Below are 113,648 nucleotides of genomic sequence, written 5' to 3' on the forward strand. Positions count from 1 at the left end.
CGGCATCTTTCGCCCGCCTCCGTGCGCTCGGGCCTGAGCCTCTGGGGCTTCTTCGCGAGGCGCCCCGCCCTCTACCGCCTCGCGACGCGCGCCGCCATGGCGATGCTCGGCCTCGCGGGACGCCAGCGCGGCCGCTTCTCCTGGCTCCCGCTCGCGAAGGGCTGGACGAAGTACCGTGATTTCCCGGCGCCCCAGGGCGAGACGTTCCAGGCGCGCTGGAAGCGTGAGCGCAAAGGACGAACCGCATGAGCGCCCGTGACGAGATTTTCGCCGGTATCCGCCGCTCCCTGGGCGTGAACGGCAACGAGACGATCCGCAGGCAGATCGTCCAGGATCGGCTGGAACGGTCGCCGAAGGGCGTGATTCCCGCCCGAGGGCAGGTCTCCGGCGAGGAGCGCATCGCGCTGTTCAAGACGATGGCCGAGGCCTCCCTCGCCACCGTGACGGAAGTCGCCTCTCCCGCGGAGGTGCCGCAATCCATCGCGCTGTTTCTGCGCGGTCACAATCTCCCGGCGACCCTGCGCATGGGCGAGGATCCGCGCCTGAAGGCGATGCCCTGGGGGGACACGACGCTGGAGATCTCGCACGGCCCGAGCCAGGGCGGCGATCTCAACGCCGTCAGCCATGCCTTCGGCGGCGTGGCCGAAACCGGGACGCTCGCCCTCATCTCGGGGCCGGAGAACCCCTCCACGCTCAATTTCCTGCCGGACAACCACATCGTCGTGGTCTCGGCCAGGGACATCGCGAGCGACTATGAATCCGTGTGGAACCGGGTGCGTTTCTCCTTCGGCAAGGGCGGCATGCCGCGAACGGTGAACTGGATCACCGGCCCGTCCCGCTCCGGCGACATCGAGCAGACCTTGCTGCTCGGCGCCCACGGTCCCCGTCGGGTGCATGTGGTGGTGGTGCGGGAATAAAAAGGCGGACTCGCCAAGGCTGCGCGGGCGCGTATTCTTGTCCTGCGCAGCTTGGAGGCCGCCATGTCGCCCCACCCCATGTCGTCCCGCCCCCTGATCTTCCGTACGCTTCGCTGGTCCGCCTGGGACGGGAGCGACGCGGGCCTCGAACACACCGATATCCGCCCGGCCGATGGCGGTCTTACGATCTCCGGCGTCGTGACCGGCCGGGAGGACGGCACGACATTCGCCCTGCACTACCGGCTGAGGGTGGATTCCGCCTGGCGGACCAAAACGGTCCATCTCCAGACCACCTCCGGTCGCACCCTGGACCTGGAGAGCAACGGGCAAGGCAGCTGGACCGAGAACGGCAAGCCCCGGCCCGAGCTTCAGGGCTGCATCGACGTCGACATCCAGGCCACGCCCCTGACCAACACCCTGCCGATCCGCCGGCTTGAATGGGCGGCCGGACAGAGCACCGAGATCTGCCTCTGCTATATCGCCGTTCCGGAACTGAGCGTGTCGGCCCGCACCCAGCGCTATACCGCCCTTAAGCCCGGCTCACTCTACCGCTTCGAGAGCCTGGAGAGCGGTTTCACCGCCGATCTGCCAGTCGATGAGGACGGATTCGTACGGGATTATCCTGGCTTGTTTCGGCGCCTGGACTGACCGACTTTCGGCCAGCGCATCGTGCGAAACAGTAGCCCCGGTTTTTCGCGAGAACGATGCGCTCCTCTAAGAAAGGAGCATCGGATTCGATCCCAAAAGTGGATTCCACTTTTGGGTCCGATGCTCCAGCGTGACAACTCGGCGCGCCCCTGAGCCCTGGCGTCCGGCCGAGATTTCGGCTAAGTGTTTGAAATCACAGATAGTTTTTAATAGTTCTAAACTAGAAAAACAAATGATCGTCTGCTCCTGCAACATTCTCTCCGACGGCGATGTGAAAGCCTGCATGAAGCCCGGGCCCGATTGCCCGCGTTCTCCTGCACAGGTCTATCGATGCCTTGGCTGCAGCCCCAATTGCGGACGCTGCGCCCGAACGATCCGTGACATCATGGACAAGGCGCTCGCCGAGGCGGGAGCCGCTCCGATCGCCGCCTGCCAGCGGGGCTGCTGCCCTGCCGCGCCCGAAAAAGTGGCCGCCGAACCCCACCTTTGAACAATGAGAGTTTCACCCTAGTTCATAAATCATCTAAGAAGAGCCCGGCCCTGCCGGGCGCTGTTTTGATGAGAGGGTAGGATGAAGGGTGATCCTAAGGTTATCGAGTATCTCAATCGCGGCCTGCGCAGCGAGCTGACGGCGGTCAATCAGTATTGGCTGCATTACCGGCTCCTGGACGACTGGGGCTACAAGGAACTCGCCAAGACCTGGCGCAAGGAATCCATCGAGGAGATGCACCACGCGGATCGCTTCATCGAACGCATCATCTTCCTCGAAGGCTTCGCCAATCTTCAGGTGCTCGATCCGCTCCGCATCGGCCAGAACATCCAGGAAATTCTCGAATCCGACCTCGCGGCCGAGTACGACGCCCGCAATCTCTACGGGGAGGCGGCCGCCTATTGCGACAGCATCGGCGACCGGGTGTCCAAGAACCTCTTCGAAGAACTGATGGCCGACGAGGAAGGCCATATCGACTTCCTCGAGACCCAGCTCACCCTCGTCGAACAGGTCGGCGTCGAGCTCTACGCCCAGAAGCATATCGGCGGCCTCAAGGACGACCACTGAGACCAGCCTCGCAAGAACACCGGCCTCGCAAGACCATTGACAAAGGGCGGTGACGTGCCGAGGCACGTCACCGCCCTTTTTCGCAGGGGCTGCGGACCGGCCTTGCGCATCGCGCGGCCTGCCGGGTCCGCACGATTCTCACTCCTGGAACAGCGCATCGTTGGCTGCGAAAAACCGGAGCCACTTTTGCGCACGATGCGCTAAGGAGCATCCGCCAGCTTCCCGGGCTCCTCGATGGACGCGATGGGAAGCGTCACGAGGCGCAGCTCCGGGTCGTCGGGATCGGCCCGCACGGAAAAGCCGAGGTTGCGGCACATGTCGAGCATCGTGCTGTTCTCGCGCAGGACCTGTCCCTCGACCTCGCGAAGTCCCTCCGCCTTCGCCCATTCGATCATCTGGCGCATGAGAATCCACCCGAGGCCCATCCCCTTGAGATCGGAGCGCAGGAGAATGCCGTACTCGCCCGTTTCATGGTTTGCGTCCGCATGCACGCGCACGGCGCCCATCATCTCGCCGGTCGCTTCATCGAAGGCCACGAACGCGATGGCGCGGGCGTAGTCGAGCTGTGTCAGGCGCGCCAGGAAGGTGTGGCTGAAGTCGCGGACGGGCGCGAAGAATCGAAGGCGCAGATCCTCGGGCGTGATCTTCTCGAAGAAATGCTTGAACGCCTCCTCGTCCTCGGGCCTGACGGGACGCACGAAAGCCTTGCGTCCGTTGCGCAGGGTGACCATGCGCTCCCACTCCGTCGGATAGGGCCTGACGGCGAAGCGCGAATGGCCGCTCCCTTTCCTGACCTCCGGGGCAACGAGCACGCGGGCATCGACCGCGATGACACCCGTGTGATCGGCCAGCAGCGGATTGATGTCGAGCTCCCGCACCTCCGGCACGTCGGCGGCGAGCTGCGCGATCTTCACGAGAGTGAGCGCGATCGCGCGCTCGTCGGCGGCAGGCACGTCGCGATAGGCCTTGAGACGGCGCGCGACGCGGGTGTGGGCGATGAGATCGTCCGCGAGCTTCAGATCGAGCGGTGGCAGGGCCAGCGCCCTGTCGTTGATGACCTCCACGGCCGTTCCGCCGCGCCCGAACAGCACGACCGGGCCGAAGGCCGGATCGTCGGCGAGGCCCGCGATCAGCTCGCGCGCCTTGGCCCGGCGCACCATCGGCTGAACCATGACGCCGGTGATCGCCGCATCCGGCCGCAGGCGCGCGGCGCGCTCGAAGATATCGGCCGCCGCCTTGCACACCGATTCCTCCGTGGTGAGGTCGAGCTGCACGCCCCCGATATCGGACTTGTGCACGATATCGGGCGAGAGCACTTTCACCGCGACGCGACCGCCCTCGGCCAGGATGGGGCGCGCGGCTTCGACCGCCTCGTCGGGCGTCCTCGCCAGCATCACCGGAGCCGTGGGAATATCGTAGGCCCGGAGAAGCGCATCGACTTCGAGGGGATTGAGCCAGCGGCGGTTCTCCGCCAGCACCTGAGCGACGATCGCGCGCGCAGCCTCCGGGTCCGGGGAGAAATCATGCGGCAGGTTATCGGGTGTCTCCATCAGCTCCGTCTGCGCCTCGCGATAGCGCACGAGCTGAATGAAGCCTCGCACCGCGTCGGCCTCGGTCGCGTAATGAGGAATCCGCGCCGACTCGAAAACCCGCGCAGAATCCGGATCCTCGCCGATCCAGGCCGCGAAGACCGGCTTCTGCCGGTACCCCTTTGCGCGGTGGCGCCTGATGACCTCCGTCACGGCGCGCGCCACATCGGCCGCGCCCGCGACGGCTGTCGGCACGTTCAGGATGAGGACGGCGTCGTTCGCCGGATCGGCGAGCAGCGCTTCGAGCGCGCCGGAATAGCGGGCGGGATCCGCGTCGCCGATGATATCGACGGGGTTCGACTGCGACCATGTCGGCGGGAGGATGGCGTTCAACTGGGCAAACGTCTGGGGCGAAAGCTCGGCAAGCACCCCGCCCATGTCGATGAGACGGTCGGTCGCGAGAACGCCGACGCCGCCGCCGTTGGTGAGAAGCGCGAGGCGATTGCCGGGAAACGGCTTCTGCCGCCCGAGCGTCTCGGCCGCCGCGAAGAGCTGGTCGAGATCCAGCACCCGCAGCAGGCCGGCCCGGCGGAACGCGGCGTCGTAAACCGCATCGGAACCGGCCAGGGCGCCGGTATGGGTCGCGGCCGCCTTCGCCCCCTGCACATGGCGGCCCGCCTTGATCACCACGACGGGCTTGATGCGCGCCGCGGCGCGCGCCGCCGACATGAACTTCTTCGCGTTGTCGATGGACTCGATGTAGAGAAGGATCGCGCGCGTGCCCGCATCGGCGGAGAAGAAATCGAGGCAATCGCTGAAATCGACGTCCATCTTGTCGCCCAGGGACACGATGGCGGAAAAGCCGACCTGCCGCTTCGCAGCCCATTCCACCAGACCGACCGCCACGGCACCCGATTGCGAGATGAGGGCGAGATCCCCGGGCTTCGCGTCATGCGCGGCGAAGCTCGCGTTCATGCGCGCGCGCGGCGACAGAATGCCGATGCAATTCGGGCCCACGATGCGCAGGCCGTAGCGCCGCGCGGCGAGTCTCACCTGCTGCGACAGGGAATCCGCGCCGTAACCGAGACCGGTCGTCGCGATAATGGCGGCGGCGACCCCTCTCTTTCCTGCATCCTCGATCACGCCCAGCACGCTGTGGGGCGGCACTGCGACGACGACGAGGTCGGGCGTTTCGGGAAGCCTGGCGATGGAGGGATAGCAGGGCCTGCCCTCGACCTCGTCATGATGCGGGTTGACAGGATAGAGCGCGCCCGCGAACCCGCCCTGGATCAGGTTCCTCAGGAAGGTCAGCCCGAGAGAGCGGGGGCGCGGGCTCGCCCCGACGACAGCGATCGACCGGGGGGAGAACAGAGTGTCGAGGCGATAGGTGGACATGAGGCGATCCTTCGTCTCGCGGGAACCTTGGCGCATCGTGCGGGACCGGAGGTCCGCGCGCCGGTGCGATGCTCCGATGCGGCTCCCCGAACCTAGAGCATCGGACGCAAAAGTGGGTACCGGTTTTGCGTGAAAAGATGCTCAAAAACATAAACTTACAGCATCGGATGTAGGTTCGATTTCACGTCCGATACTGTAATGTCCGAGACCCAAGGGTCAAATGCGGTGGATCAATTCCGGCGACGGCGCAGAGGCTACTCCGCCAGCACCCGGGTCGGCGGGAAGATCACCTCCACGAGCGTGCCCTCCTTGGGACTGCTCGTGATCTGCATGGCGCCGCGATTGGCCTCGACGAGGGCCTTGGTGAGCGGAAGCCCGAGGCCCGTTCCACCGGGCCTGCGGGAGGTTGCGATCTGGCGGAACGGTTCGAGCGCCGCCTCGACCTCCTCCGGTGTCATGCCGATGCCCGTATCCCGCACACGGAACGCCACCTCGCCCCGGTCCGTCATGGCGGTCGAGACGATCACCTGCCCGCCCGCATCCGTGAATTTGATGGCATTGGACACGAGATTGAGTGCGATCTGGCGCATGGAGCGCTCGTCCGCCACCACCTGCGGAATCCTGGACGCGAAGCTCGTGCGCACGACGATCCGGTCCCGCATGGCCTGCGGCTGAAGCAGGGTCACGCAGCCCGACACGAGGTCGTTGAGATTGACGCCGGTAAACGACAGCTCGAGACGGCCCGCTTCGACCTTCGCCAGATCGAGCAGGTCGTTCACGAGACTGATCACATGCGATCCCGATGCGTGAACATCGCGCAGGTATTCTTTGTAGCGCTCGTTCCCGATCGGACCGAAGCGCTCCTCCAGCATCACCTCGGCAAAGCCGATGATCGCGTTGAGCGGCGTGCGGATTTCATGGCTGATCTTGGCGAGAAGATCGGATTTCTGAGCGCTCGCCTCCTCCGCCGCGCGCCTGGCGCCGACGAGCTCGCCCTCCGCCTTCTTGAAGGTGGTCATGTCGCGCAGCACGGCGCAGAACTTGCGGTCCGCGCCCTCTTCCGCAGCGGCCCCCACCTGCCCCATAGTCATGAAGAGCGGGATGGTGCCGCCCTGCCGCTCGCGGCCCAGCACTTCGCGACCGTCGTTCAGCAGGCTCGCAACTCCGGGCGAACGCAGGCCGTCGAGGTATTCGAGCGCTTCCTTGTGGCTTTCGGGCGCGAGCAGAACCGTGATCGCGCTGCCGGCGACCTCCCGCTGATGATAGCCGAACAGCGCCTCGGCCGAGCGGTTCAGGGTCAGGATCCGGCCGGTCTCGTCGAACAGGATGACGCCGTCGGTGGCCGTGTCGAGAATCGATTCCAGCTCCTGCACGCGGCTGTCCTGCGCGCCCGATGCCTGATCCCGTCCGAAGGACCTGCGGATGAGCATGAGTTGCGCCGGCCCGCCGTTCCACTCGCTCTCCGATCCCCGCACGGCGACCGCGATGGTCGCGCCGTCGCGCGTCGTGAGCGAGAGCCGCGTATCGTCCTCTGCGGACGGATTCAGGGCGGGAGAGCCGCGAAACAGCTGCACGAGACCGCCCTCGCCCATGATCTCGTCGGTCGTCGGATAACCGGTCAGATCGAGGAAGAAGCGGTTGGCGAACAGAATGGTCTCGTCGCGATGAACGATGATGCCGACCGGAAGACGGTCGAGAATCCTCTCGGAACTGTCGGAGGATCCGGAAGACCCTACCGGCGCGCTCTCGGCGAGGCCTGCGAGGTCGCTGGCAGCCTCTTCGCGCGGACTCGCCTCTTCGGGAGAGGCTAAGGTTTCGGAGCTCTTTTCCTCAAGTCGCGCCCCCAGGGCGCGGGCAATTTCGCGAAAGGCGCTGCGCTCTGCGGACGACAGGCTCGAGGTGGGCCCCGGACGCGCGGTTTCGCCGACGCCGCCCTGTTGCGGGCTCTCATCGGCCGGTGAGGATCGGCCGGCGGGCTTGGGGCCCGAGAGCGCTTCCGCCACCCGGTCGCGCAAGTGGGCGAACCAGTTCTCGTCCTCTCGGGGTGCGCCCTCCGTGACCTCCGGCTCTTCCGGTTGCGTCTCTTCGGGCGGAGGGAAAGGCAAGGCGGCATCCGTGAGATAGGTCTCGGCCTCGGCGCCAGGGTGGATCGCCGCGTCCCTCTCGCGCATCTCGCTCATGCGCAGCAGACCGAATCCGCGGAACCCGATGAGCTCGCGGCCGACTCCGAAGACCGGCATGCCGCCCAGATCGACCGGCACCTCCGTGGCCCGGTCGTCCATGGCCCAATAGACGGTCCGTGCGCTCCAGGTCTCACGGCGGGCGAAGCGACCGGAGATCTCACCTTCGGGATCGGACACGACCGTCGCGGCCAGGTCGTCCCATGTCCGTCCCACGATCGTCCCGGCCTGCCGGCCGACCGCTGCGGCGAGGGCCGGCGACACTTGGGTGAAACGTCCCTGGGCATCGGCCTGCCAGAGGAAACGGATGGAGCCGGGCGGCTTGCCCTGCGGCGCCGGGGCCTCCTCCGAAGCCGCGCTCGCAGGCCCGGAAACCGCACTCCGATCCTCCCGCGAAACGGCCGTCGCGTCCCGACGCTCGAAGCCGTGAGGGACCGGCCCCAACAGGGCCGTCACGAGGACTTCCTCCCCTGTCTCGAGAGCGGCCAGGCGGCAGGCGCACGGGATGGGTTGCCACGGGCGGATCGGATTGAGGCGAAGCCGCTCCAGGCGCGCTCCCCTGCGGGGAGCCGCCCCTCCGGCCAGGACCCTCAGGCGGTCACGGGCGCGAAGGTCGGAAACGAGCCTCCCGGCTCCGTCGGCAAAGGCTTCCCGCAGCCCTTCGGCGGCGGGCGAGGCCCAGAGAAGCCGTTCGACGGCACGGTCCCAGACGAGAACGGGCGCTCCGGGCCGGGTCATCAGGCCAAGATCCGGTTCGGCGGAAAGCCGTGCGACCAGCGCTTCGTATTGGTTGGGAGCCCCGTCCATGGTGGCCTCGATCCTACCCCTAAATAGAAGAACCTTATGGAAAAGGTTTTAGACGATTGTTGGCAAGGTGGCAGCAGGTCCGGGCTCTTGAATCCATTTACTTTCAGGTAACCTTAATACTTCAGGCCCGAAGACGGTTGATTTTGCACCGCACAATGTGATATTGCACTGCACAAATATCTGAAAGAGGAGCGATCCATGGCGACGAACCCGAACCAGCCTTACGAAATCCCCGCCGAAATGCGGGACTTCGCGGAAAAGAGCGTCGAGCAGGCCCGCAAGGCCATCGACGGCTTCATGAACGCGGCCCAGAAGACGGTCGACACCTTCGAAGGCTCGGCCAACACGGTCCAGGCCAGCGCGAAGGATGCCACCCGCAAGACCTTCACCTATGCCGAGCAGAACCTTTCGGCCGCGTTCGATCTCGCTCAGCGCATGGTGCGCGCCAAGGACATGCAGGAAGCCATGCAGATCCAGGCCGAGTTCGTGCGCACCCAGTTCGAGGCCATGCAGAGCCAGATGAAGGAATTCGGCTCGCTCGCCCAGTCGGCGATGAAGCAGCCGGGCTCGAAGAAGTAAGCGCCTTCTCAGAAATCTCGCGAGGACGTCCCGATGACGGAAACCAGGAAGACCAGGACCCGCACCGCCAAGAGCGCGCCGAAGGCCGATCTCATCGAGCTGGCCGCGAAGCCCGCTGCCGAAGCGACGGAGGCGATGCAGGCCCCGGAACCCGCGCCCGCCCCGAAGGCCTTCGTGTCCGCCGCAGAGCCGGAGAGCGAGCCCTTCGCCTTGTCCCTGCGCGATCAGGGCGAGGTCATCCGCCGGGCGATGCGCGAAACGGTCGCCGCCTCCGCCAAGGGTGCTCTCGAGGTGAACGAAAAGGTCATCGAGGCCCTGCAGATCCAGGGTCACGCGGCCATCGACCTGTGGCGCACGGCGCTCGACAATTCCCGCGGGCCGGAAGGCTTCAAGGCTCAGACCGGCGCTGCCCGGCAGGCCTTCGAGGCGGCCACCGCCCCGTGGAAGGACGTCGCCGAGGCAACGGCCCGCTGGATGGCCCGGAGCGTAGAGCCGCTGCAATCGGCCTTTCTGCGGCCGACCCGCTGATTGCCCGCTATCGGACGCCCGCCTCATGCCTTAAGGCTTGGCCATGACCGGCCAAGCCTTTCCTCATTCGCGCGTCCCCGTTCCGGCGGTCATCGCCGTCGTCGTTCACGAGGGACGCGCCCTTCTCGTGCGCAGAGCCAATCCGCCCGACGCGGGACGCTGGGGCTTCCCGGGCGGCAAGATCGATTTCGGCGAGACGGTCGCGGATGCCGCGATCCGGGAACTCCGGGAGGAGACCGGCATCGTCGGTGAGGCGCAGGAGGTCATCGCCACCCTGGACGTCCTGGTGCCCGGCGACGACGGGAGCATCCGCCAGCACTATGTCCTGATCGCCGTCCGGTGCCGCTGGCTTTCGGGCGCTCCCCTGGCCGGCGACGACGCGCTCGACGCGCGCTGGTTTTCTCTGTCCGAGCTCGATCCCGCAACGCTGCCCATGAGTGCGGACGTGGACGTGATCGCCCGGCAGGCCGAAGCCATGTCCCGACAGGTGGGTGGCCTCTGATCCTCCTCGCGCTTCGTGCGAAAAAGTGGTCCCGGTTTTTCGCAAGGACGATGCGCTCACCAAAGAAGGGGGCATCGGATTCAATCCCAAAAGTGGATTCCACTTTTCACGTCCGATGCTTCGGCGCATCGTGCGAAGAAGCGGCCCCGGTTTTTCGCAAGAACGATGCGCTCCTTCCGAGAAGGAGCATCGGACAAGAAAAAGCCCCGCCTTGGAAGCGGGGCGAAGTTTGTCTCTAAACTTTGGTTCGGCAAATTTAATCCGAGCGCCCTTGTGCAACGGGAACACCACGACAGCAACGACTCCAAGCTCTCATGGTTTATGAAAAGTAAAGATTCATAAATCATCAAGCATATTGCCAGCGAATACAGGCAATCATATTGCAGAGGTACCCCCTCCGGCTTATGACACCCGGGACAGGCAATTAATGCCTACCCTGCTTCGTGTTTGGAACGGAATGACAGTGATGCGTACCCTCTCTCTCAATCTCCTCGCCGCCGCAGCCGCCATCGGCATCGCGTCCAGCGCCCAGGCCGCCGACCTGCCGTCCCGCTACTCCCCGGCCCCTGCCTACAATGCCCTGCCGGTCTTCACCTGGAGCGGTTTTTACGCCGGCGTGAACCTCGGCTACGGCCGCAGCACGGGCGCCAGCCAGTACTATGACGAGGCCTTCAACGTCACCGGCGGCGGACGCAAGAGCGGCTTCCTGGGCGGTATCCAGGGCGGCTACAACTACCAGCTCGGCATGTTCGTGGTCGGCGCCGAAGCCGACCTTCAATACGCTGCCATCGGCGACAAGAGCGCAACCTATCGCGGCATCAATTACCGGGGCGAGGACGACGGCTACTTCGGCACGGTCCGCGCCCGTGCGGGTCTTGCCCTCGATCGCGCTCTCGTGTTCGGCACGCTCGGCTTCGCCTATGGCAACATCGGCGGCAACAAGGGCCTCGACGCGGCGCTCGGCTACCGCCGCGACAGCAGCGTGAGCGGCGGCTGGACCATGGGTGGCGGCGTCGAATATGCCGTGACGGACAATTTCACCGCGAAGGTCGAAGGCCTCTACGTGAACCTCGACACGAGCGACAGCTATGCTCTCGCCAACCGCATCAACATCCGCCGCGACACGGAATTCGGCGTGTTCCGCGCCGGCCTGAACTACAAGTTCAACTAGCGCATCGTGCGGACCCGGGGCGGCCCGCGCTCGTGAAAAGTGGACCTGGTTTTCGCTGACGCGGCCCTTCGGGTCACGAACGTGGCCCTTCGGATCCGCTCGAACGATGCGCTGTTCTACAGCATCGGACCCAAAAGTGGATTCCACTTTTCCGCACGATGCTCTAAGCGGACCGGATCGAATCGGCAGGAAGGGCCCGATGCGAGCATCGGGCCCTTCTCGTCTTTGCGCTCCGGGCGGGCGAACGGACGGGTCGCAAGGCAATAGGTTACACAAACACAATCACGCCTCTTTTAAGACTTGCCTCCCGTCCGAAGACGACGTCATAATTCGGCGCATCCACGACGATTGCTCATCCCGTCCGACCGGCGGATGAAGTCCGAGACAGAACCTGTGGCCGCCGGCGATCCGGCGGCTGGCAGACATTAAGAGTGCAGCTATGCGTTTTTGGGGCCAATCATGGCTGCGCCAGCGGTTCTCCGGCGGTCTCGCGCGATCCCGGACTCAAGATGAATCGCCGCTCCCCTCGCTCCGAATCTCGAGTTATGCCCGCTCCTTCGTGGAGATGACGACCGATTGCGTCTTCTTTCTCGACCGCAACTGGCGCTTCACGTTCTGCAATGCCCGCGCCGCGACGGAACTGGCGGCGAACGCCGATATCCTCGGCGCCTGCATCTGGGACAGATTCCCCCAACTCGTCGGCACGATCTTCGAGGACAACTATCGCCGCGCCGTGGCCGAACGCTCGACGCGGATCTTCGAAGCCTATTTCGAGGCGTTGTCCTCCTGGTACGAGGTTCACGCCACGCCTGTGGGGGACGATCTGATGGTCATCTTCCGCAACATCAACGATCGGCGCGCCGTGGCCGAGGCCTTCCAGGAGAGGGAGCAGCAACTCGCCACCGTCTTCGGCCAGACCATGGTGGGCATCCTGCACCGGGACCTGAACGAGCGGGTGCTGATGGTCAATCAGCGCTTCTGCGACATGGTGGGCCGCAGCGGGGAGGAACTGGACGGCCTCCCGATGAGCGCCTTCACGCATCCGGACGATGTCGCGTCGAACGCGGCCCAATTCCGGAAGCACCTCGAGAGCGCCACGCCCTTCCAGGTCGAAAAGCGCTATATGCGCCCCGACGGCACTGCGGTCTGGTGCGCGGTCAACGTGTCCTTCGTCCGCGACGACGCGGGAAAACCCGTTTCTTCCATTGCGGTCGCCGAAGACATCCACGCCCGCAAGACGGCGGAGGAGAAGGCGCACGAAAGCCAGCGTCAGCTGGCGAGCTTTATCGATAACCTGCCGGGGATCGTCTATCAGGGCGACATCGCCGCGCCGTGGCGCTTCACCTTGATCAGCGAAGGCGCCGAGACCCTGACCGAGTATACCGCGAGCGAATTCCTACAGGGAAAAGTCAGATGGGGAGAGATCGTCCATCCCGACGATCTCCAAACGGTCGAGGATGCGGTTCTCGCCAGCATCATGAGCCGGCAGGTCTTCGACATCGTCTACCGCATCAGGACCAAGTCGGGCGACATCCGCTGGATGGTCGATCGTGGCCGATGCATCTACAGCCCATCGGGAGAACCCCTATTCCTGGAAGGGATCATCAGCGACGTCACGAGCCAGAAGGAGGCCGAGGAGAAGATCCTCTGGGCGGCCCACCATGATCACCTGACGCGCCTGCCCAACCGCGCCCTTTTCCAGATCAGGCTGAGCAAGGCTCTCGAGCTGTCCGCCGGCCGCAACCGCAAGCTCGGTCTGGTGATCCTCGACGTGGATCATCTGAAGGAAATCAACGACACTCTCGGCCATGACGCGGGAGACGCCGTTCTGCAGGCGGTCGCCAACCGCCTCTGCGCCGCCGTGCGTCCCATCGACACCGTCGCCCGCAACGGCGGCGACGAGTTCGCCATCATCTTTCCCGAGATCGAGAGCGAGCAGGATATCAGGACCCTCATCGCGCCCATCCAGGAACAGTTGCAAAAGCCCCTTCCCTTTTCCGGGCGCACGCTCGATTGCCGCGCCAGCATCGGTGCCAGCATCTGGCCGGATCACGCCAAGGAATCCGCCGATCTTCTGAAGCAGGCGGATATTGCACTCTACACCGCCAAGGCCACAGGACGGGACAAGGTCATGGTCTTCGAACCCTCCATGCGCACCGAGGCGCAGCAGAAAGCCGAGATGCGCAACAACGCGCGCGGAGCCATCGATACGCGCAGTATCGAGCCGTTCTATCAGCCGAAGGTGCATCTGAGCTCCGGCGAGCTCGCGGGCTTCGAGGCCCTCCTCCGTTGGCGCAATCCGCGCGCCGGCATCGAACTGCCCGCAAGCATCCAGGCCGCCTTCGACGACCCCCATCTTGCCGTCGCGCTGAGCAAGCAGATGCACGACATGGTCTTCGACGACATGCGCCGCTGGCTGCAATCAGGCATTCCGTTCGGCCATGTCGCCATCAACGCATCCGCTGCCGAGTTCAGGGGCATGGATTTCGCCGAACGGATTCTCGAGCGCCTGCGGAGCGGAAATATTCCGAACCACTGCCTCGAGATCGAGGTGACCGAGACGGTCTTTCTCGGGCGAGGCGCGGAATTCATCGAAAAGACCCTGCGGACTCTCAGCGCCGAGGGTGTGAAGATCGCGCTCGACGATTTCGGAACGGGCTATGCCTCGCTCTCGCACCTCAAGCAGTTCCCGGTGGACATCATCAAGATCGACCGCTCCTTCGTGCACGATCTGGCCAGCAACCCCGATGATCCGGCCATTCTTCAGGCCGTCGTCAGTCTGGGCAAGAGCCTCGGGATCACGACTGTCGCGGAAGGCGTCGAAACGGCCGTTCAGGCCGCCTTTCTGCGCAGCCAGGGCTGCGATCTCGGCCAGGGATTTCTCTTCGGCATGGCAAGCCCCAGCAAGCTCATCCCCGACCTGGTGGCCGGCTGGAATGCGGGTGAGTTCAACCTTGCCGCATTGGACGATTATGTCCTGAAGGACAGGAAGCAGAGGCCCTAGAGCATCGGACGCAAAAGTGGGAACCGGTTTTGCGTGAAAAGATGCTCAAGACCATAGACTTATAGCGTCGGACGTGAATTCGATTTTACGCCCGATGCTGTAGGGTCCACACACAACGATGCGCTCTTCAGGAAGGAGAGCAGCAACCCCACGACGCAAGGCTGTCTCTCCCCGCTCGATGCGCGGGGCCGTCAGAAATCCGACGACCTTCGCCGGCCCGTGCGCTCTGCCTCGCTCTGCTTGAGCGCGAGCAATCGCCGGGCGGCCTTTCCCCCTGATTCCGAGGCATAGAGGCGGTCGTTCATCACTTCGATCTGCCACTGCTGAAACTCGAGCAGGGCCTTGAGGCCCCTGACATGCGCTCTCAGTTCGAGGGCATCCTGCAAAAGATTGGGACTGCAAGTTTTCATGAGACCACCCCCTGACGCTTTCGGGATGAATCGCGGGTGAACGCAATGATTGGAAAATGACCCGGCAGGGCCGGAGGCAAGGCGGACGAAGAACGAATTGCGCCAACCAGGGCACAGGTCCCGGTCGGCAGATACGAACCGGCGTCGATGCACGACTCGATGCCCGGATGGAATTACATTCGCGACATGCGCGCAAGGATCATGATGTCGCATGGCCAAGCTCATTTGGAATGGCGCGGCCTGAACTCCCCGATCCGCTTCAGCCTTCGCCGGTTACCCCGAAGTGCCCCCCGAAGCGAACCTGGAAGCGTGGCCGCGACGGTCGTTAGCCTGCCTGAAAGGATCGCGCGGTTAAGCTCGCGACGCCGGAAAGGCGCCCGTCCTCCTGCGACATCGACACCAGGAACGGCCCTGAACCGGAGACGTTGCCTCGGTGTGCGTTTCGGCACGGCGGCACGATCTTGAGCGTGGTTATTTTCCAGAGGTCAGGAGGACAAGTCGATGCGAGCCTTGGCGGTGACATCCCTGCTTGGCATCTTTGGAATGGCTTCACTCGGTGCCGCTGCGCACGCCGAGGAGGCGAACACGCGCGTTGCGGCCATGCCTTATTCGGATTGCCTTTCGATCATCACCGAAACAGCGCAGGAAACCGGCGAAGCTCCGGTTCAAACCGTCAGCAACGATGATGAGACGACGGTCCGGATCAATGCCTCCGACGGCTTCGTCACCGTGTCCTGCAGCCGCTCCGGCAGGATGGTGCTGACCAAGAGCCCCGTGCCTGCGGCAGCAGGCCAGACGGCCGCCCGCTGAGAACCGCGTCCGCGCGATTTCCACCAGGATCCGGAAAGCTCCTCTCTGAGTTGAGAAACATCGTTGCACACCTCGAAAGGGGGTGCAATTCTTCCGTTGTCGTTACTCAGCGGGAGCGGCTTGGCAGAGCGACCGGGGCAACGAGAGCCCGTGGGATCGGTCCAGCTTGGACGGGCGACGGATCACGACGTTCTTGTGGTCGCGAATGCACCATCTCCTACGAGGATTGCACTGCCCCAATTGGATATCGTCCTGGATATCTTCCCCGACCGCTCATGGTGTTCGGACTTAAGCAAATTGAAAATCATCGGCGTGGAGGTTCGCGCGCTGGACGTCCTTCAGGGTGATCGTATTACCGGTGCCGGCCGTGATCACGACATTGCTGCCTGACTGGCTAGAGGCTGCGAGCACGGCTGCATAATCGGAGAACACGGCCGTCGAGAACTGGATGACGTCGTCTGTATTCGCGCCGGCCTTGAAATCGGTGATCACATCGACCCCAAAATCGACATCGAAGACGAATGTATCCGAGTTCAGTCCGCCCGTCAGAGAGTCGTTCCCTGCACCGCCGTTGAGGGTGTCGTTCCCTGAGCGTCCATCCAGTGCATCCGCTCCGGCGTTGCCAATCAGCACGTTTGCGCCTGCATCGCCGAAGAGCTGGTCCGCGAAGGCGGTGCCGGTAATGTTCTCGACCGTGCTGATTTCGGCAATGCCGCGCCAAGTACCGGCCCCCAGATCGGCGCGATCTCTCGTACGGGCTTCGGAGCCGGTCGTGACGAGATCAACCCATACCGCGGCCGAGAAGCTGGCAAAGCTCACAGTGTCGATCCCCGCACCACCGTCAAGGGTGTCGATCTCGCCTGCCGCGCTCTGACTGATCAGAAGTATATCGTTGCCAAGACCACCGTAAAGCAGGTCGCTGCCTGCTCTGCCGTCGAGCGTGTCATCACCCGCCTCGCCGTAGATGTTCTGCTGGCCGTCACCGCCAATCAATGGGTCATTGAGAAACCTCGACCCGACGATAAACCCGCTGCCGGCCGTCGCGGCCCCGTAGATCGTCTGGCGGCTCCACTCGTCCCCATCCGCGAAGCGAATGACCTCGATTCCGCGGCCCGGCGCATTGGCGGATTCGGAGAACTGGTCCACGACACGAACCGCCTGGCCGGTACTCGGGATATTGATCAGAAGATCGTTCCCGCTGCGGAGGAACTGCAGATCCGTTCGATTGAGGTTGCGAAGCAGGAGGAGGTCACTCTCATTGGCGTGATAAAGGGACTGTGTCGTGTCACCGATCACATCGTTCCCGTCACCCCTCGCATAAATGTATGTATCGCTCCCGGTTGCGGAGCCAGCGCCGGAGCCGGATGTGATCGTGTCGTTGCCGAGACCGCCGAGGAAGGTATTGTCGCCGACACCGTTGCTGATGATGATATCCCTGCCGTCCGTACCGCGGTACCATGCTTCCTGGTAAATCCGCTGACGCGCCCATTCCTCCCCATCGGCGAAGCGGATGACCTCAATTCCGCGGCCTGCCGCATTCCAGGCTTCTGAGAACTGGTCCACGATCCGGATCGTTTCGCCTGTGTTCAAGACGCTGATGAGAAGATCGGCTCCACTGCGAGAAAACTCCAGATCCGAGGCATCGAGGTCGGACAGCAGCAGTGTGTCGTTCTCATTCAGGCCCAAAGCGGATTGCGTCGTATCGACAATCACATCGTTGCCGTCGCCCCTCGCATAGAGGAACGTGTCACTCCCGGTCTCAAAGCCCCCGCCTCTATCCGACACGATGTAATCGTCGCCCAATCCGCCGGAGATCGTATTGTCATCGCTGGAGGAGCTGCCGATGGTGTCCTTCCCAGCCGTGCCACGGTACCAAGCCTCCTGGTTGATCCGCTGGCGGTTCCATTCCTCCCCGTTTGCGAAGCGAATGAGTTCCAGGCCTCTGCCCGCCGCATTGGGCATCTGATGGAATTGATCCACGATCCGGATCGTTTCCCCCGTGCTCGACACGTGGATCAGGAGGTCTGCCCCGCTGTGCGAGAACCTTAGATCCAAGGCATTGAGATCGCCCAGGAGCAGGATATCGCTTTGGCCGGCATGATGATCGGCAAAGGTCTCGTCCAGAATGCTGTCATTGCCATCGCCCAGAGCGTAAACGAAGGTATCGCTGCCGGTTGCCGTGCCGCCGTTGTCGAACGAGGCAATGACATCATCGCCACGGCCGCCGATGATCGTGTCGTTTCCGTAGCTGCCGCTCAGATAATCCTTGCCGTCGCCGCCGCGGAGTTCGTCGTCGCCATTGCCTCCATCGAGCCGGTCGGAGCCATCGCCCCCATCGAGAAAATCGTTGTGCTCGTCGCCCCGGAGAAAGTCGTAGCCGTCCCCGCCGAAGATCGTATCGCTGCCATCATGGCCGTACAGAACATCGTGGCCGCCGTAGCCGGCAATGATGTCGTTTCCTCCGTAGCCGCTGAGCACATCATGCCCAACGGTTCCGTTCATCACATCGTTGCCGGAGCCGCCATTGAACCTGTCGTTTGGCCCGTTCTCGAACACTTCGGAGATATCGCCGATATGGCCGAACTCGTCATACCAGTAGGCGTTGACAAGAACGGTCTCAACAAACACGTAGCGGTAGTAAGTCTTCTTTCCGATGAAGTCCGCCCCGATCTGCTGATAGATCCTCTGCCGGTCCCAGGTCACGCCGTCGGCGAATTTGATGACGTCGATGCCATACCGATACTGGTTCCAATCCGTCACCAGATTGTCGACTCCCAGCACCAAATCGTCGAGCTGGAGGACTTCTCCGGTCGCCTCGATGGTCAGGAGAACGTTCCCGCCCTGATAGGCCAGGCTGACCTCGTCGGATTGAACGTCCTGAAGCACGAGGGTATCGGTATCGGTCGCATTGTTGCTGAAATCGCCGATGCGATCGTCACCATCGCCCGTCTTCCAGAAATAGGTATCGCTCCCATGCGAACCCACCATCACATCGTCGCCCTGCCCGCCGACGAACGTCTCGCTCAAGCCGGAGCCGGAGAGGGTGTTGGCGTTGGCGTCTCCCCGCAGCCATGCCGCGCTCTGGATCCGGTCCCGCTCCCAGACCGTGCCGTCCGCGAACTGCACGCTCTCGAAACCGTAGCTGTACTGCCGCCAGCCCGTGACCGTGCTCGAATTGAAGAAGAATTTCTGATCCCGAATGAACTCTCCCGTCTCCTTGATCGTGATGAGGATATCATCCCCCACGCGCGAGAATACGACGTCATCCGGGTTGAGGTCGGCGAGGATGAGCTGATCGCGCTCCGTTGAGGACGAAGAGCTGTGATCGATCACGTCGCTGCCGTCGCCGCGGCCATAGATCACCGTGTCGGAGCCTTGTCCGATCTTGACGAAGTCGTCGCCCCGGCCACCGCGCACCACGTCGTCGAGCGCGGAATCGATGATCGTGTTGCGGCCGGAATCGCCGCGATAGACCGCGTGCTCCTGGATCGCGGCGCGATCCCACTCCGTGCCGTCGCGGAACCGGATGCTATCTGTCCCGTAAGCCTTGTCCGCGTAGTGCCAGAAGAAATCCTCGACGGTGATCGTCTTTCCGGTCGCGATCACCTTGATCAAAAGATTGTCGCCGACCCGGGTCAGATCGACTTCCGATGCGTTCAGGTCGGTCAGGACGAGCTTGTCCCTCTCGGCGGCGGATCCCTCGTCGTCGCGGATCCACAGATTGCCGTCGCGCTTGTTGTAGACGACGATGTCACTGCCCTCGCGGCCATCGATGAAGTCGCCTCCGCCGCCGGCGATGAAGACGTCGTCCCCGCTCGTGCCGCGGATTCCTTCCGCCGCGGTCGATCCGAGCCGCGCTCGACCGTCCACAATCTGCTCGGCGATGCGATGCAGCACTGGATCGGCGATGCTGTCCAGACCTGGGCCTGCCGCTTCGGCGTAGGCGGACCTGTCCCCATCGAAGGCGATGGAAACCATGCCTTCGAGCCCGAGGAGCGCTTTCGTCAGATAGCTTGTCGCGGCGCCGGGAGCCGTCGGCGCGAATTGCGCGATGAGGCTCACCACCATCTGCACGTTCTCGGGGCTTGCGGGAGCGGGATTTCCCTCCGCGTCGCTGAACTGCAAGAGCGCATAAAAGAAAAAGGGGCTCTCGAGAGCCCCTCCGATATCCCCTCCCCGCACCAGCAGGCTCCTGGCGGTTTGCGCCAGGAACAGGGTCTCGAGGACGCTGACGATCTGCTGAAAACTCGCCTCGACGGCCCCGGCTGTCGAGGCCCGGCTGGGATAGGTCCGCGCCTCTTCGCCCCGGACGATCTCGCGATAGCTGTCCCCGAAGAACGCCTCCACGAAGGCGAGATGGCGGGCATCCACCAGCTCGCCGCGGCTGTAGGGATTGACCCCGTCCACGCCCGCCCATCGCAGGAGCAGCGCCTCGAACCGGGCATGCAGGACGCTCGGATCGAGACCGGCCGCCTCATCCGTCAGTTGCGTCCACGCGGCCCTGAAGGCCGCATCGAAGGTCAGCGCGTAGGCGATGCTGTGGATGTTTCCCGAGCCGGGCAGGAGCGGCAAGGCATCGACGCCCTCGGCGGGCGTGAACGGCGGGGTGTTGTCCTGCGTGTCCTGCCGGTCGGTCTGGAAATAGATCGTCTGCGCCGCCCCGGTCGAGCCGTCCGTGCGGGTGAAGGTCGAGCCGTAGCCGACGGTGTGGCCCTGGTTGGTGCCGGGCAGATCCGTGCGGGCGAGCGAGATCGCCGCGATGCCGGCCTGCGCCAGCGTCTGCAGCTCGCCTTCATCCAACGCCCCGTTCCGGTTGAGATCGCGCCACACCCGCAGCTTGGCGAAGGCCGCATCCTGCGCGTCGATGACGCCGTCGCGGTTGCCGTCGAGGGTCTCCAGCACCGCGAAGCCGTCCTGGGTGGCCGAGCCGAACAGCTCGACCGCGCCATCGACACGGCCATTGGCGTTGTCGTCGATGACGAGCAGCCCGGGATCCTCGCGCGGAAAGCTCTCGCCAAAAACGATCCAGTTTTGCGGGCTCAGATCACTCACGTCAGAGCGCATCAATTGCGCCGCCTGCTTGCCAGCCCTACTCGTGGAGGACTATTGAAGGCCCAATAATCAGATCAATAGTTATGGGGCATTTCAGTGAGACAAGTATCCTCTACTCTCGCCCGGCGAGTGATATCCTTTGCCGGACACAATCCTTTCATCGCCGCCATTGTGCCTTTGACTCTTCTGTCAGGGGTGATTGCTGCCTTTGTTGGCGAGCAGGGTGCTGGCGACTACCTTATCCAGCACTCCGCATCTTTGCAGGCGGGCCTCAACAAGCCTCTGGACTATGGGGATCTGCACGCTCCCCAGGTCATCTTTCTCGTTCTGCTCGCCTCGGCTGCAGCGGTGATTCCTGCTTATCGGTTTTACGCATTCCTCAAAGGTGGTTTGATCAGCCCTTCCGATAAAGTCTGATTGCGCGCTTGACGGTCGGGCGGCGTTTGACAGATAACGCTCGGCCTCTGGTTGGCCCTGACCGGCTGACCGCGCAGGAGTGTAGCTCAATCGGCTAGAGCACCGGTCTCCAAAACCGGGGGTTGGGGGTTCGAGTCCCTCCACTCCTGCCAGAGCTACAACAGTCATTCCACGCCCTTGGTGGTTGACCCGAGTCTGGGCCGAATCCCTCTCAAGGCGACGTTAATTCGAGAGCAGAGGCGATGCTTCGATGCTCGTTCGAAGCAAGCCAAGGCCCCGGGCTGCTCAGTTCAAAGCCGGTGAACGATCGCGCCGCAGATCGCGCCTTGCATAGCCGTGATGTGACTCAATTCCATTTTGGCGGTCTTATCGTGCCTCTGACGAGAGCTGCAAGATCGGAGGAGTCAGGTTCATAGAAGCGACACTATGGAGCAAACTCCTGGATGCTTTCCTGCACCCACGGATGACCCCACAAATAGCCCACGACGAGCGCGAGCAGGATCGCGTTGAGAACGAAGAGCAGGATAAGAACGAGCCGGGTCCGCTTCTCATGCCGGACGAGGCGGAGTTCGGCCTCTTCGATCTTATGGATTTGGTCGCCCCAGCCAGGCCCAGATTCGCGCACGGGCTTCCCCCTGTACCGAACAATCTAACCATCTGCAGGACAGGCGAAACTAGACCATCTGGTCTAATGGACCTGGGTCACGCCACGCCCTAGCAAGGACAAAAGTCATAGTATCGTTTGATTCGCGAACGTTCGGGCCACCGTTGAAAGAGGCTTTGTATAAGCCCTCACCTGCATTGCGTATTCCGGTGCCCAAGTCCTTTGCCGAACAACTCCAAGTGCCGATCGGCACAGCGGTCCTGTGATCTTCGAAAGCGTCTGTGGGGGCACAGCACCATGCATATTGTTGTCGATGAACGGCAGTCGATCACTGCCGGATACGTCGCGAGCTTTGGTCAGGAAGGCGTCCCGGCATTGGGATTTCCCTCCCGAGAGTTTTCCAGATGGCTTGAAGCGAGCGCCCGCAGTGCCTTGGACAAGGTCCAGGGCTTTCTGCTCGGCGAGTGCGAGGGCCGCGCCGTCATGGCGGCCATGATCCGCCACCGATCCCAGGCACCCGTCATCGCATTGTGCGAGGCCCGCTCCCTGGAGCAGACCCTCGACCTGTTCTCAGCCCAATTCGACGACGTGGTGCGCCAGCCCATACATGTCCGCGAGATCCTGGCTCGCTCGGAAGCCATCTGGCGTCGCGTCAATGATGGCCAGGCGACGGCGACCGGACAGGCGCGTCTCAAGGTCTACTTCGACGGGCGAGACCCCGAGATCGACGGCATCAGCCTGTCCCTGCCGCGCCGGGAGCGGGACATCCTGGCGCACCTGGTGCGGCATCGCGGCCGCTGGCTCAGCAAAGCGCAGATATTCCACACGATCTACGATGCCTCAGATGAACTGGAGACGAGTGTGGTCGAAGGGCACGTCAGCAAGTTGCGCAAGAAGCTGCGCAAGGGCCTTGGCTACGATCCGATCCAGGCACAGCGGCACGCCGGATACAGCTTCCTTGGCTGATGCCTCTTCCGTCCCTGGTACAAGCGAGAGCAGCAACCGAAAAAGGCCTCCCGTGACGATTCTTCTCATTGTTGTCGTAGCAGGCTCGCTGGCGGGACTGACTGGCGTGCCTCTGGTACGCATGGTCACGTCGGCCAACAGAACAAGGCAGTAGCAAAGGCACGTGGTGACCGCCGAAGATCTGCTCGATGGAATTCTCGACAGCAGCATCGATTGCATCGAGTTGCTCGACCGGGATGCGCGCCTGATTCTGATGAACAGGGGCGGTCTTCGCGTCATGGGGATGGGCGATCCTCATTCCCTTGTGGGAGGCTCCTGGGTTCAGTGCTGGGCCGACCAGGACGCGGCACGGGCTGCCGTCCGGACTGCAAGAGCCGGGCAGATCGGACGGTTTCAGGGGGAGCGTCCGGCGGCCCGTGGCGTGCGCAAGCGGTGGGATGTCATTGTCACTCCCGTTCGGACCAGGGCCGGACCGACAACGTGTCTGCTGTCCGTCTCGCGCGATGTAACGGCACAGTCGGAGCCGAAGCGAGAGGGTGACAGAACGCGGCTGCGGCATCGAGCGATAGCAGAGGCCAATGCTGCCATCATCTGGCGCGTCACCCCGGACGGCTCTTCCCTTGAAGGTGAAGGGTGGGATGCATTTTGCGGCGTGACCGTCGAAAAGGAGCAGCCGGATTGGTGGTTCCGCACAGTTCACCCTGACGACCGCGAGACTGTATCTACCGCTTGGCACAAGGCCTTGCGGTCTGGTGAGCCCTATAGCTGCGAGTTCCGCATCCGACATGTCAGCGGCGCGTATCGGTGGGTGGCGGATCGCGGTGTGCCCCTCAAGAACGAAGAGGGCAGTATCGAGGAATGGGTTGGAGCGATCTCCGACATTCATGAGCGCAAGCAGGCCGAAGAGACGCTCCGGACCAGTGAGGAGCGCCTGCGGCTCGCGCTGGAAACGACATCCACGGGCATTTGGGATGCCGACCTTGTGACCGGGCGCCGGCAATGGACAGCCGAGGCGCGATGCATCCTCGGTATCGGCGCCAATGCTCCGGTCACGCGGGAGAGTTTTCTGAATTGCGTCCACCCGGATGATCGAGACGAGGTGGAGGGCAAATTCTTCGCCGAGTGGCCCGCCAGCGGGCCGAGCTATGGCGGCACCTATCGCATCATCCGGGCCGACAACGGGCAGGAACGCTGGGTCGCCACGAGCGGCCGGACGCTCCTCGACAAGGCTGGACGGCCGGTTCGGAAGATCGGAACCATTCAGGACGTGACCGACCACAAGCGGATGGAGAATGCGCTGCGGGCGGGCGAAGAGCGGCTGAAGCTGGCCCTCCAGGCAGGTCGCATGGTGGCTTGGGAGCGCGATCTGACAACGGAGCATGTGGCCCGCTCAGCCAACGCTCGTGAGTTGCTCGGTGTCGGGTCTGGGCCGTTGTCGGACTTTCTCCAGAGGGTTCACCCTGAGGATCGCCACCGGGCCGAGTCGTTCATCCGCCGGCCGGATCACCGGACACCTGAGACGGTGGAGTTCCGGTACGTCCCGCCAAGCGGCCGAATGATGTGGCTGGCGGTGCGGGCGGAACGCGCTGGTCCCGACCGTCTGATCGGCATCACGTTTGACATCACCGACCGCAAGATGGCTGAAGAAGAGGCATGGCGCTCCTCCAATCACGACCCTCTCACGGGCCTACCCAACCGGGCCCTGTTCCAGCACCGACTGAAGCAGGCTCTCGAAGAGGCCGAACAGAGCGGCACCAGCGTCAGCCTGCTGCTGATCGATCTGGACGATTTTCAGGAGGTCAACGACGCCCTCGGCCACGAAGCAGGTGATGCCCTGCTGAAGGAAACGGCCGTACGGCTCTCAGGCATGATCCGGGATTGCGACACCGTGGCCCGCTTTGGCGGCGATCAGTTCATGGTCATGATTGTGGAGCCCCTGACCCTGGAGCACGCAACTCGTTTCGCGGATCACGTGATCGCGACACTGCGCATGCCCTTCACTCATGCGGGACGGCGGCTCACCGGCAGAGCCAACATCGGCGTGGCTGCTTTCCCCGACCATGCGTCTACGCCAACCGAGTTGATGACGAATACCGACTTCGCGCTCCGTCATGCGAAGGCGCAGGGGCGGGAGAGCATCGTCACCTACTCGTCCAAGCTGCGCCTCGCCAGTGCGCAGCGGGTTGCCCTGGGGCGGGCCGTCCACGAAGCGGTTTCCAACAATCAGTTCGACCCCTATTACCAGCCGAAGGTGTGCCTTGCGACTGGCCGGATTGTCGGGTTCGAGGCCCTCGCCCGCTGGCGCCATCCCAGCAAAGGGCTTGTTTCGCCGGACGTGTTTGGGGCGGCCTTCCATGATCCTGAACTTGCACAGGCCATCGGCAGGCAGATCGGCACCAAGGCCGCTTCCGATATGCGCGATTGGCTGGATTCCGGCCTTAATTTCGGGCGCGTGGCGGTAAACCTGTCATCGTCAGCCTTCGATGAGCCGGAGCTCGCCGATGAACTCCTTGGACGCCTGGAACGCACGTCTATCCCATTCGAGCACTTCGAGGTCGAGGTCACCGAAACGGTTTTCCTCGGCAAAGGCTCGGAGCATGCCTCTGTCATACTGACACAGCTTCATCGGCAGGGTGTGCGAATTGCTCTCGACGACTTCGGAACCGGCTATGCTTCGCTAACCCACCTCAAGCAGTTTCCGGTCGATCACATCAAAATCGATCGGAGTTTCATCGCAGGCGTGGAACACGATGTTGGAGATGAGGCCATCATCGAGGCCGTCATTGGACTGTGCCGGAAGTTGAACATCCAGGTGACTGCGGAGGGCGTCGAGACCCGGGGGCAAGCACGGCGCCTTCGGGAGTTGGGCTGTGACTACGCGCAAGGTTATCTCTATTCCAGGCCGCTATCCGCATCGCAGGTGCCGCGGCTGCTTTCAGCGTGGGATGCACAGAGGGTTGGGCAGCCGCGAACGGATTAGCCGCACAGGCTGGTCGGAGGAAGAAAGAAGAGTGTGGGTATGCCCGTGCTCCGGAAGCTGATGGTACAGCTTCCGCACTACGCTCGACCAGCGATCCGATCCGGCAGAGCGGCACAGTCTTGTGTTCTTCATCATGAGTCGAATGAGACCCCTCATTAGACCGTTTGGCCTAATGGACACCGCTCTCTCCCACGCATCCTATCGTCTGAACTGACTTCGGGGCGACGATGAGCGACTTGGACCGAGCCAACAAACTGATTGAGATCCGGCAGGGCCTCGGATTCTCACAAAACGCCATGGCCAACCTTCTTGAGTTGAACACTCGCAAATACCAGGCGTTCGAGTGGGGCGAGTGTGAAATCCCCAACCTCTATATCCTGGCTGCCGAGCGAGTTGCATTGGCTTATGCTGTTTGGGACAGAACCCCAATGAAAGCGCCGCCTGCGATCCGAGAAGAGGCGCTCATTCTTGCGAGGCTGACCGAGGCGTTAGGACCGGCTGGAATGCCTGCTTAACGGGCTTCGAAACCTGGGCAGAAAGGCCGGAGAGCTATTCGTGCTACAGCATCGGACGTGTCATCGAACCCACATCCGATGCTGTCCGTCTACGGTGTTGAGCATCTTTTCACGCAAAACCGGTTCCCACTTTTGCGTCCGATGCTCTAGCGACACGAATGGCATAGCACGCCGAGTGGGATCGCCCGACGGGGACCCCCGTTGGCCTTTCACGGATGGGCTACCGCAAGACCTGCAGTGGCTCGTTCGGCCTCGCCGGGCCACCGTTCCAGAGTGGGCCGGTCCGACAGAGGAAGAATGAGCCGATGATGCCCTTCTCGACCCTGCACAGCCTGATGAACGGACCCATCAACCATTGGATGTGGCGACTGACTTTCAGCGGCGCGGCTTTGAAGGATAGACGGGCCGTGAAACCAGGATGGTCCGTGGGATCGGTGCGTTGTCGTTCGCGGGCATCGGCGAGCCTCCAGAATCATTGCCATCACGGATGATGCCGGAAGCGTGACCGTTTGGGTCCGGCTCGGAAGGGGTAAGCCGTCTGCCAATTGTGGTGACCGCACTGCCGCTTTATCAGCGCGAGGTAGAGGACCCCGTCTCCAATGCGGTCGAGCATGTCCGGGAGTTGCTCGGAGCTCTGGCACAAGCCGAGTTCCAGCGACAGGGAGCTTAGCCCTTCCCGTTGAGCCGTTCGGCTGGATCCCGCTCCCGGAAACGCTCGCGCAGTCGCTCGACCTCACGCTGCAAGGCCTCGAGCCCGCGTGCGATCCCGCGCGCCGTATCATCGACCAGGCGCGTGCCCGCGCCAGCATCAGGGCAATCCGGCACGCCATCCCGACGAAAGCGCGGCGTTATCCCACCCTGCGGCGTAACCACATAGGTGCATCCGGTCTCCGGGTCACGCCAGACGGCCGGGGCGTCAACCGCGAGCGCTGGCGCACAGAATATTGGCAAGCAGACAGTAGCAACAATGCGACGAACCATGGCGCTTCTCCCTGTTGGAGACAACGCGCCAGCAGATCGGGAGGCTGTCTATCGATGAGGCTAGATGCCCTTATGGGGCTTCCCGGATGCTTCCCAATGGAGCTTTCTGGGAAGCAGCCTTAGAACCTACGACCGCTAAGCCCTTGATTCTGATGGTACAGCCGCCCCGGCTCGAACGGGGGACCCCCAGATCCACAATCTGGTGCTCTAACCAACTGAGCTACGGCTGCACGTGAGGCAGGGTGTAATCGCGCCCGCGATCAATTTCAAGGCTTCTTTGCGGTCGCAGGCCCAGAAATGACAACGGCGGGCGAATTCGCCCGCCGCTTCAAAGGATTAGCCAGCCAAAACTTTACTCTGCGGAAGCTCCGGCGGCTTTGAGGACCGGGGTCCAACGCGCCACTTCGCTCTCCACGAGCTTCTGGAGGGATTCCGGAGTCCGTTCCGCCGCCGTCGGGATGACCCCGCCGAGCTCCAGCAGACGCTTCTTCGTGTTCTCGTCGTCGAGGGACTTCGCGAGCGCGTCGTTGAGCTTCTTGACGATCTCCGCTGGCGTGCCCTTGGGCGCGAACACGGCGTTCCAGGCGCTGACCTCGTAGCCGTCGAGGCCCGCTTCCTTCGTGGTGGGCACGTTCGGCAGGACCGGGGAGCGCTCGGGCGTGGCGATGGCGAAGGCCTTGATGTTGCCGCCCTGGATCTGCGGCGCCACGTTGACGATCTGGTCGGTCATGTAATCGACCGTGTTGGCCATAAGATCGTTCAGGGCCGGGCCGGTCCCGCGATAGGCCACCATGGTGGGCTTGGCCTTGATGACCGAGTTGAAGAAGATGCCGGTCGAATGCGACACGGAGCCCACGCCCGCATGGGCCATGTTCACCTTGTCGCCGTTGGTCTTCATGTAGTCGAGGAAGCCCTTCAGGTCGTTGGCCGGAAAGTCCTTCTTGGCCACGATGACGATGGGGGTGCCGGCCGCGAGGCCGATGGGCGCGAAATCCTTGGCGGGATCGTATTTCAGATTGGGATAGAGCGCGGGCGCGGCGCCGTGGGTGCCCATGTGGCCCATCATGACCGTGTAGCCGTCCGCTTGCGCCTGGGCCCCGCGGGTGATGCCGGTGGTGCCGCCGGCCCCGGCCACGTTCTCGATCACGATCTGCTGGCCGAGGGTGCGGGACATGTGGTCGCTCACGATACGGGCCACGACGTCGGTCGGCCCGCCGGCCGCGAAGGGCACGATCATGGTGATCGGACGGCTCGGGTAGTCCTGAGCCTGTGCGCCCGTTACGGCGAGGCCCGCCACGGCCGCGAGGGTCAGCGCGATCTTCTTCATCAAGTTCCTCCCTTTGGATGGTTATGAGTTTACATTGTGGGCACGGCAGCCCCGAAGGCAAGCTACTCCGTGAACACCTCGTCTCTGCCCTTTCGGATGGATGGCAGGAGTGCGATGACGAGCAGGATGACCGCCACGGCGAGGAGGCCCGCGCTGACCGGATGATCGATGAAGGTCGAGAGCGATCCGCGCGACAGGATGAGGGCGCGGCGCAGGTTCTCCTCCATCAGCTTGCCCAGCACGAAGCCGAGCAGCATCGGCGCAGGCTCGAAGCCCAGCTTGATCAGCGTGTAGCCCACGAGGCCGAAGAGAGCGATGAACATCACGTCGGTCGGCAGCGAGTTGATCGAGTAGATGCCGATGGAGCAGAACATCAGGATGGCCGGGAACAGCATCCTGTAGGGCACCTTCAGCAGGCGCACCCACATTCCCACCATCGGCAGGTTGATCACGAGCAGCATCAGGTTGCCCACCCACATGGAGGCGATCATGCCCCAGAACAGGCTCGGGTTCTTGGTCATGACCTGCGGCCCGGGAATGATGCCGTGGATGGTCATGGCGCCGACCATGAGGGCCATCACGGCATTCGGCGGGATGCCGAGCGTCAGGAGCGGGATGAACGAGGTCTGGGCACCGGCGTTGTTGGCCGATTCAGGGCCGGCGACCCCCTCGATGGCGCCGCGGCCGAAGCGGCGCGGATCCTTCGCGATCTTCTTCTCGAGCGTATAGGACGCGAACGGACCCAGCACCGCGCCGTTGCCCGGCAGAATGCCGAGGATCGCCCCGATGAGCGTGCCGCGGATGACGGGCTTGTAGGATTGCCTGAAATCCTCCCGGTTCGGCAGCAGACGGCCGATGGCCTGGCGCACCACGTCGCGGTGCTCGGTGTGATCGAGGTTGCGCATGATCTCGGCGATGCCGAAGATGCCCATAGCCAGCACGGCGAAATCGATGCCGTCGGACAGGAAGGCCAGCCCGAAGGTCATGCGCTCCTCGCCCGTCTCGAGGTCGAGCCCCACCGTGGAGAGCAGAACGCCGACCAGGATCATGGCGATGGCCTTCAGGATGGAGCCGCGGGCCAGAACCACGGCGAAGACCAGGCCCATGACCATCAGCGAGAAATATTCGGTCGGGCCGAAGATCAGGGCCAGGCCCGTGAGCGGCGCGCCGAGCGCCGCGATCACCAGGGTCGCGACCGTTCCCGCGAAGAAGGATCCGATCGCCGCGATGCCGAGCGCCACGCCGGCCCGACCCTGGCGCGCCATCTGGTGGCCGTCGAGAGCGGTCACCACGGAGGTCGCCTCGCCCGGAATGTTGACCAGGATCGCCGTGGTCGAGCCGCCGTATTGCGCGCCGTAATAGATGCCGGCCAGCATGATGAGGGCGCCGGTCGGATCGAACCCGAAGGTGATGGGCAGCAGCATGGCGATGGTGGCGATGGGGCCGACGCCGGGCAGAACGCCGATCAGAGTGCCGACGAGGCAGCCGAGAAAGGCGAGGAGAAGGTTCTGCAGGCTCAACGCGACGCCGAAGCCGAGGCTCAGATTGGACAGAAAGTCACCCATCAGATCCTCCCGCTATGGTCGGCGACGTCGATTGTCTTGTTTCGGGACCCCTTCGTCGCGAAGAAGACCGCGATCCCGGCCACGATCAGGACGGACGCGGTGGCCCGCATGATCGCCTTCTGAGACCATCCGGCGGGAAAGAGGCCGGCGAGCTCCTGCGGGAAGACCGGAATCGGCAGGTTGAGCAGATCGCCGAAGAGCAGCATGCAGAACGGCGTCAGGCTCAGGCTGAGGATCAGGAGTTCCCTGAAACGGGCCTCGGGCGTGGCGTATCCGCCCAGGATGATCCCGAGCGGCCCCGCCACCACCAGGCCAAGGCCGGGCAGCGCCAGGGGGCCGAACGAGAACGGCCGGATCGTCACGGCGAAGGCCAGGATGGACAGGATGATGAAGAAGGGACCGCGCAGGCTCCAGCGCTCCAGCGGTTCCCCGACCCGAATGAACCCATAGGCGATCAGGGCCAAGCCGGACAGGCCGACCCCGACAGCGAGCCAGCGCGGCAGCATCGCGGGCCCCATGGCGTTGAGCGTACCCTGATCGAGATCCCGCGTGAGCCAGAGCGCGAGGGCGGCGAGAGCGATCAGCAGAATGCCGCCGGCTATTCCCTGCGGTGCGCGAACCGCGCCCTGGCGTCCGGCCACGCCGGAGCCTTCGTGAGAAGCTGACATGATTGACCTCCGACGGGCGCTTAACCCGCCCTCATTGTTCCGCTTGAGTTGTGCCCAAGGCCTCGGCCCGGATCAAGCTTGGAGCGTCCGGGACCCCAAGCTTTCTCGACGGTTTCACGGGATTTTCCAGAACTGGCCCCTTGGAACGAAGCCGGATGAAGATCCTTATACGGCACAGGCACCCCTTGAACGCATGGACGGGACGGCTTGATCGGCCGCGCCATGTTGTCTAGATGAATGCCGTTATAGCCAGGCCGGGCCCCTCTGGTCGCTCATACTTTGGGCGGCGATGTCGGACTGGATGAACCAGGGCAGCCTGGATTCGTTCAAGAAGACGGGAGCGCCCGCACCTGAGCCCGAGGCCGATCCAACCGGCTATACGGTGTGGGACAATCGTCTCCGCGAGAGAATCGTACGCGCTGCCCTTCAACCGACAATGAGGCAACGCATGTTCGAACTCTCAAACTATCTCTCCCCCGAGATAATCGCCTTTCTGATGGTGATTGGCATCGACCTGGCTCTGGCCGGAGACAATGCCATCGTCATCGGCCTCGCCGCGGCGGGCCTGCCGAAGGAGCAGCGCAACAAGGCCATCCTGCTCGGCGTCATCGCCGCCACCGTCCTGCGCATCATCTTCGCGCTCGTGACGACGCAGCTCCTGCAGATCGTCGGCCTGCTCCTCGCCGGCGGCATTCTGCTGCTGTGGGTCTGCTGGAAGATGTGGCGCGAGCTGCGCACCAGCCACGCGGACCAGGAATCCGCCGGAGAGGCGCTCGAAGGCAAGGACCTGAACCGGGACGGCACCGTTGCCGGTGGCGCGCCGCGCAAGACCTTCGCCCAGGCGGCCTGGCAGATCGTGATCGCCGACGTCTCGATGTCCCTCGACAACGTGCTCGCCGTGGCGGGAGCCGCGCGCGAGCATCCCTACATCCTGGCCTTCGGACTGCTCCTCTCCATCGCCCTGATGGGCATTGCCGCCTCCTACATCGCCCGTCTGCTCCAGCGTTACCGCTGGATCGCCTATGCGGGTCTGGCGATCATCCTCTACGTGGCCCTCAAGATGATCTATGAAGGCTTCCACGAGATCTATCCGTACGTGAACGCCATGGCCGGCTAGAGCATCGGACGTGAAAAGTGGAATCCACTTTTGGGGTTCCATCCGATGCTCCCTTCTTAGATGAGCGCATCGTTTGAGCGGAAAACCGGATCCACTTTTCGCTAGCGCGGCCCGCCTGGTCCGCACGATGCGCTAAGAAACACCGGACTCGACCTTCGTGTCGATTGACGGCGGAGAGACGGGAGGGCAGAGAGCTTAACCCTCATGCACTCCTCTCTCCGCCCTTTCTTTTCCCAGGCAGGCCTTCGCCATGGCGCGCGCGCCGCGTTGCCCGCCTTCCCCGGCTTCATCATGTTCTCCGCCGCGTTCGGCACGGCGGCGGCTCAGAAAGGGCTTTCCCTCGCCGAGGCGATGGGCCTCTCCGCCTTCGTGTATGCGGGCGCCTCCCAGATGGTCGGGCTCGAGGTCTGGCAGAAGGTCTGGACGCCCACCACCATTCTCACCATCATGACCGTCACGGCCGTCGTGAACGCGCGCATGATCCTGCTCGGCGCGACGGTCCAGCCCTGGCTGCGCCATGAGCCGATGGCCCGCAACGCGCTCAATCTCTTCCTCATCACGGAAGCGGGCTGGCTCGTCGGCACGCGCTACTACAACGAGGGCGGGCGCGACGTCGGCGTGCTTCTCGGCGCCGCGCTCATCCTCTGGATCGTGTGGCAGATCGCGACGATCGTCGGCTTCTTCGCCGGGGCGCTCGTGCCCGAGCCGAAGGCGTTCGGGCTCGACTTCGTGATGCCGATCTTCTTCAGCGTCATGCTGGTTCCCCTCTGGAAGGGCGCGCGCCCCGCCCTCCCCTGGCTCGTGGCGGGCGCCGTGTCCTTCGTGACCCATGCCCTCGTGCCGGGATACGGCTACATCGTCGCCGGCGCCCTGGCCGGCGTCATCGCCGGGATGCTGATCGAATGAGCGGGTTTAGCGCCTTCATCGCGAGTCCCTGGGGCTCGGCTCTCGCCATCGCGGCCATGGCGCTCATCACGTTCCTGTGCCGCATCGGCGGCCTCGTGCTGATGAGCCATGTGCGGATCACTCCGCGGATCGAACGCGGGCTTCGCGCGCTTCCGGGCTCCATCATCGTCGCGACGATCCTGCCGGCGGCCCTCGACAGCGGCTGGCCCGCCTTCGCGGCCTTGGGCGCCGCCGTCGCCGTCATGGCGACCACGCGCGTCGACATTCTCGGCCTGGCCGCAGGCCTAGGCGCCCTTTCCGTCATCAGGGCTTTTCTGTGATCCCTTGAGCCGGGTGCGAATGCGATACATCAGCCCGTCGCGAATGTCGCGATAGGCGTCGAGCACATGGTCGCGCGAGCCCTGCACGATCGCGGGATCGGGCGTCGGCCAATACTCCACATCCGCCGCGATGGTGCGCGTCAATTCGAGCGCGGCGTGATGGGCCTCCGGCGAGAGCGAGATGATGAGGTCGAAATTGAGCCCCTCCCATTCCTCCAGCTCCCCCAAAGTGCGCGGCCTGTGCTTGGATGCATCGATGCCGATTTCCGAAAGGGTGGACACCATGAAGCCATCGGTCTCGCCTTTGCGCACGCCGGCGGACTGCACATAGATGGAGCGGCCGAAATAGTGACGGGCGATCGCTTCGGCCATGGGAGAGCGGACAGCGTTCATCGCGCACACGAACAGCACCGAGTGGATCCGCTTCTGGGGCGTTTCCTCCAAGCGTCAGCCTTTCCAGTGAAGCGCGAAGATCAGCGTGAACAGACGCCGTGCGGTGTCGAAATCCACATCGAGCTTGCCGTCGAGGCGCTGCCGCAGCAGCTCGGCGGCCTCGTTGTGCAGCCCCCGGCGCCCCATGTCGATGGCCTCGATCTGCGCGGGCGATGCGGAGCGGATGGCCTGATAGTAGCTCTCGCAGACCATCTCGTAATCGCGAATGACCTTACGGAAAGGCGTGAGCGACAGGTGGTGGGACACGAGATGCGCGCCGTCCTGAGCCGAAACCTCGAAGCAGAGCTTCTTCTCGATCAGGGAGATGCGCAGGACGTAAGGACCACCCTCGTAGTTCGGCAGGGAGAAGGAATTCTCCTCGAGAATGTCGTAGATGGCGATGGCCCGTTCATGCTCCTGATCGGGATTGCCGCGGCCGATGGAGGCCTCGTCGAGGATGACCGCCACGAGGCGGCACCTCTCCTTCGTTGTGCTCGACATCCCCCCTCCGCAGGCCTCACAGGTTCAGGCGGATCGCCACGGACCGGGCGTGCCCCTCCAACCCCTCGGCGCGCCCGAGAGCGATGGCTGCAGGGCCGAGCGCACGCAAGGCAGCGGGATCGCACTTCAGGATCGAGGATCGCTTCATGAAGTCAAGCACCCCGAGACCGGAGGAGAATCGTGCGGAACGCGCCGTCGGGAGAACATGATTGGGGCCGCCCACGTAATCGCCGATGGCTTCGGGCGTATGGCTGCCGAGAAAGATCGAGCCCGCATTGCGAACCCGGCCTGCCAGCTCCTCCGCATTCTCGGTCTCGATCTCCAGATGCTCGGGGGCGAGGCGGTCGACGAGCGGGATCGCGTTTTCGAGGGTGTCGATGAGAATGATCGCCCCGTAATCGCGCCAGCTCGCACCGGCGATCTCCGCTTTCGGCAGGGTCTGGAGCTGACGCGCGACCGCCCGCTCGACGGCATCCGCCAGGGAGGGGCTGTCCGTCACGAGGATCGATTGTGCCGCGGGATCGTGCTCGGCCTGAGCCAGCAGGTCGGCGGCGATCCAATCGGGATTGGCATGTCCGTCCGCGAGAATGAGCACCTCGGACGGGCCCGCGATCATGTCGATGCCGACCTGGCCGAACACGCGCCGCTTGGCGGCGGCCACATAAGCGTTGCCGGGTCCGACGATCTTGGCGACCGGCGTCACGGATTCCGTACCGTAAGCCAAGGCCGCGACGGCCTGCGCGCCGCCGATGCGGAAGACCTCGTCCACGCCGGCCAGGCGCGCCGCCGCCAGCACGAGCGGGTTCGTCTCGCCCCGTGGCGTCGGCACCACCATGGCGATGCGGGGAACGCCCGCGACCTTGGCCGGCACGGCATTCATCAGAACGGAGGACGGATAGCTCGCGCGGCCGCCGGGAACGTAGAGCCCCACCGACTCGATCGCCGTCCAGCGCCATCCGAGGGTGACCCCGAGAGCGTCCGTCGTCTGGCTGTCCTGGGGGCGCTGGGCCAGATGATAGGTCTCGATGCGCTCCTTCGCGAGGGCGAGCGCGTCGAGGGCCTCCTGCGAGCACTGGCCCTCGGCCGCGTTGATTTCCTCTTCGGAAATCCGCAGCGTTTCCGGCTGCAGCGCCAGACCATCGAAGCGATAGGTGTAGTCGATGAGCGCCTCGTCGCCCCCGGCGATCACGTCGTCGATGATGGCGCGGACGGCCTGATCCACGTCCTCGGACACCTCGCGCTTGGCTGAAAGCAGGGCCGCGAATTCCCTCGGGAACGAAGCATTCCGCGTATCGAGCCGCAGAGCCATCACAGGCGCTCCGCCTGTTGCAGGTCTTCGTGCTGGGGACGGCTTTCGGCGGCCCAGACCGGACCGGTGTCTTTCATCTGCATTTCGATGCACTCCAGGTCCACCTGGATGGCCCCACCGTCGGCAAAGATCAAGGTGGCTGTGCCGGAAGGAGAGTCCCGCTCCTCGAATGCGATCGCAAGAAGGTTAAGAACGGCGTCCTTGTCGGTCTGATCGATCCCGCGCACGCGCACCGCCTTCACATGCTCGAAATGCATGCAGGTCAGCCGGCGCTGGGGTGTGTCGGCCTCCCAATCGTACCGGCGCGTCTGGATCGCGAACCGGCGCTCCTTGGGCAGGTAGACGATATCCCCGACCCGGAGGAGCGAATCCTGCAGGTGAGTCGAGATGACAGCCAGATCGTCCGGGTCTAACGCAACGAGTCTCAGAAGGTCCATGGCTCTTAACCTATGTTGGGCTCTAAACCTATGTTGAACTTTGATGTTTAGGTAGAGAGCCCCTGCCCTCCGCGCAACCTGTGGTCCGGTGCCCTGGTTGGGTCTTTCGGCCTGAGAGGCGCGCTTGGCCGACCGCGACGGCCTCACGGCGAAAGGGATTGTTCCGGGGCGCCGCAGGCGAGCCCGGGATTCATCACCGCTGACGATGAAGAATGAGGTGCATGGTCGCCGCTGCGCTCGTTGCTAAATCGTCAGCGGATAGGCATCCCCGCCCGCGCGGGGATGCCGAAGAGGATGGACACGACGGAGAAAAGCCATGCGGCCGCAAGCGCGGCGGCTAGAACATCGGACGCGGGAAGTGGACTCCACTTTTGGGATCGAATCCGATGCTCCCTCCTTGGAAAGAGCGCATCGTTCTTGCGAAAAACCGGATCCACTTTTTCGCACGATGCGCTAGACCGCATGCCTCCCGCTCGTCAGCCTCGCAGGCGCTCGATCGCGGCTCCGCACCGGGCGAGCTTGGCCTCCAGGGCCTCGAAACCACGGTCGAGGTGATAGACGCGGTTGATGGTGGTCTCGCCATCGGCCACCAGCCCGGCGATCACGAGGGATACGGAGGCACGCAGGTCCGTCGCCATCACGGGCGCTCCCTTCAGACCCGGAACGCCGTCCACATAGGCGCTGTCGCCGTCGAGGCGGATTTGGGCTCCCAGGCGGGCCAGTTCCTGCACATGCATGAACCGGTTCTCGAAAATCGTCTCCCGGATCCGCGACGTGCCGTTGGCCCGGGTCATGAGAGCCATGAACTGCGCCTGCAGGTCCGTCGGGAAGCCGGGGAAGGGATCGGTCGTCACATCCACGGCCTGAATGCCGTTGCCGTTGCGGCGGATACGGATGCCGCTATGGGTGGAGGAGACTTCGGCCCCGGCCTGGCCGAGGACGTCGAGGGCGGCCTGCAGATAGTCGGGACGGGTGTTTTCCAGCACCAGATCGCCGCCCGTCATGGCCACCGCCATGGCATAGGTGCCGGTCTCGATGCGGTCGGGCATCACGTCATGGGACGTCCCGTGGAGGCTGGTGACGCCCTCGACCACGATCTCGGAGGTCCCGGCCCCCGTGATCTTCGCGCCCATCTTGACGAGGCATTCGGCGAGATCCACCACCTCGGGCTCGCGGGCGGCATTGCGGATCACGGTGGTGCCCTTGGCGAGCGTCGCCGCCATCAGGGCCACATGCGTGCCGCCCACCGTCACCTTCGGGAAGTCGATCTCGGCGCCGTGGAGGCCCTTGGGAGCGGTCGCGACCACGTAGCCCGCCTCGATCTCGATGGCCGCGCCAAGCTTGGCGAGAGCCATGATGAGAAGGTCCACCGGACGGGTGCCGATGGCGCATCCGCCCGGCATGGAGACCTTGGCATGGCCGAATCGGGCGACCAGCGGGGCGATGACCCAGAAGCTGGCCCGCATGGTGGAGACCAGCTCGTAGGGCGCGCAGGTGTCGATGATCGTCTTGGCCGACAAACGGATGGTCTGCCCGGTCTCCGAGGACTGGCCGGGCCGGCGGCCCGCGATGGAATGGTCGAGGCCGAAATTGCTCATGATCCGCAGGAGGGAGGAGATATCCGCAAGTCTCGGAACGTTGCCGAGTTCCAGGGTCTCCTCGGTGAGCAGGCTCGCGATCATGAGGGGCAGGGCCGCATTCTTGGCGCCGGAGATCGGAATCAACCCGTTGAGAGGCGCGCCGCCCCGGATGCGAATGCGATCCATGAAATCTTATCCCCTTTTGAACTGGTCAGTGCCGACGCTATGCGCGTCCTTGACATTATAGGCTAGTCGGACGGCTTGTCGCGTTCAGGCGCAACATCGGAGCGTTCCGCATCGGTCGAGGCAGCCTTGGCCGCCTGCTGGCGTCCGCGCGCCTGCGCCTTACGTTTTCTCAGGTTTTCCTTTAAAGCCGCCTTAAGCCGCTCAGCCTTGTCTTGCGATTTCCCGTCAGTCATGGTTCACGCGACCCATCGTCGCCTCGTCCAATAAAGGCTTCGCAAGCGGCCCTCAACCGCAATATCGAAGTTTCGACCTTTGACCAGGATCAATGCCATCTGGCATAATACGCGCGCACAATCCCCGGGCATTGCGTTGCCCACCCGGTGAGATGATGGATTATCAGACCTATTTTACGTCAGCCCTCGACCGCCTCCAGGCAGAGCGTCGCTATCGTGTATTCGCCGAGATCGAGCGGCAGGCGGGCCGCTTTCCCCACGCTACCTGGCACAGCCCCGAGGGCCCGCGCCCCATCACGGTCTGGTGCTCGAACGATTATCTCGGCATGGGCCAGAACCGGGACGTGACCCGCGCCATGGTGGAGGCCGCCTGGCGGCTGGGCACCGGCGCCGGCGGCACCCGCAACATTTCCGGCAACAGCCATCCGATCGTCGCGCTCGAGGCCGAGCTCGCCGACCTGCACGGCAAGGAAGCCGCCCTGGTCTTCACCTCGGGCTACGTCTCGAATCAGACCGGCATCTCGACGCTCGCGAAGCTGATTCCCGGCTGCCTGATCCTGTCGGACGCCCTGAACCACAACTCCATGATCGAGGGCGTGCGCCAGTCGGGGTGCGACAAGGCGATTTTCCGCCATAACGATCTCGAGCATCTGGAGGAGCTTCTCCAGGCCGCCGGCGACCGGCCGAAGCTCATCGTGTTCGAGAGCGTGTATTCCATGGATGGGGACATCTCCCCGATTCACGCCATCTGCGATCTGGCCGAGCGCTACAACGCCATGACCTATCTCGACGAGGTCCATGCGGTGGGCATGTACGGCCCCCGCGGCGGAGGCATCGCCGAGCGCGACGGCGCGATGCACCGGGTCGACGTGATTGAAGGCACCCTCGGCAAGGCCTTCGGCGTGATGGGCGGCTACCTGACCGGCACGAAGGCCGTGATGGATGCCGTGCGCAGCTTTGCCCCGGGCTTCATCTTCACGACCGCCCTCCCCCCGGCCGTGGCAGCGGCCGCCACCGCGTCGATTCGGCACCTGAAGGCCTCCTCCAAGGAGCGGCAAATGCAGCAGCGGCAGGTGGCCCGCACGAAGCAGGTCCTCAGCGGCCTCGGCCTGCCGATCATGGATACCGTGACCCACATCGTTCCCGTCATGGTCGGAAACGCGGAGGCCTGTAAGGCCGCCTCGGACCGCCTGCTGGAAAAGCACGGAATCTATATCCAGCCGATCAACTATCCCACCGTGCCACGAGGCACGGAGCGCCTGCGCATCACGCCCGGACCGTTCCACACCGACGCGCATGTCAACGCCCTGGGTGCCGCCCTTGTGGAGGTCTGGGGCGCCCTGAAACTCCCCTTGAGCCAAAAAGTGCAGGCCGCCGAATAAAAGATCGATTTCAATCTTGCACAGAGGGCCGTGCTGTGGCACTAAGCGGCCCTCCTCGTTGGCGGGCTGCCGTAGCTCAGTGGTAGAGCACTCCCTTGGTAAGGGAGAGGTCGAGAGTTCGATCCTCTCTGGCAGCACCATCGATCTCCTTGAAGGTTCTATACCTTTTTGGATCGACCCTCTGAGAGCCTTCGTCTCGACGAGACTTGGCAGTATATTGGCGGCAGTTCAAATGCTTCCCATCAGAACGGAAGATCTCAAGGTCCTGGAGGTTTAATTCCTCATCGTCCCACCCGGCAGAATCTTCGTATGGGTTCTGGGCGCGTAGCTCAGTGGGAGAGCACTACGTTGACATCGTAGGGGTCGCTGGTTCAATCCCAGCCGCGCCCACCATTCCCACAGCATCGGACGTGACATCGCCCCCATCCGATGCATCGGGTCTCTGTTTTGAGCATCTCTTCACGCCAAGCCGGGTCCGCTTTTTCGCACGATGCTCTCCTTGCTTGAGCATCTTTCCATGCAAGACCAGTTCCCACTTTTGGGAATGAATCCGATGTTCCCACGATAGAACAGCGCATCGTTCTTGCGAAAAACCGGGTCCACTTTTTCGCACGAGGCGCTAGGCGCGCGTGCGGGGCGAAAGCTCCATGGATGCCCTCTCCCGAAGATGTCGTAGCGCCGCGGCGATGTCGTCTTCAATCTTACGCGCGATGGGGTGACGATAATGGATCTGGTCGATGAAGAGCTCGGTTCTCTTCAGGTCCGGGCGATCATGCCACCAATCGACCACAGCCGTGTTGGGCCGCCTCGCCGCCAGTTCGGTGAAGGCTTGCCGGCAGGCTTGTTCGGATGTGTAGCGCGGGGTTTCGGGCTTCGGCTGCTTTGCGGAAAATACCGGTGGGAACACCAGAACGACGGAAAGATCGGCCGGTAAGGTCGCGAGTTTCCGCTCCAGCACCTGGACCGCCGGAAACGATCCGTCCGGATAACCTCGCTGATCGTTTCCTTGCCTGAACAAGCCCTCGCGCCAGCGCCGTGGATCCGCAAGGAGTTCGGCATAGAACGGCTCATAGTCCCAATAGCCGTCCATCGCCGATTGCGCCTTCGCGCTTCGAACGAGGCCCAGACGTCGCCCGGCCTGCTCGAGGCTGCTGACGCTGAGCAGACCGGAGAGGTATTCGACGGAGGAGTCCCTGAAACGCCAGAACGGGAAGGGATTCTCGCCTGCTCGCTGAGGATCGCGCGTGCACCATGTGTCCCGATTGACGCTGATCACCAGAGCTTTTGCGGCGCGATCATGATGCTTCATGAACCAATCGATGACCGTGAGCTGCTCGGGAATCTGAGATCCAGGCACGGAGAGCTGCGCGAAGGGAAGCCCTGTGAGCTCGGTCAGCCGCGACGGCTTGATGAGAGCGATTGTCGAGTTGCCGATGACCGCCGCCTTGAATTTCGGGCTGCGGCCGACGCTGGCTGTCGCATTGACATCCTTCTGTCCGTAGAGATTGGGCTCACCCGAGAACGGCGATCGCCCCGTGTCATAAGGATCGATCAGATAGAGACCGCCCAAGAGCGCCAGGAACAAACCAACAATGGAGCAGACCGCCCACGATACGAACCGGCTCCAGGCCTGATGTTGTGCTTCTGCGATCATTGGATCTTCCGCCCGTCAAAACTGGAAGTAGATGAATTCGTAATTGGCCGCGTCCCCGATCTGGAACAGGACAGCGAGGAGAACCACGGCAAAACCGACGGCGATCGAGCGCCGGGGCGGCATCAGCTTGGCAACAGCCCACGCCGTTGGGCCAAGGCAGGCGACGGCTGCCGCTATGGCAATTGCGCGCCACTTGAACGCCGTACCCAGCGGTGCAAGGCCGAACAATCCCTCGTAAATTCTCAGTGCCGCATCGAAGTTCGGGGCCCGGAACAGCACCCAGGCGAACATGACGAACAGCATCGTCAACACCCAGCCTGCAGCAGCCGGCATGCGCAGCCCTGCCCGGCGCCAGATGGCACCCGTCGCGAGCCCGAGCCCATGTGCCATGCCCCATGCGACGAAGGTCAGGCCGGCCCCGTGCCAGAGACCACCCAGCGCCATGGTCGCGAGGAGTGCGCAGAGCTGGACGGCCATGCCATTTCGGCTGCCGCCGAGAGGGATATACAGATAATCGCGCAGGAAGCGGGACAGCGTCATGTGCCAGCGCCGCCAGAAGTCCTGCAGGGACGTGGCGTTATAGGGCCTGTCGAAGTTGGGCGGCAGGACGATCCCGAGCATCAGGGCCATGCCGAGAGCCATGTCCGTATAGCCGGAGAAGTCGAAATAGATCTGGAACGTGAAGCCGAGTGTCCCCTGCCAGGCCTCAGCGACCGAGACACTCCCGCGGGAGGCTTGTTCGAAGATCGGGTTGACGTACTCCGCCAGAGGGTCGCTGATGAACACCTTCTTGACCAAGCCGAACGTGAGCAACATGAGACCGCGCCCGAAACGCTCCGCCGCATCCGGGCGCTTGTACGGCCTTTCTTCAAACTGGTGCATGATTTCGCTCCAGCGCACGAGCGGGCCGGCGAGCACCTGAGGGAAGAAGGCGATGTACAGCGCGTAGCGGACAAGGCCGTAGCGTGGCGCGCGTCCGGCTTTGAGATCGACGAGATACATCACGTGGTGGAATGTGAAGAACGAAATGCCGAGCGGCAAGCCGATGTCCCATTTCGGAATGGCGATACCAGGAATGAGATCGGCCCAACCCGTGAAGAAGTTGAAGTATTTGAAGACTCCGAGAACGATCAGATTGCCAACAAGAGCCAACGTGATCAGCACGCCTTGCCGCGTTCGCAAAAAGGCTTGGGCGACGAACCAGTTCACCAGGATCGAGACTGCGAGAAGTGGCGTGAAGCGCCAGTCCCAGTAGCTATAGAACAGGAACGAAAGCAGGAGCAGGAGAGGAAGCCGCCATTGCGGCCTGAATTGCTCGACAACCCAATGGAGCATCAGGGATGCGGGAAGGAAGACGAGCAGGAACGCAAACGAATTGAAGAGCATGAGGAGCCAGGACACCGGTTGGTTCACCGGGTATCGAGGCCTCGGCGTTCAGAAACCTCCGTCCGGATCTTCGAAGAACCCTCCCTGACGTGACGATACCAAGTCAAGGTTTCAAAGAATGGCTGTTGGAGTTAGTCGAGGCATGTGCTGAATATGCCACATTGTAGCAAGAAGTATGCGCGCATCTTCAGACGTAGTATGGAAACGCTCAACCGCGCAGTCTGCTGGAGAACAGCCTTGGGTGCAGGCAGCTTATAAGGACACCACAACGGCGCCCTGTTCATCACGTCTCGAAGCAGGATCGGGCCGAGATGAGCGGCACGAACGGCCCGAACGCCGAAAGAGGCAGATCAGCAAACGCGAAACAGTCGACCTGCTCACGGGCTCGAGCGTCAGCCTCGCGGGCCGCAGCAAGACGCAACGCAGGTTCGAAGCAACGACTTTGGCAACGAAAACGCAAAAGCCCCGCATGGGCGGGGCTAAGCCTTTGAACCTTTGGCGCTCCCTAGGGGACTCGAACCCCTGTTTTCGCCGTGAGAGGGCGACGTCCTAGACCGCTAGACGAAGGGAGCTAGCAAGGTGGTGGCCGCTCGTATAACCACCATCATGAATCGCTTCAAGCCCTTTCTCTCAAAAAAGAGAGGGCGACGTCAAAATGAGGATGTGGTGGACGATACGACCCAGCAGGAATGGACCCTGAGTGAAGAAACGGCGACGGAGCGGCTGGATCGCGTGCTGGCGCGCCTGGCCAGCGACATGTCGCGCAGCCGTCTGCAGGCCCTCATCCGAGACGGCCAGGTGACAGTCGACGGCGCGCCCGCGCTCGATCCGGGCCGCAAGGTGGGCGCAGGCGCACGGATCGTCCTGCAGGTGCCTCCCCCCATTGCGGCGGAGCCCCAAGGCGAGGCCATGGACTTGTCCATCGTCTATGAGGACGACGATCTGATCGTGATCGACAAGCCGGCGGGATTGGTGGTCCATCCGGCGGCCGGACACGAATCGGGCACCCTGGTCAATGCGCTCATCGCCCATTGCGGCGAGAGCCTCTCGGGCATCGGCGGCGTGAAGCGCCCCGGCATCGTGCACCGGCTCGACAAGGATACCTCCGGCCTTCTCGTCGTGGCCAAGAACGATCTGGCCCATCAGGGCCTCGCGGAGCAGTTCGCCGATCACGGCCGCACGGGCCCGCTCGAAAGACTTTATCTCGCTCTTGTCTGGGGCGTTCCGGAGCGCAGGCGCGGCACCGTGGAGGCAGCGCTCGCCCGCAGCCAGCACAACCGGGAGAAGATCGCGATCGTGTCCGACGACAACGAGCGTGGCCGTTATGCCATCACCCATTACGAGGTTGTCGAAGCTTTGCCCCCGACCGCGCCGGTCGCCGCTCTCGTGCAATGCGAACTGGAGACGGGACGCACGCACCAGATCCGTGTCCATATGGCCCATATCGGCCATCCCCTCCTCGGCGATTCCGTTTACGGATCGGGGTTCAAGACCAAGGCGAACCGCCTTGCCCCGGACCAGAAGGAGGCGCTCACGGCGCTGAACCGGCAGGCGCTGCATGCGGCGGTCCTGGGCTTCGAGCATCCCAGGACAGGCGAGTTCCTGCGGTTCGAAAGCCCCATTCCGGCGGATCTGGCAAGGTTGCTGCAGGCTTTGAAAGCTTGAGGGAGCAAGCGTCAATGCGTCGCAAAATTCAGCCACGCTGGCACCCTTGCGTTGCTGAAGCGTTCACCAGGTCTTGAAGTCCGGCGCCTCTATCCGGACACGGTTGAACCGCTTATATAAGGAAGTTGGGCGGCCGGCCATTGAGGGGGCTGCCTCAGGCTTGCCTCACGGAAAGAGGGAGCCAAAGGAGGAGAAGATATGGCTGCAGCGCTTCCAGTGCTTGCCAATGAAGGGGGCCTGTCCCGCTATCTCGACGAAATCCGTCGCTTCCCCATGCTCGAGCCGCATGAGGAATATATGCTCGCCAAAAGCTGGCGGGAGTATGGAGACCGCGAGGCCGCCCATAAGCTCGTGACATCCCACCTGCGCCTCGTCGCCAAGATCGCCATGGGTTACCGTGGCTATGGCCTGCCGATCAGCGAGGTGGTCTCAGAAGGCAATGTCGGCCTCATGCAGGCCGTCAAGCGCTTCGAGCCCGACAAGGGCTTCCGCCTCGCCACATATGCCATGTGGTGGATCAAGGCGGCGATTCAAGAATACATCCTGCGATCCTGGTCCCTCGTGAAGATGGGCACCACCGCGAACCAGAAGAAGCTGTTCTTCAACCTGCGCAAGGCCAAGGGCCGCATCTCCGCGCTGGACGAAGGCGACCTGCGTCCCGATCAGGTGAAGCAGATCGCCACCCAGCTCGGCGTGACGGAGCAGGACGTGGTGGACATGAACCGCCGCCTCGGCGGCGACGCCTCCCTCAATGCGCCCCTGCGCGACGAGGGCGAAGGCGGAGGCGAGTGGCAGGATTGGCTCGTCGACCAGAGCGAAAGCCAGGAGCAGGTGCTCGTGGAGGAAGAGGAAGGCCAGAACCGGCTGACTGCGCTCCGCAATGCCCTGACCGTCCTGAATCCGCGCGAGCGCCGGATCTTCGAGGCCCGCCGTCTCTCGGACGACCCCATCACGCTGGAGGAGCTTTCGACCGAGTTCGGGGTCTCCCGTGAGCGCGTCCGCCAGATCGAGGTCCGCGCCTTCGAGAAGATCCAGGAGGCGGTGAAGAAGAACCTCACCCAGATCGAGAGCACGCCCTCGGCCGAGGCCCCGGTCTGATCCCACTCGGTCTAAAGCATCATGCGGACCCAGCGGGCCGCGCGAGCGAAAAGTGGATCCTGTATTCGCTGACGCGGCCCTTCGGGTCCGCTCAAACGATGCGCTCATCCAAGAAGGGAGCATCGAATGCAAAAGCGGGAACCGGTTTTGCGTGGAAAGATGCTCGCAATCAAAATGTTACATCATCGGACGTGAGTTCGATTGCACGTCCGATGATGTAACCCTGCAAGCCCTCATGAAAAAGCCGCGCCTCCAGGCGCGGCTTTTTGATTGCCCTGTAGCGCGCTGCCTTACTGCCACTGGCTGAAGGCGCTGTTCAGAACCTGCTCTCCGGAAGCACCCTTCTCGAAGCTGAGAATAGCGCGCTGGCCCGAAGCCATGCGGACGGGCAGATCGATCCAGTTCCGGCGCACGAAGAGCTCCGTGTTGCGCTCGACATCGCCCTGCAGGTTGGACAGACCGATCAGGAACAGGTTCTCGCGCACCGGCACCGGAAGACCCGCGATCGGCGTGCCGCGCGCGGCCTCTTCGTTCTTGAACTGGAGGAGGCCGACGTCGCGGATCACCCGGCCGCTGTCGCCCGCACGGGTGGTGAACGTGAGCTCGACCGTATGAGACGCGGGAAGAGTCGAATCCAGGTTACGGCGTAGCACCATTTTCATGGTCACCCCCGCATCGGGAATTTCGATATTCGCCGTGACCGCCTTCTCGAGCGGCTGCCCCTGGCCGGGGTTCACGTCTTCGAGCCGCCAGACCACGCGCCCCACATAGGCCTTGGGCGTCTGCGGATTGGTGGCGTCCTCCTCGTAGAAGACGGCGCGATGCGCCACTCCGATGGCCTGCCCCGCGTTCGGGGAGCCGGCGGGGGCCTGTCCGCCGACGCGCTCTTCGATTTTTGGCGATTCCTGGCTGGCCGGTGCTTCCTGAGAAGCTTGGGCGACCGGCGTCTCGGGAATGGGGCTGTCCGAGCGGCTCTGCCACCAGGCCAGCCCTCCGATGAGGAGGAGCACGAGAAGGATCGCCCCGCCGAGCATGACCGAGCGCATCTGCCGGTTGCTCTGCATAGCCGGATGCGGCCGGCTGTCGACCCGCGGACGGGCAGGCGGAGCCGCCTCCTCGACGGTTCGGGGAGCCGGCACAGGCTGCGGTGCAGGCTGCGGCTCTCCCTGAGAGGTTGTCCGCGGCGGGGCCTGCCTCGGCGTCATCACGCTGCGCAGCCGCTCCGCCGGTGTCTGAGGCGCCTGATCCTCGACCAGCATCTCGGCGAAGGCATTCGGATCGAAGCCGGCCGGAGGTGGCGTGTAATCCGCTTCGACGCGCGTGATCGCATCATCGAGGGACGCGCGCTCCCGCTGGATGTCCGCCTCGGACAGAGGCGGATTGAGGGAGCGCAGCTGAGCCACCAACGCCGTTCGGGCGCGCTCGTAAACGGCGCGCCGCGCGACGGACGTCTGCTCTGTCAGGCCTTCGACGGCCCGTACAATGAGAGGGTAATAATCTGCCATTTCCTTGGGAATGACCCGCAGAAGCTCCGCCGTCAACCCTCAAAGGGGTTCTTCATGAGGATTGTATCGTCGCGTTCGGGCGATGTGGACAAGACCGCCACGGGCGCACCGATCAATTCCTCGATACGACGGACATATTTGACGGCCTGGGCCGGCAGATCCGCCCAGGACCGCGCGCCGGCCGTCGAACCGCTCCAGCCCTCGAACTCCTCGTAGATCGGCTCCACCCGCGCCTGAGCCCCCTGGCTCGCCGGGAAATAGTCGATCGTCTGTCCGTCGAGCTTGTAGCCGACACCGATCTTGATGGTGTCGAACCCATCCAGGATGTCGAGCTTGGTGAGCGCGATGCCGTCGATTCCGGACGTGCGCACCGTCTGGCGCACCAGGGTGGCATCGAACCAGCCGCAGCGGCGCTTGCGGCCCGTCACCACGCCGAACTCCTTGCCCTTCTGGCCGATCAGCTCGCCGGTCTCGTCGTGGAGCTCCGTCGGGAACGGCCCCTCGCCCACGCGGGTGGTATAGGCCTTGGCGATGCCCAGGACATAGCCGACGCCGCCCGGGCCGAGACCCGATCCGGTCGCGGCTTGGCCCGCCACCGTGTTCGAGGAAGTGACGAAGGGATAGGTGCCGTGATCGACATCGAGCAGCGCGCCTTGCGCTCCCTCGAACAGAATGCGCTTGCCGGCCCGGCGCTCCTCGTCGAGGAGGCGCCACACGGCGTCCATGTAGGGGAGCACCTTCGGGGCGACCGAGGACAATTCCTCATAGATCTCCTCGGGCTTGAACTCGTCGAGGCCGAAGCCGCGGCGCAAGGCATTGTGGTGCGTGAGCAGCCGCTCGATCTTGTCGCGCAGCGAGGGAAGGTCGGCGAGATCCATGAGGCGGATGGCGCGGCGGCCCACCTTGTCCTCATAGGCGGGCCCGATGCCGCGCTTGGTGGTGCCGATCTTCGTGCCCGCGCTGCCGCTCTCGCGCAGAGCGTCGAGCTCGCGATGGATCGAGAGGATGAGCGTCGCGTTCTCGGCCACGCGCAGGTTGTCGCGGGAGATCGACACGCCCTGCTCGGACAGCCGCTCGACCTCCGCCGCGAGGGCGTGCGGATCGAGGACCACGCCGTTGCCGATGACGGAGAGCTTGTTGGGGCGCACGACGCCGGAAGGCAGCAGCGACAGCTTGTAGACCTTGTCGCCGATCACGAGGGTATGGCCGGCATTGTGCCCGCCCTGGAACCGCACGACCACGTCTGCCTGTTCAGACAGCCAGTCGACGATCTTGCCCTTGCCTTCGTCGCCCCACTGGGCGCCCACGACAACTACGTTCGCCATCGCTCAAGCCTCACATGAAAAAACCCCGGCGCAAGGCCAGGGTTGGGTAAAAACCTTGCAAACCCTCTTGGTGGATCGCGCGTCTCAGGTCAAGCCGGAATGAGCCTTGTCCCATGCATCATACTCCGCCCTGATGTGCGCCAGATGTCCCATGTCTCCAGCTTTTCAAGGGACGGGCGAAGCCATGCGGGATGATCTCCGAGGCCGGCCGCTACATCCACAGCCGGGGCTGCCGCCAGGCGGGGCTGACAGCGCGAGGGAAGGTACGGGTATGGAGCCATGGGAAGCGCCGACATCTTTCCCAACGGCGCATGGTTATCTAGATCCCCTTGGGAGAGCGATTGGTGCATCTCTGGGGGCTGTCGTGAAAAGAGTTATCGTCGTTGTTGGCATCGCGCTCGGCGCGGCGGGCTGCGTACCGGCGGCCTATGAGGCCACTCAGCTTTCATGCGCGGACTTTATCGGCAGGCCGATCTCGGAGCGCATCGCGGCTCTCGGGCCGCCCCAGGCGACCTACCGCATCAGCCCGACCGAGGTGGGATACGTATTCGAGACCAAGGAGACGGCGTTCGTCGGCGGCTACGAATATTACACGGTCAATTATCTGGTCGGGGCCGATCGGCACCATACGCCGATCTACCCGGTCACCACCAAATGCCGGGGCTTCGTGGTCAGCGCGCCCTCCCCCGCCACTCCGGTCTCCGAGCGCGTCATCGTGAATGTGCTCTGAGGTTCGGAAAGCCGTCGGGGATCAGGCCCGCCCCCGCGCGCTTTTCTCGGCCTTGACCCGGTGCTCGATGAAGTTGCGGATCTCGCGGGTGCGGCAGGCCGGATCCAGAACCTCGGCATCGACCCCATGCCGCCAGGAGAGATCGAAGCGGGACGGATCCTTGTCGAGGATCGTCAGGTCGTCCGTGTAGGACACGACCTCCTCGGGCGTCCGGCAGAAGCCCTCGCGGATCAACAGGTCCGTGCGCTGGCGCATGATCGTGGCCAACTCCGTCAGGCTGAATTCCGGATGATACTGCACGCCCCAGAACACGCCTCCGTCCCGCCGGATCTCCGCCGCTTGAACCGCCGAGACCGGATTGGTCGCAATCACCGTGGCGTCGTCGGGCAGCGCCGTGACCATGTCGAGATGAATGGCAGGGGCGTCGTAGACCTCAGGCCGCCCTGCCAGCATGGGATGGCCTCTCCCCTCCTCCGTCGGCCGCAGGCGCCGGGCGAAGCCCACCTCGCGGCCGAGCGGGTTCTTCTGCACGTCCCCGTCCGCCGCGACGGCCGCCACCTGCAGCCCCCAGCAGGACCCGAAGGATGGGGTGCCCGAGGCGTAGATCGCCCGCATCAGGTCGACCTGGCGCAGGATCTCGGGTGTCCGGTCGTAGATGTTCAGATGCGAGCCGGTCAGCACGATCCCGTCATAGGACGCGAGCCCCGCCCGATCGGGCAGGTTCGCGCCCTCGTCCGTCGGAAAGGCGATGTCGCAGACGGCGTCCCGCGCGATGGCATGGATCACCTGCGCATAGGACTCCGACAGCATTTGGCCATAGGCCGCCTTGTGGGCCTCCCTTGCACCGCGCGTATTGCCCTCGACCACCAGAAACCTTAAGGCCATAACCGTCACCCGCTTCGTTGAGCGCTGGTTTATCGAAACTGTGCGCGGCGGCAAGCGTCATGAGGTCCGGCCGTCCATGAAAATCCCGCGATCGCTCGGCAAGGGACTTTGGGACAGGGCCTATCTGCTCCTGATCCTCACCGCGCTCATGTGGGGCGGCAACGCCATTGCCGGACGCCTTGCCGTCGGCCAGGTCTCGCCGATGCTGCTCACCTGCATCCGCTGGGCCATCGTGGCCGCCATCCTGGGTCCGCTCGTGGGGCGGCAGGTCATGGCCGAATGGCCGCAGATAGGAGCGCGCTGGCCCTTCTTCGTCCTCATGGGCTCGTCGGGCTTCACCGCCTTCAACGCCCTGTTCTATGCCGCAGCCTACCACACGAGCGCGATGAATCTCACGATCTTCCAGGGCGCCATCCCGGTGCTCGTGCTGATCGGCACGATCCTGTTCTTCGGCTCGCGCGTGATCCCGCTGCAGATCCTCGGCATGATCGTGACGCTCCTCGGCGTCGTCCTGGTCTCGGTGAAGGCGGATCTCGAGGTTCTCAAGGCGCTCGCGCTCAATATCGGCGATGTCTGGATGCTGATCGCCTGCGTCTTCTATGCGGGTTATACGCTGGGCCTGCGCCGTCGCCCGCCCGTATCCGGCCTCGTCTTCTTCACGGCTCTCGCCGGCGTGGCGTTTCTATCCTCGCTGCCCCTGCTCGCCATGGAAATCGCGCAAGGCGCCATGCAGTGGCCAACCTGGAAGGGATGGCTGATCCTTCTCTATATCGGCTTTTGCCCGTCGCTCATCTCGCAGATCTTCTTCATCCGCGGCGTCGAGCTGATCGGCCCGGCGCGGGCGGGATTGTTCGTCAACCTGGTGCCGGTCTTCGGCGCGCTGCTCGCCGTGCTGCTGCTCGGCGAACCCTTCGCCTTCTATCACGCGCTCGGCCTGTTCCTGGTGCTTGGCGGCATCTGGCTTGCTGAGCGGAAGTGAGAGCTGCGCTCCTCGTTCTCGGGCCTTTCCGTCATGGCCGGGTCGAGCCCGGCCATTCGCGTAGAGCCTACAGCATCGGACGTGAAAAGTGGACCTGCACGTTTGGGACCCATCCGATGCTTTCACCTTGAATGAGAGCATCGTTCGGGCGGACCCGAAGGGCCGCGTCAGCCAAAACCGGATCCACTTTTTCGCACGATGCGCTAATCCGCGAACACCACGGTCTTGCGGCCGTTGAGGAGGATGCGATCTTCCAGGTGGTCGCGCACCGCGCGGGCGAGGACGCGCCGCTCGATGTCGCGGCCCTTGCGCACCAGGTCCTCCGCGCTGTCGCGATGGGTGATCGGCTCCACATCCTGCGCGATGATCGGCCCCTCGTCGAGGTCGGACGTGACGTAATGGGCGGTCGCCCCGATCAGCTTCACGCCGCGGGCATGAGCCTGGTGGTAGGGCTTGGCGCCCTTGAAGCTCGGGAGGAACGAGTGATGGATGTTGATGCAGCGGCCCGAAAGCTTCGCCGCGAGCCCGTCGGACAGAACCTGCATGTAACGGGCGAGCACCACGAGATCGGCCTGTGAATCGCGAATGAGCGACCAGATTTTCGCCTCCTGCTCGAGCTTCGTGTCCCTCGTGACCGGCAGGTAGTGGAACGGAACGCCGCCCAGATCCACATGGCTGTAGGCCTCGACGGGATGGTTGGCGATGACGCCGACGGGCTCGAAATCGAGTTCACCGATGCGCCAGCGATAGAGCAGGTCCGCAAGGCAGTGATCGAACTTGGACACCATGAGCATGATGCGCCGGCGCTCGCCCTGATCGCGCAGGGCCCAGCCCATGCCGAAACGCTCGGCCAGCGGCGCGAAGCCCTCCTTGAGCGCCTCGATATCTGCTTGCCCGTTCACCGGGTTGAAGACGACGCGCATGAAGAAGCGGTCGGTCTGGATGTCGTCGTATTGCTGGGCATCGAGGATGTTGAGGCCCGCATCGGACAAATGCCCCGCCACGGCGGCAACGATGCCGGGACGGTTCGCGCAGGCGAGCGTCAGGACGAAGCGTTGTGACGGGGAAACGGCCATGTCTGCACCTAAACGTTTTTACGAAATGGCCGGAGAAGCGGCACCCGCTCCTCCGGACAGCGCCTTTTAGAAGCGAACCGCGCGGGCGCGCTTGACCTGCGGAATCTCTTCGATCTTGCGCAGGAGTTCTTCGGACACGGGCTCATCGACCGACACGAAACAGATCGCATCGCCGCCCGGCTTGTCGCGGCCGAGCGCGAAGGTGGCGACGTTCACGCCCGACTCGCCGAGCAGCGTTCCGAAGCGGCCGATGAAGCCGGGCTTGTCGTCGTTGCGCACATAGATCATGTGCGGCGCGAACTCGGCATCCACCGCAATGTCGCGGATCTCCGTCACGCGCGGCTTGCCGTCCTGGAAGACGGTGCCGCCGGCATGGCGGGCCATGTCGTCGGCATTCACGATGATGCGGATGAAGCTCTCGTAATCGCGCGCGGCGCTCTCGCGCTTGACCTCTTCCACGGTGATGCCGCGCTCACGGGCGACGATCGGAGCCGACACCATGTTGACGTCCTGCAGGAAGGGCCGCAGCACGCCCGTCACCGCGGCCGACGTCAGTGCGCGGGTGTTCATGTCGGCGACGGCGCCCTCGTACTCGATGCGGATGCCCTTGATTGCGGCTTCCGTGAGCTGACCGAGGAAGGAGCCGAGCTTCTCGGCGAGGGCCACGAAGGGCTTGAGACGCGGAGCTTCCTCCGCCGTGATGGAGGGGAAGTTCACGGCGTTCTGAATCGCGCCCTGGAGCAGGTAGTCGGACATCTGCTCGGCGACCTGCAGCGCCACGTTCTCCTGCGCCTCCGAGGTGGCGGCACCCAGATGCGGCGTGCAGACCACGTTGGGATGGCCGAAGAGCGGATTGGTGAGCGCGGGCTCCTCCACGAACACGTCGAAGGCCGCCCCCGCCACATGGCCGGAATCCAGAGCCGCGCGCAGGGCCGCCTCGTCGACGAGGCCGCCGCGGGCGCAATTGACGATGCGTACGCCCTTTTTCGTCTTGGCGATATTCTCGGCCGAGAGAATGTTCTTCGTCTTCTCGGTCATCGGCACGTGCAGCGTGATGATGTCGGCCCGGCGGAGCAGATCCTCAAGCTCCACCTTCTCGACGCCGAGCTCGACCGCGCGCTCCGGGGACAGGAACGGGTCGAAGGCGATGACCTTCATGCGAAGGCCGATGCCGCGGTCGGCCACGATGGAGCCGATATTGCCGCAGCCGATGACGCCCAGCACCTTGGCCGTCAGCTCGACGCCCATGAAGCGGTTCTTCTCCCACTTGCCGGCCTGGGTGGAGGCATCGGCCTGCGGGATCTGGCGCGCGAGCGCGAACATCATCGCGATCGCGTGTTCGGCGGTGGTGATGGAATTGCCGAAGGGCGTGTTCATGACGATGATGCCCTTCGCCGTGGCGGCGGGGATCTCGACATTGTCCACGCCGATGCCGGCGCGGCCGATCACCTTCAGGTTCTTCGCCTGTTCGAGGATCTTCGCCGTCACTTTCGTGGCGGACCGGATGGCAAGGCCATCGTAATTGCCGATGATGGCGGCGAGCTTCTCTTTGTCCTTGCCGAGATCGGGCTGAAAATCGACCTCGATGCCGCGATCCTTGAAGATCTGCACGGCGGCGGGAGACAAAGCGTCGGAAATGAGAACGCGGGGAGCGGGCATGGGATGAACCTCATGGCGTCATGGCCAGGCTCGTCCCGGCCATTCATATCCGCCGGGATGACAAGCTCAGTGGCCAGAAAAGTCGTGGATCCCCGGGACGGGCCCGGGGATGACGGTTCATAGAGACTTGAACGTCAGGCTGCTTTCGCGAGCTTCGCCTTTTCCTGTGCGAAGGCCCAGTCGAGCCAGGGCGTCAGGGCTTCGAGGTCGGAGCGCTCGACCGTCGCGCCGCACCAGATGCGGAGGCCGGGAGGCGCATCGCGATAGGCCCCAATATCGAGGGCCACGCCCTCCTTCTCGAGAGCCGACGTGATGCCCTTGGCGACCTGAGCCACGGCCTCGGGCCCCTTGGCGACCACGTCCGGATCGGCGACGACGAGACACACGCTGGTGTTGGAGGCGGTCGCCGGGTCCTTCGCGAGATTGGCGATCCACGGGGTCCGGGCGACCCAATCGTGAATGACCTTCGCGTTCGCGTCGGCCTTGGCGACGAGCCCGTTCAGACCGCCGATGGACTTCGCCCATTCGAGCGCGTCGATGTAATCCTCGACCGCGAGCATCGACGGAGTGTTGATGGTTTCGCCCTGGAAGATACCCTCGATGAGCTTGCCGCCCTTGGTCATGCGGAAGATCTTCGGCAGCGGCCATGCGGGCTTGTAGGTCTCGAGCCGCTCCACGGCGCGCGGCGAGAGAATGAGCATGCCGTGAGCCGCCTCGCCGCCCAGCACCTTCTGCCAGGAGAAGGTGACCACGTCGAGCTTGGCGAAGTCGAGCTTCTGCGCGAAGGCGGCCGAGGTCGCGTCACAGATCGTGAGGCCTTCCCGGTCCGCCGCGATCCAGTCGGCATTCGGCACGCGCACGCCGGAGGTGGTGCCGTTCCAGGTGAAGACCACGTCGCGATTCTTGGTATCGACCTGCGAGAGATCGGGCAGTTCGCCGTAGGACGCATTGATCACGCGAGCGTCGGCGAGCTTGAGCTGCTTGACCACATCGGTGACCCAGCCCTCTCCGAAGCTCTCCCAGGCCAGCATGTCGACGGGCCGGGCGCCCAGCATGGACCACAGAACCATCTCCACCGCACCCGTATCGGAGGCGGGCACGATGCCGATGCGATAATCGGCGGGCACTTCCAGCACCTCGCGGGTGAGGTCGATGGCGAGCTTCAGGCGCGCCTTGCCGAGCTTCGCGCGGTGCGAACGGCCCAGGGATTCGGTTTTGAGATTTTGCAGGGACCATCCGGGGCGCTTCGCGCAGGGGCCGGACGAGAAGAAGGGCGCGCGAGGACGCGCGTTGGGCAGGTCTGTCATGTTGAGTCCATCCTTACAGATGGGCGCCTCTCGGTGGGGAGAGGTGTCCCGCTGACCGGTATGATGGAACTCCAGAGGACGGTCAAGGCAATTTAGGACAGACTTCAGGACGAGCCGCCGGGCGCGTCGGACCGAGGGCTTTCGTGAAGGAGGTCCTGCTCCTCCCGCCGCATCCCGTTCATGTGCTGAATTGCAACCTCAAGCCGCAGCAAGCCAGGCCCATTCGCGTCGGACGAACCTTAGGCCGCCCGGATCGACCGGCAGTTCGTCGGCGACCGCCCTGATCCACACGCTCATAAGGATCATTTCCCAGAACAAAATCGGAACGCCGACAAGCTGGACGTTTGGCCGGAAGGCAATCCAGGTTGGACGAAGGCGGCAGATTACGAAATCGTAATACAAAACCCTGTGCTTAGTGCGTTATAGTCGGCAAGCCCGGCCTGTGATGTGTTAGGCCTCATCAAAACATTCTAAACTGAAAAAGACTTCCGAGAGTTCAAGGAGCGAGCATGCGTGTGTCCGGTCAACTCGCCGTCATCGCCTTGCTGGGGGCAGCAGGGTTTGGCGGGTGGTATGGGTATCAGAACGGATACTTGGGAAACCAGTCGACGGAACAGCAGGGCGGGCCCTCCGGAGGGCGAGGCGGCAATCGCGGCGGGCCATCGGGCCCCGCAGCCGTGGAAGTGGATACTGTCAAGACGGGGCGCATCGTGGAAACCCGCGAGGCCGTCGGAACGGTGCGCGCCTATGAATCGATTACGGTCACCGCCAAGGTCGCGGGCGTCATCGACCAGATCGGGTTCGAGGAAGGCCAGAAGGTCAAAGCGGGCGATGTGCTGGTGCAGCTCGACGCCGCCGAGCGCCAAGCCGACATCGATCAGGCCATTGCCGAGTCGAACCGTGCCGTGGCTCAGCGCAACGAGGTCGCGATCAAGCTCGAGCGTGCCCAGGCCCTCAACCGCACCGGGGCGGGAACCACCGCCCAGGTCGAGGACCTCACCGCGCAGCTGAAATCTCTCGATGGGGCCATTGCGTCGGCCCAGGCGCAGCGCAAGGGCGCCGAAGCGCGGCTGCAGGATCTCACGATCCGGGCGCCCTTCAACGGTCGCGTCGGGACGCGCTCCGTTTCGCTCGGAGCCTATGTGGCGCCCGGGACCCGGATCACGTCCCTCGACGATCTCTCCAAGGTCCGGCTCGACTTCGCCGTGCCGGAAAATCTCCTCGGCCGTCTGGAGCCCGGGCAGACGGTGACGGCCCTTTCCGCCGCCTACAAGAGCCGCACGTTCAAGGGCAAGGTGTCCACAATCGATCCCCGCGTCGATCAGGCGACCCGCACGGCCCGCCTGACGGCCGAGTTCGACAATCCGGACGAGGCCCTCAAGCCCGGCATGTTCCTGGCGGTCCGGCTCGAAGTGTCGTCCAACGACGAGGCCGTCGTGGTGCCGGAAGAGGCCATCGTCAGCGAGGGCCTGCGCCACGTGGTTTACCCGGTGAAGGACAACAAGGTGGAGCGCCGCGTCATCACCCTCGGCCAACGCCAGGGCGGCAAGGCCGAGGTTGTCGAGGGCCTGCAGGCCGGCGAGACCATCGTGATCCTCGGCGTTCAGCGCGTGCGTCCCGGGGCCGAAGTGATCGCACGCCCGCTCGGCTCGGGCTCCGGCGAGCCGCAGGGAACCCCGGCCGCCGATCGCCAGCAACCCTCGCGCTCCTCGCTGAACATGCCGCACGCCATCGGCACGGCGCAGGCGGCCGAAGCGAAGTAGATGTCTTGTTCAGGGCACCCCTCCTGTCCCCCTCGCCCGAAGGGGAGAGGTGTGCCGTCGCGTTAGTCTGATTTCACCGGAACGACCAGAACCATGCAGGTTTCCGACCTCTTCATTCGCCGTCCCGTCTTCGCCGTCGTGGTGAGTCTGCTGCTGATCGTGGGCGGCCTGTCCGCGCTCATGAACCTGCCGATCCGCGAGTATCCAAGCGTCGACCGGCCGGTCGTGTCCATCTCGACCGTCTATCGCGGCGCTTCGAACGAGGTCATCGAGAGCCGCGTGACGGAGGTGATCGAAGGCGCCGTGGCAGGCATCGAGGGCATCAAGCAGATCCGTTCTCAGAGCCGCGACGAGCGCTCCTCCGTCACGATCGAGTTCGACGTGTCGCGCGACCCCGAAGGCGCGACCTCCGACGTGCGCGACGCTGTGTTCCGCGTCGTCGGCCGCCTGCCGGACGGGGTCGACCAGCCGGTGATCCGCAAAGTGGACGACGACGCGTCGGCGATCATGTGGATCAGCGTCACCTCCTCCACCTACGATGCCCTCGAACTCAGCGACTTCCTGAAACGCGTCTATGTCGACCGTCTCTCGACCGTCCCCGGTGTCGCCAACGTCTCGCTGGCCGGAGAGCGCCGGTATTCCATGCGCATCTGGGTCGACCGCCCTGCCCTGGCGGCGCGCGGGCTGACCGTGCAGGACCTGAGTGCCGCGATCAAGCGGCAGAACGTGGAGCTTCCGGGCGGCCGCATCGAATCCTCGCAGCGCGAATTCACGGTGAAGACGGATTCCCGCCTCTCCAGCCAGCAGGATTTCGAGCATCTCATCGTCTCGAACAAGAACGGATACCTCGTGCGCCTGGGCGAGGTCGCCAAGGTCGAGGTCGGTCCGGAGGACAATCGCTTCGAGTTCTATGAAGGCGGCAAGGTCGCCATGGGTCTCGGCGTGGTGCGCCAATCGACGGCCAACACCCTCGCAGTGGCCGACGGCGTGCGCGCGGAGCTGGAGAACCTGAAATCCTCCCTCCCCCCAGGCACCACGGCGCAGATCTCCTATGACGAGAGCCAGTTCATCAGCGCCTCCATCAAAGGCGTGCTGCACACGCTGATGGAGGGCATCGGCCTCGTGGTTCTGGTGATCCTGATCTTCCTGCGCGACTGGCGCTCCACCATCGTGGCCATCGTGGCGATTCCGGTATCGATCATCGCCGCCTGCATGGTGATGGCCTACTTCAACGCCTCCATCAATGTGCTGACGCTGCTCGCCGTGGTGCTTGCCATCGGCATCGTGGTGGACGACGCCATCGTGGAGATCGAGAACGTCCACCGCCGCATCGAGGAAGGCCAGCCGCCGCTTCTGGCCTCCTTCGACGGCGCGCGCGAGATCGGCTTCGCGGTCATCGCCACCACGGCCACGCTGATGGCCGTGTTCGTGCCGCTCGCCTTCATGACCGGCAATACCGGCCAGCTCTTCCGGGAATTCGGCATCACGCTCGCGGCCGCGATCTTCTTCTCCGGTATCGTGGCGCGCACGCTCACGCCGATGATGTGCTCGAAGCTGATGGTGCCCGCCCATGGCCGCATCCAGACGATGACCGAGCCCTTCTTCACGGGCATGAACAACGTCTACCGCAAGATCCTGACGCGGGTTCTCAAGGCGCCTCTCGTCATTCTCGCGGTCGGCTTCATGGTGTGTCTCTCGGCCTACGGATTGTTCCAGACGCTGCCGAAGACCTTCGCGCCGACGGAGGATCGCGGCGCCATCATCGTGCGCATCGAAGCCCCCGAAGGCTCGAGCCTCGACTACACCCGGGAGCGCGTGAAGGAAGTCGAGAGAATCCTTCTGCCCTATCAGAAGCAGGGTGTCGTCTCGTCCATCACCAGCCAGGTGGCGCCGGGATACGCCCGCCCCTCGCCGGTCAATTCCGGATTGATCATCGTGCGCCTCGTGCCGTGGGAGCAGCGCACGATGAAGCAGCAGGATCTGGTGCAGGAGATCAACCGCAAGGTCGCGAACTTCCCCGGCGCGCGCGTCGCCCCGATCAGCCCCGGCTCGCTGGGACAGCGTGGCCCGTCGAAGCCCATTCAGTTCGTGCTGGGCGGGCCTGACTACAACACCCTGCGCGAGTGGCGCGACATCGTCATGCAGAAGGCGCAGGAAACGGGACTGTTCGTGAACATGGATTCCAACTACCGGGAATCCCAGCCTGACATCCGCGTGCAGATCGACCGGCAGCGCGCGGCAGACCTCGGCGTCTCGGTGGAGGATATCGGCAGCACGCTCGAACTGATGTTCGGCGAGCGCGAGATCTCGACATTCGTCAATCGCGGCGAGGAATACGGCGTCATCATGCGGGGCCGCGCGGAAGACCGCGCGACGCCGAACGATCTCGCCAATACCTTCGTGCGCGCCACGAACGGCGAGCTCGTTCCCCTCTCGTCCTTCGTGACGCTAACGGAATCCGCGGCCCCGCAGATGCTCAACCGCTTCGACCGGATGCGCTCGATCACCATCGATGCCAGTCTCCAGGGCAACACCTCGATCGGCGACGGCCTCGCGGTCCTTGAGCAGATCGTGCGCGACAACCTGCCGGCGGACGCGCGCATCGGCTATTCGGGACAGTCGAAGGACTTCCTCGAATCCTCGAACGCGATCTATGTCACCTTCGGCATGGCGCTACTCGTGGTGTTCCTGGTTCTGGCGGCGCAGTTCGAGAGCTGGATCAACCCCTTCATCATCATGCTGACCGTGCCGCTCGCGGTCACGGGCGGCCTGGCGGCGCTCGTGCTCACGGGGCAGTCGCTCAACATCTACAGCCAGATCGGCATGATCCTGCTCATCGGCCTGATGACCAAGAACGGCATTCTCATCGTGGAATTCGCCAATCAGCTGCGTGAGCGGGGCTTGTCCGTGTGGGATGCGGTGATCGAGGCATCCGTGCTGCGCCTTCGCCCGATCCTCATGACGTCGATCGCCATGATCGGCGGCGCCATCCCGCTCGCCTGGTCCACGGGCGCGGGCGCGGAAGCCCGCAGCGCCATCGGCACGGTCATCGTCGGCGGCGTGACCATGTCGACCCTGATGACGGTGCTCGTGGTGCCGGCGATCTATCTCCTCATCGGCGGCTACACCAAGCCCGCGACTTACGTGAGCGATATGCTCGACAAGCTGCGGGTCCAGACCGGCCAGCGCCCGCACGGCGAGGACATCCATGTCCCGCAGCCGCCAGCCCATCCGGCGGAGTGAGAGCCCCCTTCGCCACGCAAAAACCCCGGTGTTGTCACCGGGGTTTTTCTTTTCGCCGGACCTGTGCTGCCCGCCGATGAACCGTTTTCCAAAAAATCAGTCGAAGGCGTAGCGCACCCCCAGCCTCACCTCGTGCGAGGCAATGGATTCCACGTCGGCCCCTACCCCGCCGGCATAGCCGCGGGTCTTCACGTCGCCCAGGCTCAGATAGCGGTAGCCGAGGTCGAGAGTGAAGCTGTCCGAGAGATTGTAGCCGATGCCCGCCATGAGGGCCCAGGCGAAGGTCCAATCGCCGCCACCGGAGAGATGCTCCTGAGTGACCGCCCCGAGAGCATCCGTCGTCGTGCGGGTATAGTGACCGAACACATTGTACGCCACGCCGAGGCCCGCGCCCACATAGGGCGTGAAGTCGCGATAGGTGCCGACATCGACATAGACGTTGAGCATGGCGGTCGAAGACTGGAAGCGTCCTCTGTCGAACACCGATCCTGTCGTGAAACCGGCATCCGTCGGGAGGCCCGTGAAGCGCGAGGATAAGCGGTGATCCACAGTCACGTCGGCGCGAAACAGAGGGCTGAAGCGGTAACCGATGCCGGCGCCGAGAACGGCGGTGTCTCCGACACCTTCGCGGGCCATTCTGCCTGCGATGAGACCCGATGTGTCATCGGCCTCCGGGCGCGTGAAACGGGTGTAGCCTACGTCGCCGCGCAAATACCAGTTCTCGGTGGACTCGACGAGGACGGGAACGGGGGGCAGCATCCCGCGGGAGAGGTCGGCCGCGAAGGTCCCCGACGCGGTCATGCCGATCAGGCCAGCGAGAACCGTGGTCTTGATGATGCTCATGGGTACGCTTCGTCACTCAACAGGCACAGGCCGCCGAGATCTTCGACGGATCTGTTAGAACGTAGCCCTGCCTCGTGAAGAGAGCGTTAAGCTTAATTCTTAGCTCTGCCGACACAATTTTTCAGGACAAGTCCGTGGTGGCGGTCCATCCCTGCTGCAAGTCGGAAGCAACCGACCAGGGAGCGACAAAAGAAAAGGCATGGATGCCCGCATCCATGCCTGACCGGTTCAGAAATGTGGCTTTCGCTCTCAGGCGGCGACCTGGGAGGCGGCCCGGGTCACGGCGTCCACCACGTCGTCCACGACCTGGGTCACGAGATCCGCATTGTCGCCCTCGCCCATCACGCGAATCACCGGCTCCGTACCGGAGGGGCGGATGACGAGGCGGCCGGAGGCTCCGAGCCGCTCGCGGCCGGACTCGATGGCCTTGATCACGGAGGCATCCTGCAAAGGCGCGCCGGACTTGTAGCGCACGTTCTTGAGAATCTGCGGAAGCGGCTCGAAGCAGTGGCAGACCTCGGAAACGGTTCTGCCCATGTTCTTGACCACGGCGAGCAGCTGAAGCGCTGCGACGAGTCCGTCGCCGGTGGTCGTGTAATCCGACATGATGATGTGGCCGGATTGCTCACCGCCGAGATTGTAGCCGTGAGCGCGCATGTGTTCGAGCACGTAGCGGTCACCCACGGCGGTGCGCACGAGGTTGAGGTCGAGCCCGTTCAGGTAGCGCTCCAGGCCCAGATTGGACATGATCGTCGCAACGATCCCCGGCTGCGCGAGGCGCCCGTCCTCCTTCCAGGACCGGGCGACGACGGCCATGAGCTGGTCGCCGTCGACCTTCTGGCCCTTCTCGTCCACGATAAGGACGCGATCCGCGTCGCCGTCGAGCGCGATCCCCACATCGGCGCGCAGCTCGCGCACCTTATGGACCAGGGCTTCGGGGGCGGTCGAGCCGACCTCGTGATTGATGTTGAAGCCGTTGGGCTCCACGCCGATGCTCACGACCTCGGCGCCGAGCTCCCACAGGGTTTCGGGCGCGACCTTATAGGCTGCCCCGTTGGCGCAATCGACGACGACCCGCATGCCCTCCAGGTCGACCTGGCGCGGCAGGGTGCGCTTGGCGAATTCGATATAGCGGGCATGGATGCTCTCCGGGCGCTTGGCGCGTCCCAGGGCGGCGGAGCCTGCGAGCTGCGTCGTCAGGTCCGAATCGATGAGAGCCTCGATCCGCTTTTCGAGATCATCGTTGAGCTTGAAGCCGTCTGGGCCAAAGAGCTTGATTCCGTTGTCCTCGTACGGATTGTGCGAGGCGGAGATCATGACGCCGAGATCGCAGCGCATGGAACGCGTGAGCATGGCCACCGCCGGCGTCGGCATGGGCCCCAGGACCAGCACGTCCATCCCCACGGAGGTGAAACCCGCCACCAGGGCATTCTCGATCATGTAGCCGGACAGGCGCGTGTCCTTGCCGATGACGACCCGATGACGGTAATCGCCGGTCTGGCTGAACATAAGGCCCGCCGCCTGGCCCACCCGCAGGGCCAGATCGGGCGTGATGATCCCATTGGCCCGCCCCCGAATGCCATCGGTCCCAAAGTACTTCCGCATGGGCTTAGTCTCCGCATTTCGTTTCGCGGCTGTGCGCTTTGTATTTTTCAAAGCACCCCCCTCCAATCCGGGTCAAGACTTCGCCCTGCCAAGCCTCATCACAAGTGATGAGCAATTGTTACAAGAGGGAATGATCCTCTTGTCGGATTGAAAGTAGAAGGGTCAGGTAAACAAAAAAGAACGCTCGCCGTAAGGCGAGCGTTCTAGGTAATACGCAAGGGCCAGCTTCGGCTAGGCCCGGGTTCAGTTAGGCCTGGGGCTGAGGCTCCATGCCCCCGTCGTTTTCTCTGGGGCGGCCGGTGCGGGTCGAGGGCACGGCCGAGCCGCGCGCCGGGGCGGCGCTGTCGCCGCCGGCATCGCGCACCGGCGGCTGCCCGTCGAGCAGGTTGCGGATCTCCTCGCCGGTCAAGGTCTCGTACTCCAACAGCCCGCGCGCCAGCGCCTCGAGATCCTGCTGCTTCTCGGTCAAAATCGTGCGCGCATCGTTGAGCCCGGTCTCGACCAGACGCCGCACCTCCGAGTCGATCTTCTGCGCGGTCGCCTCCGACACGTTCTGCTGGCGCCCCATCTGCATGCCCAGAAACACCTCGTCCTGGTTCTCGCCATAGGCCACCGTGCCCAGCTCCGGCGAAAACCCCCACTTGGTCACCATCATCCGGGCCAGCCGCGTCGCCTGCTCGATGTCCGACTGCGCCCCCGAGGTCACCTTCTCCTTGCCGAAGATCATCTCCTCGGCAATCCGCCCGCCCATCATGATCGCCAGCCGCGAGGTCATCTGCTCGAAGCTCATCGACAGCTTGTCGCGCTCAGGCAGCTGCATCACCATGCCCAGGGCCCGCCCGCGCGGAATGATCGTCGCCTTGTGCACCGGGTCGGTCGCCGGCACGTTCAGCGCCACGATCGCATGCCCGGCCTCGTGATAGGCGGTCAGCCGCTTCTCGTCGTCGGTCATCACCAGGGTGCGCCGCTCGGCCCCCATCATCACCTTGTCCTTGGCGTCCTCGAACTCGCGCATCGTCACGATGCGCTTGCCGCGCCGCGCCGCCAGCAGCGCCGCCTCGTTGACCAGGTTCATCAGATCGGCGCCGGAAAACCCCGGCGTGCCGCGCGCGATCACCTTCAGGTCGACGTCGGGCGCCAGCGGCACCTTGCGCACATGCACCCGCAGGATCTTCTCGCGCCCGGTCACGTCCGGGTTGGGCACCACGATCTGGCGGTCGAAGCGGCCCGGCCGCAGCAGCGCCGGATCGAGCACGTCGGGCCGGTTGGTGGCCGCGATGATGATGACGCCCTCGTTGGCCTCGAACCCGTCCATCTCGACCAGCAGCTGGTTGAGGGTCTGCTCGCGCTCGTCGTTGCCGCCGCCCAGGCCGGCGCCGCGATGGCGCCCGACCGCGTCGATCTCGTCGATGAAGATGATGCACGGCGCGTTCTTCTTGGCCTGCTCGAACATGTCGCGCACCCGGCTCGCGCCGACGCCGACGAACATCTCGACGAAATCCGAGCCCGAGATCGTGAAGAACGGCACATTGGCCTCGCCCGCCACCGCGCGCGCCGTCAGGGTCTTGCCAGTGCCGGGCGGGCCGACCAGCAGCACGCCGCGCGGAATCCGCCCGCCCAGACGCTGGAACTTCTGCGGATCGCGCAGAAACTCCACCACCTCCTGCAGGTCCTCCTTGGCCTCGTCGATCCCCGCCACGTCGTCAAACGTCACCCGCCCATGCGCCTCCGTCAGCAGCTTCGCCTTCGACTTGCCGAAGCCCATGGCGCGGCCGGCGCCGTTCTGCATCTGGCGCGACAGGAAGACCCACGCTCCGATGAAAAGCGCGATGGGCAAGATGTTCATCAGGACGGCGATGAACCAGGGGGTCGAATCGGATTGCGGACGAGCCGTGATCTGCACGCCCTTCTGCTGCAGCTTCGAGACCAGAGTGGGATCGTTCGGCGCATAGGACGAGAACGTACGGCCATCGTTATAGGTGCCGCTGATCTCCGGGCCGGAGATGATGACGCTCGTGATGCGCCCCGCATCGGCATCGTTCAGAAGCTGGCTATAGGCGATGTCGCTGCCGCCGCCCCGATGGCCCGGGCTCTGGAAAAGGGTGACGAGCGCCAGCACCAGCAGGAAAATGACAACCCACAAGGCGAAGTTGCGGAAATTTGAATTCATCGGATCAGGTTCTGCCCCAGAGGGAGATGAAGCATGGAAAAGACACAAAATCCCCCATGCGGCTAAACTCAATGTAGGCACACCGTTCTCCCTTGCCAAGGGAATGCGGCGCGCATACGGCATCATCCGTAGCTCTTGGCTAAGAGAATTGGCTAACGGCCCCGTGAACGGGGCGGTTCCGGCCTCAGACTCAAGCGTCCCGTCTGGTCGAGGCGAAGGAGGGCCCCCGCGAGCGTGAAGCGCAGCCCCTCCTCGGCCAGGATCGCGGCCCGCAGACGCTCCAGGCCGGTTTCGAGACGCTGCAGGCGGCAGTTCTCGAGCCCGATCCGGCTTAAGGACAGCTCCAGAATCCGCAGGCCGATCTCGAACGGCTCCTCAGCAAGGCATGATGCCCGGAAGGACAATGCGCCCTCTGCGCCCTCGCCCGCGACCGGATCCGCGGTCTCCAGCGCCTGGCGAGCCTTGATGTCCAGGGCCTCGTCCGCCTGACCCGCCCGCCGCGCCAGAAGCGCCAGCCGGTCGGCCGTCAGCCCCTCCCCGGCCAGAAGCGGCAGCAGCTTGCGCCAGCGCACCCGGGCAAAGCGCTCGTCCGCATTGGACGGATCGGTCACGAATCGCCAGCCATTCCGCCGGCAGAGATCGAGCAAAGCCGCCTTGGGGTGATCGAGAAGCGGCCTCGCGTGGACGATCCCGTCCAGGTCCCGCTCCCGGCGCATGCCCTTGAGGCCTTTCAGGCCGGACCCCCTGGCGAGGCGCATGAGGATCGTCTCGGCTTGGTCGTCCAGGGTATGGGCGGTGACGAGATGGGACGCGCCCGCCGCGCGGGCCTGCCGGACGAGCAGGCGGTAGCGCGCCTCGCGTGCTTCCTCCTGCAGGCCGGTTCGCGGCTTCTCGCCCGCCCAGACGAGGGTGCGATGGGGGAAACCCAAGGCCGCCGCCTCCCGGCCTACGAAGGCGGCCTCCTCGGCGGCTGCGGGCCGCAGGCCGTGATCGACAGTGGCGATGAGGACGGGAGGGCGCCGCTCGGAGCCCCAGAGGGCGAGCAGATGCATCATGGCCACGGAATCGGGGCCGCCGGAAACGGCCGCCAGGATCCCCGTGGCGTGGCTTAAATTCGAAAAGAGAAGCTCCGGATCGTCCATCGGGAGCAGATCGTCAGGCGCAGGAGCGGCCACGGTTCGGGTGCTCGACTGGTCGGCCTGAATCAGGTGCACTTGTTGCGCTTCTGCTCGCGGTCGGAGCCCTGGCGCACATTGGCGGAGGCCTGCGGGTACTTGCGGTCGAGCTCGGCGAAAACGGCGCAGGCCCGGTCCCGGGCGCCCAGCCCGTTGAGGGCCATGCCGAGGCGAAGCAGCGAATCAGGAGCCTTGGCGGCACTCGGATGATCCGCGGAAACGCTCAGAAACTGCTCGGCGGCCTCCCGATAGCGGCCACGCTGCAAATAGGTTTCGCCGAGCCAGAACGTGGCCTCCGGCACCAATCCGTCGCGCGGGTTTGATTGAAGGAAGCGGCGAAAGCCCATCTCGGCTTGGTCGTAGTCCTTCTGTGCAAAGGAGGCATAGGCCACATCGAAATCGGCCCGGGGATCCCCTGTGCTGGTTGCCGCCACGCTTGGGCCGGGCCGTCCTGGAAGAGCGCCCTGAGGCAGAGGCATCCCGCTGCCGATCGCACCGCCGGGCGCCGTCTGGTCCTCCTCCTCGATCAGATCGCCGATCCCGGCGAATTGCTCGCCCTGCCCGCCCATCTCAGTGCCGGCCAGGGGCGCGGAGGGGGGCGTGGCGCCCAGCGGGCGGGGAGCGCCCGGGGCATAGGGATCCTGCGACGGATCGAACACGTCGCTGCGCCGCTGGGGCGTCGTCTGCGGCTGGGCCTGCGGCTGCGCCGGGCGAGGTGCCGGCGCTGCCGAGGGCGAGGCCTTGGAGCCGCCGCGGCCGCCGCTCTCCTGGAAGCGGAACTCCACATCCTCCTGGAACTTCCGCAGCTGATCCTTCAGCTGGCGGTTCTCGTATTGGAGCTGCTCGAGCTGGCCGGACATCTGGCGCATCTGGTTCTCGAGCCGGTTGATGCGCACGATGGCATCGGCCGCGTCCTGCGCGGCGGCAGGACCTGCCGAGGCCAGAGGACCTGCCGAGGCCAGAGCCAGAGCGAAAAAGACAAGGATTCGTCGTAACATGCTGGATACCGTATGGGGTCGGATGCGAGGAGTCCCGATAACACAAAAGCGCCGCCACGGCGATAATGTGGCGGCGCTCTGCTGTTTCACAACCTGCCCCGAGGGCTTACGAGCTGGCGCCGCCGAGCACGGTGACCGCGCGGCGGTTCTGCGACCAACAGGAGATGTCGTTGCAGACCGCCACCGGACGCTCCTTACCGTAGGACACGGTGCGGAAGCGGTTGCTGGGGATGCCGCGGGAGATCAGATAGTCGCGCACAGTCTGAGCGCGGCGGGCGGACAGCGAGAAGTTGTACTCGCGGGTGCCGCGCTCGTCCGCATGGCCTTCAACGATGAAGGCGTAGTTCGGATAACGCTGCAGCCACTGGGCCTGCTTGTCGAGGGTCGCGACGGCGGTAGGGGTGAGATCGGTCGAATCGGTCTCGAAGAAGACGCGATCGCCGACATTCACGACGAAATCCTGGGCGCTACCGGGGGTCGCGGCACCACCGGCGCCGAAGCCGCCGGATCCATCGGCCATGCCATCTTTATTGGAAGAACAGGCCGCTGCCCCAAGGGCGAGGACGACGGCGGCGGCGAATTTGACGGCGCGCAGCGACATCATTGGCAATACTCCTTACACACGTTTGCCGAACGTTGTGTCTTTCATATCGGGCGGATGGTTAAGGGAGGGTTCCGTCAACCTTAAGGGAGACAGCCGGGAATTAAGGTGAATTATGGCCAAGTTGTGGAACTTGCGCTTAAGGTTAACAGATCGTGAAGGTTGACCCGGATCTCCCTGGAGGGCTCGTGAGCCGAATGCCGATCTTGTGCGTTGAAAGGTCATGCATCTCGTGACGAACCAGCCCGGTCTGTCGGCTCAACCCTATCGCACTGCCCTGGACGAACTCCGCATGGAGCGCGCCTTCTCGCGGATCGCGGACAGCGACCTGCGCCACGGCAACGCGGTCAGGCTGCTCAGGAACTCCAAGGAGAACTATCCGGCCTGGCTGGATGCGATCGGGTCGGCTCAGGCCGTGATTCATTTCGAAAACTTCATCATTGCGGACGACGCAACGGGCCGCCTGTTCGCGGAGGCCCTCATGGAACGGGCCCGCGCAGGCGTGAAGGTCCGTGTTCTCTACGATTGGCTCGGATCGTCCTTTCGCGCCCTCCCGGCCTTCTGGCGGCGGCTGCGCGAAGCCGGTGTGGAGGCCCGGGTCTTCAACCCGCCCCGCCTGACGGATCCGTTCTGGATCCGGCGCAACCACCGCAAGCTGATCACGGTTGACGGCCGGATCGGCTTCGTGTCGGGCCTGTGCATCTCCGACAGCTGGGAAGGCGGCAAGGAGGCCGAGCCCTGGCGCGACACCGGGATTTCCGTGGAAGGCCCGATGGTGGCCGATCTCGACGCGGCCTTTGCCGAGAGCTGGGTGCTCGCGGGCATGCGGGCCATTCCGAAATCCGACCTGCCCCGGGCCGACGCGATTCCCCATGCGGGCGCCGTGGCCGCGCGGCTCATCAGCGGCGAGCCCGGCATGTTCCGCACCTATCGCGTCGACCAGTTCATCGCCGCCACGGCCCAGCGCAATCTCTGGCTCACCGACGCCTATTTCGTCGCCACCACCTCCTATGTGCAGGCCCTTGGCGAGGCGGCCCGCGACGGCGTCGACGTGCGCCTGCTCGTGCCGGGCTCGAGCGACGTGCCTGCCCTGCAGCCGATCGTGCGCGCGGGCTACCGCTCCCTCATCGAGGCGGGCATCCGGGTCTTCGAGTGGAACGGCTCGATGCTGCACGCCAAGACCGCCGTGGTGGACGGGCGCTGGGCCCGGGTGGGCTCCACCAATCTCAACCTCGCGAGCTGGGCGACGAACTGGGAACTCGACGTCATCGTCGAAGATGCCGACTTCGCAGGCCAGATGGAGGCCATGTATCTGGAGGACCTCGCCAACGCCACCGAGATCGTTCCAGGCTCGTATTCCCGTCGCAGGCGCGCACGCAACATGCGCTCCAGACGGAGCCCCCGCTTCAAGCGAGGCGGCGTACGCAGGCTCGCCGCCGGCGCCCTCGCCCTTTCGAGCAGCATCGGCAAGGCCATGGGGTCGCGCTCGCTCACCGCCACGGAAACCAGCAGCATCGCGATCATCGGCTGCGCGCTCCTGGCGCTGGCCGTGGCCATCACGGTCTTCCCGGTCGTGATCATCGCGCCCATCGTGATCGGCCTCATCTGGTTCGGCCTTGCGCTCCTGATTCGCTCCCTGCACCTGAAGCGCCGCGTGCGCCTGAGGCGGCGCAAGCTCGCAATCCGCAGGCGATTGAGTAAAATCAAGGACGAGGCTGCCTCTGCCGGGGAATGACGGAAACCGACCGCCAAGCTCGGCATTGATAGGATACCTCCCTTTGAGGAGGCCTGATCGAAGGAGACGACGATGGCGACCGGAACCTCCAGCTCACCTTCCTATGACCCGCTCTACCGTGCCGAATCCATGAGCGCGCTGCTCGCGCGCAACTGGTGGGCGGTGGCGCTGCGCGGCGTCTTTGCCGTCATCTTCGCGCTGATCGCCTTTTTCTGGCCGGGCGCGACGCTCCTGTCCTTCGTCCTGTTCTTCTCGGCCTATATGCTGGTCGACGGCGTGTTCGGCATCGTGTCGGGCATTCGCGCGGCCTCCCGCAACGAGCGCTGGGGCTTGCTGATTCTGGAAGGCATCCTCGACATCGTCGTCGGCGCCGTCGCCTTCCTGATGCCCGGCCTGACCGTGGTGTTCTTCGTCGCCCTGCTCGCCGTCTGGTCCCTGATCACCGGCATCCTGATGGTCGTTGCCGCCTTCAAGCTGGATCCGGCCTTCGGGCGCGGCTGGCTGATCTTCAGCGGTCTCGTGTCGGTTCTGTTCGGCGTGGCGCTTCTGGTCGCTCCTCTCGTCGGCGCAGTGGTCCTGACCTGGTGGCTCGGGGCCTATGCCCTGGTCTTCGGCATCGCGCTCATCGTCCTCGCCTTCAGGCTGCGCAGCAGGAAGGACGATCTGACCGGGGGCACGCCGCTGCGCGCCTGAGCGAATGAGAAAGGGGCGCCGGAGCGCCCCTTGTTCCTCGTTCTCATTGACGGGTCTCGCTGAGCAGCGGAGACCAGGTCGGGTCCGACGCGAAGGACGGCGTCGGCACGGGCTGCTCCACGCGACCGGTGATGTCCACCATGTAGAGCTTACCGCCCGACTGGCCGCCCGGATCGCGGAAGAACATGATGTACTGGCCGTTGGGAGCCCAGACGGGGCTCTCGTTGTGGAAGCCTTCCGTCAGGATGCGCTCGCCCGAACCGTCGGGCTTCATGATGCCGATGGCGAAGCCGCCGGAATGCTGCTTGGTGAAGGCGATGTAGTCGCCGCGCGGGGACCAGGCCGGCTGCGAATAGGAACCGTCGCCGAAGGAGATGCGGCGCTGGTTGGAACCGTCGACCCCCATCACGTAGAGCTGCTGCTTGCCGCCACGGTCGCTCTCGAACACGATCTGCGACCCGTCCGGAGAAAACGAGGGCGAGGTATCGATGGCGCCGGTCGAGGTGAGGCGCGTGGTCGCCTGCGAACCGAGATTCATCATGTAGATATTCGCATTGCCGCCCTGCTGCAGGCTCATGACGATGCGCTGCCCATCCGGCGCGAAGCGCGGGCTGGAGGTCATGTCGGGGAAGTTGCCGACGATCTGGCGTGACCCGGTTTCCAGGTTGATCACCTGCACGCGCGGCTGCTGGCCCTCGGCCTGCGACATATAGGCGATTTCCTGGCTCACCGGCGAGTAGCGCGGCGACACGACGGTGTTCTCGCCCTGCGTCAGGTAGCGCACATTGGCGCCGTCCTGATCCATGATGGCCAGACGCTTGTGCCGGTTCTCCTTCGGACCGGATTCCTCGACGAAGACGACGCGCGTATCGAAGAAGCCGCCGAAGCCCGTGATCTTCGTATAGACCGCATCGGAAATGATGTGGCCGACGCGGCGCCAGAAATTGGCGTCGGTCACATATTGCTGACCGGTGAGCTGCTGTCCGGAATCGATGTCCCAGAGGCGGAACTCGGCCCGCAGCCGGCCCGACGGATCGCGCGAGACACGGCCCGTCACGAGAGCTTGGGCGCCTGCCATCTTCCATGCGTCGAAGCGCGGAGCCGCATCGAAGGACGGGCGCTCCGGAAAGCGCGACCTGTCGAGCGCCACGAAATAGCCTGAACGCTGCAGGTTGTTGGAGATGATGCCGGAGACGCGCTGGCCGAGGTCCCCCTCGCCCGAGAAATCGGCGACGGCGATCGGCATGGGCTGGAACTGGCCGCCGGGACCGACCCGGAATGTGAGCTGCGCCTGGGCCGCAGGCGCGAGCGCCGCCATCGGGACGATGATGGAAAGGACGAGGAGAAGACGGGAGACGAGGCGATTGATCATGATGTCGTGTCTCAAGCGTAATGGGCTTAAAGATCAGGAAAGGTCGAACTGGACGTTGAGAACTTTCCAGTCCGAATAGAACTGCATGTACTGGGCAGGCACGCGGTAGGGGGCGCAGCGGCGTACGGCGCGCAAGGCGGCACTCGCGACGGCCTGGTCCGTGCTGCTGCTGCCTGCGCGAAGAACGGTCGGCTCGCTCGCCAGCGAACCGTCCTGATTGAGACGGATATCGAGCATCGGCGGCGTTCCGTCGCTTCCCGACGCGCTGATCGGTGCGGTGTAGCAGCGCTGGATCTGCTCCTGCAGGATACCCATGAGCGCGTCGCGCTGACTCGGATTGAGCTTCGCGGCCGTCCCGGTCGCCGTGCCGAGAGACGCGGTCTTCTGAACCTCCGCCCCGGTGGCTCCGCTGGATTGGCTCTTCTGTTTGTTGTCGAGGAACTGCTTGAGATCGCCCATGTCGAGCTTCTTGGCGACCTGCGCTTCCTTGCGCGCCTTCGCTTCCGCCTCGGCCTTGGCTTTCGCCTCCGCGACCTTCTTCGCCTCGGCCTCAGCCTTGGCCTTCGCTTCGGCTTCGGCCTTCGCCTTGGCTTTTGCCTCGGCGACGCGTTTGGCCTCCGCTTCGGCCTCGGCTTTCGCCTTGGCCTCGGCGCGCGCCTTGGCTTCCGCCTCCGCCTTCGCCTGCTCGCTCTTGGCTTTCTCGATGGCCTCGGCCTCGGCCTTCTCGGCCGCTTTCTTCTCCGCCTCCGCCTTGGCCTGCGCGGCCTTCTGCTCTGCTGCCTTGGCGGCAGCCGCCGCTGCCGCGGCGGCCTCCTCGTCGGCGACCTTCATGTCTTCGGGGCGCTTCGGAGGCGCGGGCGTATCGAGCTTCTCCTCGCCGGGAGCGCGCTGCTCGGTCTTGTCCGCGATGCGATCGGCGCGGGGCTTCGGCGTGGGCTGCACCGACTTGGCATCCGTCTCGCCCTTGGTGATCTGCGAGAACTGGTTGTCGGTGATGACTTCGACCGGGATGCCTTCCTGCGCTTCGGGAAATTCGGTGGCGTAGGGCAATCCGATCAGGGCGGCCGTCAGCAGCGCCACGTGGACGCCGCCGGAAACCCAGAAGCCCGGCTCGGAGGTGTTGAATTTCAGCTTCAACGCCACGTCGTTCTGCCCCTTGCGCTCGATCCGCCTAGTTCTGTTCCGTTGCCGTCACCAGCGCGACCCGCTTGTAGCCAGCGGTTGTCACGATGGCCATGACCTGGGCGACACGCCCGTAATCGACCTTCTTGTCGCCGCGCACGAAGATGCGCTCGTCGAAGCCCGCCTTTGACACCTCGGCGAGCTTGCCCACGATGGCCTCGTCCGTGAGCTCGACCTCGCCCAAGAACACCTGCCCTGTCGCCTTGATGGAGAGCGCCACGGGCTTGGCGTCGGAATTGAGGGGCGCCGCCTTCGTTTCCGGCAGATCGATCGGCACGCCGGCGGTCATCATCGGGGCCGCCACCATGAAGATGATGAGCAGCACCAGCATGACGTCGATGAACGGCGTCATGTTGATCTCGTTGATCGCGCCACCGCGCTTCGCCCGCCTTCGGCGGCGTCCGCCCGCTCCGCCTGCTGCCATCATGGCCATTGCTCACAACCCTCCTCAAGCCGCGCGCGACGAGGAGAGACGCTCGTCGATCTGGCGCGACAGGATGGCCGAGAACTCGTCGGCGAAGCCTTCGAGACGCGACTGCAGCTTGCTGACTTCCGACTGGAGCTTGTTGTAGGCGAGCACCGCCGGAATGGCTGCGAAAAGGCCGATCGCGGTGGCGAACAGCGCCTCCGCGATGCCCGGAGCCACGACCGCGAGGCTCGTGTTCTTCGAGGCGGCGATGGACGTGAAGGAGTTCATGATGCCGACGACCGTGCCGAAGAGGCCGATATAGGGGCCTGCCGAGCCGATGGAGGCCAGGATCATGAGGCGGGAATCGAGACGCTCCACCTCGCGCTGGATGGTGACGTCGAGAACCTTGTCGATGCGCTGGGAGAGGCTCTGGAACGAGCGGGCCGAACCCTCGAAGGAGCGCTTCCACTCGCGCATGGCGGCGACGAAGACGGCGGCGAGCCCGGTCGCCGGGCGGTTCTGAAGCGAGCGGAACAGCTCCTCCAGGGACTGGCCGGACCAGAACACGTCCTCGAAGCGGTTCATGGCCCGCTTCGTGCGGGCGTAGAGCAGGGTCTTGTCGATGATGATGGCCCAGCACCACACGGAGGCCGCGAGCAGCCCCATCATCACGAGCTTGACGATGAAATGCGCCTGCCAGAACAGGCTAAAAAAGGACAGGTCGTGCACCACAGGAGCAGCCTGGGCCACATCAGCCGGATTCATAAGTCTCGTCCTCGCTCTTCGAGCAGCCTTGGGAGGAGCCCAGGGCCCACCGCAGTCGGGTCTAGGAAAATCTTGTTGTGTTACCCTGCTCGTTCGCCCGTGAATCTGTCGAAAATAAGGGCGCGGACTCGCAGGCAACCAATGACCTCCCCAGTGTGATCTTTTAGGCACCCGGTGTGGTTAAGGCTTGGTTTAGACGAGGCTAAACAGCTCTGGAATCAGCCGTATAGCCAAGCTGCGCCGGGGCTGCCATGCGCTGAGGGCAGAGCCAAGCCCCCTCCCCTTGCGGCATGCTGATTCATCCCCGAAGCGGCGAGTCTCAGGATCAGATGTCCTGTCCTGCCGAGACTGGGCCTGCCGAGACCTGGCCTGCCGAGAGCGCCGCGCGAAGATTGTCCGGGATGCGCACGGCGCGGCCGTCGCGGACGGCCGCGACCACGACATCCGCACGAACGAGCACGTCCTCGCCCCGGAGCACCTCCTGTGCGAGCGTCATGGAGGCGCCGCGCATCTCCTTGGGCTTCGTCACCACGGTGAGCACGTCGTCCATCAAGGCCGCGCCGAGAAAATCGATGGTCATCTTGCGGACCACGAAAGCGAGCCCCCCCATCTCCGCATGGAGGTCGGACTGCGCCACCTCGACCGCGCGCAGGATCTCCGTGCGTCCGCGCTCCAGGAAGCGCAGGTAGCTCGCGTGATACACGCGGGCGGAAAAGTCCGTATCCTCGTAATAGACGCGCACCGGCAGGACATGTGCGCCGTCCTGCATCCGGCCTGAGAGATGGGGCCAGGAATGACCTGCCTCACTCATCCCCGTCTCCGTTGAACAGGCCGAACTGCGCTGCGGTCTCGCGGGTGGGCTCGGAGATGCCGAGATGCCGGAAGGCATGGGGCGTGAGGATGCGGCCGCGCGGCGTGCGCTGCACGAAGCCTTTCTGGATGAGATAGGGCTCGATGATGTCCTCGATCGCGTCGCGCGGCTCGGAGAGGGCCGCCGCGATCGTCTCGATGCCGACCGGGCCGCCGCCGAAGGAACCGGCGATCATGGTGAGGTATTTGCGGTCCATCAGGTCGAGACCGATGGGATCCACGTCGAGCAGACGCAGCGACCGGTCCGCCAGATCGCGGGAGACGATCTGCACGCCCTCCACGATGGCGAAGTCGCGCACGCGGCGCAGGAGACGGCCCGCGATGCGCGGGGTGCCGCGCGCGCGGCGGGCGATCTCGTTCGCGCCCTCCTCGCTTATGTTGAGGCCGAGCACGCGCGCGCCGCGCCGCACGATGAGCTCCAGCTCCTCGACGGTGTAGAATTCGAGGCGGATCGGGATGCCGAAACGGTCGCGCAGCGGCGTGGTGAGCAGACCCGCGCGGGTCGTGGCGCCGACGAGGGTAAATTTCGGCAGCTCGATCTTCACCGAGCGCGCGGCGGGGCCTTCGCCGATGATCAGGTCAAGCTGGTAATCCTCCATGGCGGGATAGAGGATTTCCTCCACGGCAGGATTGAGGCGGTGAATCTCGTCGATGAAGAGCACGTCGCGCTCTTCCAGGTTGGTGAGCTGAGCGGCCAAGTCCCCTGCCTTGGCGATGACGGGGCCCGAGGTCGAGCGGAAGTTCACGCCGAGCTCGCGCGCGACGATCTGCGCCAGCGTGGTCTTGCCGAGGCCGGGCGGGCCGACGAAGAGCACGTGGTCGAGCGCATCGCCCCGGGCCTTGGCGGCGTTGATGAAGACCTGGAGGTTGGAGCGCGCGGCGGCCTGGCCCGTGAAGTCGGACAGCGACAGCGGCCGGATCGACGCATCGACATCGTCCTCGCGCTTCTCGGGGCTGAGCAGGCGGCGTGAATCGGTCAAGGAGACTTACCTTCCAAAGGCTTCATATAGGCGCTGGAACCCTAATACGCCATTCTTAACGAGATCAAAACAGGAACGTGGCTAGGCTCCGACTCGGCCTATCGCGCCAGCTCCCGCAATCCCAGCCGAATCAGCGTCTTCGCCTCGGCCTCCTCGCCGGCCTGCTTCATGGCGGCGGCGACAGCGGCGGAGGCCTGGACCTGCGGGTAGCCGAGATTGACCAGGGCCGAGATGGCGTCCGCCACCGGAGCGGGCGCGCTCTGGTCCTCCACCGCGCCGGTGAGGCGGATGAGGGCCGGATCGACGGCCCCGAAGGCGGGAGCCTTGTCCTTGAGTTCGGAGATGATGCGCCCCGCGAGCTTCGGGCCGACGCCGGGGCTTCTGGCCACCGAGGCCTTGTCGCCGGTGGCGATGGCCGTCGCGAGGCCGCCGGGATCGAGCACGGACAGGATGCCGAGCGCCACCCTGGAGCCGACCCCCTGGACGCTCTGGAGCAGGCGGAACCATTCGCGCTCGGAATCCGACCTGAAACCGAAGAGGCGGATCATGTCCTCGCGGACCATGGTCTCGATCGAGAGGGTCGCCGCCTCGCCGGTGGGCGGCAGATTCTGGAGCGTGCGGGATGAGCAATGGACCACATAGCCAACCCCATGCACGTCGAGGATCACGAAATCCTCGCCGTAGGAATCCACCACGCCTTTGAGTTTGCCGATCACGTTCTCATCCCTCCTGGGTCATCCCCGCGAGGGCGGGGACCCATCCAAGCGACGGCGCCCGCTGGAGCCGACGGGTTTGTATGGCCTCCGGATCCGGCTTACGCCGCCCGGAAGGACAGTGCTGCTCTGTAACATCTTATAGGCTGGCCACCAAAGCCCGCGCTTTCCGGTGATGGGCATGAGCGATCGCGATGGCGAGCGCGTCAGCGGCGTCGGCCTTCTTGAACTCGGCCTTGGGCAGCAGGATCTTCACCATGGCCTGCACCTGATCCTTCTCGGCATGACCCACGCCGACGACGGTCTTCTTCACCTGGTTCGCGCCATATTCCGCCACGGGCAGGTTGTGCAGGGCCGGCACCAGGAGCGACATGGCGCGGGCCTGACCGAGCTTGAGGGTCGCCTGGGCGTCCTTGTTCACGAAGGTTTCCTCGACCGCGACCTCGTCGGGGGTCCAGGTCCGGATCACGTCCGTGATGCGGTCATGGAGCTGCTTGAGGCGCAGCGCAAGGTCGAGGTCCCCGTCGGAAGTCACGACTCCGCAGGCCACATAGGAGAGCTTCGTTCCCTCGATGGTGATGACGCCCCAGCCCGTATTGCGCAGGCCGGGATCGAGGCCGAGGATCCGGACACGTTCGGTCACACTATCATCTCCACCGTCATGGCCGCACCCGTTGCGGCCATCCACGTCTTCTAGCGCATCGTGCGAAAAAGTGGCCCCGGTTTTTCGCACGATGCGCCCTTTCCAAGAAGGGTGCATCGAACGGTTAGAAGACGTGGATACCCGGGACAAGCCCGGGCATGACGTGATCGGCAGTTTGCGCATCGTGGGAGCATCGGATTCAACCCCAAAAGTGGTTTCCACCTTTGGGTCCGTTGCTCTAGCCAGCCATCTTCTGCATGAGCGCGTCGGACAGTTCGAAATTGCCGTAGACGTTCTGAACGTCGTCGTGCTCTTCGAGCGATTCCATGAGCTTCATGAGCTTCTCGCCGGTCTCGTCGTCGACCGCGACGGGAGTCTGGGGCTTCCAGACCAGCTTGGAGGCCTTCGGCTCGCCGAACTTGTCCTCGAGCGTCTTGGTGACCTCGTTCAGCGATCCCTGGTCGCAATAGATCTCGTGACCGTCTTCCGTGGAGACCACGTCCTCCGCACCGGCCTCGATGGCAGCCTCCAGCATGGTGTCGGCATCGGCGACGGCGGCCGGGAACTCCACGAGGCCTACCCGGTCGAACATGAAGGAGACGGCACCCGTCTCGGCAAGGTTGCCGCCGCTCTTGGTGAAGTAGGAGCGGATGTCGGATGCCGTGCGGTTGCGGTTGTCGGTCATGGCCTCGACGATGATGGCGGCGCCGCCCGGGCCGTAGCCCTCGTAGCGGATCTCCTCGTAGTTCTCGCCATCGTTGCCCGCCGCCTTGTTGATGGCGCGCTGGATGTTGTCCTTGGGCATGTTCTCGGCGCGGGCGGCGATGATCGCGGCGCGCAGGCGCGGGTTCATGTTCGGGTCGGGCGTGCCCATCTTGGCCGCCACGGTGATTTCGCGGGCGAGCTTGGAGAAGAGCTTGGAGCGCATCGCATCCTGGCGCCCCTTGCGATGCATGATGTTCTTAAATTGCGAATGTCCGGCCATCGGGCCTCCGTGGTCACCGCCGACAGCGGCCCGGTGACAGGCGCTCGTCAGGCTCGTGAATGTTGACGATGAGAGGCTTATAAGGCGGCGGAGGGCCACAGGCCAAGCCCCCCGGGCGGATTGGTGAAAAAACTAGAACCCGAGCCAGGACGGCAGGTTGTGAATCGTGGCCAGGATCAGGTGGTAGGAGGCCCCCAGCACCGTGGCCGTGTAGGCCAGGCCCGCAAGGCCGATGAGATAGCCGACGATCAGCAGGTAGCCGTCCTCCTCCATCACCGCGATGGACGCGATGACGAGGGCGATGGAGGGCGGGAAGTTGGTTCCGGGAAAGGGAATGAGCACCGAGACGGCCACCAGGATGGCGAACAGCCCCACCACCCGGTCGCCGAGGGGGCCGAACAGGAAGGGCAGCCTCGGCCGGCAATAGCTCTCCAGCTTCCGGAGCCTGGGCTCGGTGATGTCGATCAGGCGCTTGAACTTGGCGACCGAGACCGTCCGCCGCAGGATGAAGCCCGGAAGCCAGGGCCGCTTGTGGCCCAGCATCATCTGAATGCCGAAGATCAGGACCGGCGTCCCCACGATACCCGCGACGCCGGGCACGTTCGGCACGCAATTGGGCAGGGAGAACAGGATCAGCACGAACCCGAAGGCACGCTCGCCGAAGGCCCCGATGATGTCGCCGATGGAGATCGCCTCCCCCTCGGCATTGTCGATCACGGCCCGCAGCACGGCCGAGGCGCTACGATGCTCGTAGGCCTGATGCAGGTCGTCCGTTCCGTGACAGGAATGTTTTCTGGTATCGGCCGGCTCTGTCTTGGCGTCCAAAGTGTCCTCCGTGGCGCAAAGATGGGGGTGGACCAGGACGAGGTAAAGGCACGAAGCAGCCTCTCGCCCTTCCGGTGGGCCTCTGCCCCATCGTCACCGCGCAGCGGAGCCCGGGCCGACGCGCGGATCGCCATACGGAGGATGGCTATGACGGAAAGGAGAGCCTTATTCCCAGAACCGAGGCCGGGCTTCCTCCAGGTTCGGCCCGATCCGTACGGCCGCCACGCGGATCGCGAGGCCGGTCCGGTCGTCCGTCTCGACCGCGATCCCCGAGAGCGTGCCCTCGCCCGCCGCCGGTTCGAGACGGGTGCCGGGGGTCTTCTGGAGGAAGCGCCGAATCGGCTCCTCCTTCTGCATCCCGAGCACGGAATCGTAATCGCCGCACATGCCCGCATCGGTCATATAGGCGGTGCCGCCGGGCAGAACCCGGTGATCGGCGGTGGGCACATGGGTATGGGTGCCGACGACGAGGGTCGCCCGCCCGTCGAGGTAATGGCCCATGGCCTCCTTCTCGCTGGAGGCCTCCGCATGGACGTCCACGATGACGGCGTCCGCGACCTGCCCCAGGGGGCAATCCTCGAGCGCCTGGTCGACGGCCGCGAAGGGATCGTCGAGGGCGTCCATGTAGATGCGCCCCATCACGTTCACCACCAGAACCCGATGGCCTGAACGGGTGTCGATGAGGTTTGCGCCGCGCCCCGGCGTGCCGGGCGGATAGTTCGCCGGCCGAAGGAGCCTGGGCTGGCGCTCGATGAAGACGAGCGTTTCCCGCTGGTCCCAGGTATGATTGCCGAGAGTGACGGCATCGGCGCCCGCGCTCAGGATCTCGTCGCAGATCGCCTCGGTGATGCCGAAGCCTCCGGCGGAATTCTCGCCGTTGATCACCACGCAGTCGAGGTTCCACTGCTCGCGAAGGCCCGGAAGCCGGTCGATCACGGCATTGCGACCGGCGCGCCCGACGATGTCGCCGAGGAAGAGAAGACGCATGGCTTTCCTTTTATAGAGGCTTGGTCCGAATGAGCTCGGTTTCCGTAATCACAACGTCGAGCAGGCGGTCGTGCTCCTCGACGGGGACCTGCTCGATCTCCTGAACCGCATAAGCCAAGCCGATGGTCAAGACCGGATGTTGCGCTTCGAGCGCCGCGATGGCCCGGTCGAAATGCCCCTTGCCGTAGCCGATACGCCCTCCCCCGCGGTCGAAGGCGACGAGGGGCACGATGAGGGCTTTGGGAAAGACCTCGGGCGCATCGGGGCCGGGTTCGCGCACGCCGAAGCCACCCTTGATCAGCACGTCGCCGGGCCGCCAGAGGCGCCAGCTCAGGTGGGGATGAAGGATCTGCGAGAGGGCCACATCCTGTCCACGCTCCACGAGCGCCTCCATGAGGGGACGGGGATCGACCTCGCTGCGGATGGGCCAGTAGCCACCCACCGGATTGACGTCATGAAGGTCGGAGAAGTCCTGAGCCCGCTCGGCGATCGCCTGGGTCGCTTCCTCGCGGAAGGTGCTGTCGAGCCCGTCGCGCCGGGCCAGCGCCTCGCGGCGAAGCTGTTCTTTCCAGGCGGGAGGGGTAAGAGAATGCATGAAGTGCGGAGCCACAAAAACCGTCGGAGAAGCGATCCCGGGAACCTACAAAGTAGGTGGGCGCCGTATGTCCCGGTCCACGGACCGGGTCAGGGACAGCTCCCTTCAGGATCGATAAGGCCCCGGGGAATATGAACTCCTAACGCGCCCCGCAGCCCCGCCTTTCCTATGTAGGGAGGAAGCAGGCCGGTTGGAAGGGGAAAAGTGAACGGATGGGCATCTTCTTCGGACATCCGTGAAGATGCGGCTCCTTCCTACCTCCAACGAGGTACGTAGCCGATGCCGTGGTTCTACGGATAGGATCGCGCTCCGCGAGCGAGCAGTTTCTCTCGCGGAATCCGCGCCGGGAACAATGGAGGAAACATGCCCTTTTCCAAGCACGACCTTGGGTGCCCGCCGCACAAAAACACCCGGCTTCGTTCCCCCGGCAGCGCTGCCATGATGCGGGAAGTGCTGCATCGGCTCGGCAATCTCGACCTGGAGTGCGAAATCCGCCTGGACGAGGTCGAATGGAGCAGCGCCGATCAGGGCATGAAGGCCCATATCAAGGACAAGATCAGAGCCGCGCACCGGGAGCGGAGAGAGCCCTATGTGGAACTCCTGGCGACACTCCGTCAGCGCCAAGTCCGCTTATCGCTCAACAACTAACCTTAAGCCACGTCGTCATGCCCGGCCTTGTGCCGCAACGAGGGCGGAGCAGCCCCTTAAGTGCCCTGCCCCTGCCCTGCGGCGTTGAGGCTGCGCACCAGAAATTCGATCCGCTCGGCGGTCTTGTGGACCCCTTCCGCCAGCCGTGCCTCGATCATCCGGGCGCGCTCGTCCCCGGATGAGGATCTCAGACGGCCGAGTTCCGCCTCGACCGCCGCCAGCCGCCTCCTGGTCTCATGCAGCTCGTCCGCCTGGGTCATGGCCGCCATGACATGCAGGCGCATGTCGCCGATCTCGCCGAAAGCGGCGCGCATCTCCTCGATCTTGGAATCGTAGGACGCGGCCAGCCGCTCCAGATGTGCCTCCTCACCCGCCGCGCAGGTGATCCGGTAGCTCTGACCGGCGATGGTGACCGTGACCTGAGCCATGCCTACCCCTCTTCAGGCTCGAGCTGGCCCGCCTGGGCGAGCACGGTCTGGACCGCGAGAATCGCCAGTTGGACCCTCCGGCTCACATCATCCGTCGCAGCCTCGAAACGGTGAAGGCGGGTGAGCGCTCCATCGAGCTCCTCCGCGAGGCGGGAACGGTCGTCCTCCATGAGCTGCAGCTCGGTTTCCAGGCCTCCCCGACGCTTTTCGGCATCGAGACGGCGGGCGACGGAAGCTTCGAGAAGCCCAAGGGCCGCATCGAGCCGTTTCATCGCGTCGTCGAGGGGGGACGTCATTCTACCTCCGGGAATCGCAACGACACTAGCGCATCGTGCGGAAAAGTGGACCCGGTTTTCACGAACGCAGCCCTTCGAGACCACTCAAACGATGCGCTCCCCAAGAGGAAGGAGCCACGATCCTTCGGAGAATTGCAGCCCGTGATCTCTTTGACTCGGAACCCCCGCGTGTTAAGGAGCCCACGCCTTTTCCAGACAGACCCGCCCCTTTGCAGGGCTCAAGATTTGTGGATCACGCCGTGCTGAACACCGTCCCCGCCGATCGCGTCGCCCATTCCGATCTGGCGAACGCCGTGCGCGTCCTCGCCATGGATGCCGTCGAACAAGCCAAATCCGGTCACCCCGGCCTGCCCATGGGCGCCGCCGACATCGCCACGGTGCTGTTCACCAAGTTCCTGAAATACGATGCCGCAGACCCGACCTGGCCCGACCGCGACCGGTTCATTCTTTCGGCAGGCCACGGCTCGATGCTGCTCTACGCCCTGCTCCACCTGACCGGGGTGGAGGGCATGACCATCGAGGAACTGAAGAAATTCCGCAAGCTCGACTCGAAGACCCCGGGCCATCCGGAGAACTTCATGACCCCGGGCGTCGAGACCACCACAGGCCCCCTCGGCCAGGGCATCGCCACGGCGGTGGGCTTCGCGCTCGCCGAGCGCATGCTGAACGCGGAATACGGCAGCGACCTCGTCGATCACTACACCTACGTGCTCGCCTCCGACGGCGACCTGATGGAAGGCATCAGCCACGAGGCCATCGCGCTTGCCGGCCATCTGAAGCTCAACCGCATGATCGTCCTGTGGGACGACAACGGCATCTCCATCGACGGGCCCCTGTCGATCTCCGACTCGGTCGATCAGGTGAAGCGCTTCCAGGCCTGCGGCTGGAACGCGGTGCGCATCGACGGCCACGACCCGAAGGCGATCCAGCGCGCCATTGCCCGGGCCCAGAAGTCGGACAAGCCGACGCTCATCGCCTGCAAGACCACCATCGGCTTCGGCGCGCCGAAGAAGGCCGGCACCTCCAAGGCCCATGGCGAGCCGCTGGGCGCAGAGGAGCTCGCCGGTGCCAAGGCGGCGCTCGGCTGGAGCCACGCGCCCTTCGAGATTCCGGACAACATCCGCGACGCGTGGGCCAAGGCCGGCAAGAAGGGCCGCCGCCTGCGCAAGGCCTGGGCCGACCGGGTGAAGGCCCTTCCGCAAGACAAGCGCGGCGAGTTCGAGCGCCGGCTCAAGGGCGAGCGTCCGCAAGGACTGGCCGATGCGATCGCCAAGCTGAAGGACCGTCTGGCGGCTGAGCCCCAGAATGTCGCGACCCGCAAGGCGAGCGAGATCGCGCTCGAGGTTCTCACCGAGGCCGTGCCCGAGCTGGTGCTGGGCTCGGCGGACCTGACGCCCTCCAACAACACCAAGACCAAGAACCTCACCGCCATCTCGCCCGGCCACTACGCGGGCCGCTACATCCATTACGGCATCCGCGAGCATGGCATGGCGGCCGCTATGAACGGCATCGCCCTCCATGGCGGCTACGTGCCGGCGGGCGCGACCTTCCTGGTCTTCACCGATTATGCCCGTCCCGCCATGCGCATCGCCTCGCTCGCCGGGATTCCGGCGATCTATGTGATGACCCACGACTCGATCGGCCTGGGCGAGGACGGCCCGACGCACCAGCCCGTGGAGCATCTCGCCGCCCTGCGCTCGATGCCGAAGATGCGCGTGTTCCGCCCGGCGGACGCCATCGAGACGGCGGAAGCCTGGCAGATGGCGCTCGAGCGCACCGACGGCCCGACAACCCTGGCGCTGACCCGTCAGAACCTGCCGCAGGCGCGCAAGGAAGGCGGGGCCAAGAACCTGTCCGCCACCGGCGCCTATGAGCTCTCGCCCGCCAGCGGCAAAGCCCGCGCCACGATCTTCGCCTCCGGTTCCGAGGTCGAGATCGCCCTTGCGGCTCAGAAGATCCTGGAAGAGCAGAGCTTCGCGGTCCGCGTGGTGTCGGTTCCGTCGCTCGACCTGTTCCTGGCCCAGCCCGAGAAGGTGCGCCACGAGATCATCGGCGACGCGCCGATCAAGGTCGCGGTCGAGGCGGCGGTCCGCTTCGGCTGGGATTCGGTGATCGGTCCCGACGGAATTTTCGTCGGCATGCATGGGTTTGGCGCGAGCGCGCCCTACAAGGACCTGTACAAGCACTTCGGCATCACTGCCGAGGCCGTAGCGGAAAAAGTTCTCAGAACCCATAATCTCTGAGACAGCGAGAGGCCAGGCGCCTCATCACAAGGGAGCTAAGACTATGACGGTGAAGGTCGCGATCAACGGTTTCGGTCGCATCGGACGCAACATCCTCCGCGGCATCGTGGAGAGCGGCCGTAAGGATATCGAGGTTGTCGCCATCAACGATCTCGGTCCGGTCGAAACGAATGCCCACCTGCTGCGCTTCGATTCCGTCCATGGCCGCTTCCCGGCGGACGTGCAGGTCGAAGGCGAGTTCCTCATCGTCAACGGCCAGCGCATCCGCGTGACCGCGATCAAGGATCCGGCGACCCTGCCGCACAAGGACCTCGGCGTCGACATCGCGATGGAATGCACCGGCATCTTCACCACGAAGGAAAAGGCCTCCGCCCACCTCGCCGCCGGCGCCAAGCGCGTGATCGTCTCGGCTCCCGCCGACGGCGCGGACCTCACCGTCGTCTACGGCGTGAACCACGACAAGCTGACGAAGGACGATATCGTCATCTCGAACGCCTCCTGCACCACGAACTGCCTCGCTCCGGTGGCGAAGGTGCTTCATGACACGGTGGGCATCGAGAAGGGCTTCATGACGACGATCCACTCGTACACCAACGATCAGCCGACGCTGGATCAGATGCACAAGGACCTCTACCGCGCCCGCGCGGCGGCCCTGAACATGATCCCGACCTCCACGGGCGCCGCAAAGGCCGTGGGTCTCGTGCTGCCGGAACTCAACGGCAAGCTCGACGGCTCCTCGATCCGCGTGCCGACCCCGAACGTCTCCGTGGTCGACTTCAAGTTCGTCGCCAAGAAGGCGACCTCGAAGGAAGAGATCAACGCGGCGATCAAGGCTGCGGCCGACGGCCCGCTGAAGGGCATCCTCGGCTACACCAACCAGCCGAACGTCTCGTCGGACTTCAACCACGATCCGCACTCCTCCGTGTTCCACATGGACCAGACCAAGGTCATGGAGGGCAACTTCGTGCGCGTCCTGTCCTGGTACGACAACGAGTGGGGCTTCTCGAACCGCATGGCGGATACCGCCGTCGCCCTGGCGAAGCTCATCTGAAGGAGGCCGCGTAGATGACCGCCTTCCGCACGCTCGACCAAGCCGACGTCAAGGGAAAACGCGTTCTCGTCCGTGTGGACCTCAACGTCCCCATGGAGAACGGCCGGGTGACGGACGCGACGCGCATCGAGCGCGTGCTCCCCACCATCCGGGAAATCGCCGATAAGGGGGGCAAGGTGATCCTGCTCGCCCATTTCGGGCGCCCGAAGGGGCGCGATCCGAAGGAATCCCTGAAGCCGGTCGCGGAAGCGGTCTCGCAGCATCTTGGAAAGACAGTGGCCTTCGCCGATGACTGCATCGGCGAAGCAGCCTCCGGCGCCGTCTCGTCCCTGAAGGACGGAGAGGTGCTCCTTCTCGAAAACACCCGTTTCCATGCGGGCGAAGAGAAGAACGATCCCGACTTCGTCAAGGAATTGGCAAAGCTCGGCGATCTCTACGTGAACGACGCCTTCTCGGCGGCCCATCGCGCGCACGCCTCCACCGAGGGCCTTGCCCGCGTGCTTCCGGCTTACGCCGGCCGTACCATGCAGGCGGAACTCGATGCGCTCACCAAGGGGCTGGAGGCGCCGAAGCGCCCGGTAGTGGCCATCGTCGGTGGCGCGAAGGTGTCGTCCAAGATCGACCTGCTCGAAAACCTCGTCGCGAAAGTCGATGCCCTCGTCATCGGCGGCGGCATGGCCAACACCTTCGTGCACGCGACGGGCCTGAACGTGGGCAAGTCGCTGGCCGAGAAGGACCTCGCCGCGACGGCCTTGCGCATCATTGAGAAGGCGCGCGCCTCCAACTGCGCCATCATCCTCCCCGTGGACGGCGTCTGCGCCTACGAGTTCAAGGCGGGCGCCCACAACCAGACCTATGGGATCGACGCGATTCCCGAGGACCAGATGATCCTCGACGTGGGCTCGCAATCGGTCGAGCGCATATGCTCCGCCATCAACGACGCCGCGACGCTCGTGTGGAACGGGCCGCTCGGCGCGTTCGAGATCCCGCCCTTCGATCAGGGCACGGTCGCGGCCGCCCGTCACGCGGCGCAGCGCACGAAGGAAGGCAAGCTCGTCTCCGTCGCCGGCGGCGGCGATACGGTCGCCGCCCTCAACCACGCTGGCGTTGCGGAAAGCTTCTCCTATGTATCCACGGCGGGCGGCGCCTTCCTCGAATGGCTCGAGGGCAAGGCGCTCCCCGGCGTGGAAGCCCTGCGCGCTTGAACATCCCGCTCCGGCGAAGGGGATCACCTCTTCGCCGGGAGAAAAGTCGGACGGGATGGCTTAAGCTCAGGTTCAGCTTCCGCTTTCTAAGAAGCCAAGATCAATCGGAGAGGACGAAATGGCCCGCATCACCATGAGGCAGCTTCTGGATCACGCAGCCGAGCAAGGCTATGGCGTGCCTGCCTTCAACATCAACAACATGGAGCAGGCGCTGGCCATCATGGCGGCGGCCAACGAGGTCGACGCGCCGGTGATCATCCAGGCGAGCCGCGGCGCGCGGTCCTACGCCAACGACGTGATGCTCAAGCACATGATGGACGCGGTCACCGAGATCTATCCGCACATCCCGGTCTGCGTGCATCTCGACCATGGCAACGAGCCCGCCACCTGCATGACCGCCATTCAGGCCGGCTTCACCTCGGTGATGATGGACGGCTCCCTCAAGGCGGACGGCAAGACCCCGGGCGACTGGGACTACAATGTCGGCGTCACCAGGAAGGTGGTCGAGATGGCTCATCTCGGCGGCATCTCGGTGGAAGGCGAGCTCGGCGTGCTGGGTTCGCTCGAAAGCGGCATGGGTGAGGCCGAAGACGGTCACGGCGCCGAGGGCAAGCTCTCGCACGACCAGCTGCTGACGAACCCCGACGAGGCCGTGAAGTTCGTGGCCGAGACCAAGGTCGACGCGCTCGCCATCGCCATGGGCACCTCGCACGGCGCCTACAAATTCACCCGCAAGCCCGACGGCGCGATCCTCGCCATGCACGTGATCGAGGAGATCCACAAGAAGCTCCCGAACACGCATCTCGTGATGCACGGCTCGTCCTCCGTGCCGCAGGAGCTGCAGGACATCATCAACCAGTACGGCGGTCAGATGAAGCCGACCTGGGGCGTTCCGGTGGAAGAGATCCAGCGCGGCATCAAGCACGGCGTGCGCAAGATCAACATCGACACCGACAACCGCATGGCGATGACCGGACAGATCCGCAAGGTTCTCCAGGAGAATCCCGGCGAGTTCGATCCGCGCAAGTATCTGAAGCCCGCCATGGAAGCGATGACCAAGCTCTGCAAGCAGCGCCTGCAGGAGTTCAACACCGCCGGCCAGGCTTCGAAGATCAAGCGCGTGTTCACCCTAGCCGAAATGGCCAAGCGCTACGCTTCGGGCGAGCTCGACCCGACCTTCGCCTCAAGCCGTCAGGCGGCCGAATAACCGATCAGGTTTTCGCCTTAATCTTCGTCGACAAGCGGGGCCTCGCAAGATGGCCCCGTTTTCGTTATGGGTGCTAGAGCATCGGACCCAAAAGTGGATTTGCACTTTTGGGATTGCATCCGATGCTCCCTCCTTGGCAAGAGCGCATCGTTCCTGCGAAAAACCGGGTCCACTTTTTCGCACGATGCGCTAGTCTCACTTTTTCCGAGTGCCGCGATCAATGTCCGAGTCTGCCCGCCTTTATCTCGTTACCCCCGTTCTGGAGGACGCCTCCTTCGCTCCCATGCTGGCCGAAGCCTGCAAGGGCGGAGCCGTGGCGGCCGTGCTGCTGCGCCTCGCGGCAGCCGATGAGCGCAGCCTCATCAACCTGGTGAAAACCATCGCCCCCTCGGCCCAGGAACATGGCGCTGCCCTCATCGTGACCGCCGAGGGCGAGGCAGACCTGGCGAACGTCGCCGTGCGCGGCGGTGCCGACGGAGCCCATATACCGGGCGCGACCCCCGCGCAGATCCGCGAATTGCGCGAGCGTCTCAAAGGCGATCGCGCCATCGGCGCAGGCGGCATCCGCGCGAAGGACGACGCCATGAACCTGGGTGAAGCCGGGGTTGATTACCTGCTCTTTGGAGAGCCCCGCCGCGACGGCTCCCTGCCCTCTCTGGACAGCGTCGTGGAGCGGGCCGCCTGGTGGGCCGAGATCTTCGAGACGCCATGCGTCGCCTTCGCGCCCAGCCTCGACGCGATCGAGCCTCTGGCGGCCACGCAGGCCGAATTCATCGCCCTGGGAGACGCGGTTTGGACCTACCCAGAGGGCCCGGCTGCGGCCGTCAAAGCCGCCTCCGACATCCTCGATCGCCTGGAGGCCTCTCATTGAGGCGGGTGGCACTCGGACCGGTGATCGGCGCCCTCCTGCTGGCGGCCTCCGTCGCGGGGGCCCATGCGGCCGTGCCCGACCTCGCCTATGGCGCCTATCAGCGCGGCCTCTACCAGACGGCCTTCCGCGAGGCGACCCTGCGGCTGGAGAAGAACAAGGGCGACGCCGCCGCCATGACCCTCCTGGGGGAGCTCTACAACCAGGGCCTCGGGATAAGGCTCGACCCGAAGAAGGCCGCCGAGTGGTATCTGCTGGCAGCCCAGCGGGGCGACGCCAACGCCATGTCCTCTCTTGGGCTGATGAGCCTTGAGGGGCGCGGCATCGAGAAGAACCCCGTCCAGGGCAAGGTCTGGCTCGAAAAGGCCGCCGCCAAGGGCAACGCCGCCGCGAGCTACAATCTCGGTCTCCTGCTTCTGACCAGCGGCTCCGACATGGACCTGGAGCAGGCGGTCGAGCTGCTGCGCAAGGCGGCCGATGCGGAGATTCCCGACGCGCAGCATGCGCTCGGCGTGCTCTATCTTCAGGGCCGGGGCGTGGCCAAGAACGCCACCGAGGCCGCCCGCCTGTTCGAGCGCGCCGCGCAGAACGGCAGCGCCGTGGGCGAGGTGGAATACGCGATCCTGCTCTTCAACGGCGAGGGCGTGCAAAAAAGCGAGTCGCAGGCCGCCCGCTATTTCCGCCGCGCCGCGGCCAAGGGCAGCGCGATCGCCCAGAACCGTCTGGCCCGTCTGCTGGTGGCGGGCCGGGGCGTTCCGGCCAACAAGGTCGACGCGGCGGCCTGGCACATTCTTGGCGCCGCTCAAGGCCTCAGCGACCAGTGGCTCGACAACGCCCTGAAGGATCTCACGGCCGAGGAGCGGACCCGCGCCGAAAAACTCGCCGCCGAGCGGCTCGGGATGCGTTAGAGCGTCGGACGTGAAAAGTGGATTCCACTTTTGGGATTGAATCCGATGCTTCCCTCTTCAATGAGCGCATCGTGCGGACTCGGCGGGCTGCGCTAGCGATCCCGGCTCCGCTGTACGGCCCCGGGGTGACGCGAGTGATGTCGGACGAGCGTGGCCACGATACGGGAGAGCCCCTGCTCCGGCAGGCCATGCGCTCAAAAACCGCAAAGGTACGGGATCAATTGAGCGGCCGCCCGGTTATCCCGGCTTGACGCCACCCCTCCCGTGGTTCATCGACCAATTTCCCTAATTTTGCTCTTTGCCAGGACCTGTCCACCATGATCCGCTCGCCCCTCATGACCGTCATGACCGATGCCGTGATGAAGGCATCCCGCTCCCTGAAGCGCGATTTCGGCGAGGTGGAGAACCTGCAGGTATCCCGCAAGGGTCCTGGCGATTTCGTGTCCGCCGCCGACCGCAAGGCCGAGAAGATCCTTCGCGAGGCCCTGGAAAAGGCCCGCCCCGGCTACGGCTTCATCATGGAGGAGCAGGGCGTCGTCGAAGGCACCGATTCCAGCCACCGCTGGCATATCGACCCGCTCGACGGCACCACGAACTTCCTCCACGGCCTGCCGCAATTCGCGATCTCGGTCGGCCTCGAGCGCGACGGCCAGATCGTCGCGGGCGTCATCTACGATCCGGCCAAGGACGAGCTGTTCATCGCCGAAAAGGGCAAGGGCGCCTATCTCAACAACCGCCGCATCCGCGTGGCGGCCCGCACCGAGGTGCCCGATGCGGTGGTGGCCTGCGGCCTGCCGCATATCGGCAAGGGTGATCACGGCCTTTTCCTGCGCGAATGCGCCTCGGTGATGGCTCAGGTGGGCGGCATGCGCCGATGGGGCGCAGCCGCCCTCGACCTCGCCTATGTGGCATGCGGTCGTTTCGACGCCTATTGGGAGCGCGGCCTGAACTCCTGGGACATGGCGGCCGGCATCCTCATGGTGCGCGAGGCCGGCGGCTTCATCTCCGATGCGGACGGCACTCCGAACCCCCTGGCCACCGGCTCCGTCGCCTGCGGCAACGAATACATGCACCGCGAACTGCTCGCGCTTTTGAAAAAAGCCAGGGGCTGATCCCGGACTCCGATATTTTCGTCCGTGTCCCCAGGGGAGGTTGCGCTCGCGCTTGATCCTTGCGTCCGGGGCGGTCACATTAGGACCGTCCCGAACCATATGAGCACAGGATAATGATGGCGGACCAACCCCTTACCCCACCGCGGATCTATCTCGTCCGCATGGCGGTCTTTCTGGTTCTGGCAGGGTTTATCGCCTTTATCCTGTACCGGCAGATCTGGTCGGCCTTCCAGGCCAATCCGGGGCTCAACGCCTTGATCCTGGGCGTGATGTTCATCGGGATCATTCTGGCGATCCGGCAGGTCTGGCGCCTGTTTCACGAGGTGCGCTGGGTCAACACCCTGCGTCAGACGGAGGAAGGGCTGGTCGCCGCTCATCCGCCCGTGCTGCTGGCGCCCATGGCCGCCTTCATCACTAACCGCTCCGGCAATTCGCTCTCCGTCGCGGCCATGCGCTCGCTGCTCGACTCCATCGGGGCACGCCTCGACGAAGGCCGCGAAATTCTTCGCTACATGGCGGGCCTGCTGGTCTTCCTGGGCCTTCTCGGCACCTTCTGGGGCCTGATCGACACCGTGGGCTCCGTCGGCAACATCATCAAATCCCTGCGGACCGGCCAGGACACCGCCGCGATCTTCGACGAGCTGAAGAACTCGCTCGCAGGTCCACTCCAGGGCATGGGCCTGTCCTTCTCGGCCTCGCTCTTCGGTCTCGCGGGTTCGCTCATCCTCGGCTTTCTCGACCTCCAGGCCGGCCAGGCGCAGAGCCGCTTCTACACCGAACTCGAGGACTGGCTCGCCACCACCACCTCCGATGCCCCGGTCGACAGCTCCTCGCGCTCCACGACCCCGCACGATCTGGCGGTGGCCCTCAACCGCCTCACGGCCGCCGTGAACGACGGTGCAGGCGGGCGCGCGGCGACCCAGGCCATGGCGAATCTCGCGGAGGGCGTTCAGGGCCTCGTTCAGCACATGCGTGCGGAGCAGCAGATGATCCGCGACTGGGTGGAGGCCCAGGCCACCCGCGAAAAGGAGCTGAAGCAGGTGCTCGACCGCATTTCCCGTGAAAGGCTGCCCTGATGCCGACCTCGGGCGCAGGAGGACGCCGTCGCGGGCGCGTCAGCCAGATCAATTACTGGCCAGGCTTCGTGGACGCCCTGTCCACCCTGCTGCTTTCCATCATCTTCCTGATCTCGGTCTTCACGGTGGGACAGTTCTTCCTGTCGACCGAGCTCTCGGGCCGCGACACGGTGCTCGACCGGCTCAACCGGCAGATCTCGGAGCTGACCGATCTTCTCTCCCTCGAACGCTCCGGCCGCCGCTCGGTCGAGGAAAGCCTCGCCACCCTGCAGACCACCCTCAAGGCCAACGAGGCCGAGAGGACCCGCCTGCAGGGGCTCCTGGATTCCGGCAGCACGGCGCAGAACCAAGCGGGCGAGCTGAATACGGCGTTGGAGGCCGAGAAGCAGGCGACGGGACGCGCCCTGAGCCAGGTGGAAATCCTCAACCAGCAGATCTCGGCCATGCGCCGCCAGCTCGCGGCCCTGGAAGAGGCCCTCGCGGCATCCGAGAACCGGGACAAGGAGAGTCAGGCCCGCATCGCCGATCTGGGCAGCAGGCTCAACGTGGCCCTGGCCCAGCGGGTGCAGGAGCTGGCCCGCTACCGCTCCGACTTCTTCGGACGCCTGCGGCAGATTCTCGGTAACCGGCCCGACGTGCGCATCGTGGGCGACCGTTTCGTCTTCCAGTCGGAGGTGCTCTTCCCCGCAGGCCAGGCGACCCTGCGCCCCGAGGCCTCGGGCGAGATCGACCGCATCGCCAGCGCCCTCATGGAGCTGGAGAAGCAGGTTCCGCCCGATATTCCGTGGGTGATCCGCGTCGACGGCCATACGGATGCGCGGCCCATCAACACGGCCCAGTTCCCGTCGAACTGGGCGCTCTCCTCCGCCCGCGCCATCGCCGTGGTCCAGGCTCTGGTCGCCCGGGGCGTCCAGCCGCAGCACCTCGTGGCGGCGGGTTTCGGCGAGTTCCAGCCCCTCGACAACGGCACGACGGAAGAAGCCTATGCCCGCAACCGCCGCATCGAGCTCAAGCTGACGGAGCGGTGAAAGTCAGGCATCCTTGCCGAGCGCGCGGGCGACATCCTTCACCTGCAGGCCGACACGCTTGACCGTGTCCACGATCTGCTGACGCGGAACGCCCCATTTGTCGGACCAGTACCGCATCTCCCAATCCTCATGGAGGTTGATGCGGATGGCATCCTGCGGATGCCGCTTGAACGTCGCCGCCATCCCCGATCTCCCCGAATGCCTGAAAGCCGGCCTTCTGCATCGGACGTGACATCGAACCCACATCCGATGCGGTAGGGCTATGGTCTCGAGTATCTTTGCACGCAAAACCGGTACCCACTTTTGCGTTCGATGCTGTTCTCGAGCATCTTTGCACACAAAACCGGTACCCACTTTTGCGTTCGATGCTCTAAACCAACCGCGACGGGACGAAACGGTTCGATGCGGCCCGTCTATTCGGCGGCCAGGCCCGGCTCGTGCAGCCCGCTGAACTGGAGGCGGGCGAGACGCGCATAGAGGCCGCCCTGCCCGAGCAGGGCCTCGTGCGTCCCCTCCTCCACGATCCGCCCCTTGTCCATGACGAGGATGCGGTCGGCCGAGCGCACCGTGGCGAGGCGGTGGGCGATGACGAGGGTCGTGCGACCTTCCATGAGCCGGTCGAGAGCCTCCTGCACCTTGCGCTCGCTTTCCGCATCCAGCGCCGACGTAGCCTCGTCGAGAAGCAGGATCGGCGCATCCTTGAGAATGGCCCGTGCGATGGCGAGGCGCTGGCGCTGGCCGCCGGAGAGCGTGACGCCGCGCTCTCCGATGAGGGTCTCGTAGCCCTGCGGCAGAGCCTGGATGAAGCCGTGAGCGGAGGCGAGTTCCGCCGCCCGGCGCACCTCCTCCTCGGAAGCCTCGGGACGGCCGTAGCGGATGTTGTCGAGAACGCTCGAAGCAAAGATCGTGGGTTCCTGCGGCACCAGGGCCGTGCGGGCGCGCAATGCGAAGGGATCGGCCTCGGTGACCGGCACCCCGTCGACCCGGATCGTGCCGCTCTGGGGATCGTAGAAACGCAGCAGCAACTGGAGAATGGTGCTCTTTCCGGCCCCGGAAGGGCCGACGATGGCGACTCTCTCGCCCGAGGCCACGGCGAAGCTCAGGCCGTGGAGAGCGCGCTGCTCCGCCCGGGTGGGATAGGCGAAATGCACATCGTCGAAGGCCACGGTGCCGGGCGAGGGCTCCGGCAGGGATTTGGGCTCGCGCGGCGCTTCGATAGCGGGCTTGGCCGCAAGGATCTCGCCCAGACGCTCCGCCGCACCGGCCGCCTGCGACAGTTCGCCGTAGACCTCTGAGAGCTGGCCGAGGGAACTCGCCGCAAACACCGCGTAGAGAACGAACTGGGAGAGCCGGCCGGCCGTCATCTCTCCCGCGAGCACGTCCTGGGCGCCGTACCAGAGCACGGCCACCACGCTCGCCGAGACCAGGAAGATGCCGGCTCCCGTGAGAAAGGCCCGCATGGTGGTGGACAGCCGAGCGGCGTCGAAGGCCTCCTCGGCCGCCAGGGCGAAACGGGAGGCGGTGAGGCTTTCCATGCCGAAGGCCTGCATGGTCCTGACCGCCCCAATGGCTTCCGCCGCATAGGCGGAGGCGTCGGCAAGCCTGTCCTGCGCGGCTCGCGAACGCCGCCGCACCGCCCGGCCGGAGAGGACCAGCGGCAGCACGATCACCGGAATGGCGAGCAGCACGAGAGCCGAAAGCTTCGGGCTCGTGACGATCATGAGCGCCACAGCCCCGAGAAACAGGAAAACGTTGCGGAGCGCGATCGAGATGCTCACGCCGAAGGCCGCCTTCACCTGGGTGGTGTCGGCGGTGAGCCGCGAAACGATCTCGCCGCTCTTGGTCTGGTCGAAGAAGGCAGGGTCGAGCGATGTCAGGTGCCGGAACACGGCGGAGCGCAGGTCGGCCACCACCCGCTCGCCCAGGGTGATGACGAGGTAGTAGCGAAGGGCGCTCGAGACCGCGAGCACCGCCACTACGACGATCAGCAACGCGAAATAGGCGTTGATGTAGGCGTGCCCCTCTTCGGAGAACCCGAAATCCACCACCCGGCGCACGGCGACCGGTACGACCAGAGTGGCGGCGGAGGCCATGATGAGGGCAGCGAGCGCGCCTGCGATCCGCCCCTTGTAAGCGAGGCCATACGGAACGAGCGGCTTCAGGGCGCCGAGCGCGGCATTGGAGCGGTATTGAGGATTTGGCAGATCGGCCATGGCAGCCTACGATTCGAGGAATTCGCGGTTGGAGCGGTTTAACACCTTTGCCCCGGCTTGTTTCAAGGTTCTAACTGAGGTATAGGCGCGCATTCATCAATTCAGGCTCGATCTTACGCTGCGGGCTGACCAGATGTGGCTGGCCGCAAGAAGGACAATGGCAATGGCGCGCAAAGAAACCGATCACCCCGACTACCACTTCATCAAGGTGGTCATGACCAACGGCACCGAGTACACCACCCGCTCGACCTACGGCAAAGAGGGCGACACCCTCAACCTCGACATCGACCCGAACACCCACCCGGCCTGGACCGGCGGCCAGCAGCAACTGCTCGACCGCGGCGGCCGCGTTTCGCGCTTCACCTCGAAGTTCGGCAACCTGGGCATCGGCGCCAAGAAGTAATCCGGCTTCGCCCGGATCTTCCACGACATATGAAAAGCCCCGCATTCGCGGGGTTTTTTCGTTTCCTACTCGACCGGACCGAAGGCCCGTTCCAGCAGGCCGATCTGAGCCGCCACCGGATTTTGCCCCTGCGGCTGAGGCGGGCCCTCCTCCAATTCGGTCAGCAGACGCTCCAGATGGAGGATGCGGGCATGAAGACGGGTCGCGAGCCCGATCAGCTCGCGCAGACGCTCAGGCAGGGTCTCGTATTCCACGAGGGTCGTGGTGGTCTCGGTTGAATTCAGACGGACGCGGGCCTTCTCGGCACGGGCCTGTTCCGGCGTGATCTCCCCCTCGGCCACGGCCCGCTGCAGCAGGAGCCAGGAGGCGATCTGCATGAGACGGGTGGTCAGGCGCATGCTCTCGCTGGCATAGGCCACGCCCGCCTCGCGCTGCAGAAGGCGCGATTCGTCGCGGCCCTCGCCATCAAGATAAGCAGCCGTTTCCTCGACCAGCTCCATGCCTTCCTGGAACAGGGCCGTGAAGGCCTCTGACCCCACGAAGCTCTCGCCGAAGCGGACAGGATCGACGTCAAGTTTGATCACGTCGGGTTCGCGCACCCACCGTCTCCCAAGGGATTTGCCCGGCGCCAAGGCCGGGAAATGTTCGATATCGGAAGGGAATATAGAACGGCCTTGTCCCAGATGCGCCGGTAACTTCTTCTTAAGGTTAAGGGCAAGAAGTCGGGCAAAAATCGAGCCGCCCAGGGCGGCTCACAAGTCTGACAGGGAAGCGTCACGAGAGTGGGAGGAAGAACCACCCAGGGCCCGGCGGGAGAGAACCGGACCCTTTCACGATACGCCCAGATTCCTTAAAATGGGGTTAACCTTGTCCAAGCCGGAAGAACGCGCTGGCGGCAGCGCGGGAACTTTCCTTGGCGGCCTTCGCCTCCTTCAGGCGGGCTATTTCCTTTTCCAGCATGACAACACGCTCGTCGAGCTCGTCGACGGAGAGCATCGACAAGTCCTGGCCGATTTCATAGGCGCTCAACGTCGCGCGCGGCTCGTCGGCGAAGGGATCGAAGGCCATGGCATCCTCCTCCTCAAGAAGATTCCTCTCGAACGTTAATGCGGCATGCACTCCTTGCCAACTTCGCCCTATATGAGCGGAGCTTGACCAAAGGAGGGAAATTATGGAGCCGATTCCAGGCACGATGCGCGCAGTGATCGCCGAGGGCAGCGGCGGACCGGACGTCCTGAAAGTGGTCGAGCGTCCGGTGCCCCAGCCCGGGGAAGGCGAGATCCTGGTGAGGGTGCGGGCCGCAGGCGTGAACCGCCCAGACGTGATCCAGCGCCAGGGCGGCTACCCCCCTCCTCCCGGCGCCCCGGATATCCTCGGCCTCGAGCTTGCGGGCGAAGTGGTGGGCTCGGACCCGAACGCCAACCGCTTTCCGCTCGGCGCCCGGATCATGGCGCTAGTGGCGGGCGGCGCCTATGCCGATTACGCGGTGGTTCACGAGAGCAACGCTCTGCCAGTTCCCGACGGCCTCTCCTTCGAGGAGGCCGGGGCGATCCCGGAGACCTATTTCACCGTCTGGACCAACGTGTTCGATCGCGGCGGCCTGAAGCCTGGCGAGACGCTCCTCATCCATGGCGGCACCTCGGGGATCGGCACCACCGCCATCCAGCTCGCCAAGGCGTTCGGAGCCACGGTGATCGCCACGGCGGGGTCTCCCGAGAAATGCGAAGCCTGCCGCCGGCTCGGCGCCGACACGGCGGTCAATTACCGCACCGAGGATTTCGTCGCCGTGGTGAAGGAGACGACCGGGGGACGCGGCGCGGACGTGATCCTGGACATGGTCGGGGGCGACTATATTCCCCGCAACCACGAGGCCGCCGCCCAGGACGGCCGCATCGTGCAGATCGCGTTTCTCAAGGGCAGCAAGGTCGAGCTGGACTTCCGCCGCCTCATGCTCAAGCGCCTCACCCATACGGGCTCGACCCTACGGTCCCGCTCGGTCGCCGAGAAGGCCGTGATCGCCCAGGCGCTCGAAACCCATGTGTTGCCTCTGCTGGAGCAGGACAGGTGCAAACCCGTGATGGATTCCACCTTCTCGCTGGACGAAGTGGCCAAGGCTCACGCCCGCATGGACGGCGGCGAGCATATCGGAAAGATCGTTTTGCGGCTCTAGCGCATCGTGCGAAAAAGTGGCCCCGGTTTTTCGCAAGGACGATGCGCTCACCTAAGGAGGGAGCATCGTGCGGACCCGGCGGGCGGCGCTAGCGAAAAGTGGCCCTGGTTTTTCGCTCAGGCGACGCGCTCTTTCCAAGACGGGAGCATCGGATGCAATCCCAAAAAGCGGAGCCACCTTTTCACGTCGGACGCTCTAAGGATTTGCAACATCGCCCCATGCTCCCTATAATCGTTATCGTTTCCCTCACAACGTGAGACGAGATGCTCCGGTCCGGACCGGTTCGGAGTGCAAGAGAGTTTTGCCGTGCGGCGCCGATGTCCGGTGCCCGGCTCCAAGGAGGTTCGCCCCATGTCCCAGGGTCCGCTGATGCCGAAGGCGACAGCCGTTTGGCTCGTCGAGAACACATCCCTGTCGTTCGACCAGATCGCCGATTTCTGCAAGCTCCACCCGCTCGAGGTGAAGGGCATCGCGGACGGCGAAGTCGCGGCAGGCATCAAGGGTCTCGACCCGATCACCACGGGCCAGCTGACCCGCGAGGAGATCGAAAAGGCGCAGAACAACCCCAATCACCGTCTGCGCCTTGCCGAATCCCGCGTGAAGCTGCCCGAGCAGAAGCGGGTGAAGAAGGGTCCCCGCTACACTCCCGTTTCGCGCCGCCACGACCGCCCCAACGCGATCCTCTGGCTCGTGCGCAACCATCCGGAGCTCAAGGACGCGCAGATCATGCGTCTGGTGGGGACCACCAAGACCACGATCCAGCAGGTCCGCGACCGCACCCACTGGAACTCGGCGAGCCTCTCCCCTATGGACCCGGTGACGCTGGGCCTCTGCTCGCAGATCGACCTGGATTTCGAGGTGCAGCGCGCCGCCAAGGACCGCCCGCACGTGGAGCCGCAGGAATATGGCGGCACCCTGATGCCGGCCGAGGTCTCCACGGCCGAGCCCGTGCGCGACGAACCTTTCGCGGACATGAGCCGCCCGAAGCCGCAGGAAGAGAACATCGACGTCAACTCGGTCTTCGCCAAGCTCAAGCAGCTCAAGCGCTCGGACGACGAGGAATAGGACAATCAAAAGGCCCGGATCGCTCCGGGCCTTTCGCTTTATGGGATGGAATCATCCCGGCCCATGGCCTGGATGGTGCTCTTGATGTCATCCCGCCACGCCCCGGCTCTTCAATGCCTCGCCGATTTCGTCCAGGATCGCGGGGTCGTCGATCGTGGCGGGCATGCTCCACTGGTCGCCGTCGGCGATCTTCTTCATGGTGCCGCGCAGGATCTTGCCGGAGCGCGTCTTCGGCAGGCGCGGCACGGTGATGGCGAGCCTGAAGGCCGCCACGGGGCCGATCCTCTCGCGAACCAGGGCCACCAGTTCCGCCTCGATCTCGGCCTGTGGCCGGTTGACGCCCGATTTCAGCACCACGAAGCCGCAGGGCACCTCGCCCTTGAGCATGTCCCTCATGCCGATCACGGCGCACTCGGCGACCGCCGGATGGGAGGCGAGAACCTCCTCCATGCCGCCCGTGGAAAGGCGGTGGCCCGCGACGTTGATGATGTCGTCCGTGCGGCCCATGACCCAGACGTAGCCGTCCTCGTCGATATAGCCCGCATCCGAGGTGTTGTAATAGCCGGGATAGACCGAGAGATACGCCTCCCTGAAGCGATCTTCCGCCTGCCAGAGGGTCGGCAAGGCGCCGGGAGGCAAAGGCAGCCTGATGACGATGGCTCCCATGGTGCCGGGCGGAACGGGCCTGCCGCTCTCATCCAGCACCTCGACCGTATAGCCCGGCAGCGGCACCGTGGGCGAACCGTGCTTGACCGGAAGGCCGCCGAGGCCCAGAGGGTTGCCGACTACGGGCCAGCCCGTCTCGGTCTGCCACCAATGGTCGATCACAGGCACCTTCAGGATATCCTCGGCCCATTTGACCGTGTCGGGATCCGCCCGCTCGCCTGCGAGGAACAAGGCCCGGAACGAGGACATGTCGTAGCCCTTCAGAAGCTCCGCTCCGGGATCCTCCTTCTTGATCGCCCGGAAGGCGGTGGGCGCGGTGAAGAGCGCGACGACGCCGTGGTCGGAGATCACCCGCCAATACGCGCCCGCATCCGGCGTCCCGACGGGCTTGCCCTCGTACAGGATGGCCGTGCAGCCGTGGAGCAGCGGCGCGTAGACGATGTAGGAATGGCCCACCACCCAGCCGACGTCGGACGCGGCCCAGAACACCTCGCCGGGCTCGACGCCGAAGAAGTTCTTCATGCTCCACTTGAGCGCGACCATGTGGCCGCCATTGTCGCGCACGACGCCCTTGGGCCTGCCGGTCGTGCCGGAGGTATAGAGCACGTAGAGCGGATCGGTGGCGGCCATGCTCACGCATTCCGCCGTCCTGCCGGCGGCCCTTGCCTTGGCGACTTCCTGCGCCCAGTCGAGGTCGCGCCCTTCCGTGCGCGAGCATTCGAGCTGCGGACGCTGCCAGATCAGACAGGCCTCGGGCTTGGAGGCGGCGAGCCGGACCGCTTCGTCGAGCAGCGGCTTGTAGGCCACCACCTTCGCGCCCTCGATGCCGCAGGACGCCGACAGGACGATCTTCGGTTTCGCGTCGTCGATGCGGGTGGCCAGCTCCTTCGCGGCGAAGCCGCCGAACACGACGGAATGGATCGCCCCGATTCGCGCGCAGGCCAGCATCGCAAACACGGCTTCCGGGATCATCGGCATGTAGACGATGACCCGATCGCCTTTCTCGACGCCCATGTCCCGCAGGACGGCCGCGAGGGTCGCCACTTCGTCCTGCAACTCGGCATAGGTGATGCTGCGCTTCGAATTCGTGACCGGGCTGTCGTAGATGATCGCGGCCTGATCGCCGCGCCCCGCCACGTGCCGGTCGACGGCGTTGTGGCACGTATTGCACTGCGCGCCGACGAACCATCGTCCGTAGGCGCCGGCCTCCGGGTCGAAGGTCCCGTCGGCTGGCCTGAACCAGTCGATCTCCCGGGCGGCCTCGCGCCAGAATCCTTCCGGATCCGACGTCCAGCGCGCATAGATCTCGTGATAGCGGCTTTGGGTTGCAGACATGGCGTTTCCCGTTGCTGTCACCGCATGGGACTTGTGGTTGTCATTGTGGTAGCAGGCGGCATGGCCGTGGTCAGCGGCGACTTTCGACGAGCTTCCTCAAGGTTCCCATGATCACCGACCCTCTCTTCTACGCCGCTGCGATTCCGGCGGTCACGCTTTTGGGGCTGGCCAAAGGCGGCTTCTCGGGACTCGGGCTTCTCTCGCTTCCCTTGATGGCGCTGGTGGTCTCGCCCGTGCAGGCCGCGGCCATCACACTGCCGATCCTGATCGTGCAGGACGTGGTATCCGTCTGGGCGTACCGGCATGCCTGGGACAAGCGCAACGTGGTGCTGCTGGTGACCGGGGCGCTCTCCGGCATCCTCATGGGCTACCTTCTGGCGGCCAGGGTCCCGGACGAGGCGGTCAAGCTCGCGGTCGGCGTGATCTCCATCAGCTTTGCCGTTCGCCGGATGATCCTGGAGCGCCGCGCCGTTCCACCGGCGGCCGCCCCGGCCGATACGCCGCGCGGTCTCTTCTGGGGCTGGGTGACTGGCTTTACCAGCATGATCGCCCATGCGGGCGGCCCACCCTTCCAGATCTACGTGATGCCGCAGAAGCTGCCGCGCGACGTGTTCGTAGGCACCGGCGCGATCGTGTTCGCGATTCTCAACTGGATCAAGGTTCCCCCTTACATGGCGCTCGGCCAGTTCACGGCGGAGAATCTGGCAACCGCAGCCGCCCTCTTCCCGGTCGCCATCGCGTCGACCTGGGCGGGCGTCCTGCTCGTGCGGCGGGTCTCGGGAGAGAGCTTCTACACGGCCGTCTATGGGCTGCTGATCCTGGTGGGCGCGAAGCTTGTCTATGACGGAGCAGCCGTGCTGATCTGACGGCCCCATGGTCCACATGAAAAAGCCGCCGCTCCTGGTCGGAAGCGACGGCTTTCGGTGGGAAAGCGAAAGATGGCCTTTAATGCACCGCCGTATCTGAGCTTCTCAGCCGGGTAATCTCATCTTTCAGTTGGAGTTTCTTCCGCTTCAGCTCTGCGAGTCTCATATCGTCCAGGGCCGGCCTGTTGAGGGCATCCTGGATCTCGCGCTCAAGAGCCCGGTGCTTCCGTTCGAGCTCCGTCAGGTGATTCTGTAGCGGCATGTCAGTTCCTCCTGTCTGATTACTGACAGGCATATTTTGCCAGACATACTGTGGCGAGTCGAAGGCAAAAATCCCGAAATCGAGAGTAGAAGATGATGGCGTCGTCTTGCCCTTCGAATGGCTTGAGCGCATACTTCCGCGGTCCCGCCGTGTCCCGTTGGGGAACGGAAATTTGGATCGATTTTCAATGACCGAATTGGCTGAACTGGAAGCGGAATTGGCTCGCCTGAAGCAGGAGCACCGCGATCTCGACATGGCGATCGACGCCCTCGAGAGCATGATCGCCGGCGATCAGCTCCAGGTTCAGCGGCTCAAGAAGCGGAAACTCGCCCTCAAGGATCAGATCATCCAGCTGGAAGATCAGCTCACGCCCGACATCATCGCCTGAAAAGGCCGCGTTTTCCACGCTATAGCCTTGCCTGCCGGAGACACCTTCGTTATGTCCGGCTGAATTCCCTGGGCCTTCGAAGCCGGAGCACATCATGGCGAGCGTCCCCGTTGCCATCATCATGGGCAGTCAATCGGATTGGGCAACCATGCGTCATGCCGCCGAGACCCTCGACGCGCTCGGCGTCGCCTACGACGCCCGCATCGTCTCGGCCCACCGGACCCCGGAGCGCCTGGTCGCCTTCGCCAAGGGCGCCAAGGCGGAAGGCTTCCAGGTCGTCATCGCGGGCGCGGGCGGAGCCGCGCATCTTCCCGGCATGACGGCCGCCATGACCCCCCTCCCCGTCTTCGGCGTTCCGGTGGAATCGAAGGCACTATCGGGCCAGGACAGCCTCTTATCCATCGTGCAGATGCCCGCCGGCATCCCCGTGGGAACCCTCGCCATCGGCAAGGCCGGTGCCGTGAATGCGGCGCTCCTCTCCGCAGCCGTGCTCGCCCTGCACGATTCCTCTCTGGCCGAACGGCTCGACGCGTGGCGCAAGCGCCAGAGCGACAGCGTGGCCGAGCGCCCCTCCGACGAAGGCTAAGTTTCATGATCCGTCCCGGCTGCACCATCGGTATCCTTGGCGGCGGGCAGCTCGGCCGCATGATGGCGATCGCCGCGGCGCAGCTCGGCCTGAAGGCCCATATCTACGCCCCGGAAGAGAACAGTCCCGCCTTCGACGTAGCGGCCGAGGTCACCGTCGCGGCCTATGAGGACGAGGCGGCCCTGGTGCGCTTCGCCAAGGCCGTGGACGTGGTCACTTACGAATTCGAGAACGTGCCGAGCGAGACCGCCGCCACCCTGAGCGCCCATACGCTGCTCGCGCCCAACGCCCAGGCGCTCGCCGTGTCGCAGGACCGTTTCCTGGAAAAAACCTTCATCTCCGGGCTCGGCATCCCGGTCGCTCCGTTCGCGGCCTTTTCCGACGCGGCGGAACTGAGCGAAGCCGTCGACCGGCTCGGCCGGCCGGCCGTGCTCAAGACCCGCCGTTTCGGCTATGACGGCAAGGGCCAGGTCATGATCCGGCCCGAGACGGACCTCGCCGCCGCCTGGGACGAGGTGGGCCATGCCCCCTCCATCGTCGAGGGCTTCGTGCCCTTCGAGCGGGAAGTATCCGTGGTCGCCGCCCGCACCGCCTCCGGGGCCTTTGCGGCCTACGATCTCTGCGCCAACGAGCACCGGCATCATATTCTCGACGTCACGCGGGTTCCGGCGAATGTCTCGGCCTCGACCGAGGCCGAAGCCATGCGGATCGCCAAGGCCATCGGCGATGCGCTCGATTACGTGGGCGTGCTCGCGGTGGAGCTGTTCCTGGTCACCGCAGGCGGCCAGGAGCGCCTTGTGGTGAACGAGATCGCCCCCCGGGTTCACAATTCCGGCCATTGGACCCTCGGCGGGGCCGTGACGTCCCAGTTCGAGCAGCATATCCGGGCCGTCTGCGGCTGGCCCCTGGGAGCGACCTCCCGCCTCGGCCGGGTGGAAATGAAGAACCTCATCGGGCATGACGCCGACGAGTGGGAGAGCCTTCTCGCCGAGCCCGGCGCTCACCTGCATCTCTACGGCAAGGCCGAGGCCCGGCCCGGCCGCAAGATGGGCCACGTGACCCGCGTTTTTCCGGAATCGGCCTGAACCTTTCGGAGTCGACGGCGTTATCACTCTGGTTCGGCGCTTTTGTCGGAAGCAACTCTGGACAGGCAAGGCTTCTTCTGGTATCGACGCCAGCCAATAGAGGTGCGCATGACGCGCCTCGTTTTCTTTTACACAATCGAAACGGCTCAAAATACGAGGAATTCGCGTGCAGGTTCTTGTCCGGGATAACAACGTCGATCAGGCGCTCCGCGCTCTCAAGAAGAAGATGCAGCGTGAGGGCATTTTCCGCGAGATGAAGCTCCGCGGCCACTACGAGAAGCCGTCTGAGAAGAAGGCCCGCGAAAAGGCCGAGGCCGTCCGTCGCGCCCGCAAGCTCATTCGCAAGCGCATGCAGCGCGAAGGCCTTCTGCCTTCGAAGCCGCGCCCCACTCGCTAAGATCTTGACATCGGCCTTTTCTTGAGGCCAGCCCGTCGATTGTGAATCAGCGCCCTCTGCGCAGCAGGGGCGCTGTTTGCATGTATGGCACAGGCTCTCCCGCGCCTGCGCGGAGCAAAAGCATCCGGTCAGTCCCGGCATCCCGGCGATTTTCGATCCAAGCTCCCGATCGCAATCAGACTTTTTTCCTTGCCGTCGCCATTCTGTTGCCGTGTTTCGCGGCTGTTAAGGTTTATCCGCTAAACCACCCCTCGACGATGTCGAGAAGTAAGTTGGAGACAAAGGTGATCGCCCCATCGATTGGCCGTTTCGCCCCTGTGAGCCTGGCCCTGACCGCCTTGAGCCTTGCTGCCTGCAGCACGATCGGAGGCGGCGCCCCCACTCAGCGCATCGCCGTCGTGGAAGAGGACACCCAGGGCACGAGCCAGGTGAACATCGCCTCCCTGTCCGATGTCATCCAGCGCAACCCGAACGATCCGAGCGCCTACAACACCCGTGGGGCGGCCTATGCCCGCGTCGGCCGCTACAGCGACGCCATGACCGACTTCTCGAAGGCGATCCAGCTCGATTCCAACTATGCCCCGGCCTATACGAACCGTGCCCTGGCCCTGCGCCAGACGAACCGGAACGACCAGGCCCTCGCGGATTTCAGCCGTTCCATCCAGGCCGACCCGAATTACGGCCCGGCCTATATCGGCCGCGCCAACCTGCTGCGCGTCCAGGGCCATTATCAGGAAGCCCTGAACGACCTCAACATGGCGACCCGCCTCTTGCCCGAATCGGCGGAGGCGCTCCACGCGCGCGGCCTGCTCTATCAGCGCCAGGGCATGCACCCGCAGGCGATCCTGGACTTCGACGCCACCATCGACCGCAACCCCTTCGTCGCGGCGCCCTATGCGGCGCGCGGCCAGAGCTATGTGGCGACGAACCAGTTCGACAAGGCCATCGAGGACTTCAACGCGGCGCTCAATGTGAACCCCAAGGATGCCGATTCCTGGGCCTGGCGCGGCGTGGCGCTGGAGCGCAAAGGTGACCGCCAGCAGGCGATCGAGAGCTACCAGCGCGCGCTCGGCATCGACAGCGCGAACGCGACCGCCCGCCAGGGCAGCTCACGCCTCCAGGGCGGCGTGGCGGGCCTGTTCCGCGGCTGACCTTGGCGAGGGATGCTCCCTTTTTGGAAAGAGCGCATCGTTCTTGCGAAAAACCGGGGCCACTTTTTCGCACGAGGCGCTAGGGCTATGACCCTCGCCTCCCCTTCCCTGCGAAGCGTCGCCCATATCGAGAGTTTCCTGGAAGCGCATGCAGATCTGCATGCGCTTCTTTGCATGTAGAGGGCGGCGGCTGTCCAGCCGATTGGACCGGCTGACCCTTTATTGGGAAACCCGGATCCTGAGATTTTGTATCAGAAACTCTCGAATCTCTCGTGTGCATGCGTCCGCTGGTAACGATTGCAGGACGTTCCCTCGCTGAAATCCGTGCATGAGTACGAGAAGCTCCATGTGCTTCTCGCCCAACTTTCGCTGATCCCGATATCGGACGATGAATGGTCTATAGATCTGCTCCTCCCAAGGGAGTCCGCAGCTTTGGGCCATTGCTGAGAAAGTTCCGACCGTTACGATCTCGCGCGCGTCGCGCATCGACATGGGCGACTTCTCCGGGCGTACGAGATGCTGGAAGGCCTCATGCACCTCCTTGATCCGCATCTCGGTGATGTACCGTCCCGGGTCGTAGATACTTTGCTTGGCAACCGTACTTGGCTGGGCATAGGAGCTTCCAGAGAGCAGGACCGCAATGAGGGGCGCTAAGGGAAAAGACCAACGGAGAGAAGATTTCACGGAAGCTCCTGAGACAAGATCATACGTTATATAATAACTAGTATCTTTTAGAACAATGGCGCCGCTCAGAGTTCCTTCTTCAGGAACGCCACGTAGGGCTCGAAGCCGAACCGGCTATAGGTGCGCATCGCGCGCTCGTTCGCCACGAGCGCGCCAATCATGAGGCGCTTCAGGCCGGCCTCCCTGGTGAGGCGCTCCGCCTCGGTCAGGAGCAGCTGCCCGATCCCCTTCCCGCGCCAGTCCAGATGGATGACGAGGTCCGTCACCGTGCCATGCTGGCGGACGTCGCCCGCCACATAGGCGGCGTCCTGGTCGAGGGAGAAACCCATGGCGCCCACGACGATCCCCTCCTCCTCGGCCAGGACGATCCGACCGTTGCGGCGGGAGAGCCGCACCATGAGCTCGTCGTAATAGGCATTGGCCCCGTCGTAATCCCGCCGCCGGTCGCCCACGAGATCGGCCTCGAACACGTTGAGCTGGTGAATCAGCTCGACGACCGTATCGCGATCGTGGGGCAAGGCGGTGCGGAGACGGATGGAGGACATCGATGGAATCCGAAAGTGAACAAACAGATCGTGGTGCGGGTTATTGCCTTTGAGACTTGAAAAATCAGTCTCGAAGGCCGATAGGAAGTCTGCAGGCCGAATGCGGCCCGCGCCATCAATGGAAGCACAACCCCATGTCTAGCGACAGTCGAAAGACCATGCCGTCGAGGGCTCGCATAGTAGGCTGATCGCTTGAGCCTCCTGTGACCGAGCCTTTGGCGGCTGGTCGCAAGGAGAGCATCATGAAAAAATTCATCACGAACCGCTTCGAGCGTCTCGCCGAGTGGATCTCTGACAATCTCGGCCATCCCTATGCCTTCATGGCTGCCTGCCTGTTCGTGTTCGTATGGGCCGTCACCGGCCCCGTATTCCAGTTCTCGGATACGTGGCAGCTGGTGATCAACACGGGCACCACCATCTGCACCTTCCTCATGGTGTTCCTGCTCCAGAACACGGGCAACCGCACCATTGACGAGATGGAGGAGCGCCTGAGGGCCATGGAGAATACGAACCGCGAACTGCTGCACGAGATCCGCGGCCTGCGGCAGGAGCGGATCGGCCTCAAGGAGGCGGCGTAGGAAATCCTGCTGATTTCTAAAGGAAAATGCCCGGTCCGCAGCCGGGCATTTTCATGAATCTTCCTGGAAATCAGAGGCTCTTTAGAATGTCGTCGACGACCTTCTTGGCATCGCCGAAGAGCATCATGGTGTTGTCGCGGAAGAACAGCTCGTTCTCCACGCCCGCATAGCCCGAGCCCATGCCGCGCTTGATGAACAGCACCGTCTTGGCCCTCTCCACGTCGAGGATCGGCATGCCGAAGATCGGCGAGGCCGGATCGGTCTTCGCCGCCGGATTCGTGACATCGTTCGCGCCGATCACGAAGGCCACATCGGCCTGCGCGAATTCCCCGTTGATGTCCTCGAGTTCGAAGACCTCGTCGTAGGGCACGTTGGCTTCCGCCAGCAGCACGTTCATGTGGCCGGGCATGCGCCCTGCCACTGGGTGAATGGCGTATTTCACCTCGACGCCCTCGGCCTTCAGCTCGTCCGCCATCTCGCGCAGGGCGTGCTGCGCCTGGGCCACCGCCATGCCGTAGCCCGGCACGATGATCACCTTCGAGGCATTCTTCATGATGAAGGCCGCATCGTCCGCCGAGCCCTGCTTCACGGGCCGCGACTCCACCGCGCCACCGGCAACCGCCGCCGTCTCGCCGCCGAAACCGCCGAGAATGACCGAGATGAAGGAGCGGTTCATGCCCTTGCACATGATGTAGGACAGGATCGCGCCCGAGGAGCCTACCAGCGCACCCGTGATGATGAGCGCGAGATTGCCGAGAGTGAAGCCGATTCCCGCCGCAGCCCAGCCGGAATAGGAGTTGAGCATCGAGACCACGACGGGCATGTCCGCGCCACCGATGGGGATGATCAGCGTCACGCCCAGCCCGAAGGACACCAGCACGATCAGCCAGAAGGCCGCGTGGCTCCCGGAGCGGATGAAGACGACGAGCAGCACCAGCAGCAGGAGCCCGAGACCGATATTGATGAGGTGTCGGCTCGGCAGCAGGATCGGCTTGCCGGACATGCGCCCGTCGAGCTTCAGGAACGCGATCACCGAGCCCGTGAAGGTGATCGCCCCGATGGCGACACCTAAGCCCATCTCGAAGAGCGAACCGCCGGGGATCCGGGCGACAGGACCACCGGCAACGAGGCCCTGACCCACGGCGTCGTCATGGAAGAGACCGAAGGCCTGCGGCGCATACAGGGCCGCCGCGGCCACGAACACGGCGGCGAGGCCGACGCCCGAGTGGAAGGCGGCCACCAGTTGCGGCATCGCCGTCATCGGCACGCGCCGGGCGATGACGGCACCGGCGCCGCCTCCGATGGCAAGCCCCAGGATGACGAGCCCCCAGCCGCCGAGTCCGTCGGGCCGCGTGAAGGCCAGCGTGGTCAGGATGGCGAGCGCCATGCCGGCCATGCCGTACAGGTTTCCGCGCCGCGACGTCGTCGGATGGGACAGCCCCCGCAGGGCCAGGATGAAGAGGACGCCGGAGATCAGATAAAGAAGGTTCGAGACGTTCCCGGACATGGCCTCACCCCTTCTTCTTGTACATGGCGAGCATGCGTTCCGTGACGAGGAAGCCGCCGAAGATGTTGATGCCGGCGAGGACCAGCGCGATAAAGCCGAAGACCCGCGCCAGTCCCGTTCCTTCGACCGTCAGCGGCACACCGACCGCCAGCAGCGCGCCGACCACGATCACCGAGGAGATCGCGTTCGTGACCGACATGAGCGGCGTGTGCAGGGCGGGCGTGACCGACCAGACCACGTAATAGCCGACGAAGATCGCCAGGACGAAGATGGCCAGACGGAATACGGTGGGATCCACCGCCCCATGGGTGACCGTGGATACGGCCGCGCCTGCGGCGGTCGCCACCTGATCGGCCAGGAGCTGCGCCTGCTCGGCGGCGCGCTGGGCCGTTTCGGCCGCCGCGCGGGCCTGTTCGACAGCCTGTTCGGGCGTGAGTGTCGCCATGATCTCCCCCCTTGGAAAGTTAAGCTGCGGGCTGGAAGGCGGGGTGAACCACCGCGCCGTCCCGGGTCAGGCAGGTGGCCTTCACGAGATCGTCGTCCCATTTCACGGACAGCGCCTTGGTCTCCTTGTCGACCAGCGTCTCGACGAAGGCGTAGAGGTTCTTGGCGTAAAGGCTCGAGGCGGTGGCGGCGAGCCGCCCCGGCACGTTGAGATGGCCCACGATCTTGACGCCGTTATGCTCCGTCACTTCGCCGGGCTTCGACAGCTCGCAATTGCCGCCGCGCTCGACCGCGAGATCGACGATCACGGAGCCGGGCTTCATGGATTCCACCATGGCGCGGGTGAGGAGCCGGGGCGCGGGCCGGCCCGGGATGAGCGCCGTGGTGATCACGATGTCCTGCTTGGCGATGTGGGAGATGACGAGCGCCGCCTGCTTGTCGCGGTATTCGGCCGACATTTCCTTGGCGTATCCGCCGGCGGTCTCGGCCTGCTTGAACTCCTCGTCCTCCACCGCGATGAACTTGGCGCCGAGGCTTTCCACCTGCTCCTTGGCGGCCGGGCGCACGTCGGTGGCGGTCACGACCGCGCCGAGACGCCGGGCCGTGGCGATGGCCTGGAGGCCCGCCACGCCCGCCCCCATGACGAAGACGCGGGCCGCCGGCACGGTGCCGGCCGCCGTCATCATCATCGGCATGGCGCGGCCATATTCGGCGGTCGCATCGATGACGGCCCGATAGCCGGCGAGATTGGCCTGGGAGGACAGCACGTCCATGACCTGCGCGCGGGTGATGCGCGGCATTAGCTCCATGGCGAAGGATGCGACCCCGGCCTCCGCCAGGCCCTTGAGAGCCGCTTCCTGGCCATAAGGGTCCATGATCGCGATCACGAGGGCGCCGGGCTTCACGCCGGTGAGCTCGCCTTCAGCCGGGCGGCGCACTTTCAAGATGACGTCGGCGTCCCGCAGAGCCTCCTCGCGGGAGGGGGCGATCATGGCTCCGGCGACCTCGAATTCCCCGTCCGGGATGCCGGCCCTCGCCCCGGCTCCCGCCTGGACGACCACGTCCGATCCGAGGGCCTTGTACTTCTTGACCGTTTCAGGCGACGCGGCGACACGGGTCTCCGCTCCATCGGCTTCGGAAAGAACGGTGATTCGCATCTTAGTCCCCTGCGATCGGTCGAGATAAAGAAAAGGCCCTGGAAACAGGGCCTCATCATACTCGGGATGTCAGTAGAAGATGAGTGCAAGCAATAAGAGGACACCCACGGCTGCCGGGGCGCGAACCCCGATCGATGGGGCGATAGCCCCGATCGCCCCGGACGCGAGCGATAGGATCACGCCGAAGATCGCTGTCAGCCAGGCATGCTTGATGCCGCCGACCGCCAGAGCCAGCACGTGACAGATGACGACGGCAGTCGCGATCTCGGCGAACCGCACGAACCCACTGTAGGTCACCTCATGGGCAGGGCCGTCCATCTCCGGACTATAACCCCCATGCGGCGCATGTTTTGTATCGGCCATGATTCAACGCCCTATTAGCATCGGTTGTTAATTGCTGCGTTTAACGCATGCGGTGAGGAGCCGCAATCTTTCCAAGCAACTCCGGCAGAACTTTATGAACGCGCGGAGCTGTTATTTTATCCTCAGGAATTCGCGCCATTGCGGCAGGCACACGGTCTCGTAGTCGTAGCGCTCCACCGCGATCCGGCGCGCCTCCGCCGCCATGGCGGCGGATTTCTCCGTCTCGGCCAGGGTTTCCCGCACCCGCTCCGCCAGGGCCTTGGGGTCGAAGAAGGGGAAAAGACGCCCATTCACCCCGTCCGTGACGATCTCGCGGACCGGCTCCGTATCCGAGGCCACGATCCGGCATTCGAGCGCCATGGCCTCGATGGACGACCAGGACAGGACGAAAGGATAGGTCATGTAGATATGGGCGGAGGAGACCTGGAGCACTCTCACGAACTGGTCATAGGGCAGGTTTCCCACGAGATGGACCCGCGACCAGTCCACCGGCCGGTCGATGCGGGCCTTGAAATGCTCGTACCAGGAGATTCCCCCCGGCGCCGCTCCCGAATAGCTGTTGCCCTTGCCGCCGATGACGACGACCTGGAGGTCCGGATCGATGTCGAGCAGATCGGGCAGGCTCTTGAAGACGACATGGGCTCCGCGCATCGGCTCGATGTTGCGGGTCACGTAGGTGACCACCGGCTTATGGCGCGTCAGCCTCGGCCCATCCTTGCCGATCTGGAGCCCGACCGTCGGGTCCGGCATGAGCCTCTTGGTGTCGATGCCGTCGTGGATGACGGCGATCTGATCCCGCAGATAGGACGGGAACGTGTCCCGCTGGTACCGGGTCGGAGCGACAGCCGCGTCGGCGGCATCGAGCGCGCCGAGCTGCATGGAATTCTTCAGGCGAAGGCGCCAGATCACCTCCTCGTTGGTGATGGGGAACTCGGGGTCGAAATCCAGGTCCTGGCCCTTGGCGCGGTAATAATATTCGAAATAGGCTATGTGCCGGGCTTTGGGCCACACGTCCTTCAGGAAAAGGTTCTCGCCCCAGCCGGTATTCACCACCACCACGTCGGGCTCGAAGCCCTGCTTGGCGAGTTCCCGCGCCTTGTGCGCCACGCCGTAGGCTCGCCGAAGACGGGGAATGACCGGCGAGTAGCGCGCCTCGTGCTGGGGATCCTCCGGTCCCGGCGCAGGATCGTAGCGGATATACCGCACGCCCGGCAGATGGCATTGCTTGACCATGCCCAGCGCCACGACCTCGTGTCCCTCGGCGACGAGGCTCTGGGACAGGCGCAGAAACTGGCCCGGAAAATTCTGATGAACGAAGACGATCTTCATAGGCTGCCTCCCGCTGGAGCATCGGACGCGGGAAGTGGATTTGCACTTTTGGAATTAATGCGATGCTCTCCCCGTAGAACAGCGCATCGAGCTTGCGAAAAACCGGGTCTACTTTTCCGCACGATGCGCTGAGATACGGCCTGTAAGGCCTCCCTTCGCGAAACGCAACCTCATTACACGGGGTTCGGCAATCCGGAAGCGGCCAGGATCTCGGCCTGGCGCTGCGCCAGCCCCTCAAGCGAGAAGCGCTCGATCTCGGTCTCGAAGAGCCGGTGGTAGTTCAGCTCGGCCTTGAGGTGCAGGAAGACGGCGCCGAGCCCCACCGCCGCCCGGTCCATGAAGACGAATTCGCGCGGCACCGTGACGGGGCCCTTCTCCTTCAGGGCCTTGTGCACCTCGAAGGCCTGCCGGCGGCCGTATTCTCCGGGCTTCACCCCATCGGCGACCGTGCGGACCCGGTCGTCCAGCAGCGGCGCGTAGATGAAGCGGGCCCAGATGTTGAGGATGTCGATCAGCTCGTTCGAGAGGCTCCGGAAGCCCCAGGTCTCGTAGGCATGGACGATCCTGGCGCGGTCGTCCGTCTGGAGACCCCGGTAGAGATCGACCACCCCGCCGACGAAGCGCGGGTGGAAGATGCGGATGCAGCCGTAATCGAGCAGGTTGATGCCCCTCGCCTCGCCTCCGTCGGAGAACACCGTGTAATTGCCCAGATGCGGATCGCCGTGGATCACGGCGGCATGGCTGAAGGGGTGCCACCAGGCCTTGAACATGGCGATGGCCAGCCGGTTGCGGGTCTCGACCGGGCTTTCCGTGAACTGCAGGATCTTCTCGCCTTCCAGCCATTGCAGCGACAGGAGTCGCCGCGTGGAGAGTTCGGGGTGCACCTTAGGCACGCGCACATCCTCCACATCCGCCAGCGCCTCGGCATAGAGCGATGCATGCTTGGCCTCGCGCTCGTAATCGAGCTCCTCGCGTACCCGCTCGCCGATCTCCTGGGCGATTTCACGGGTGTCGATGGCGGGATCCATGCGCCGGTGCAGGGCGAAGACGAATTCGAGCTGCTTCAGGTCGGCCTCGACCGCCGATTGCATATCCGGATACTGCAGCTTGCAGGCGAGCTTCTCGCCGTCCTTCGTGGTCGCCCGGTGAACCTGGCCCAGTGATGCCGCAGCGGCAGGGTTGAGATCGAAGGAGCCGAAGCGGCTCTGCCATTGCGGCCCCAGCTCCGCCTGCATGCGCCGCTTCACGAAAGCTGCCCCCATGGGCGGCGCTTCGCTCTGCAGCTTCTGCAGTTCGGCGGCATATTCAGGCGGAATGAGATCGGGAATGGTGGCGAGCAGCTGCGCCACCTTCATGATCGGCCCTTTCAGCCCGCCCAAGGCCTGCGCGAGCGCCGCCGCGCTGGAGGCGTCGCGCGCATCGCCGCCGAAGAGCCGCGCGCCGGCCATGCGCGCGGCCACGCCGCCCATGTTCGCGCCGACGCGGGCATAGCGCGCGGCGCGGGCGGTAAAGCGGTTCGCTTCGTTGTCGCGATCACCCATGGGAGACAGTCTTTCCGATCATGTAACGATCATGCCGAAGATTCCTCTTGATCGAGGGCGCTCATCGGCACATTGCGCCAGAGCAAGCATCAAGCCGTCTTTTCCATGGCCTCCAGCTCGCCGATCAGGCGCTCGATCATGGCCAGGCCGATCTGCCAGAAGGAGGGATCGCGGGCATCGAGCCCGAACGGAGCGAGAAGCTCCGTATAGGGCTTGGAGCCGCCCGCCGAAAGCAGCGCGAAATAGCGATCCACGAAGCCCTCGTTCGAGTGCTCGTAGATACCGTAGAGCGAATTCACCAGGCAATCGCCAAAGGCATAGGCATAGACGTAGAACGGCGAATGGATGAAGTGCGGGATATAGGTCCAGAAGGACTCGTAGCCCGGGCCGAGGCGGATTGCGGGACCGAGCGATTCGTCCTGCACCGACATCCAGAGATCGCAGAGACTATCGGCCGTCAGCTCGCCGTTGCGGCGCTCCACATGCACCTTGCGCTCGAAGGAATAGAAGGCGATCTGGCGCACCACGGTGTTGATCATGTCCTCGACCTTGGCGGCCAGCATGGCCTTGCGCTGCACAGGATCCGTGGTCTGATCGAGCAGGCGACGGAAGGTGAGCATCTCGCCGAACACGCTCGCGGTTTCCGCAAGCGTCAGCGGCGTCGGCGCCATCAGGGCTCCGTTGGGGGCGGCGAGCACCTGATGGACGCCGTGGCCCAGTTCATGGGCGAGCGTCATCACATCGCGCGGCTTGCCCTGGTAGTTGAGCAGCACATAGGGGTGGGCCGACGGAACGGTCGGGTGCGCGAAGGCGCCGGGCGCCTTGCCGGGGCGGGTCGGGGCGTCGATCCAGCCCTCGTCGAAGAAGCGGCGTGCGATGTCGGCCATCCTCGGCGAGAAGGCGGAATAGGCCGAGAGCACGGTGTCGCGCGCCTCGCCCCAGGGAATGGTGCGCTGCTCGACCTTCGGCAGCGGCGCGTTGCGGTCCCAATGGTCGAGCTTGTCCTTGCCGAACCACTTGGCTTTCAGCGCGTAGTAGCGGTGCGACAGACGCGGATAGGCCTCGCGGACGGCGGCGACCAGCGCATCCACCACCTCGCGCTCGACGCGGTTGGCGAGGTGGCGCGAATCCGCCACGTCCTGGAAGCCGCGCCAGCGGTCCGAGATTTCCTTGTCCTTGGCGAGGGTGTTCGTGATCAGCGTGAAGGTCCGCAGGTTCGCCTTGAAAGTCTTGGCGAGCGCGTCGGAGGCATCCTTGCGCACGCTCTCGTCCGGGTCCTGCAGCTTGTTGAGGGTCGGCTCGATGGGCAGTTCCTCGCCGCGCACGGTGAAGCGCAAGGACGCGATGGTCTCGTCGAACAGCCGGTTCCAGGCCGAGCGCCCGGTCACGGACTTTTCGTGGAAAAGC

The 113,648-nt window shown here is 64.5% G+C and carries 104 protein-coding genes, 5 tRNA genes and 1 other RNA gene (2 of these 110 cut by a window edge); 50 read left to right on the forward strand and 60 right to left on the reverse strand.

The features are described 5' to 3' along the window. The 5 genes from AB8841_RS25685 to bfr all read left to right on the forward strand — a co-directional run. On the forward strand, window positions 1-249 hold the final stretch of the coding sequence (locus tag AB8841_RS25685) for a LutB/LldF family L-lactate oxidation iron-sulfur protein (protein WP_370438590.1). Its footprint begins 1,185 nt before the window's first position; only the last 249 of its 1,434 coding nucleotides appear in the window; the start codon falls outside the window, past its left edge; it ends in the stop codon at window positions 247-249. Beyond that, window positions 246-917, forward strand: a complete 672-nt coding sequence (locus AB8841_RS25690) for a lactate utilization protein C (RefSeq protein ID WP_370438591.1) — start codon at window positions 246-248, stop codon at window positions 915-917. The genes AB8841_RS25685 and AB8841_RS25690 overlap by 4 nt, the downstream gene beginning before the upstream one ends. 63 nt (window positions 918-980) lie before the next feature. Then, window positions 981-1,565: a putative glycolipid-binding domain-containing protein gene (locus AB8841_RS25695; protein ID WP_370438592.1), complete on the forward strand. Its 585-nt coding sequence runs from the start codon at window positions 981-983 to the stop codon at window positions 1,563-1,565. Between the two features lie 232 nt (window positions 1,566-1,797). Then, window positions 1,798-2,055, forward strand: coding sequence for a bacterioferritin-associated ferredoxin (locus AB8841_RS25700; RefSeq protein WP_370438593.1), 258 nt, complete (start codon window positions 1,798-1,800; stop codon window positions 2,053-2,055). 81 nt (window positions 2,056-2,136) lie between these two features. Beyond that, complete coding sequence (gene bfr / locus AB8841_RS25705) at window positions 2,137-2,622, forward strand: bacterioferritin (RefSeq protein ID WP_370438594.1); 486 nt, start codon at window positions 2,137-2,139, stop codon at window positions 2,620-2,622. 200 nt (window positions 2,623-2,822) lie between these two features. Here bfr and AB8841_RS25710 read toward each other — a convergent pair whose 3' ends face one another. Together AB8841_RS25710 and AB8841_RS25715 are read right to left on the reverse strand one after the other, a co-directional pair. Beyond that, the gene (locus AB8841_RS25710) at window positions 2,823-5,546 is read right to left on the reverse strand and encodes a GNAT family N-acetyltransferase (RefSeq protein ID WP_370438595.1); all 2,724 of its coding nucleotides are present in this window, start codon (window positions 5,544-5,546) and stop codon (window positions 2,823-2,825) included. 254 nt (window positions 5,547-5,800) lie between these two features. After that, window positions 5,801-8,533, reverse strand: coding sequence for a PAS domain S-box protein (locus AB8841_RS25715; protein WP_370438596.1), 2,733 nt, complete (start codon window positions 8,531-8,533; stop codon window positions 5,801-5,803). A gap of 198 nt (window positions 8,534-8,731) precedes the next feature. Between AB8841_RS25715 and AB8841_RS25720 the strand changes: the two genes are divergently transcribed. From AB8841_RS25720 to AB8841_RS25740, 5 genes are all read left to right on the forward strand, one after another. Next, entirely contained in the window at window positions 8,732-9,112 is a 381-nt protein-coding gene (locus tag AB8841_RS25720) for a phasin (protein WP_370438597.1), read from the forward strand. A gap of 33 nt (window positions 9,113-9,145) precedes the next feature. Beyond that, window positions 9,146-9,640 (forward strand): phasin family protein, encoded by a 495-nt coding sequence (locus AB8841_RS25725; protein ID WP_370438598.1) that lies wholly within the window; start codon window positions 9,146-9,148, stop codon window positions 9,638-9,640. A gap of 43 nt (window positions 9,641-9,683) precedes the next feature. Further along, a complete protein-coding gene (locus AB8841_RS25730) occupies window positions 9,684-10,142 on the forward strand; it encodes an NUDIX hydrolase (protein WP_370438599.1) in 459 nt (152 codons plus the stop codon). Between the two features lie 466 nt (window positions 10,143-10,608). After that, window positions 10,609-11,313, forward strand: coding sequence for an outer membrane protein (locus tag AB8841_RS25735; protein WP_370438600.1), 705 nt, complete (start codon window positions 10,609-10,611; stop codon window positions 11,311-11,313). A gap of 565 nt (window positions 11,314-11,878) precedes the next feature. Next, the gene (locus tag AB8841_RS25740) at window positions 11,879-14,317 is read left to right on the forward strand and encodes an EAL domain-containing protein (protein ID WP_370438601.1); all 2,439 of its coding nucleotides are present in this window, start codon (window positions 11,879-11,881) and stop codon (window positions 14,315-14,317) included. Between the two features lie 191 nt (window positions 14,318-14,508). On the opposite strand, the gene AB8841_RS25745 is transcribed toward AB8841_RS25740, so the two are convergent. Beyond that, on the reverse strand, window positions 14,509-14,727 hold the full coding sequence (locus tag AB8841_RS25745; RefSeq protein ID WP_370438602.1) for a hypothetical protein: 219 nt from the start codon (window positions 14,725-14,727) through the stop codon (window positions 14,509-14,511). 543 nt (window positions 14,728-15,270) lie between these two features. On the opposite strand from AB8841_RS25745, the gene AB8841_RS25750 reads away from it, so the two are divergent. After that, window positions 15,271-15,537, forward strand: a complete 267-nt coding sequence (locus AB8841_RS25750) for a hypothetical protein (RefSeq protein ID WP_370438603.1) — start codon at window positions 15,271-15,273, stop codon at window positions 15,535-15,537. 288 nt (window positions 15,538-15,825) lie between these two features. On the opposite strand, the gene AB8841_RS25755 is transcribed toward AB8841_RS25750, so the two are convergent. Further along, window positions 15,826-20,589: a calcium-binding protein gene (locus AB8841_RS25755; protein WP_370438604.1), complete on the reverse strand. Its 4,764-nt coding sequence runs from the start codon at window positions 20,587-20,589 to the stop codon at window positions 15,826-15,828. A 96-nt stretch (window positions 20,590-20,685) separates the two neighbouring features. Between AB8841_RS25755 and AB8841_RS25760 the strand changes: the two genes are divergently transcribed. Together AB8841_RS25760 and AB8841_RS25765 are read left to right on the forward strand one after the other, a co-directional pair. Beyond that, window positions 20,686-21,006 carry a hypothetical protein gene (locus AB8841_RS25760; protein ID WP_370438605.1) on the forward strand — a complete coding sequence of 107 codons (321 nt, stop codon included), beginning with the start codon at window positions 20,686-20,688 and terminating at the stop codon, window positions 21,004-21,006. Window positions 21,007-21,081: 75 nt separating this feature from the next. Further along, window positions 21,082-21,158: transfer RNA gene (locus AB8841_RS25765), tRNA-Trp, on the forward strand. A gap of 272 nt (window positions 21,159-21,430) precedes the next feature. On the opposite strand, the gene AB8841_RS25770 is transcribed toward AB8841_RS25765, so the two are convergent. Further along, entirely contained in the window at window positions 21,431-21,631 is a 201-nt protein-coding gene (locus tag AB8841_RS25770; protein ID WP_370438606.1) for a hypothetical protein, read from the reverse strand. Window positions 21,632-21,907: 276 nt separating this feature from the next. Here AB8841_RS25770 and AB8841_RS25775 point away from each other — a divergent pair, with 276 nt between their 5' ends. The 3 genes from AB8841_RS25775 (at window position 21,908) to AB8841_RS25785 (ending at window position 26,071) form a co-directional block, all read left to right on the forward strand. Next, window positions 21,908-22,576, forward strand: coding sequence for a response regulator transcription factor (locus tag AB8841_RS25775; RefSeq protein ID WP_370438607.1), 669 nt, complete (start codon window positions 21,908-21,910; stop codon window positions 22,574-22,576). Between the two features lie 166 nt (window positions 22,577-22,742). Beyond that, window positions 22,743-25,556 (forward strand): EAL domain-containing protein, encoded by a 2,814-nt coding sequence (locus tag AB8841_RS25780; RefSeq protein ID WP_370438608.1) that lies wholly within the window; start codon window positions 22,743-22,745, stop codon window positions 25,554-25,556. Between the two features lie 227 nt (window positions 25,557-25,783). Next, complete coding sequence (locus AB8841_RS25785) at window positions 25,784-26,071, forward strand: transcriptional regulator (protein WP_370438609.1); 288 nt, start codon at window positions 25,784-25,786, stop codon at window positions 26,069-26,071. Between the two features lie 666 nt (window positions 26,072-26,737). Here AB8841_RS25785 and AB8841_RS25790 read toward each other — a convergent pair. The 5 genes from AB8841_RS25790 to AB8841_RS25810 all read right to left on the reverse strand — a co-directional run bounded on the left by AB8841_RS25790 (window position 26,738) and on the right by AB8841_RS25810 (window position 30,612). Then, the gene (locus AB8841_RS25790; RefSeq protein ID WP_370438610.1) at window positions 26,738-27,052 is read right to left on the reverse strand and encodes a hypothetical protein; all 315 of its coding nucleotides are present in this window, start codon (window positions 27,050-27,052) and stop codon (window positions 26,738-26,740) included. 153 nt (window positions 27,053-27,205) lie between these two features. Beyond that, window positions 27,206-27,282: transfer RNA gene (locus tag AB8841_RS25795), tRNA-His, on the reverse strand. Between the two features lie 122 nt (window positions 27,283-27,404). Beyond that, complete coding sequence (locus AB8841_RS25800) at window positions 27,405-28,379, reverse strand: tripartite tricarboxylate transporter substrate-binding protein (RefSeq protein ID WP_370438611.1); 975 nt, start codon at window positions 28,377-28,379, stop codon at window positions 27,405-27,407. A gap of 62 nt (window positions 28,380-28,441) precedes the next feature. Continuing rightward, window positions 28,442-29,944 (reverse strand): tripartite tricarboxylate transporter permease, encoded by a 1,503-nt coding sequence (locus AB8841_RS25805; RefSeq protein ID WP_370438612.1) that lies wholly within the window; start codon window positions 29,942-29,944, stop codon window positions 28,442-28,444. Continuing rightward, on the reverse strand, window positions 29,944-30,612 hold the full coding sequence (locus AB8841_RS25810) for a tripartite tricarboxylate transporter TctB family protein (protein ID WP_370438613.1): 669 nt from the start codon (window positions 30,610-30,612) through the stop codon (window positions 29,944-29,946). The genes AB8841_RS25805 and AB8841_RS25810 overlap by 1 nt, the downstream gene beginning before the upstream one ends. A gap of 448 nt (window positions 30,613-31,060) precedes the next feature. Between AB8841_RS25810 and AB8841_RS25815 the strand changes: the two genes are divergently transcribed. The 3 genes from AB8841_RS25815 to AB8841_RS25825 all read left to right on the forward strand — a co-directional run bounded on the left by AB8841_RS25815 (window position 31,061) and on the right by AB8841_RS25825 (window position 32,955). Continuing rightward, window positions 31,061-31,729, forward strand: a complete 669-nt coding sequence (locus tag AB8841_RS25815; RefSeq protein WP_370438614.1) for a TerC family protein — start codon at window positions 31,061-31,063, stop codon at window positions 31,727-31,729. Window positions 31,730-31,933: 204 nt separating this feature from the next. Beyond that, a complete protein-coding gene (locus AB8841_RS25820) occupies window positions 31,934-32,635 on the forward strand; it encodes an AzlC family ABC transporter permease (RefSeq protein ID WP_370438615.1) in 702 nt (233 codons plus the stop codon). Further along, a complete protein-coding gene (locus AB8841_RS25825) occupies window positions 32,632-32,955 on the forward strand; it encodes an AzlD family protein (RefSeq protein ID WP_370438616.1) in 324 nt (107 codons plus the stop codon). Before AB8841_RS25820 ends, AB8841_RS25825 begins: the two co-directional genes overlap by 4 nt. Here the strand turns inward: AB8841_RS25825 and AB8841_RS25830 are convergent. The 6 genes from AB8841_RS25830 to AB8841_RS25855 form a co-directional block, all read right to left on the reverse strand. Next, window positions 32,920-33,399 (reverse strand): low molecular weight phosphatase family protein, encoded by a 480-nt coding sequence (locus AB8841_RS25830; protein ID WP_370438617.1) that lies wholly within the window; start codon window positions 33,397-33,399, stop codon window positions 32,920-32,922. The two genes, AB8841_RS25825 and AB8841_RS25830, sit on opposite strands and share 36 nt — an antisense overlap. 3 nt (window positions 33,400-33,402) lie before the next feature. Continuing rightward, window positions 33,403-33,888 (reverse strand): UPF0262 family protein, encoded by a 486-nt coding sequence (locus AB8841_RS25835; protein ID WP_370438618.1) that lies wholly within the window; start codon window positions 33,886-33,888, stop codon window positions 33,403-33,405. Between the two features lie 16 nt (window positions 33,889-33,904). Beyond that, window positions 33,905-35,197, reverse strand: coding sequence for a histidinol dehydrogenase (gene hisD, locus AB8841_RS25840; protein ID WP_370438619.1), 1,293 nt, complete (start codon window positions 35,195-35,197; stop codon window positions 33,905-33,907). Next, complete coding sequence (locus tag AB8841_RS25845) at window positions 35,197-35,634, reverse strand: DUF2948 family protein (RefSeq protein WP_370438620.1); 438 nt, start codon at window positions 35,632-35,634, stop codon at window positions 35,197-35,199. Before AB8841_RS25845 ends, hisD begins: the two co-directional genes overlap by 1 nt. A gap of 476 nt (window positions 35,635-36,110) precedes the next feature. Continuing rightward, window positions 36,111-37,400: a UDP-N-acetylglucosamine 1-carboxyvinyltransferase gene (gene murA, locus AB8841_RS25850; RefSeq protein ID WP_370438621.1), complete on the reverse strand. Its 1,290-nt coding sequence runs from the start codon at window positions 37,398-37,400 to the stop codon at window positions 36,111-36,113. Window positions 37,401-37,462: 62 nt separating this feature from the next. Next, window positions 37,463-37,633, reverse strand: coding sequence for a hypothetical protein (locus AB8841_RS25855; RefSeq protein ID WP_370438622.1), 171 nt, complete (start codon window positions 37,631-37,633; stop codon window positions 37,463-37,465). A gap of 155 nt (window positions 37,634-37,788) precedes the next feature. Here AB8841_RS25855 and hemA point away from each other — a divergent pair, with 155 nt between their 5' ends. From hemA to AB8841_RS25870, 3 genes are all read left to right on the forward strand, one after another. After that, the gene (hemA, locus tag AB8841_RS25860; protein ID WP_370439367.1) at window positions 37,789-39,015 is read left to right on the forward strand and encodes a 5-aminolevulinate synthase; all 1,227 of its coding nucleotides are present in this window, start codon (window positions 37,789-37,791) and stop codon (window positions 39,013-39,015) included. Between the two features lie 65 nt (window positions 39,016-39,080). Further along, window positions 39,081-39,155, forward strand: a tRNA-Thr gene (locus tag AB8841_RS25865). Window positions 39,156-39,333: 178 nt separating this feature from the next. After that, a tRNA-Val gene (locus AB8841_RS25870) sits at window positions 39,334-39,408 on the forward strand. Between the two features lie 226 nt (window positions 39,409-39,634). Here the strand turns inward: AB8841_RS25870 and AB8841_RS25875 are convergent. The 3 genes from AB8841_RS25875 to AB8841_RS25885 form a co-directional block, all read right to left on the reverse strand. Next, window positions 39,635-40,669, reverse strand: coding sequence for a hypothetical protein (locus tag AB8841_RS25875; RefSeq protein ID WP_370438623.1), 1,035 nt, complete (start codon window positions 40,667-40,669; stop codon window positions 39,635-39,637). Between the two features lie 15 nt (window positions 40,670-40,684). After that, a complete protein-coding gene (locus tag AB8841_RS25880; protein WP_370439368.1) occupies window positions 40,685-42,055 on the reverse strand; it encodes an MBOAT family protein in 1,371 nt (456 codons plus the stop codon). 496 nt (window positions 42,056-42,551) lie between these two features. Further along, a tRNA-Glu gene (locus AB8841_RS25885) sits at window positions 42,552-42,627 on the reverse strand. A gap of 34 nt (window positions 42,628-42,661) precedes the next feature. Here AB8841_RS25885 and AB8841_RS25890 point away from each other — a divergent pair. Both AB8841_RS25890 and rpoH read left to right on the forward strand, forming a co-directional pair. Continuing rightward, window positions 42,662-43,720 (forward strand): RluA family pseudouridine synthase, encoded by a 1,059-nt coding sequence (locus AB8841_RS25890; protein WP_370439369.1) that lies wholly within the window; start codon window positions 42,662-42,664, stop codon window positions 43,718-43,720. A gap of 198 nt (window positions 43,721-43,918) precedes the next feature. Further along, window positions 43,919-44,818, forward strand: coding sequence for an RNA polymerase sigma factor RpoH (rpoH, locus tag AB8841_RS25895; protein WP_370438624.1), 900 nt, complete (start codon window positions 43,919-43,921; stop codon window positions 44,816-44,818). Window positions 44,819-45,108: 290 nt separating this feature from the next. Here rpoH and AB8841_RS25900 read toward each other — a convergent pair whose 3' ends face one another. Both AB8841_RS25900 and AB8841_RS25905 read right to left on the reverse strand, forming a co-directional pair. Then, window positions 45,109-46,323 carry a histidine kinase gene (locus AB8841_RS25900; RefSeq protein WP_370438625.1) on the reverse strand — a complete coding sequence of 405 codons (1,215 nt, stop codon included), beginning with the start codon at window positions 46,321-46,323 and terminating at the stop codon, window positions 45,109-45,111. Window positions 46,324-46,355: 32 nt separating this feature from the next. Beyond that, on the reverse strand, window positions 46,356-47,648 hold the full coding sequence (locus AB8841_RS25905; protein WP_370438626.1) for an adenylosuccinate synthase: 1,293 nt from the start codon (window positions 47,646-47,648) through the stop codon (window positions 46,356-46,358). A 364-nt stretch (window positions 47,649-48,012) separates the two neighbouring features. On the opposite strand from AB8841_RS25905, the gene AB8841_RS25910 reads away from it, so the two are divergent. Next, on the forward strand, window positions 48,013-48,378 hold the full coding sequence (locus tag AB8841_RS25910; protein WP_370438627.1) for a hypothetical protein: 366 nt from the start codon (window positions 48,013-48,015) through the stop codon (window positions 48,376-48,378). A gap of 21 nt (window positions 48,379-48,399) precedes the next feature. On the opposite strand, the gene AB8841_RS25915 is transcribed toward AB8841_RS25910, so the two are convergent. Continuing rightward, window positions 48,400-49,263, reverse strand: a complete 864-nt coding sequence (locus AB8841_RS25915; RefSeq protein ID WP_370438628.1) for a type 1 glutamine amidotransferase — start codon at window positions 49,261-49,263, stop codon at window positions 48,400-48,402. A 76-nt stretch (window positions 49,264-49,339) separates the two neighbouring features. Between AB8841_RS25915 and AB8841_RS25920 the strand changes: the two genes are divergently transcribed. Beyond that, window positions 49,340-50,242: a DMT family transporter gene (locus tag AB8841_RS25920; RefSeq protein WP_370438629.1), complete on the forward strand. Its 903-nt coding sequence runs from the start codon at window positions 49,340-49,342 to the stop codon at window positions 50,240-50,242. A gap of 203 nt (window positions 50,243-50,445) precedes the next feature. Here AB8841_RS25920 and purU read toward each other — a convergent pair whose 3' ends face one another. The 3 genes from purU to AB8841_RS25935 form a co-directional block, all read right to left on the reverse strand. After that, window positions 50,446-51,318 (reverse strand): formyltetrahydrofolate deformylase, encoded by an 873-nt coding sequence (gene purU, locus AB8841_RS25925; protein ID WP_370438630.1) that lies wholly within the window; start codon window positions 51,316-51,318, stop codon window positions 50,446-50,448. A 66-nt stretch (window positions 51,319-51,384) separates the two neighbouring features. Then, on the reverse strand, window positions 51,385-52,977 hold the full coding sequence (gene serA, locus AB8841_RS25930; RefSeq protein WP_370438631.1) for a phosphoglycerate dehydrogenase: 1,593 nt from the start codon (window positions 52,975-52,977) through the stop codon (window positions 51,385-51,387). A 134-nt stretch (window positions 52,978-53,111) separates the two neighbouring features. Then, the gene (locus AB8841_RS25935; protein WP_370438632.1) at window positions 53,112-54,284 is read right to left on the reverse strand and encodes a phosphoserine transaminase; all 1,173 of its coding nucleotides are present in this window, start codon (window positions 54,282-54,284) and stop codon (window positions 53,112-53,114) included. A gap of 509 nt (window positions 54,285-54,793) precedes the next feature. On the opposite strand from AB8841_RS25935, the gene AB8841_RS25940 reads away from it, so the two are divergent. Both AB8841_RS25940 and AB8841_RS25945 read left to right on the forward strand, forming a co-directional pair. After that, window positions 54,794-56,047 (forward strand): efflux RND transporter periplasmic adaptor subunit, encoded by a 1,254-nt coding sequence (locus tag AB8841_RS25940; RefSeq protein ID WP_370438633.1) that lies wholly within the window; start codon window positions 54,794-54,796, stop codon window positions 56,045-56,047. Window positions 56,048-56,140: 93 nt separating this feature from the next. After that, window positions 56,141-59,290 carry an efflux RND transporter permease subunit gene (locus tag AB8841_RS25945; protein ID WP_370438634.1) on the forward strand — a complete coding sequence of 1,050 codons (3,150 nt, stop codon included), beginning with the start codon at window positions 56,141-56,143 and terminating at the stop codon, window positions 59,288-59,290. 96 nt (window positions 59,291-59,386) lie between these two features. Here AB8841_RS25945 and AB8841_RS25950 read toward each other — a convergent pair whose 3' ends face one another. From AB8841_RS25950 to pal, 6 genes are all read right to left on the reverse strand, one after another. Further along, window positions 59,387-60,133 carry an outer membrane protein gene (locus tag AB8841_RS25950; RefSeq protein WP_370438635.1) on the reverse strand — a complete coding sequence of 249 codons (747 nt, stop codon included), beginning with the start codon at window positions 60,131-60,133 and terminating at the stop codon, window positions 59,387-59,389. Between the two features lie 249 nt (window positions 60,134-60,382). Beyond that, window positions 60,383-61,738 (reverse strand): phosphoglucosamine mutase, encoded by a 1,356-nt coding sequence (gene glmM, locus AB8841_RS25955; protein ID WP_370438636.1) that lies wholly within the window; start codon window positions 61,736-61,738, stop codon window positions 60,383-60,385. Between the two features lie 247 nt (window positions 61,739-61,985). Further along, window positions 61,986-63,908: an ATP-dependent zinc metalloprotease FtsH gene (gene ftsH, locus AB8841_RS25960; RefSeq protein ID WP_370439370.1), complete on the reverse strand. Its 1,923-nt coding sequence runs from the start codon at window positions 63,906-63,908 to the stop codon at window positions 61,986-61,988. Between the two features lie 152 nt (window positions 63,909-64,060). Next, window positions 64,061-65,122 (reverse strand): tRNA lysidine(34) synthetase TilS, encoded by a 1,062-nt coding sequence (tilS, locus tag AB8841_RS25965; protein ID WP_370438637.1) that lies wholly within the window; start codon window positions 65,120-65,122, stop codon window positions 64,061-64,063. Then, complete coding sequence (ybgF, locus tag AB8841_RS25970) at window positions 65,113-66,081, reverse strand: tol-pal system protein YbgF (protein WP_370438638.1); 969 nt, start codon at window positions 66,079-66,081, stop codon at window positions 65,113-65,115. Before ybgF ends, tilS begins: the two co-directional genes overlap by 10 nt. Before the next feature lie 106 nt (window positions 66,082-66,187). Further along, window positions 66,188-66,685 carry a peptidoglycan-associated lipoprotein Pal gene (gene pal, locus AB8841_RS25975; RefSeq protein ID WP_370438639.1) on the reverse strand — a complete coding sequence of 166 codons (498 nt, stop codon included), beginning with the start codon at window positions 66,683-66,685 and terminating at the stop codon, window positions 66,188-66,190. A gap of 220 nt (window positions 66,686-66,905) precedes the next feature. Here pal and AB8841_RS25980 point away from each other — a divergent pair, with 220 nt between their 5' ends. Further along, the gene (locus tag AB8841_RS25980; RefSeq protein ID WP_370438640.1) at window positions 66,906-68,417 is read left to right on the forward strand and encodes a phosphatidylserine/phosphatidylglycerophosphate/cardiolipin synthase family protein; all 1,512 of its coding nucleotides are present in this window, start codon (window positions 66,906-66,908) and stop codon (window positions 68,415-68,417) included. A gap of 72 nt (window positions 68,418-68,489) precedes the next feature. Further along, entirely contained in the window at window positions 68,490-69,110 is a 621-nt protein-coding gene (locus AB8841_RS25985; protein ID WP_370438641.1) for an HdeD family acid-resistance protein, read from the forward strand. A 43-nt stretch (window positions 69,111-69,153) separates the two neighbouring features. On the opposite strand, the gene tolB is transcribed toward AB8841_RS25985, so the two are convergent. From tolB to ssrS, 13 genes are all read right to left on the reverse strand, one after another. Then, complete coding sequence (tolB, locus tag AB8841_RS25990) at window positions 69,154-70,428, reverse strand: Tol-Pal system beta propeller repeat protein TolB (RefSeq protein ID WP_370439371.1); 1,275 nt, start codon at window positions 70,426-70,428, stop codon at window positions 69,154-69,156. Between the two features lie 87 nt (window positions 70,429-70,515). Then, the gene (gene tolA, locus AB8841_RS25995) at window positions 70,516-71,619 is read right to left on the reverse strand and encodes a cell envelope integrity protein TolA (protein WP_370439372.1); all 1,104 of its coding nucleotides are present in this window, start codon (window positions 71,617-71,619) and stop codon (window positions 70,516-70,518) included. 34 nt (window positions 71,620-71,653) lie between these two features. Continuing rightward, a complete protein-coding gene (locus AB8841_RS26000) occupies window positions 71,654-72,088 on the reverse strand; it encodes an ExbD/TolR family protein (RefSeq protein ID WP_370439373.1) in 435 nt (144 codons plus the stop codon). Between the two features lie 24 nt (window positions 72,089-72,112). Continuing rightward, entirely contained in the window at window positions 72,113-72,838 is a 726-nt protein-coding gene (tolQ, locus tag AB8841_RS26005; protein ID WP_370438642.1) for a protein TolQ, read from the reverse strand. Between the two features lie 325 nt (window positions 72,839-73,163). Then, a complete protein-coding gene (ybgC, locus tag AB8841_RS26010; protein WP_370438643.1) occupies window positions 73,164-73,649 on the reverse strand; it encodes a tol-pal system-associated acyl-CoA thioesterase in 486 nt (161 codons plus the stop codon). Next, a complete protein-coding gene (gene ruvB, locus AB8841_RS26015; RefSeq protein ID WP_370438644.1) occupies window positions 73,642-74,688 on the reverse strand; it encodes a Holliday junction branch migration DNA helicase RuvB in 1,047 nt (348 codons plus the stop codon). Before ruvB ends, ybgC begins: the two co-directional genes overlap by 8 nt. A 98-nt stretch (window positions 74,689-74,786) precedes the next feature. Beyond that, window positions 74,787-75,404 carry a Holliday junction branch migration protein RuvA gene (gene ruvA / locus AB8841_RS26020; protein ID WP_370438645.1) on the reverse strand — a complete coding sequence of 206 codons (618 nt, stop codon included), beginning with the start codon at window positions 75,402-75,404 and terminating at the stop codon, window positions 74,787-74,789. Window positions 75,405-75,540: 136 nt separating this feature from the next. Continuing rightward, the gene (gene ruvC / locus AB8841_RS26025) at window positions 75,541-76,044 is read right to left on the reverse strand and encodes a crossover junction endodeoxyribonuclease RuvC (protein ID WP_370438646.1); all 504 of its coding nucleotides are present in this window, start codon (window positions 76,042-76,044) and stop codon (window positions 75,541-75,543) included. 238 nt (window positions 76,045-76,282) lie between these two features. Next, window positions 76,283-77,029 carry a YebC/PmpR family DNA-binding transcriptional regulator gene (locus AB8841_RS26030; protein WP_370438647.1) on the reverse strand — a complete coding sequence of 249 codons (747 nt, stop codon included), beginning with the start codon at window positions 77,027-77,029 and terminating at the stop codon, window positions 76,283-76,285. Between the two features lie 132 nt (window positions 77,030-77,161). Beyond that, window positions 77,162-77,854: an exopolysaccharide biosynthesis protein gene (locus tag AB8841_RS26035; RefSeq protein ID WP_370438648.1), complete on the reverse strand. Its 693-nt coding sequence runs from the start codon at window positions 77,852-77,854 to the stop codon at window positions 77,162-77,164. A 165-nt stretch (window positions 77,855-78,019) separates the two neighbouring features. Next, window positions 78,020-78,841 (reverse strand): TIGR00282 family metallophosphoesterase, encoded by an 822-nt coding sequence (locus AB8841_RS26040; RefSeq protein WP_370438649.1) that lies wholly within the window; start codon window positions 78,839-78,841, stop codon window positions 78,020-78,022. Between the two features lie 10 nt (window positions 78,842-78,851). Next, window positions 78,852-79,436, reverse strand: a complete 585-nt coding sequence (locus tag AB8841_RS26045) for a 5-formyltetrahydrofolate cyclo-ligase (RefSeq protein ID WP_370438650.1) — start codon at window positions 79,434-79,436, stop codon at window positions 78,852-78,854. 4 nt (window positions 79,437-79,440) lie between these two features. Continuing rightward, window positions 79,441-79,597: non-coding RNA, 6S RNA (ssrS, locus tag AB8841_RS26050), on the reverse strand. A gap of 277 nt (window positions 79,598-79,874) precedes the next feature. Here ssrS and AB8841_RS26055 point away from each other — a divergent pair. Next, window positions 79,875-80,084, forward strand: coding sequence for a hypothetical protein (locus tag AB8841_RS26055; RefSeq protein WP_370438651.1), 210 nt, complete (start codon window positions 79,875-79,877; stop codon window positions 80,082-80,084). Window positions 80,085-80,140: 56 nt separating this feature from the next. Here AB8841_RS26055 and AB8841_RS26060 read toward each other — a convergent pair whose 3' ends face one another. Next, a complete protein-coding gene (locus AB8841_RS26060; RefSeq protein WP_370438652.1) occupies window positions 80,141-80,512 on the reverse strand; it encodes a cell division protein ZapA in 372 nt (123 codons plus the stop codon). Window positions 80,513-80,514: 2 nt separating this feature from the next. After that, the gene (locus AB8841_RS26065) at window positions 80,515-80,808 is read right to left on the reverse strand and encodes a DUF4164 domain-containing protein (protein ID WP_370438653.1); all 294 of its coding nucleotides are present in this window, start codon (window positions 80,806-80,808) and stop codon (window positions 80,515-80,517) included. A 308-nt stretch (window positions 80,809-81,116) separates the two neighbouring features. Between AB8841_RS26065 and tkt the strand changes: the two genes are divergently transcribed. The 9 genes from tkt (at window position 81,117) to AB8841_RS26110 (ending at window position 91,506) form a co-directional block, all read left to right on the forward strand. After that, window positions 81,117-83,051 (forward strand): transketolase, encoded by a 1,935-nt coding sequence (gene tkt, locus AB8841_RS26070; RefSeq protein ID WP_370439374.1) that lies wholly within the window; start codon window positions 81,117-81,119, stop codon window positions 83,049-83,051. Window positions 83,052-83,094: 43 nt separating this feature from the next. Next, window positions 83,095-84,102 carry a type I glyceraldehyde-3-phosphate dehydrogenase gene (gene gap, locus AB8841_RS26075; protein ID WP_370438654.1) on the forward strand — a complete coding sequence of 336 codons (1,008 nt, stop codon included), beginning with the start codon at window positions 83,095-83,097 and terminating at the stop codon, window positions 84,100-84,102. Window positions 84,103-84,116: 14 nt separating this feature from the next. Then, complete coding sequence (gene pgk, locus AB8841_RS26080; RefSeq protein WP_370438655.1) at window positions 84,117-85,307, forward strand: phosphoglycerate kinase; 1,191 nt, start codon at window positions 84,117-84,119, stop codon at window positions 85,305-85,307. 118 nt (window positions 85,308-85,425) lie between these two features. Continuing rightward, on the forward strand, window positions 85,426-86,514 hold the full coding sequence (gene fba, locus AB8841_RS26085) for a class II fructose-bisphosphate aldolase (protein WP_370438656.1): 1,089 nt from the start codon (window positions 85,426-85,428) through the stop codon (window positions 86,512-86,514). A 220-nt stretch (window positions 86,515-86,734) separates the two neighbouring features. Further along, window positions 86,735-87,385, forward strand: coding sequence for a thiamine phosphate synthase (locus AB8841_RS26090; protein WP_370438657.1), 651 nt, complete (start codon window positions 86,735-86,737; stop codon window positions 87,383-87,385). Next, complete coding sequence (locus AB8841_RS26095; RefSeq protein WP_370438658.1) at window positions 87,382-88,290, forward strand: tetratricopeptide repeat protein; 909 nt, start codon at window positions 87,382-87,384, stop codon at window positions 88,288-88,290. Before AB8841_RS26090 ends, AB8841_RS26095 begins: the two co-directional genes overlap by 4 nt. 317 nt (window positions 88,291-88,607) lie before the next feature. After that, window positions 88,608-89,402: an inositol monophosphatase family protein gene (locus AB8841_RS26100; RefSeq protein ID WP_370438659.1), complete on the forward strand. Its 795-nt coding sequence runs from the start codon at window positions 88,608-88,610 to the stop codon at window positions 89,400-89,402. 116 nt (window positions 89,403-89,518) lie between these two features. Continuing rightward, window positions 89,519-90,478, forward strand: a complete 960-nt coding sequence (locus AB8841_RS26105) for a MotA/TolQ/ExbB proton channel family protein (protein ID WP_370439375.1) — start codon at window positions 89,519-89,521, stop codon at window positions 90,476-90,478. After that, window positions 90,478-91,506 (forward strand): peptidoglycan -binding protein, encoded by a 1,029-nt coding sequence (locus AB8841_RS26110; protein ID WP_370438660.1) that lies wholly within the window; start codon window positions 90,478-90,480, stop codon window positions 91,504-91,506. Before AB8841_RS26105 ends, AB8841_RS26110 begins: the two co-directional genes overlap by 1 nt. A gap of 3 nt (window positions 91,507-91,509) precedes the next feature. Here AB8841_RS26110 and AB8841_RS26115 read toward each other — a convergent pair whose 3' ends face one another. After that, window positions 91,510-91,689, reverse strand: a complete 180-nt coding sequence (locus AB8841_RS26115) for a DUF3606 domain-containing protein (RefSeq protein ID WP_370438661.1) — start codon at window positions 91,687-91,689, stop codon at window positions 91,510-91,512. A 230-nt stretch (window positions 91,690-91,919) separates the two neighbouring features. Next, a complete protein-coding gene (locus AB8841_RS26120) occupies window positions 91,920-93,719 on the reverse strand; it encodes an ABC transporter transmembrane domain-containing protein (RefSeq protein WP_370438662.1) in 1,800 nt (599 codons plus the stop codon). 163 nt (window positions 93,720-93,882) lie between these two features. Here AB8841_RS26120 and rpmE point away from each other — a divergent pair, with 163 nt between their 5' ends. Further along, complete coding sequence (gene rpmE / locus AB8841_RS26125) at window positions 93,883-94,122, forward strand: 50S ribosomal protein L31 (protein WP_370438663.1); 240 nt, start codon at window positions 93,883-93,885, stop codon at window positions 94,120-94,122. 65 nt (window positions 94,123-94,187) lie between these two features. Here the strand turns inward: rpmE and AB8841_RS26130 are convergent, their stop codons facing one another. Together AB8841_RS26130 and AB8841_RS26135 are read right to left on the reverse strand one after the other, a co-directional pair. Further along, complete coding sequence (locus tag AB8841_RS26130; protein ID WP_370438664.1) at window positions 94,188-94,721, reverse strand: DUF1465 family protein; 534 nt, start codon at window positions 94,719-94,721, stop codon at window positions 94,188-94,190. Between the two features lie 262 nt (window positions 94,722-94,983). Then, the gene (locus AB8841_RS26135) at window positions 94,984-95,190 is read right to left on the reverse strand and encodes a DUF1192 domain-containing protein (protein WP_370438665.1); all 207 of its coding nucleotides are present in this window, start codon (window positions 95,188-95,190) and stop codon (window positions 94,984-94,986) included. A 100-nt stretch (window positions 95,191-95,290) separates the two neighbouring features. Here AB8841_RS26135 and AB8841_RS26140 point away from each other — a divergent pair, with 100 nt between their 5' ends. Further along, window positions 95,291-96,292, forward strand: coding sequence for an NAD(P)H-quinone oxidoreductase (locus AB8841_RS26140; RefSeq protein WP_370439376.1), 1,002 nt, complete (start codon window positions 95,291-95,293; stop codon window positions 96,290-96,292). Window positions 96,293-96,643: 351 nt separating this feature from the next. Further along, window positions 96,644-97,357 carry a DUF1013 domain-containing protein gene (locus AB8841_RS26145; protein ID WP_370438666.1) on the forward strand — a complete coding sequence of 238 codons (714 nt, stop codon included), beginning with the start codon at window positions 96,644-96,646 and terminating at the stop codon, window positions 97,355-97,357. A gap of 87 nt (window positions 97,358-97,444) precedes the next feature. Here AB8841_RS26145 and AB8841_RS26150 read toward each other — a convergent pair whose 3' ends face one another. Beyond that, window positions 97,445-99,358 (reverse strand): propionyl-CoA synthetase, encoded by a 1,914-nt coding sequence (locus tag AB8841_RS26150; RefSeq protein WP_370438667.1) that lies wholly within the window; start codon window positions 99,356-99,358, stop codon window positions 97,445-97,447. Between the two features lie 107 nt (window positions 99,359-99,465). Between AB8841_RS26150 and AB8841_RS26155 the strand changes: the two genes are divergently transcribed. Next, entirely contained in the window at window positions 99,466-100,224 is a 759-nt protein-coding gene (locus AB8841_RS26155; protein WP_370438668.1) for a sulfite exporter TauE/SafE family protein, read from the forward strand. Window positions 100,225-100,303: 79 nt separating this feature from the next. On the opposite strand, the gene AB8841_RS26160 is transcribed toward AB8841_RS26155, so the two are convergent. Beyond that, on the reverse strand, window positions 100,304-100,486 hold the full coding sequence (locus tag AB8841_RS26160; protein WP_370439377.1) for a YdcH family protein: 183 nt from the start codon (window positions 100,484-100,486) through the stop codon (window positions 100,304-100,306). A 187-nt stretch (window positions 100,487-100,673) separates the two neighbouring features. Between AB8841_RS26160 and AB8841_RS26165 the strand changes: the two genes are divergently transcribed. From AB8841_RS26165 to AB8841_RS26185, 5 genes are all read left to right on the forward strand, one after another. Next, a complete protein-coding gene (locus tag AB8841_RS26165) occupies window positions 100,674-100,874 on the forward strand; it encodes a YdcH family protein (RefSeq protein WP_370438669.1) in 201 nt (66 codons plus the stop codon). 94 nt (window positions 100,875-100,968) lie between these two features. Next, window positions 100,969-101,460 carry a 5-(carboxyamino)imidazole ribonucleotide mutase gene (gene purE / locus AB8841_RS26170; protein WP_370438670.1) on the forward strand — a complete coding sequence of 164 codons (492 nt, stop codon included), beginning with the start codon at window positions 100,969-100,971 and terminating at the stop codon, window positions 101,458-101,460. A gap of 5 nt (window positions 101,461-101,465) precedes the next feature. Then, window positions 101,466-102,545 (forward strand): 5-(carboxyamino)imidazole ribonucleotide synthase, encoded by a 1,080-nt coding sequence (locus AB8841_RS26175; RefSeq protein ID WP_370438671.1) that lies wholly within the window; start codon window positions 101,466-101,468, stop codon window positions 102,543-102,545. A 166-nt stretch (window positions 102,546-102,711) separates the two neighbouring features. Beyond that, a complete protein-coding gene (gene rpsU, locus AB8841_RS26180; protein ID WP_009763401.1) occupies window positions 102,712-102,942 on the forward strand; it encodes a 30S ribosomal protein S21 in 231 nt (76 codons plus the stop codon). Window positions 102,943-103,226: 284 nt separating this feature from the next. Then, window positions 103,227-104,093: a tetratricopeptide repeat protein gene (locus AB8841_RS26185; RefSeq protein ID WP_370438672.1), complete on the forward strand. Its 867-nt coding sequence runs from the start codon at window positions 103,227-103,229 to the stop codon at window positions 104,091-104,093. A gap of 749 nt (window positions 104,094-104,842) precedes the next feature. On the opposite strand, the gene AB8841_RS26190 is transcribed toward AB8841_RS26185, so the two are convergent. Beyond that, window positions 104,843-105,322, reverse strand: a complete 480-nt coding sequence (locus AB8841_RS26190; RefSeq protein ID WP_370438673.1) for an N-acetyltransferase family protein — start codon at window positions 105,320-105,322, stop codon at window positions 104,843-104,845. A 242-nt stretch (window positions 105,323-105,564) separates the two neighbouring features. Between AB8841_RS26190 and AB8841_RS26195 the strand changes: the two genes are divergently transcribed. Then, window positions 105,565-105,900 (forward strand): low affinity iron permease family protein, encoded by a 336-nt coding sequence (locus AB8841_RS26195; protein ID WP_370438674.1) that lies wholly within the window; start codon window positions 105,565-105,567, stop codon window positions 105,898-105,900. A gap of 70 nt (window positions 105,901-105,970) precedes the next feature. On the opposite strand, the gene AB8841_RS26200 is transcribed toward AB8841_RS26195, so the two are convergent. From AB8841_RS26200 to AB8841_RS26230, 7 genes are all read right to left on the reverse strand, one after another. Beyond that, window positions 105,971-107,407: an NAD(P)(+) transhydrogenase (Re/Si-specific) subunit beta gene (locus AB8841_RS26200; protein WP_370438675.1), complete on the reverse strand. Its 1,437-nt coding sequence runs from the start codon at window positions 107,405-107,407 to the stop codon at window positions 105,971-105,973. Between the two features lie 4 nt (window positions 107,408-107,411). Beyond that, on the reverse strand, window positions 107,412-107,852 hold the full coding sequence (locus tag AB8841_RS26205; RefSeq protein WP_370438676.1) for a proton-translocating transhydrogenase family protein: 441 nt from the start codon (window positions 107,850-107,852) through the stop codon (window positions 107,412-107,414). Between the two features lie 19 nt (window positions 107,853-107,871). Further along, window positions 107,872-109,008: a Re/Si-specific NAD(P)(+) transhydrogenase subunit alpha gene (locus AB8841_RS26210; RefSeq protein ID WP_370438677.1), complete on the reverse strand. Its 1,137-nt coding sequence runs from the start codon at window positions 109,006-109,008 to the stop codon at window positions 107,872-107,874. A gap of 69 nt (window positions 109,009-109,077) precedes the next feature. Beyond that, window positions 109,078-109,371: an aa3-type cytochrome c oxidase subunit IV gene (locus AB8841_RS26215; protein WP_370438678.1), complete on the reverse strand. Its 294-nt coding sequence runs from the start codon at window positions 109,369-109,371 to the stop codon at window positions 109,078-109,080. A gap of 111 nt (window positions 109,372-109,482) precedes the next feature. Beyond that, window positions 109,483-110,700 carry a glycosyltransferase gene (locus AB8841_RS26220; RefSeq protein WP_370438679.1) on the reverse strand — a complete coding sequence of 406 codons (1,218 nt, stop codon included), beginning with the start codon at window positions 110,698-110,700 and terminating at the stop codon, window positions 109,483-109,485. 173 nt (window positions 110,701-110,873) lie between these two features. Continuing rightward, window positions 110,874-112,241: an ABC1 kinase family protein gene (locus tag AB8841_RS26225; RefSeq protein ID WP_370438680.1), complete on the reverse strand. Its 1,368-nt coding sequence runs from the start codon at window positions 112,239-112,241 to the stop codon at window positions 110,874-110,876. Window positions 112,242-112,330: 89 nt separating this feature from the next. Then, window positions 112,331-113,648: the 3' portion of a M3 family oligoendopeptidase gene (locus AB8841_RS26230; protein ID WP_370438681.1), read on the reverse strand. It continues 527 nt past the right edge of the window; 1,318 of the gene's 1,845 nt are visible here — the last part of the coding sequence; its start codon lies beyond the right edge, outside the window — the gene reads right to left on this strand; its stop codon occupies window positions 112,331-112,333.

This window comes from Microvirga sp. TS319 (assembly GCF_041276405.1).
In the GTDB taxonomy this organism is placed as follows: Bacteria; Pseudomonadota; Alphaproteobacteria; order Rhizobiales; family Beijerinckiaceae; genus Microvirga.

Bases quoted from the DNA above. Each gene is read 5' to 3' on its own strand.
- AB8841_RS26195 (WP_370438674.1), top strand. From the start codon at position 105,565: ATGAAAAAATTCATCACGAACCGCTTCGAGCGTCTCGCCGAGTGGATC.
- AB8841_RS26145 (WP_370438666.1), top strand. From the start codon at position 96,644: ATGTCCCAGGGTCCGCTGATGCCGAAGGCGACAGCCGTTTGGCTCGTC.
- ybgC (WP_370438643.1), bottom strand. From the start codon at position 73,649: ATGAGTGAGGCAGGTCATTCCTGGCCCCATCTCTCAGGCCGGATGCAG.
- AB8841_RS25950 (WP_370438635.1), bottom strand. From the start codon at position 60,133: ATGAGCATCATCAAGACCACGGTTCTCGCTGGCCTGATCGGCATGACC.
- serA (WP_370438631.1), bottom strand. From the start codon at position 52,977: ATGCCCGCTCCCCGCGTTCTCATTTCCGACGCTTTGTCTCCCGCCGCC.
- AB8841_RS26045 (WP_370438650.1), bottom strand. From the start codon at position 79,436: ATGCATTCTCTTACCCCTCCCGCCTGGAAAGAACAGCTTCGCCGCGAG.
- AB8841_RS25900 (WP_370438625.1), bottom strand. From the start codon at position 46,323: ATGGCAGATTATTACCCTCTCATTGTACGGGCCGTCGAAGGCCTGACA.
- AB8841_RS25735 (WP_370438600.1), top strand. From the start codon at position 10,609: ATGCGTACCCTCTCTCTCAATCTCCTCGCCGCCGCAGCCGCCATCGGC.
- AB8841_RS25750 (WP_370438603.1), top strand. From the start codon at position 15,271: ATGGCTTCACTCGGTGCCGCTGCGCACGCCGAGGAGGCGAACACGCGC.
- AB8841_RS26155 (WP_370438668.1), top strand. From the start codon at position 99,466: ATGATCACCGACCCTCTCTTCTACGCCGCTGCGATTCCGGCGGTCACG.
- AB8841_RS25805 (WP_370438612.1), bottom strand. From the start codon at position 29,944: ATGGGTGACTTTCTGTCCAATCTGAGCCTCGGCTTCGGCGTCGCGTTG.
- AB8841_RS25875 (WP_370438623.1), bottom strand. From the start codon at position 40,669: ATGATCGCAGAAGCACAACATCAGGCCTGGAGCCGGTTCGTATCGTGG.
- AB8841_RS26040 (WP_370438649.1), bottom strand. From the start codon at position 78,841: ATGCGTCTTCTCTTCCTCGGCGACATCGTCGGGCGCGCCGGTCGCAAT.
- AB8841_RS25940 (WP_370438633.1), top strand. From the start codon at position 54,794: ATGCGTGTGTCCGGTCAACTCGCCGTCATCGCCTTGCTGGGGGCAGCA.
- AB8841_RS26205 (WP_370438676.1), bottom strand. From the start codon at position 107,852: ATGGCGACACTCACGCCCGAACAGGCTGTCGAACAGGCCCGCGCGGCG.
- AB8841_RS26060 (WP_370438652.1), bottom strand. From the start codon at position 80,512: ATGGCTCAGGTCACGGTCACCATCGCCGGTCAGAGCTACCGGATCACC.
- AB8841_RS25905 (WP_370438626.1), bottom strand. From the start codon at position 47,648: ATGGCGAACGTAGTTGTCGTGGGCGCCCAGTGGGGCGACGAAGGCAAG.
- AB8841_RS26175 (WP_370438671.1), top strand. From the start codon at position 101,466: ATGATCCGTCCCGGCTGCACCATCGGTATCCTTGGCGGCGGGCAGCTC.
- hisD (WP_370438619.1), bottom strand. From the start codon at position 35,197: ATGGCTCTGCGGCTCGATACGCGGAATGCTTCGTTCCCGAGGGAATTC.
- AB8841_RS26190 (WP_370438673.1), bottom strand. From the start codon at position 105,322: ATGTCCTCCATCCGTCTCCGCACCGCCTTGCCCCACGATCGCGATACG.
- AB8841_RS26090 (WP_370438657.1), top strand. From the start codon at position 86,735: ATGTCCGAGTCTGCCCGCCTTTATCTCGTTACCCCCGTTCTGGAGGAC.
- AB8841_RS26135 (WP_370438665.1), bottom strand. From the start codon at position 95,190: ATGGCCTTCGATCCCTTCGCCGACGAGCCGCGCGCGACGTTGAGCGCC.
- AB8841_RS26225 (WP_370438680.1), bottom strand. From the start codon at position 112,241: ATGGGTGATCGCGACAACGAAGCGAACCGCTTTACCGCCCGCGCCGCG.
- AB8841_RS25985 (WP_370438641.1), top strand. From the start codon at position 68,490: ATGGCGACCGGAACCTCCAGCTCACCTTCCTATGACCCGCTCTACCGT.
- AB8841_RS25740 (WP_370438601.1), top strand. From the start codon at position 11,879: ATGACGACCGATTGCGTCTTCTTTCTCGACCGCAACTGGCGCTTCACG.
- AB8841_RS25715 (WP_370438596.1), bottom strand. From the start codon at position 8,533: ATGGACGGGGCTCCCAACCAATACGAAGCGCTGGTCGCACGGCTTTCC.
- AB8841_RS25690 (WP_370438591.1), top strand. From the start codon at position 246: ATGAGCGCCCGTGACGAGATTTTCGCCGGTATCCGCCGCTCCCTGGGC.
- tolB (WP_370439371.1), bottom strand. From the start codon at position 70,428: ATGGCGGCGCTCGCGCCTGCGGCCCAGGCGCAGCTCACATTCCGGGTC.
- AB8841_RS25725 (WP_370438598.1), top strand. From the start codon at position 9,146: ATGACGGAAACCAGGAAGACCAGGACCCGCACCGCCAAGAGCGCGCCG.
- AB8841_RS26105 (WP_370439375.1), top strand. From the start codon at position 89,519: ATGGCGGACCAACCCCTTACCCCACCGCGGATCTATCTCGTCCGCATG.
- ftsH (WP_370439370.1), bottom strand. From the start codon at position 63,908: ATGAATTCAAATTTCCGCAACTTCGCCTTGTGGGTTGTCATTTTCCTG.
- purU (WP_370438630.1), bottom strand. From the start codon at position 51,318: ATGGCCGTTTCCCCGTCACAACGCTTCGTCCTGACGCTCGCCTGCGCG.
- AB8841_RS25790 (WP_370438610.1), bottom strand. From the start codon at position 27,052: ATGGTTCGTCGCATTGTTGCTACTGTCTGCTTGCCAATATTCTGTGCG.
- AB8841_RS25695 (WP_370438592.1), top strand. From the start codon at position 981: ATGTCGCCCCACCCCATGTCGTCCCGCCCCCTGATCTTCCGTACGCTT.
- AB8841_RS25785 (WP_370438609.1), top strand. From the start codon at position 25,784: ATGAGCGACTTGGACCGAGCCAACAAACTGATTGAGATCCGGCAGGGC.
- AB8841_RS25915 (WP_370438628.1), bottom strand. From the start codon at position 49,263: ATGGCCTTAAGGTTTCTGGTGGTCGAGGGCAATACGCGCGGTGCAAGG.
- AB8841_RS25730 (WP_370438599.1), top strand. From the start codon at position 9,684: ATGACCGGCCAAGCCTTTCCTCATTCGCGCGTCCCCGTTCCGGCGGTC.
- AB8841_RS25845 (WP_370438620.1), bottom strand. From the start codon at position 35,634: ATGGACCTTCTGAGACTCGTTGCGTTAGACCCGGACGATCTGGCTGTC.
- AB8841_RS25800 (WP_370438611.1), bottom strand. From the start codon at position 28,379: ATGAAGAAGATCGCGCTGACCCTCGCGGCCGTGGCGGGCCTCGCCGTA.
- rpoH (WP_370438624.1), top strand. From the start codon at position 43,919: ATGGCTGCAGCGCTTCCAGTGCTTGCCAATGAAGGGGGCCTGTCCCGC.
- AB8841_RS25945 (WP_370438634.1), top strand. From the start codon at position 56,141: ATGCAGGTTTCCGACCTCTTCATTCGCCGTCCCGTCTTCGCCGTCGTG.
- AB8841_RS25745 (WP_370438602.1), bottom strand. From the start codon at position 14,727: ATGAAAACTTGCAGTCCCAATCTTTTGCAGGATGCCCTCGAACTGAGA.
- AB8841_RS26210 (WP_370438677.1), bottom strand. From the start codon at position 109,008: ATGCGAATCACCGTTCTTTCCGAAGCCGATGGAGCGGAGACCCGTGTC.
- pgk (WP_370438655.1), top strand. From the start codon at position 84,117: ATGACCGCCTTCCGCACGCTCGACCAAGCCGACGTCAAGGGAAAACGC.
- AB8841_RS26160 (WP_370439377.1), bottom strand. From the start codon at position 100,486: ATGCCGCTACAGAATCACCTGACGGAGCTCGAACGGAAGCACCGGGCT.
- AB8841_RS25710 (WP_370438595.1), bottom strand. From the start codon at position 5,546: ATGTCCACCTATCGCCTCGACACTCTGTTCTCCCCCCGGTCGATCGCT.
- AB8841_RS26220 (WP_370438679.1), bottom strand. From the start codon at position 110,700: ATGAAGATCGTCTTCGTTCATCAGAATTTTCCGGGCCAGTTTCTGCGC.
- AB8841_RS26215 (WP_370438678.1), bottom strand. From the start codon at position 109,371: ATGGCCGATACAAAACATGCGCCGCATGGGGGTTATAGTCCGGAGATG.
- tkt (WP_370439374.1), top strand. From the start codon at position 81,117: ATGGATGCCGTCGAACAAGCCAAATCCGGTCACCCCGGCCTGCCCATG.
- AB8841_RS25880 (WP_370439368.1), bottom strand. From the start codon at position 42,055: ATGCTCTTCAATTCGTTTGCGTTCCTGCTCGTCTTCCTTCCCGCATCC.
- AB8841_RS26120 (WP_370438662.1), bottom strand. From the start codon at position 93,719: ATGGCCGATCTGCCAAATCCTCAATACCGCTCCAATGCCGCGCTCGGC.
- AB8841_RS26165 (WP_370438669.1), top strand. From the start codon at position 100,674: ATGACCGAATTGGCTGAACTGGAAGCGGAATTGGCTCGCCTGAAGCAG.
- pal (WP_370438639.1), bottom strand. From the start codon at position 66,685: ATGATGTCGCTGCGCGCCGTCAAATTCGCCGCCGCCGTCGTCCTCGCC.
- AB8841_RS25825 (WP_370438616.1), top strand. From the start codon at position 32,632: ATGAGCGGGTTTAGCGCCTTCATCGCGAGTCCCTGGGGCTCGGCTCTC.
- AB8841_RS26150 (WP_370438667.1), bottom strand. From the start codon at position 99,358: ATGTCTGCAACCCAAAGCCGCTATCACGAGATCTATGCGCGCTGGACG.
- AB8841_RS26100 (WP_370438659.1), top strand. From the start codon at position 88,608: ATGATCCGCTCGCCCCTCATGACCGTCATGACCGATGCCGTGATGAAG.
- gap (WP_370438654.1), top strand. From the start codon at position 83,095: ATGACGGTGAAGGTCGCGATCAACGGTTTCGGTCGCATCGGACGCAAC.
- AB8841_RS26110 (WP_370438660.1), top strand. From the start codon at position 90,478: ATGCCGACCTCGGGCGCAGGAGGACGCCGTCGCGGGCGCGTCAGCCAG.
- AB8841_RS25775 (WP_370438607.1), top strand. From the start codon at position 21,908: ATGCATATTGTTGTCGATGAACGGCAGTCGATCACTGCCGGATACGTC.
- bfr (WP_370438594.1), top strand. From the start codon at position 2,137: ATGAAGGGTGATCCTAAGGTTATCGAGTATCTCAATCGCGGCCTGCGC.
- AB8841_RS25835 (WP_370438618.1), bottom strand. From the start codon at position 33,888: ATGTCGAGCACAACGAAGGAGAGGTGCCGCCTCGTGGCGGTCATCCTC.
- glmM (WP_370438636.1), bottom strand. From the start codon at position 61,738: ATGCGGAAGTACTTTGGGACCGATGGCATTCGGGGGCGGGCCAATGGG.
- tolQ (WP_370438642.1), bottom strand. From the start codon at position 72,838: ATGAATCCGGCTGATGTGGCCCAGGCTGCTCCTGTGGTGCACGACCTG.
- AB8841_RS26030 (WP_370438647.1), bottom strand. From the start codon at position 77,029: ATGGCCGGACATTCGCAATTTAAGAACATCATGCATCGCAAGGGGCGC.
- AB8841_RS25810 (WP_370438613.1), bottom strand. From the start codon at position 30,612: ATGTCAGCTTCTCACGAAGGCTCCGGCGTGGCCGGACGCCAGGGCGCG.
- AB8841_RS25890 (WP_370439369.1), top strand. From the start codon at position 42,662: ATGAATCGCTTCAAGCCCTTTCTCTCAAAAAAGAGAGGGCGACGTCAA.
- purE (WP_370438670.1), top strand. From the start codon at position 100,969: ATGGCGAGCGTCCCCGTTGCCATCATCATGGGCAGTCAATCGGATTGG.
- AB8841_RS25820 (WP_370438615.1), top strand. From the start codon at position 31,934: ATGCACTCCTCTCTCCGCCCTTTCTTTTCCCAGGCAGGCCTTCGCCAT.
- AB8841_RS25980 (WP_370438640.1), top strand. From the start codon at position 66,906: ATGCATCTCGTGACGAACCAGCCCGGTCTGTCGGCTCAACCCTATCGC.
- hemA (WP_370439367.1), top strand. From the start codon at position 37,789: ATGGATTATCAGACCTATTTTACGTCAGCCCTCGACCGCCTCCAGGCA.
- AB8841_RS25700 (WP_370438593.1), top strand. From the start codon at position 1,798: ATGATCGTCTGCTCCTGCAACATTCTCTCCGACGGCGATGTGAAAGCC.
- fba (WP_370438656.1), top strand. From the start codon at position 85,426: ATGGCCCGCATCACCATGAGGCAGCTTCTGGATCACGCAGCCGAGCAA.
- murA (WP_370438621.1), bottom strand. From the start codon at position 37,400: ATGGATCGCATTCGCATCCGGGGCGGCGCGCCTCTCAACGGGTTGATT.
- AB8841_RS25855 (WP_370438622.1), bottom strand. From the start codon at position 37,633: ATGACTGACGGGAAATCGCAAGACAAGGCTGAGCGGCTTAAGGCGGCT.
- AB8841_RS26000 (WP_370439373.1), bottom strand. From the start codon at position 72,088: ATGGCAGCAGGCGGAGCGGGCGGACGCCGCCGAAGGCGGGCGAAGCGC.
- AB8841_RS25920 (WP_370438629.1), top strand. From the start codon at position 49,340: ATGAAAATCCCGCGATCGCTCGGCAAGGGACTTTGGGACAGGGCCTAT.
- ybgF (WP_370438638.1), bottom strand. From the start codon at position 66,081: ATGTTACGACGAATCCTTGTCTTTTTCGCTCTGGCTCTGGCCTCGGCA.
- AB8841_RS25720 (WP_370438597.1), top strand. From the start codon at position 8,732: ATGGCGACGAACCCGAACCAGCCTTACGAAATCCCCGCCGAAATGCGG.
- AB8841_RS25935 (WP_370438632.1), bottom strand. From the start codon at position 54,284: ATGACAGACCTGCCCAACGCGCGTCCTCGCGCGCCCTTCTTCTCGTCC.
- AB8841_RS26115 (WP_370438661.1), bottom strand. From the start codon at position 91,689: ATGGCGGCGACGTTCAAGCGGCATCCGCAGGATGCCATCCGCATCAAC.
- AB8841_RS26200 (WP_370438675.1), bottom strand. From the start codon at position 107,407: ATGTCCGGGAACGTCTCGAACCTTCTTTATCTGATCTCCGGCGTCCTC.
- AB8841_RS26065 (WP_370438653.1), bottom strand. From the start codon at position 80,808: ATGACGTCCCCCCTCGACGACGCGATGAAACGGCTCGATGCGGCCCTT.
- AB8841_RS25815 (WP_370438614.1), top strand. From the start codon at position 31,061: ATGTTCGAACTCTCAAACTATCTCTCCCCCGAGATAATCGCCTTTCTG.
- rpmE (WP_370438663.1), top strand. From the start codon at position 93,883: ATGGCGCGCAAAGAAACCGATCACCCCGACTACCACTTCATCAAGGTG.
- AB8841_RS26055 (WP_370438651.1), top strand. From the start codon at position 79,875: ATGATGCGGGAAGTGCTGCATCGGCTCGGCAATCTCGACCTGGAGTGC.